The organism is Nakamurella antarctica (genome assembly GCF_003860405.1).
GTDB classification, from domain to species: Bacteria; Actinomycetota; Actinomycetes; order Mycobacteriales; family Nakamurellaceae; genus Nakamurella; species Nakamurella antarctica.
The window spans coordinates 286,925-400,227 of sequence record NZ_CP034170.1; the positions used below are offsets into that span (position 1 = coordinate 286,925).

Below are 113,303 nucleotides of genomic sequence, written 5' to 3' on the forward strand. Positions count from 1 at the left end.
ATGTCGAGCTGTTGCTCCAGCCGCTCGGCGGTGAGGCCGTGGGCGATCGTCAGGCGCGGCGAGTGGTCGGTCAACGCTAGGTACTCGTGGCCCAGTTCCAGGGCTGTGATGGCCATTTCCTCGATGGGGCTGCCGCCGTCGCTCCAGTCGCTGTGCGAATGCAGGTCGCCGCGCAGCGCTGCCAGCAGGTCTTCGCCGCCGCTGACCACAGGCGTTGCGTTGGCTTCCAGGTCGGCCAAATAGTCCGGGACCCGGCCAGCCACAGCCTGTTCCACCACCAGCGCGGTCTTCGCACCAATGCCAGGTAGACCCGTAAGTGTGCCGGACCTTGCCTTCCGGGCGACATCTTGCGGACTCAGCTCGGCGATGGTGGTCGCCGCGGTTCGGAATGCTTTGACCCGGTAAGTGGGCGCCAATTGCCGTTCCAAGAGGAACGAAATTCTTCGTAGCGCTGCCACCGGGTCCATGCAGGCAAGGGTAGCGCCCGGGGCGGACGGGGGTATGAGGGGTGCGACGCCACGTGGGCACGGGTATGCGCAACTACGATCGGGCTATGAGCGCAGCAAAGGTTCTCCAGGTGCCGGGCCCCGACGACGTGGTGCGGGAGGTGCGGATCTCCTCGCCGGACCGCGTCATGTGGACTGCCGAGTCCGCCGGGAAAGCCATCACCAAATGGGACCTGGCCACGTACGTCGCGTCGGTCGCCGAGCCGATGATGCGCGCTCTGGGCAACAGACCCGTGACGCTGCAACGCTTCCCAGACGGCGTCAAGGGGGAGATGTTTTATTCGAAGAACCCGCCTCGCGGTGTTCCGGCGTGGGCGAGGACCGTCATCTGCACCTATCCTTCGGCGCGCAGCCACCCGCAGCTCGTCGTGGACGAGATTGCCACCGCCATCTGGGCTGTCCAGATGGGCACGGTGACATTTCACCCGTGGCCGGTTCGCACGGAAAATAACGACAACCCGGACGAGTTTCGGATCGACCTTGATCCGCAACCCGGTCGGGCTTTCGCCGATGTCGTTGAGGCGGCCATGGCGCTGCGAGAAGTGATGCAAGGCATTGGTTTAACGCCTTTCGTGAAGACATCCGGCAACAGGGGACTGCACATCTTTGCGCGGATTGCACCAGACTACGAGTTTCTTGAAGTGCGGCATGGCGTCATTGGGGTGGCCAGGGAGCTGGAACGCAGATTGCCTGACCTGGTGACAACCGCGTGGTGGAAGGAGGAACGCGGAGACAAGATCTTCGTCGACTTCAACCAGGCCAGCCGCGACCGCACCATAGCTTCCGCGTACAGCCCTCGCCCACTCGAGGGGGCGCCCGTGTCGATGCCGGTGGGCTGGACGCGCCTTGGCGACATCGCGCCGTTGGATTTCACAGTCCTCACCGTGCCGGCGATGGTGGCCGGGCACGGCGATGCCTGGGCCGAGATGGACGATTCCGTAGGCGATGTCGCGGGCGCCCTTGCTCTCTGGGAAGAAGACATCAGCGAAAGAGGCTTAGGTGAGATGAGTTTCCCGCCGGACTACCCGAAGATGCCCGGTGAGCCTCCCCGCGTCCAACCCAGCAAGAAGGTCGCGTCGCACTGGGATGAGTGACGGCTTAAGTCAGAACGGAATTCAAGTCGTAGGCGATGGGCCGGTCGACTTGGCTGACGAGGCAAGAAGAGGCGTCGCGGTCTGGGCGCCAGCGCAGGAAAGTCACCGAGTGCCGAAAGCGCAGGCCTTCCATCTGGTCGAACTTGACCTCGACGACGCGCTCGGGTCGCAGCCGCACAAAGCTGACGTCTTTGTTGGCGCTGAATCTGCTGCGCTCGCCTGCGCCCGTGACGGTTTCGCCTGCTTCGTTCACCTCAACCCACGGCGCTAGCTCGTCAATGAGTTCCAGTCGTTTCACGTTCGTGAAGGCGGCGATCCCGCCGACGCCGATCAGTTCTGCGTCATCGGTGTAGAGGCCTAGTAGTAGGGAGCCCACTCCCTTGCCGGATTTGTGGATCCGGTAACCGACAACCACAGCGTCGGCGGTTCGAGAGTGTTTGATCTTCAACATGGATCGCTTGCCGCTTTGGTAGGCAAGCGCCAGCGGTTTAGCGATAATCCCGTCAAGGCCCGCGCCTTCAAAGGCCTCAAACCACTGCTGGGCCTGATCCGCATCTTTCGTCACCCGCGTGAGGTGGATCGGAGCATCAGCAGGCACGGAGGCTAACGCAGCTTCCAGTCGCGTCCGCCGATCGCCGAAGGGGACGTCCATCAGGCTGGCATCCTCGAGCGCTAGCAGGTCGAAACAGACGAGTTCGGCGGGGGTTTCGACCGAAAGCTTCGCAATGCGGGACTCTGCGGGGTGGATTCGCTGGGACAGGTTCTCCCAATCCAGCTTCTGGTTTCCGGCCGCCCCAGAGCGCACCACGATCTCCGCATCGATGGCGCACCTTCTGGGCAGGTGCTCAAGTACGGCGGCGACCACCTCGGGAAAGTAGCGGGTCAAGGGCTTTTGGCCGCGACTGGCTAACTCCACCTCGTCGCCATCGCGGAGCACGATGCACCGAAACCCATCCCACTTGGGCTCATACAGCAATCCGCCAGTCACCCAGTCCTGCGCTGGCACCTGGGGAACGGCCTTGGCCAGCATGGGAGAGACGGGTAGTTCGATGGGCAGCTTCATCACAGCATTGTTGCTCAAGCGGGATATGACGTGTTGTTGGGAGTCGGGTCTGGCGCCCGGGTCGGGCATGCGGGCTTTACCGCGCGTCACGCCGGTCAGTGACTACAGCGAGGATGGGGGCAGGGGAGGGCGGCCATAATGGTGTTTCACGATATCCCTGTCGCGCTGCAGCTGAGATCTATCACCCGTTGTGGAGGCTTTTGATGAACTTGCCAACATTTACCGTTGAAGAACTCGAATCGGAGGTGCGCGAGCTGACGTTCTCGAAATTTGATCAGGCCGACGCCTACCGGTTGGGCACCATTGCGGCCGAAATGATTGCGGCACGGGGCTACTCGTTGGCGGTGCAGATCGTCATTGGGGAGCAGGTGGTTTTCAAAGCCGCGTTGGGTGGCGTGTCGGATGCGACTGATAGCTGGCTTCGCCGCAAGGCCGCCCTCGCTCGGCTGGATGGGGTGAGTTCGCTGTTGGTGCGCCTCCGCAACGAAGCTGCGGGCACGTCCTTCGACGATCGGGGCCTTCCGAAGGCCGAGTTCGCCGCTCACGGTGGCGCCTTCCCGATCCGAGTGGACGGCGCGGTAGTTGGCACCCTTACCGCTTCTGGACTGGAGGACGTGGTCGACCACCAGGTGGTAGCTGCGGCTATTCGGCAGTTCCTGCAGGTCTGAAACCACCGCCCTGGCCACTTGGTCCAGGCATGTCAGTATGGAGAAGTAGCGCAATCACCCCATCGGTAGAGGAACAGCGAACATGACCAGTGCACATTCCACTCGCGCGCAGGACGACCTGTTCAGGCACGTCAACGGCGACTGGTTAGACCACGCCGAGATCCCCGCCGACCAGTCGATGTACGGGGCCTTCAATGAACTGCGCGACGATGCGGAGTTGGCGGTTCGCGGAATCATCGAGAAGGTGGCTGCGGGAGAACGCGGAGCCGCTGGTAGCGCCGAGCAGCTGATCGGCGACCTGTATTCGAGCTTCATGGACACCGAGGCTGTTGAAGCCGTCGGGGTTGAGCCGATTCGGCCGACGCTGGCTGCGGTTGCGGAAGTAAGCGATCTGGTGGGGCTATTCACGCTGCTCGGCAAGCTGGACCGCGACGGCGTCGGCGGCGCCTTCGGCTTTTATGTCGACACCGATCCGGCCCAGCCCGACCGCTACACCCTCGCGTTGAACCAGGGCGGCCTTGGCTTGCCGGACGAGTCTTATTACCGGGAAGAGCAGTACGCGGATATCCGGAAGGCCTACGCCGGGTATGCGGACGGCATGCTGGAGTTGTTGGGCCTGCCCGACTCTGCAGCTTTGGCAACGCGGATCCTGGATCTGGAGACCGAGATCGCAGCCGGGCACTGGGATCGAGTCCGGAACCGCGATCGCGACCAAACTAACAACCCAATGGACCGGGCGGGCCTTGCTGACCTACTACCCGCCGCGTGGTGGGAGGCTTGGCTGAGCGGAATGCACGCGCCCGTAGGAGCTTTCGACCATGTAATCGTGCGCCAGCCCAGCTTCTTCACTGCCGTTGCAGCACTATTAAGTCCCGAACGCCTCGACGACTGGAAGGCCTGGTTGAGCCTGCGGGTGATCCGCTCCGCAGCCCCCATGAGCATCAAGTCACTGGTGGAGAAGAACTTCGACTTCTATGGCCGCACGCTGTCTGGCACTCCGGAGCTGCGTGAGCGCTGGAAGCGCGGCACCGGCTTCGTGGAAGGCAGCGTCGGCGAAGCACTCGGCGAACTCTATGTACAGCAATACTTTCCGCCTGCGGCAAAGGGGCGGATGGACGAACTGGTCGACTACTTGATCCGCGCCTACCGTCAGGAAATTGAGAAACTGCCGTGGATGAGCGCCGCGACGAAGGAGAAGGCGCTGGAGAAGTTGGCCGCCTTCACTCCCAAGGTCGGTTACCCCAGCGCGTGGCGCGACTACAGCGCGTTGGTCATCACGCCGGGCGACCTACTCGGTAACGCCCGTCGGGTCGCGGCCTTCGAACACGACCGCGAACTGGCCAAGATCGGCAAGCCGGTCGACCGCGAGGAATGGTTCATGACCCCGCAGACGGTCAACGCTTACTACAACCCGGGGATGAACGAGATTGTTTTCCCCGCAGCTATTCTGCGCCCGCCGTTCTTCGACCTCGACGCCGACGACGCAGTGAACTTCGGCGGAATCGGCGCCGTGATCGGCCACGAAATCGGCCACGGCTTCGATGACCAAGGCTCCAAATACGATGGCACCGGAGCGCTGAACGATTGGTGGACGGCAGCGGACCGCGAAGCGTTCGAGGCACTGACGGCCAAGCTCATCGCGCAGTACTCCGAGCTGGAGCCCGCCGATGCGCCAGGGCATCGCGTCAACGGCGGGTTAACCATCGGCGAGAACATCGGCGACCTTGGCGGTCTGGGCATCGCCTACCAAGCGTGGCTGATCTCGCTGAATGGCCAGGAAGCCCCCGTCGTCGACGGAGTGACAGGCGCGCAGCGGTTCTTCCTCTCGTGGGCAACGGTGTGGCGAGCCAAGGGGCGCGAGGCGGAAGTGTTGCGTCGCTTGGCAGTTGACCCGCACTCCCCGCCGGAGTTCCGCTGCAACCAGGTGGTCCGCAACATGGACGAGTTCTACGATGCGTTCGAGGTCGCCGAGGGCGACGCGTTGTGGTTGTCGCCCGAGGAGCGCGTCCGGATCTGGTAGCTGGCCTGACGAGTAAGCCTGGAAGCCAACGCATATGACGATAGTCCGGCTGCTTTCGGGTCCATCAGGCACAGACGCGGCCCTCGACCTCGCTGTGGGGCCGGCTTTGCTTGCCGCGATGGCAGCCGAAGGCGGGGATCCCTGGCTGCGGATCTATCGACCATCGCCGACGGTTGCGATGACCGGCCGCGACAAACTACTGCCAGGATTCGATGCGGCAGTCCAAGTTTCGCGCGCACAAGGGTTTGTGCCGGTTCGTCGCTCGTCAGGAGGGCGCGCCGCCGCCTACACCGACCAGGCGATCTGCCTGGACCATATAGGTTACTCTGCAACGGATCTCCACGATATTAAGGGAAGGTTCGCCGAATACGGTGAACTGCTCGCCGGCGCTCTTCGGTCCTTGGGGTGCGATGCCAGGATGGGGGAAGTGGCGGGGGAATAGTGCCCCGGCGAGTACAGCGTCAACGGCGAGGGCCGCGTCAAACTCATCGGCACAGCCCAACGGATGGTGCGCCGCGGGTGGCTATTCGGCGCTGTCATCGTGGTGTCAGACTCTGCTCGGGTCCGGGGTGTTCTGGAAGGCGTCTACAGTGCGCTCGGCACGGGGTGGAACCCGGAAACGGTAGGCGCCATCACTGATCTCGTGTCGAGTGTGACGACAGACCAGGTGGCGCAGGCGGTGTTAGACGCGTACGCGGACCGGTTCGACCTGGTGCCCAATGAGTGGCCAGCCGCTGTCTTAGCCGGCGCCCGAGACCGCGTGGCCGACCACGTCCTCTGAGCGTTTGCTTGGCCACCCCTGTCCCCCACCCATTACGATAAACACGTGAATTCCGTACCCGCCGAAACCGATTTGCCGCACGCCGTCCTGTGGGACTTGGACGGGACGCTCATCGATTCCGAACACCACTGGCTCACCGTGCAGTACGCCCTCACCGATGCGCACAACGCGCCCTGGACAGAAGCGGATTCCCTCGCCAGCATTGGCCGAGCACTGCCTGATTCGGCTCGGGCGCTCCGGGAAAGTGGCGTCGATATGCCGGAGCCACACATCATCGACCACTTGGTCGACACTGTCAGCGAACTCCTCAAAGACGGGGTTACGTGGATGGATGGCGCCAGAAAGATGCTGGAAAACCTCGCTGCGGCGGGTATTCCGTGTGCTTTGGTGACCATGTCCTACCGCAAAATCGCCGAGCAGGTTGCTGCGGTAGCGCCGAAAGGCGCGTTTCGGGTCATCATCAGCGGTGATGACGTCGAATTCGGTAAACCGCATCCGGAGCCGTACTTGCGCGCCGCCGCGGCGCTGGGCGTAAAACCGGAGCACTGCGTGGCCTTCGAAGACTCTTCGGCCGGGGTCGCCTCGGCGGAGGCCGCCGGGGCGAAAGTGGTGGTGCTGCGCGGCATCACGAAGTTTCCGTGGCGAGCTGGGCGCAGTTATGTCAACTCTTTGGCGAGCCTGAATGTGCAAGACGTACGGGAAATAGCACGTGGCCACGTCGTAGATCTGTAGCTCGCGCGCTCGATCTTTGGCTCGCGCATACGAGAAAGATGTCGGTTTGGCACACTGGAAGGCATGGAAACTCCCCACAAGCTCACCTCGACAGAACTCGCAGATGCCCTAGCAACACTCGAAGGCTGGGAGACCGACGGCAGCGCGCTTACCGTCACCTACTCACTTGCAACATCAGTTGCCGCCGTTCTGTTCATCGTTCAGGTGGGTCAGATCAGCGAAGAACTGAACCACCACCCCGACCTCGACTGGCGCTACAACAAGGTCTTGCTGCGGATCACCACGCATGATGCTGGCGGCGTGGTCACCGAACTCGATCGCAAGCTGGCCGGCTCGATCAGCGCGTGTGCGAGCCAGTTCAACGCCAAGCCTGCCAACTGAGCTACAGGACTGTTGGGGCCGTCCCGTTACCGAACGGGAGCCCCCCGAGATCGGCGCGATTGTGCGGAAGCTGCCACAGCGATTCGTCCGGCCCAAGCGGCACGATCTGTGTCGGGTTGATGTCCACGTGCACGCGGTAATAGTGCGCCTTGATCTGCGCGAAGTCGGTGGTGTCGCCGAAACCTGGAGTTTGAAACAGGTCTCGGGCATAAGCGAAGAGCACGGGCATCTCGCTGAGTTTGTTCCGGTTGCATTTGAAATGTCCGTGGTAGACGGCGTCGAACCTGGCGAGGGTGGTGAAAAGGCGTACATCGGCTTCGGTGATGGTCTCTCCCACCAGATATCGCTGGTTACGCAAGCGATCCTCCAGCCAGTCGAGGCGGTGGAACAACCGGTGGTAAGCCTTCTCGTATGCCTGCTGGGAGCCGGCAAAACCTGCGCGGTAGACCCCGTTGTTCACGTCGCGGAAGACGAGATCGGCAACCTCGTCGATTTCTGCACGCATGTGCTCGGGGTAGAGATCCGGGGCTCCTTCGCGGTGAAAGTCCTTCCATTCCAGCGACATGTCGAGCGTGATCTGGGGGTAGTTGTTCGTCACCACCTTGCCCGTCGTGGTGTCCACGATCGCTGGCACCGTGATGCCGCGGGGGTAATCGGGGAATCGGGCGAAGTATGCCTGTTGGAGCCGCTCGATACCCAGCACGGGATCCACGCCGTTGGGATCGAGATCGAAGGTCCAGCTGCGGCTGTCGTGCGTCGGCCCGCACAAGCCCATCGAGATGGAGTCTTCTAACCCGAGGAGGCGGCGCACGATAATCGCGCGATTGGCCCACGGGCACGCCTTGGCGGCAACAAGCCGGTAGCGGCCGGCTTCCACCGGATAGCCGTCGCGGCCGTCGCGCGTAATGCGTGTCTGAATGTAACGGGTATCCCGGTTGAACTCCTCGCCGCCGTGGACGTAGGAACCTTCGGTGCTGAAGTCAGTGCTCATTTCATAAGTATATGCACGTGCATATACTTATGAACCGGAAATGAGCAGGCCACCACAACACACGAGCCTTCGGCACGGGACAATGGCACCCATGACGACCTACGTAGCGCTGCTCCGTGCGGTGAATGTCGGCGGCGCGAAGGTGTCGATGACGGCGCTGAGAGAAATCGCCCTCAGACAAGGATGGACAAATGTCAGCACCTACATCAACAGCGGCAACCTGCTGTTCGATTCACTCGATGGGCCGATCAGAGCAGCCGACCTGGTCAGTAGTGGGATTGAGGCTGCCATCGACCGTCATGTGGCGGTGGTGGTGCGAACCCCGGACCAGCTGGCCGCCACGCTTGAGCGGTCGCGGGAACTATTCGCCCACGACGACGACAAACACGTGGCCATCGCCTTTCTCGACCGCCCAGTACAGCCAGCCTCGCTGGGCCAGTACGACCTAGAGCGCTACGTGGTGGATGGCGCGCAGGTGCACCTGTTGTATCCAACCGGATTGGGCAACTCGAAGCTCACAACGCCGTTGATCGAAAAGAAGCTGGACGCTGTAGCCACCACCAGGGGCCGCAAGACCGTCATGGCGCTTGTCGCCAGGGCGTCTAAGCAGGCCTAAGGGTCTCTCAACCGCTGCCCGGAACGGGTGTGGTTCGCCGCGCAAGCTCAGACACCTGGATCGATAGCACCACACAATGCTCGTGGCTCACCCTGTTCAGCGCGGCTGGCCCATCGCTCGGTACCTTCGAAGGGAGTCCCTCGGATTGCCGAAAAAGACTGCGGGACGCGAACGCGCGTAGCGTCGGGTATCGAAACGACGAGACGACGATGACGACGAAACGACGAGACGACGATGACGACGAGCGCGCAGAGAATTGGAAGGCCAGTAGCCGATGACCAGTACCGACAGCGAGCCGCACCTCGCTGAGGCAGTAGGGCGAGTTGCGCAGCTGCTGCGGGGTAAGTCCGTTGCCGTACTCACGGGCGCCGGACTCAGCACCGATTCGGGAATTCCCGACTACCGCGGTCCCGGTTCGGGCAACCGCACGCCGATGTTTTTCCAAGAGTTCATCAAAACCGACCTCAACCGCCAACGATATTGGGCAAGAAGCTATCTGGGCTTTGGCACCATGGATCACGCAGAGCCGAATGACGGACACCGGGCGCTGGTGTCGATGGAAAGGGCGGGGCTGCTCGCTGGCTTGATCACTCAAAACGTGGATGGGCTCCACACTCGAGCTGGCTCGGTCGACCCCATCGACCTCCACGGCAGGATCGATCGCGTCGTGTGCCTGGCTCAAGGCCACCTCACCGACCGAGCACGAGTGCAGGCGCGGTTGGCCGAACTCAACCCGGGTTTTGCGGAAGGTAAAAACGTCGAGGTCGCTCCCGATGGGGACACTGTTTTGGAGGAGACCAGCGATTTCCGAGTTGTTGCCTGCGAGGAATGCGGCGGAATCCTGAAACCGGATGTGGTGTTTTTCGGTGAGTCGGTGCCATTGCCGCGAGTTCAGCAGGCACTGGCGATGGTAGCTGCTGCCAGCGCTCTCCTGGTAGCTGGCTCGTCGTTGACCGTGTTCTCCGGCTACCGCTTTGTGCGGCTGGCAGCCCGGGAAAACATCCCCATTGTGATCATCAACCGGGGCAGCACCCGCGGCGACGATCTCGCCACCATTAAGTTGGAAACTGGGACGACCCAGACCCTGCAGGCTTTAACGCAGCGCCTAACCACCGCCCAGTGACGACAATGGTGACCACGAACAAATGACGGGAATGTTATGAAGGTCGACGGCAAATTCAACGGCGCGATTGCAGGTATTGGCACATCGTCCGGCGTGAGGCTGGTGATTGGGATGTGGCCGGATTCCCCACTGGGTTCTTTCGCCGACGTGATGGTTCAGACCGCGGACGGAACCCGAATCCTATTGGCCCCCAACGAGGAAGCGGCTGAATTTGTCAGCGCCACCTATTCGTTTGACCACGTACGAATTCAGCCAGTCAAGCTGCGGCGATCAGGGGTGAGGTGGGGTATCAGCACTCCGGACCTGACGGTGGACTTCGCTACCGGCCGGCGCCACCCCCTGGGTTGGCTTCTGCAGCTGGTCCCCAGATGGTTATCGCTGAACCTGTTGTGGACTCGGGCCATTGACCCCATTGCTCGTGTTCTGGTGCCGGGCGTCCGCACCGTCGGTACGGCGGGAAACGGTCGTGGAGAATGGTATTCCGCGCTGGATATGCACAACATTCAGGGCGTCACCGGAACTTTCGATTCGGTAGATCTCGGCGACCTGCGTAATGTGTCGCCGCCGGTGACGTTCGGTTTTGGATCAACGCCACAAGTCCCTAGCCTGGTCCGACTGGTCACAACCGTGCGTACTCGCTAGCGCCAGCACGGCGCGACCGCACGAGAGCCTCTTTACCGAAATTGCCGATGAGTAGCGGAGTCTGCTTCTTCGCTGTGGCTACGCGGCGTCGGCAGCGATTGCTCCGGGTCCAGCCGGATAATGGTGAGCGGGTACACCTCGGGGACCGGTACCCACTCGCAGAAATTCCGCCAGGATCCGGCTGCATAGGAGCGAACCACACGGCCAGAGTCGAAAATCTGGAGCTGACCGGTGGTCTGCGAGAGTCGGGTTCCTTCCACATATTCGCTGTAGGGCTTGGCCTCCGGCGGGGTGCAGAGCACCACCCAGGTGATTCTCAGGGGAACGTCATTGTTCATGGTGGTCTTTCAGAGGCAGCTGCGGGGTAAATCCAAGGTCATTCGAGGCACTACCCGCCAGTAGATACAGCCAAACCTGTGTGCCGTTGGCTATGTGGAAGAGCGGCTCGCAGTGCCGGAATCTGCTGGCAATGCGCGTGTGTCGATGATCTTCACCGCAACGTCGCGCAACTTCGTGTTCGACCTCTGCGAGTACCTCTGCAACACCGCAAATGCTTGTTCTGCGGTCAAGTTCAGCTTTCCCATCAAAATTCCTTGGGCCTGGCCGATGAGGTGCCGTGAATCGACTGCCGCCCACAGGTCCTTCTCCGCGCGGATTCGCGCGAATGCCACTGAAGCGTGTGCGGCCACGATCTTGGCGACTTCGACATCTTCGTCGCTGTAGGTCCGATAGCGCGTGGAGTAGAGGTTGAGGGCACCCACGGGAAGATTGCTGGTGAACAAATGAATACTGAGAATGCTGTGGATGCCGAGTTCTGCTGCCTGTGGCCCCCACTGTGGCCAACGAGGGTCCGTTCCGACATCTTCGACCCGGTAGTAGCCGTTATTCCACAGAGCATCGACGCACGGACCCTCGTTGAGGCTGTATTGCAGCGCATCAGCTTGTTGCGCTTTGTCGTCAGTCGCGGCGAATGTCTCGTAATTGCCACCTGGTAGTCGCAGTGTAATGCTGGCACGGTCGCAGGCCACGGTGCGTAGCGCCAGGTCAGAAACCTGTTTAAGGGCCTCGTCCAGTTCCGTCTGCGCCGCGAGGTCGCGCGCGGCTTCGGCCATCATTCCCGCCAGGGGAACACTGTTCGCCCGTGTCACGTGGAGTCCTTACGTCGTAATGGAGAACGCGGATCAGAGCGCGAATGGGTGGGCTTGCGTGCCCACAGCCAAGGATACGCGGCCGCCTACCGGCCGCGCACATTCGCTCGTAAGGGTGAATCAAGGCGTGCGTTCCGCTCGGTTTTACCATCCTCGGTAGGACGCTTAAGAGCAGATGGCGTTCAATGACCTCTCGTTGCCCTTGTGTATCCCGACATGCGGTTTCGCCGCGAACGGTGGCCGAAAAACGAGTGAGGGGACTGTCGAAGCCTCGAATGCCAGCGCGGTGGGGCGTCCTTTGGGGCCGGCGGTGACAACCTTGCATCCAGATCCCGGGAGTGATTGGCTAAGGGTCCGGTCCAAAAGCGGCGCCAGGAATCTCCACTCGTATTTCAGGAGGCCTGTGATGGCTGTTCAACTCATGATTCACGCCGAAAAAGCTACCGATAGTGTTGCCAGCACCCAGGACCGCGGCCCTATTCTCACCTTGCTGCCAACCCCCCGAGAGCCCGCGGCTAAGGGCGTTGCGCCCACAGCTGGCACTGAGTCCCGACCGAGGGCGATTGATTCTGAGCGAGCATCGAGGGTCCTTGATTTGCTAGCAAAGGCTCGGCTGGCGGTGAACCCCCGCGAGAAGCGTCGGCTACTCGACGCCGTCATTGTCGAGCACATGCGCGTTGCCCACTCTGTGGCTGCTCGCTACCGTGGAAAGGGCGTGGACCGCGAGGATCTCGACCAAGTTGCCTACCTTGGTCTGGTCAAAGCGGCGGAGAATTGCGACCCGGACAAGTGCGAGGACTTCCTGCACTACGCAGTCCCGACGATTAACGGCGAGTTGAAGCGGTACTTCCGTGACCACGCTTGGGCGGTGCGCCCCCCTCGTCGCCTCCAGGAAATGCAACCAGCTGTCGCCGGAGCTAGGCGAGATCTGTTGCAGCACTTGGGTCGGGAACCCATTAATTCCGAAATCGCCGCGGCGCTCGAGGTGGACGAGTCGGAGGTGCGGGAAGCTGTGGTCGCTGGCCGCGGGTTCAGTGGCGTGTGTTTGGATCCGATGGTAGAAAATGGATTCGCCGGCGCCGACGAAGACCCCGCGCTCTCGCAGGTAGAGGACCATATGATGCTCGCCGGCATGTTTGCCCATCTCGACGACCGGGAGCGGGAAATTTTGGCCCTGCGCTACTTCAAAGGGCTGACCCAGGCGGAAATTGGCCGCGAACTCGGCGTCAGCCAGATGCACATCTCGCGTATTTTGCGCAGAGCGATCAAGAAGCTCCAGGAGCCTGGCTCCGCGAAGGCCATTGCCTGACATGAGGTCGCAGGGAGCACAGTGCAGAAAAGTGCCCCGACGGAGAGCTCCGTCGGGGCACTTTCACCGCTGAACAACGCCCGTTGCTACTAGTGAGCGGCGGCGTCTTTCTCGGCAGCAGTGGCGGCTTCAACCTCTGTGTCAGATCCATCAGTGCTGAGCGTTCCTGATGATGACTCCAGGTGCGCGCGGACGAACCAGTGAAACTGCTCCAATTCGCGAAGCTGACCGATCAGCATGTCGTTGGTGACCGGATCGGACTCCTCGGTGTTACTCGCAGCCTTGCGGTGGTCAGCGATGACCCCTTGGTAGACCATGTCGAGAGCGCCAAGGTGAGCGATGGAGTCCGCGCGGCCGACCGAATAGTCGTTCCACGTGCGGTCTTTCACCAATGCGCCAGCGGTGCCCTTGGGTGAAACACCCAGGGTTGCAATACGTTCGGCAGTTTCGTCCACTTGCGCGCGAACCGCGTCCACCTGTGGGTCGAGCATTTCATGAACGCCGATAAAATGCGGTCCCACCACGTTCCAGTGAATGTGCTTGAGAGTCAGTGCCAAGTCGTTGAGTGCGTTCAGGCGGTCCTGCAGGATTGCTGCGACATTCGCGCCTTCCGCGAGTGACATGGACGGAACTGTGAAGCGGGGGAGTCCTGCTTTGCCTTTTGCCATGGTGGTCTTCCTTCCGTTGCGTCAATGACGGACATCTTCGTCATCTGCTGGTGCGGTGCCCAAAGTACGCTTCTCGCAAACGATCCGAGCGCCTGATCCCCCCGCCGCCCGGGGGCGGTGCCGTCACTGCCTGGGGGCGGTGCCGTCACTGCCTGGGGGGCGGTGCCGAGCGCGTACCGGGTATACATGGATGCATGAGCGAACTGACTGTGTACACGACGTCCTGGTGCCCCTACTGCCACCGGTTAGCGATGGATCTTGACCGAGCAGGTATCGAATTCGACGATATCGATATCGAACAGACCCCGGACGCCGCCACCATCGTCGAGGGTTTTAATAACGGAAACCGGACGGTACCAACTGTTGTGTTCGCGGACGGCACTGCAATGACGAATCCGTCCGTCGCGCAAGTGACGGCTAAACTTGGGAGTTGATCGGAGTGATCGCTTCGACAGACCTTGCAGTGCTACAGCGTCACCTCGGTGGCAGGTGGGCAGATATTCGTGCCACGTTCACCGACCAAATCCGGCAGATCCCTTTGTCGGATACGGAAAACTTGGACACGGCAGAGCATCGCGTAGCGACGCTTCAAGCTCTCCAAGCCACCGCTCGGACTGGCATCCAGCGGCTCGGCTTTGACGAGAAGTACGGCGGCGGCGGCGATCCCGGCGCATCTATTACGGTGTTCGAAATCCTTGCCCAAGCAGACCTGTCGCTGATGGTTAAAGCGGGTGTGCAATGGGGCCTGTTCGGGGGCGCGATTAACGCGCTCGGCACCGACGTGCACCACGAAAAGTACCTGCGCCCCATCATGGATGCTGATCTAATCGGCTGCTTCGCGATGACGGAAACCGGCCATGGCAGCGATGTTCAACGCATTCGCACCACCGCAACCTACGACCCGGCGACCGACGAGTTCGTGGTGCACAGTCCCGATTCGTCGGCACGGAAGGACTACATCGGCAACGCCGCCAACGATGGGCGACTCGCTGTCGTCTTCGCCCAGCTCGTGACTGCTGCTGGCGTCCATGGGCCGCACGCACTGCTAGTCCCGATCCGCGACGAAGCGGGTGCGACGATGCAGGGCGTGACCATCACCGACTGTGGGCGCAAGGGCGGGCTCAACGGGGTGGACAACGGAAGGCTGATGTTCTCCCAGGTGCGAGTGCCGCGTCAGGCGCTGCTGAACAGATACGGCGCTGTGGACGAGAAGGGCGAGTACAGCAGCCCCGTCGAGAGCTCGAGCCGACGATTTTTTACCATGCTGGGGACGCTTGTCCGGGGTCGGGTAAGTGTTGCGGGAAGTGCGGGCAGCGCCACCAAAAAAGCGCTTGCCATTGCGGTCCGCTATGGCGATGTTCGACGCCAGTTCGCCGCTGGCGCGGACGCGGAAGAGACAGTGCTGCTTGACTATCCGGCCTATCAACGCACGTTATTGCCGGTGTTGGCGCGTACCTATGCCCTGCATTTTGCCCAGGACGAGCTGCTGCGCATCATGCACGAGGTGCAAACGGCAGCCGAGCCCGACGAGCAGCAACAACGCGAATTGGAATCTCGAGCTGCTGGGATGAAGGCGTTAGCAACGTGGCATGCCAGTGAAGCGGTTTCGGTGTGCCGCGAAGCATGTGGTGGCGCAGGCTATCTCGCCGAGAATCAGATCACCCAGCTCAAAGCGGATCTCGATGTTTTCACCACCTTCGAGGGTGCCAATACGGTGCTGTTGCAGTTGGCGGGCAAAGGGCTTATGACGCAGTACCGCGAGCATGTGGGCGACCTCGACACAGTAGGCATGGTCGGATTCATCGCTGAGCAAGTGTTGGGCGATGTAGCCGAGATAACCTCCGCTCGTTCACTTCTGCAACGAATCAGGATGATCGGTGGCCGCGAGAGCGACAGTGCGTCGCTGCGGGACCGCGACTGGCAGCTGGCACTCTTCGCCGACCGCACCGAGCATTTGGTAAGCAGCCTGGGCCGCCGGATCCAGAAAGCAGCCAAAGACGGAGCGGACTCCGAGACCATCAGCTCTCGAACCCAAAACCATGTGCTGCGTGCGGCGCGGGCGCATGTGGAACACCTGGTGCTACAGGGGTTTGCGGTGTCGATTGCGAAAGCTGAGGACCCTGACCTGGTGGCGCTGCTGGGTGCCGTGTGCGACCTGCATGTTCTGAGCGAAATCGAGCGAGATGCGGCCTGGTTCCTAGAACACGACCGACTGACGGTATCTCAGACCAAGACCGTAAGTCTGGGCATCGACCAACTCTGCGCCGAGCTGCGCCCCCACGCGCGGTTGTTGGTCGATGGCTTTTCGATCCCCGAGGAATGGCTTACTGCCCCGATCCTGTTCGAGGAGCGAGAGCGCCAAGCCTCGGCACGCTGCTGAAGCCGTCAGGCGTAGTCGACCAAACCGTCGAGCATCGTGGGCAGGTCCTCGGTGTGAATCACGCCGAGCTGCTGCGTAGGGCGAGTGATCGCCACATACAGATCGTTGATGCCGCGATCGGATTCACGTACTATCGCCGCTGGCTCCACGACAATCACGTTGTCGAACTCCAAGCCTTTGGCCTGCAGCGTGGTGAGCATTACGATCGGCTTTTCGAGATCGGGATCCGCATTGGTCGATGCGGGCGCGAAGCCCGGGTGCAGACTTTCCACAGCAGCGGCAAGTCCCGAGATCTGTTCGTGGCCAACCAGGATCGCGAGCGTGCCTTTCTTGCCGCCGGCTGCCATCGCTGTGGCTTGTCGCACTAGCGACTCGGCCAAAAACCCCGCCTCAACCCGTAACTTCCACGGCGCCGACCCGGTCTCACGGACCGACTGCGGCGCGATAAGTTGGGGGTCGATGGCAGCCAACACCTGGTTGGCAACGTCCATGATCTCTGCGGGGGTCCTGTAATTCACCGTCAGATTTTCCAGATGCCAGCGGTCGCCGAGATAGGGCTCGAGTGCCTGCGCCCATGACGTGGTGCCGGCGGGGTCGCTGGTTTGCGCGACATCCCCCACCACCGTCATCGAGCGAGTGGGGTTGCGGCGCATCAACATTCGCCACGCCATCGGTGAGAGCTCCTGAGCTTCATCGACGATGAGATGGCCGTACGTCCATTCGCGGTCAGCCGCCGCGCGCTCGACCGTCGTGGTCTGGATCTCCGCGTCTTGGCGTCCAGCGAGGAGGTCGGCGCCGATCAGATCTGAGGCGACCAGCATCTCTTCTTCGCCGTCGTCCTCGAAATCTGCAGACCGTGAACCTTCAATAATATCGAGAACCCCTTGGGCGTAATCGACTTCGTCGTCACGTTGGCGCTGCGCCCGGGCTTTCGCCGCGCTGTCGTCGACGCCGAGAAGTTCTGCCGCTTCGTCCAACAGTGGAACATCAGCAGGCGACCACGCCGTGATTCCTGTGCGGCGCAGCAGAGTTCGCTCAGCTGCCGAAAGCTTCGGCGCCGCAGCGGCCAATGCGGCGTCGCTGGCATACAGATCGGAGAGCAGCTGCTGCGGGGTCAAGCGCGGCCACAGCTCATCAAGCGCGGCCAAGATTTGTGAATCACCGCGCAACTCCGTGCGAATCTCACCCAAGTCTGATTCGTCCAGTAGGTTCGGCCCGCCGACCACGTTGGCGCCCATGCGGGCGGCATATTGCTGGGCAAGGAAATTGATCATCTCGGCGAAGAAGGTGGCGCGAGCTTTGTTATGCGGCTGGCGAGAGGACCGGGCCCGCTTACGAGCCGTCAGGGCGTCATCCTTGAGGAGCCTGAGGCTGTCGCGTTCAAACGGAACCTCGATATATCCGGCGGGAACTCGCTGCCGGTTCCGAACTGCGGTCTGGACCACCCCGGCCATCAGTAGCTGGCCTTTGAGGCCGGCCACCGGCCCGGCTTCGATCAGCTCGGCGCGCACACCGGGAAAGAGGTTACCGATGGTGGACAGTGATACTGCCGTCTCACCCAGAGAAGGCAGCACTTGGCCGATGTAGCGCAAAAAGGTGGTGTTCGGGCCGACCACCAAGACGCCACTGTTGGCCAGCCGTTCGCGGTGGGTGTAGAGCAGATAAGCGGCGCGGTGCAGCGCGACAGCTGTCTTACCCGTCCCCGGACCGCCCTGCACCACCAGTGCGCCATTGAGGTTTGCTCGAATAATTCGGTCCTGTTCGGCCTGGATGGTCTCGACAATGTCGTTCATCCGACCCGTGCGGTTGGCGTCCAAAGCCGCGAGCAGTGCCGATTCGCCCGTCAGACCCGCGCGCGCCGACACTGCGTCTGCGGCCGACGTGCCGGTCAGCACCAAAGACTCGTCATCGATACCCGTGACGCGACGGCGACTGGAACGGATATGACGGCGTCGCTGGACCCCATCGGGGGCGACGGCCGTCGCCAAATAGAACGGCCTCGCTGCGGGGGCTCGCCAGTCGATCAAGAGCGACTCGTAGTCCTTCGAGTAGACACCCATCCGACCGATATAGAGCTCAAGCGACTCTGCCGCAGAGCGGCTTGCCGGGTCAAAATCCAAACGTCCGAAGCACAGCCCGTACTCGGCTGCGCCCAGGGCGGCGAGGCGATCAGCATATTTAGCGGTCGCCACATCACGTTCGCTCAGGCCCTGCGGGGTGCCGTCGGTCTCGCGCAGCGCTCGCGCCATCGAGTCCTTCGTCTCGGCCCAGAAATCGTCGAGCCGTTGGTAGAGCACGGTGAGGTAGCGCTGCTCATCGGCGATGGCCGCGCGAATGTTGTCGTTAATAGGGATACCGCCTTGAGTCACAGCGATCCTGCCGTTGATGTCTGGAAATGTCACTCCGGATCGGCCGGTAGGGGCCCGATAACGGTGAGCAGTCCAGTCTAGACGCGCAGGCGGAGGGCTGCCGCGGAAAACTGTGGATGTGGGGACTCGTGCCGACATGCAGCAGACTGAGGGTATGGCGGGAGGAAAGAAGGGTAAATCGGCGAAGTTCACAGCGGCGCCGTTGGACGACTTTCAGCTACCCGCGGGTTTCCCGGAACACCTGAAACGACCCGCTGCTGACGTCGTTGCCGATCTCATACGCGCGGCCGCTGCAGCGGCCTACGGCTCCCAACGCCGGCCGAAAGCGGTCGATGTAGCCGTCGATTCGCTCACGGTGCTCGGACAGCTGGAAGTGGCTACCGAATTGCACGCCGATCACGTGATTTCGGCCGTCTTGGCAGGCGTGATCACCGAGTTGTATGAGCGGGGTTGGCAGCCGCTCGACCTGCCGCATGTGGTCCGGCGAGCCCAAGACGAGGAATCGGCGGAGCTGGCGACGTTAGCCGTCATCGAGCAGTCTATTTTTGGGCGTCCTCTCGGAGCCGCGCCTCACACGTGGCTTGACCAACTCGCCGCTTTGGGCGCTGAGGTGCCAGATGCGCAGGCTACGGGCGACCCGAAGACGGACGGGTCCACCGCGGGTGGCGAGGTCCCCGCGCCTACCTCCCAGCGGCGCGGCCAGCTCGGCGACTCCACCGCGACGCTCGTGACCGACTGGGCGCTGTCGCACGGGATGCGGCCGGCGGATGGCTGGCGCGCGGCCCTGAGGGTGATCGGCCAGCTTCAGGAGCTGCCGGGGATCACCAGACTCGTTCCGCCGCCGTCGAAGTGGGGGATGACGCCAGCCCGAACCCACCTGAGTTCTCCGCAGGATCTTAAAATGCTGACCCGAATCAGGGCGCTGCTGGCCAAGGCGGAATCGACGACGTTCCCCGCCGAGGCGGAAACCTTCAGTGCCAAGGCTCAAGACCTCATGACGCGACACGAAATTGACGCCGCAATGGTCGATCGTTCGGGTGAGGTCGGAGGCGAGCAGACTGACCCCACTATTCACTCGGTCCGAGTGCACATTGACGATCCTTACGCGCGGGAGAAGGCCCAGCTGTTAGCAACCCTCGGCGGCGTCAACGTCGTCAGGGTGATTTGGGACGACGTGAACGGGATGGCCGTCATGGTCGGACGCGAACTGGAACTGGAGCTTGTAGAAATCCTGTTCACCTCCTTGCTGATCCAGGCCACCCGCGCGATGGTGGCTAGCGGTGAGCATTCCGGCGATCTGCGGTCGCCGTCCTTTCGTCGCGCGTTTCTGCTCTCCTACGCCGCACGGATCGGGGAGCGGCTGTCCGAGGTGGAGAAGGTGGCACTGGAACAGGCCAAACAGCAGTACGGGACTGATCTGGTGCCCGTGCTGGCCAACCGCGCCGAGGCGGTGGATGTCGAGTTCGTGCGGCTGTTCCCGAATACCCGAACCGGTGGTGGCCGCCAGGTCAATGCAGATGGATGGTGGGCGGGGCGCGCAGCTGCGGACAGCGCAGTTATTACCTAAGGTCAGGATGGTTTGTGCCCGTCGGCCCGGTGGGGTTACCGTCGGCGAATGAGCAAAGGTAATTCGTCCACCGCGCGTCTTTCCTCGCTGGTTGTCTCTGCTGGGCGGCCCGAGGTGGTGCCCGGCGCCCCCTGAATGTCGGCATCACGATGTCCTCGACGTTCCACGCGGGCACCGACGCCAATTATCTGCGGCAGGGGGGGAGCGACACCACTCGCGCCTTCGAAGCCGCGTTGGGAGCGCTCGAGGGCGGGACTGCTCTGGGTTTTGCGTCGGGGATGGCAGCAATCGCGGCCGTCATTGAGGGCGTGCCGGTGGGAAGTGTCGTCGTCGCACCCGAGATGTGTTACGCAGGAACGTCAATGCTGCTTGATGAGCAGGAGCGACTGGGCCGGATTACTGTGCGGCGCCGTGAAATAAGCGACTCGGCGAGTGTCCTCGACGCTCTCAGCGAAGATCCCGCGCCCGCACTTTTGTGGATCGAGAGCCCAACGAATCCGATGATGGGCATTGCTGACCTCCCGGTTCTCATCGAAGCGGCACACGCTGTCGGCGCGTTAGCTGCGGTCGACTCGACCTGGAACTCGCCGATGGTGGTGCGGCCCATTGACTATGGCGCCGACCTCGTCGTGCACTCCGCGACCAAGTACCTTGCGGGGCATTCCGATGTGCTGATGGGCGCGCTGATTTGCCGGACGGCGGAGGTCTGGACAGCTATGAAGGCTCGTCGGGACCTGGCGGGCGGGGTGCCAGGGACGCTGGAGACGTTCATGACGCTCCGCGGTATGCGGACGCTGGCCATCAGGATGGATCGCGCGCAGGCGAATGCTGATGAGCTCGCCAAGCGACTGGACGCGCACCCTGCAGTGACGAAAGTGCTGTACGCCGGCCTGCCGGACGATCCTGGCCACGAGCGCGTGACGCGCCTGCACGACGGTTACGGCGCCATGATCTCCTTTCTGGTGCGCGACCAAGAGGCTGCGGACGCGCTCTGCGGCAGGGTAAAGCTGATCACCCACGCCACCAGTCTGGGCGGCGTGGAGTCGTTGATCGAGCGCCGCGCCAGATACGCGGTGGACGCAGCAAACGGCACCCCGGACTGCTTGCTGCGGTTCTCTGTCGGGATCGAAGACGTCGAGGATCTCTGGGAAGACTTGCGGCAGGCCCTCACCGACTAGGTGCCTGCCGCAGCCTCCACTTTTAGCCCGCGTTACGGGCGTCGCGCCAGGTGAGCCACTTCTGTAAGGCGTCAAAGTCGTAGTCGGGCCCGCCCATGCCGACGGTGAACAGCGTGATGCCGTCGTCTGCCATCGCGTTAGCACCCTGCTCGTCAGAGCGACTCAGTTCGCTGGAGCGCTCAATCTCAGCCACGTCGCGGCCAATCCTTGCGCAGTGTTCGGCAAGGATGCCGGCCTTGCGCTGGAGCACTTCGATGTCGCCGAACGTGTGCCAGATGGTGCCGAACTCGGCGACGAACTTGAGGGTCTTCTTTTCGCCCCCGCCGCCGATCAGCATCGGGATCTCCCGGAGAGGAGCGGGATTCAAGGCCGCGAGGCGCGCCTTGATTCGCGGCAGGTATTCGCCGCCGAAGTAGTCGAGGCGAGACCCTGCGGTACCAAATTCGTAGCCGTATTCGTCATAGTCCTTTTCGAACCAGCCCGACCCGACGCCCAGAATCAACCGGCCGCCGGACATATGGTCCACGGTCCGGGCCATATCTGCGAGGAGATCCGGGTTCCGGTACCCCCCGCCGCTGACAAGTGCCCCCAGCTCGACCTTTTCTGTTTGCTCCGCCCACGCGCCGAGCATGGTCCAGCATTCAAAGTGTTTACCCTCGGGCTCGCCGTAGAGCGGAAAAAAATGGTCCCAGTTGAACACAATGTCGACGCCGAGTTCTTCGGCACGCATCACGGCGTCGCGGATATGCGAATAGTCGGCATGCTGTGGCTGCAGCTGGGCTCCAATGCGAATTTTACGGCTCATCTGATGCTGGCCTCTTTCGTTTCTCTGCGGTGGTGGAGGGGGGCGCATCGTTAGAGTAGTCCCGCTGACTGGGATGCCCTCCCCACCGGAGCGCGGGGCGCAGCCGTTAGGCAGTGGCGGCAGCCGCTGCTCGGCCGGCGATGCGGCCACTGAATAGGCATCCACCGAGGAAGGTTCCTTCAAGTGCGCGATACCCGTGGACCCCGCCGCCGCCGAAGCCGGCGGCCTCGCCAGCCGCGTACAACCCCGGAACCGGCTGGCCGTCCACGCCGAGAGCTCGTGCGGACAGGTCGGTCTCGAGGCCGCCCAGCGATTTGCGGGTCAACACGTGCAGCCTTACCGCTACCAACGGGCCCGCGGCTGGATCTGCGAATGCATGGGGCGCGGCCGTTCTCATCTTGCGGTCGCCAAAATACCGGCGCGCTCCTTCGACCGCCACGAGTTGCGGATCTTTGCCCAACCCGGTGGCAACCTGCAGGTCGCGGATGCGGAGTTGTTCGGCCACGAGCTCCGGGTCGATAAGGTCCTCTCCCACCAGCGCATTCATCTTCGCGACCAGGCCGCGAAGATCGGGGTCGGTCAAGAAGTCGACCCCCTTTTCCTGGAAAGCCTGGACAGACTGGATCGGAGTATCGCCGAGTCGGTTCTTCAGCAGCAATCTCAGCGATCGGCCGGTGAGGTCGAGGTTTTGCTCTGAGCCGGAGAGGCTGAACTCGGGGCCGATCGTTGCCTGATTCAGCAGGAACCAGGAGTGGCTGAACCCAGTCCTGGTGATGTGCCGGACGGTGCCGAGGGAATCGAAACCCGGCCACAGGGGCGCGGGCAGGCGGTGGCCCCGCGCATCGAGCCACATCGCCGATGGTCCGGACAAGATGCGGATGCCATGGTTGGGCCAGACAGGGGTGTGGTCAATGACTCCCTCGGGGTAGTGCCACATCCGGTCGCTGTTGATCTGCCGCCCGCCCGCACGCTCGGCGACGCCGAGCATGAGGCCGTCGGTGGAAGCGGGTACACCCGTGATCAGATGCTCAGGCGGCGAACCGAAACCAGCGGGCCAGTTGGCCCGCACCAGGTCGTGGTTGCCGCCGATGCCCCCCGAACTCACAACGACAGCTCCGGACACAAGCGAAAATTCACTGACCACGTCGCGGTTGCTCGCCCGGCCGCGGGTGGCGTTATCCGGCGCCAGGATCTCGCCCCGGGCTCCCACCACACCGCCGTCAGCCGTGAGCAGTTCGGTGACCCGATGCCGGAAGCGGAGCTCGATGCGCCCGGTGCGCACATGCTTCATCACCCTCTTGAGGAACGGCAGGATAATACCGGGACCCGTTCCCCAAACGAGATGAAAGCGAGGTACCGAGTTGCCATGCGAGCTGCCTTGATAGCCGCCGCGCTCTGCCCACTGCACCACGGGGAAGAGCGAGACGCCCTGCTCCTTGAGCCAGGACCGCTTCTCCCCCGAAGCAAACTCCACGTACGCCTTGGCCCATTCGCGGGGCCAATGGTCTTCGGCGCGGTCGAACCCCGCTGTACCCAGCCAGTCGGAAAGAGCAAGCTCTGCGCTGTCTGTGATGCCGAGCCTGCGTTGTTCGGGACTGTTCACGAGGAAGAGCCCGCCGAGGGACCAGTAAGCCTGGCCCCCCAGGCTCGCGGCGACTTCTTGGTCGAGGATGACGACCCGGCGCCCGGCATCGGCTGCTTCGGCCGCGGCAACAAGGCCCGCGAGGCCCGCTCCGATCACGATGACGTCGGTGCGCACGGGGGGAGTCGGCATAGGGGATCCTTCCAAAGTTCAAGACCGGGGCAGTGGGTGACCAACGTGAACTGAGGCTAGCCCGACCATAAACGCCACAAGGCGGCTACCTCAAGAAGAGGTAGCCGCCTTGTGAACTATTTGAGGGTTAGCTCAAATCAGATGACGGTGACACCGGTCGCCTGGGGACCCTTGGGGCCCTGGGTGACGGTGTAGGTCACGCGCTGGTTTTCTTCCAAGCTGCGGTATCCACCGGACTGAATTTCGGAGTAGTGAACGAAGACGTCCGCACCCGAATCTTCAGGGGTGATGAAGCCGAAGCCCTTTTCAGCGTTAAACCACTTGACGGTTCCGTTTGCCATGATTTCTCCTCTGGCGATGTATCCATCGAACCTTCGCGAATTACGAAAGTCCGGGTCTGTCTTACGAATCCGACATCTCTGGATACTTCGATCTAGAGGATCCCACGACCGCAAAGCTTGCACTTGGGGCCGTTTGAAACGTACACAAGAACTGGTGACCACGGATAGTTTGGCACGTATCCGTCGCGGCGGTCAACACAGATGTGCAGTCTTAACCTTGTTGTAACCCATAAGGGTGCCCGCTAGCCGAAGTGGGGAGTCCTGTGCCCGCGTCGACAGGCGCCCAGCGCAGCTAGAGACGACCGGCATCGATGATGCGTTTCAAGAACTGCTGAGTCCGTGGATCCACTGGGTCGACGAGCACCTGTTCTGGGGGACCGGACTCGGCCACACAGCCGCCTTCGAGGAAGACCACCCGGTCGGAAACCTGTTGTGCGAAGCCCATTTCGTGGGTAGCGATCACCATCGTCATTCCGTCGGATTTGAGGTCCTTCATCATCGCAAGTACTTCGCCGACCAGCTCTGGGTCGAGGGCGGAGGTCACCTCGTCGAACAACATGAGAATCGGTTTGTTGACCAAGGCGCGGGCGATTGCTACCCGTTGCTGCTGCCCACCGGACAACGAGTCGGGCCTAGCGGATGCCTTCGAACGCAAACCCACCCGGTCCAGCATTTCCATTGCCTCGTGCTCGGCCTGATCTTTCCCGACCCCGTGAACGCGCCGGGGCGCCAAGGTGATGTTGTTCAGAACAGACATGTGCGGAAACAGGTTAAAGGCTTGAAAAACGATTCCGACCCGAGCGCGGACCGTATCCGCGTCGACACTGGGATCGGTGATGTCCTCCCCGTCCAGGAAGATCTGACCGTCATCGACTATCTCGAGAAGATTGATGCACCGCAGCAGCGTCGACTTACCTGAGCCGGAGGCACCGATGAGCGTCACGCACTCATGGGAATCAACAGCCAAATCAAAATTATCGAGAATGACGTTGGCGCCAAACGTCTTTCGCAACGCTTGCACATTCAGCAAACTCATACGATGCCTCCGCTGACCCAGCCCTGACGGCGGGCGATGAAGTCGGTCAGTCGCGTCAGCGGGATGGTGATCAGGATGAAGAGGATGCCGGCTACGACGTAAGGCGTGTAGTTGAATGTTTGAGCGGTGGCAATCTTTGCGCGCAGGATGGCGTCGTAGGCGACGGCTCCAAGCACGTACAGCAGGCCCGTGTCTTTCTGCAAGGCCACCATGTCGTTCAGCAGCGGAGGCATCACCCGGCGGACAGCCTGGGGCACGACCACGTACCGCATCATCTTGCCGTGGGAAAGGCCCAACGACCGTGCCGCCGCCCGTTGGGACGGATGCACCGACTCAATGCCGGCCCGAAAGACCTCGGACACGTAGGCGCCGTACACCAAGATCAACGACGCACAACCCCAAAACAGCGGATCACGGGGCAGCCAGTCGATGCGCAGACTCGGAACCCCAAAACCCAGCAATAGCAACACCAAAATCAGCGGCACACCGCGGAACACGTCGGTGTAAATGGTGGCGAGCGCGCGAAGCGGAAAGAAGGCGGGACCGCGCAGATTCCGCATGAGCGCCACCAGCATCGCCAAAATCACGATGCACACACCACACAGCAGCATCAGGCGGATATTCAGCCACAACCCGTTCAGGATGTCCGGAAACACCTTTTTGCCGTACGACAGGTTAAGAAATGCCTTCTGAAACCGCGGCCAACCGGTGGAGTTCAACACCCCCCACACGGTGACGGTCGCAACGACGACGGTGATTACCGCCGCGATGACCAGGCTCCGCCGCGCCCGCGAGCGGCGATAAGCCGCTCGCGAGAGCGCAACTTTTGACGGAGACCAGGCGTGTGAGTCTGGGCTCACGTGGTTACTTCAGGACAGGCGCGCCGCTACCGGCGAGCCACTGATCCGCAAGTGATGCCAGCGTGCCGTCGGCACGGAGCGCGTCGACTGCCGCGGTGACGCACTTGGTTAACGGCGAATCCTTTTGCAGGATGAGGCCCAGTTGCTCCGTGTCGGTGGAGGTGGGGGGCAGTTGCCCGATGACGATCCCGTCCGTCAATTGCGCACCCGTCATGTAGAACGCCGTAGGCAGGTCGACGACAAGGCCATCGATCTGGCCGTTCTGCAGGGCGGCCGCGCCAGCGGTGTTGTCGTCGAAGACGGCCGGCTTGTTGGTCGGGTCAATGGAGGCACTGATCGCGTCCAAGCTGGTGGTGCCGAGCATCGCGCCGAGCTTGGCACCCTTGAGGCTCGCCAAATCCGAGGCCTTTTCGAGGCTGCTGCCCTTGACAGTGATGACAGCCTGGGTGATGTCGTAGTAGCTACTGGAGAAATCGACCGCCTCGGCGCGCTGTGCGCTGATCGAGTACTGGTTGATGTCGAAATCGAAGGGCTTGGGACCGGGTGTGGTGCCTGCTTCGAAGCTCACTCGCATCCAAAAAATCTGTTCCTTGGTGTATCCGAGCTTTTCAGCAACGGCGTACGCCACCGCGGACTCGAAGCCCTTGCCGGTTGTCGGGTCATTGTCGACCATCCACGGTTCGAACGCAGGTTCGCTGGTCGCCAACAGGAGAGACTTGGGCGCCATGGTCGTCAGATCGGTGGGATTGCAGCCCGCACCGACCGCTCCGGGGGCAGCGGCCGACCCCGACGCGCTGGGGGCGTCGCTGGCGCTGGCGCTAGCGTCGGCGCTGGCGCTGCTGGCGGACGAAGGTGCCGAGGCAGAACTGCTGTCCGAGCTGCATGCTGCCAGCGCCAGCATGCTGGCTGCGAGAAGTGCGGCTGCGGCTGCCTGGCGGCGTTGTGACATCTTCACGTTCGAATGCTCGCTTTCTGGTCGAACCCGCGTCGCCGCAGATTGCACTTCTTTAGAGGACGAATCAGTGGTGAATGTACGAAAGATGAGCAGGCCTGCAACTCTGTGGTTCCCGCAGTCGAATTTTAGCCCGAGAAGTGGCGTCACGATGCCACGCCGAAACTCAGCGTCAGACTCATATGGAAGCATCTTCTCTAGGACCCAGCCGTGGGCCGGATAAGGAGCGAACACCATGAGTACCGAAGCACCGTTCCGGATCGATCACGTGCTGAAACTGCACCGCTTCGACCTTAGCCGAGACGGCGTCGAACTTGCTCACGTCGAATACGTTCCGCGAGACGGCGTGTGGGTCATCACCCACAGCTGGACCGAACCTGCAGCGCGCGGTCAGGGTCTCGCGGCGAAGGTGGTTGCGGCGACACTTGAAGGTGCCAGAGCAGCGGGAGTGAAGGTTCGCCCGGTCTGTCCTTATGTTGTCGACTTCCTCGGGGAGCACCCGGAATTTCACGATGTCGTTCAGGGCCAGCAGTGACCGAGCGCGGCGCTCGGGGGGGCCCATCGAATCCTCGTAAAGCGGCCGGTGCGGTGGGCAAACTGAGCGATTTAGGTGCGCGGGCGGGTTTTCAGCCGCGCCGGCCGCGACCCGATACTGAGGTCGGGGGCGACCCTCCGCCGCCTGAGATCAAGATTGCTAACGCACGCTCGAACAACGCTGCCGTGTCGCCTTCCGCAAACGGCCGAACCGGCCAGTTTTCGCCGTTCAAGTTTGGATTGTTCGGGGGCCTGGGTGTCCTATTGGCCTGGGTTATTTTCCTGTCGCTGGACACCCTCCGCGACACGTTGATCGTGATAGCGATTGCTTCTCTTCTCGCCATTGGGCTTGATCCGGCGGTTTCTTTTCTGGCCAGGCGGGGACTTCGCAGAGGCGTCTGTGTGGCCATCGTGATGCTCTCATTGCTAGCAGCCTTAGCGGGTGCGGTTTTTGCCATCATCCCGCCAATTGTCAACGAGGTCTCCACATTCGTCGTGTCGATCCCCACGCTGTTGGAGGACCTCCAACAGAACCAGACGATCAAGAACCTTGATGCCAAGTTCGGGCTCATTGATCAGGTAAAGAACTCGTCACTGTTCCAGAATCCGTCAGATGCGGCCGGCGGCATTGTGACGGCGGGGTTCACCGTCGCCGGAATTGTTTTCGATTTGGCGGTGGTGCTGATACTGACGCTGTACTTCCTGTCGGGCTTCCACGACATCAAGAAGGCCGCCTACCGCCTCGCGCCAGGATCGAAGCGGGCTAGGGTGTCCGAACTCGGCGACGTGATTCTGAAGCAGATGGGCGGCTATCTCGGCGGAGCCTTCCTCATCGCCCTGCAAGCGGGGTTGGTAGCGGGAATTTTTGCCTCGATCGTGGGCTTGCCGTACCCCTGGGCCATCGCCCTCGGCGCTTTCGTGCTGGACTTTGTGCCCGTGGTGGGACCGATTGTCGTCGGAATCTCGATGATGCTCATCGGTTTTACCCAGAGCCTGACCATTGGGATCATCGCCGCCGCCTTCTACCTGTGCCAACACCTCTTTGAGGCCTACTGGTTATATCCGCGCGTGATGAAACGAGCGGTGAACATCTCCACCGGAGCGGTGGTGGTGGCAATTGTGATCGGAAGTGCGTTGCTGGGCGTTACCGGGGCCCTACTTGCCGTACCGGTTGCTGCCGCGATTCAGCTGATCGTCCGAGAAGTCGTTTTCCCATTACAAGAGGAGGCCTGAAATGCACTCGATACCCAGCCAAGCTGGCAAACGGGCACTGATCACCGGCGCCAACACCGGCCTGGGGTACCAGAGCGCGCTCGCGTTGGCAGGGGCCGGAGCGGAAGTGGTGATTGCTGTTCGTGACACGGCAAAAGGCGACAAGGCCGCGCGCGCCATCATCGCCGCCCACCCGCGCGCCAGCGTCGAAGTAGCAAAGCTCGATCTCGCCGACCTGGCGAGTGTTCGCGACTTTGCGGCGGGCTTCAGCGGCAGCATCGACATTCTCATGGCGAATGCGGGCCTGATGCTGGTGCCCACACGGACACTGACGGTAGACGGATTCGAGATGCAAATGGGAGTCAACCATCTCGGCCATTACGCGCTGATCGGCCACTTGCTGCCGAATCTTCGCAAGGCGCCCGCGGCCCGAGTGGTGTCGCTGTCGTCCATGGCCCATCTGCAAGCTGGTCGCCTGGACCGCAGGCTGGGGGTGGAAGGCCCGTACACGCCCATGGGCCAGTATGGGCAGTCGAAACTGGCGAATGCGATGTTCGCCATCGAGTTCGACCGACGGCTGCGCGCTGCAGGCGAGAGCACCATCGCGCTCGCTGCGCATCCGGGATGGTCAGCCACCGATTTGTTCGGTCGCAAATACACCGACAAGCCGAATGCATGGGTGTTCTTTTCCCGCAAGATGACAGCGGTGCTCGGATCTTCCCCAGCAAAAGGTGCGCAGTCACAAATTGCGGCAGCCACCGCACCCGGCGCCGAGGGCGGCAGCTATCTCGGACCCAAGTACACGATTCGGGGCGCGCCGGGGGTGGCGCAGTTCTCCAAGTTCGCGCTGGACGCCGACGACGGAGCCTGGCTGTGGGAGGAGTCCGCTCGGCTGACCGATACGGATTTCGGCCTTTAACTCGCAGCAGGTGTCGGCAGCGCCAGGCCCCACCGGTGGGGTCGCTGACCCCACCGATGAAACTTGCTGGTTGTTTTCCCTGCGCTAGCTTTCCCTGCGCTAATTTTCCCTGCGGCGACCAGAAACTACCGCTCCCACCGCCAGAAGCACGACCACGACGGTGCCGCCGACTATCCAGGCCCACGAGGGGATCCCGGAGTCGGCTTCTCGGGCGACGGGAGTGTCTGGATTGGCAACACCCGTCCCGGCGGCGCTCAGGGTGAAGGTTGAGGTTCCCTCCACCGGATGGCCATCGGCAGAAATGATGCGAAATGCGACGGTGTAATCCCCAGCTGGGCCGAGAGGGCTCAGCGGCACGGTGACGGTGTTATTGAGGACAGCGATGGGGCTGCCCTGCCACCGACCCCCATCGGGGCCCGTGACGGTTACCAGAGGCTCGTAGTTCTGAACCGTTTGGTCGAATGTCAGCACAATTTCCGACGGGCCCACGCTCACTTGGGCTCCGTCCGCGGGGTTAGTGCCGGTCAAAGCGTTGTGGGCGAGGGCAGTGCCAGCGCCGAGTAGCGCGAGGACGCTGGCAATCACCGCCACTGCCGCGCCGCGAAGACTCAGAGCAGCCACCGATTTTATCTCTCTGCGGGCCACGATCAACTCTTCCCGCCGGCTTTCGGCCGCGCAGGGCCAGAACGGCGCCGCCAAGGCCCAAGGCGCCGAGGATGACGCCGACAATACCGAGAGTTCTTGCGGTCGAATCGTTTTCGCCAGCAGCCATCATCGGGGGAGTGTCCGCGGCGGTTACGGACACGCTGCCGGGCGCCGCAGCGCCATGGTGATCACCGGTTTCTTCACCGGAAATCGTCAGAACCGGTGCTGGATGATCAGGCTCATCGCCGCTGGCCGGCGTCGCCTCGTTCCAGGTCACTACTTTGCCGTCGCTGTAGGTCTGGACGGCCGCAAAGGTGATGGTCGGCACGGTGGGCACCGGGCCCACCGACAGGTCGAAATCGGCGAATTGGTTGGGGCTGATGCTGGCGCCCTTGTCTGCGGTAAAGACGACTTTGAGGATCGCTTCGTCGATGTTGGTGGTGCCCTGGCTGACGACGGCCGGCAGTTTCTCCTTCATCAGCTCCACGCTCCACCCTGGAGTTTGCTTGGCCCGGACGGAGGCGAACGGGGTATCAGCCGGAAGGTCGATTTCGACAGAAACGGTGCTGGCGGTGGGACTCTCGTTCGGAACGCGAAAGGTCAGCACGGTGTAGCCGCCAGCGGCCACGGTGGACGGGTTGACGCTGACGTGCGCGAGCGCGACGCCGGAGCCAAGTATCAGGGCAGCCGCGGTGGCGGCTACAACGGTGGTAGTTCGGGTGAAAACGGACATGAGGCTCCTTCGGCGCGCGGGGGCGCCTGACGGCTACGGAAATGGCGGGTGCGCGCAGCCACCGAGGGCGGCGCCCGGATGCGGCGCCCGAGGGCTGCGCCCGGATGAAGAATGAAAACGCGACTGCAAACTCGGGAGAAGTCGGCGAGTCGCAGTCGCGTCCTAGACCGCGGCTGGGGGCCCGCGGAGTGGCCTTGCGCGTCGAAGATTCCACTGCTGCGTGGAGGCGATCCGCGCGCTGACGACGACGACCCACGAGGGGGCGATATCGATCTGAGCGGCCGTTACCAGCCGGGGAAGACGTCGAAGTACCGCGGCGAAGAGGCCAAAAAGGAGTGTCTCGCCGCGCGCCAGCAGAGCGGCCGAACCGATGGCCGCTACTAGATGAAATGCGATCATGGGCCAAGCATGGAGTGCATGATCGTGGTGGCTGGAGACGGTGAAGACGAGGTGGAAGAGCACCTGGGCTCCGGACATCACCACGAACAGAGGCATAAAACTGCGAGGCTGCCGCGCAAAGGTTGTCAAAACTGCAGTGGTGATAACACTGACGGCCCCCAGAGCAGCGAGGTCGGGCATCGAACCACCGCCGAAGAGGTGCCCGATGACCGCAATCTGAGCCGCCAGCGCTGCCAGGACGGAGCAGCGCACGATGCGCCAACGCGAACTGGTGGGGCGGGACATACCCGTCAGGCTACCGGCCGGGCAACTGCTCTCTTTCTCGGTGAGAGGCTGCGAGGCGACGGTGTGAGGTGGGGATCACTGGTCAGGATGTGTGGGACAACTTTAGTGAGCTACCAGGTGATGCATCAATTGAGATTGCAGCTGGTCGAGCTCGCGCCCGATTGCGTCCAGCGTCGCACGCCGGCGGGATGCGGGCATAGGGGCCGCAGCGTGGGTGGCGATGGCGAGATTATGAAGTTGGTCATGGCATGTCTGGGAAAAGGTTTTCACGGCGGCATCGCCGGTGCGGGAGCTGCGAAGTTCTTCGACGGCGGCACTTACCGCATCAATCCGAGCCAACGTGCGGCCTGTGGGTCCTCGGTAGGCACCCACGCGTTCGACAGGGACGCCGAGCTCAGCGGCCCTGCGTTGATCCAATACTCCTCGAGCCCGCGCAATACCTTCGATGGCCAGGGGAGCGATGAGCGGAACGACAATTTTTCCGATCGACAGGTATCGCTTTGTTTTCTTAGGGTCTGTCAGGTTGGCAGTGATACCGGCAAGCCGACTGGTGGTAGCCACCGATGGCGTGGGGTGTGCGGCCGTGTTGTTTTTTCGCTTCTTCGTTCGAGCCATTTTCAACGCACCCCTCGGCCTCAGATTGTCAATAGCGCCAGCCTAGTAGGACCGCTCGTGCCTGTTCCCCAGCGCCGTGCGCCCGCAGCCCGCAGCATGCAACCCGTAGTCCGCAACCCGGCGGCCTACGATGGGTCGTGATGACCCAGAATGTGAGCGACGATGCGCAGACGGTGCGGTTGGGCCCGAGCGTAGCCAGCCGTTGTCGCAGGCGGGTGCACCTGGACGGTGATCCCGCAGCAGATCGGTCGGCCAAGACGTTGCCCGACAGCACCTTTCAGCTCAGGATGTCCGATCTGGCGCGCCACCGCGAGGAGGTGCTGAGCCGATTCCAGGAGCAACTTCCCCCGCGGGACAGCGCAGACTGTGGCGAAGAGCCCCAGTGGACGCCGCAGTCGCTCGAACGGCCAGCGCTCCTTCGGGGCATCACGCTTCGCTCCCAGCACCGCTATGGCGTCATCGACGTTTTGCTGTGGAACGGTGATGGGTACCTGCCGGTAATTATTCGTGGGCATCGCACCCTTGACGTGGGCGCCGGCGCTAGCGTTTCCACGCTGCGGGACCCGCTGGGTATTGAGATATCTAGCAACCGAAAGTTGCGGCCGCAGCCGCGAGATGTGATGGTGCTCGCGCATTTTGCCCGCTTGCTTGCCGAACTGGGTCTCGGCTCGACGCGTGCGATGGGCGGAGTCATCGGGCGCGGGGGCCGACCGGGGATTCCGAGACCATTTCCTGGCACCGGCTGGATGGCCTGGGTGCCACCGCCTTGACCGAATACGACGAGCGATTTGCCGACAGATTGCTCGTGGCAACTGCAGCGGCGACGGGGCAGCCGGCGTTGGCGTACCCGAGCAGGATCGCAGAGTGCAGGCGCTGTCCATGGGATACCGTCTGCACAGCCGAAATGGTTGCTAGCAAGGATATCTCGCTCGTCGCACCGGGTATCGACGCCGTAGTGTTGCGAGCGGGCGGCCTGTTCACCATTGATGATCTCGCGGACTCAGATCCCGCCTACGTTCAGAGCCTCCCGCTGACGGCCCTGCGTCGGGATGAGGCTGTGATTCGGGCAAGGGCGTGGCAGCACTCGGTCAGTCTTGTCCGACGACGTGACGACGTGGTGGTGCGCAGAGCTGATATCGAACTTGACGTGGACATGGAATCGTACGTCGAGGATGGCGCCTACCTCTGGGGGACTCTGCTGTCTGGAAGCGTGGCGGGCATGGAAGCCATTGCGCGCGAGGGCTTCTCGCAAGGATATCTAGCTTTTGCCACCTGGGAGATGGTGCCGACGCCGGATGAGGGCAGGGCCTTCGCGCAATTTTGGCAGCACCTGACCGCCCTGCGGGAGTTGGCAGCCAGCAACGGATTGACCTTCGCGGCATATTGCTATTCCCGTGCGGCGGAGGAGCGGTGGCTCAAGTCGACACCGGTGCGGTACCCGGATGTATCGGGGATGCCAGGTAGCGCCAGCATCGCCGAATTCATCGCGACTGCGGACTGGGTGGATTTGTATGCCGTCATCGGCGCGGAGTTCTTAGTTCCGGGTTCACGCAGATTGAAAGCTTTGGCGCCGATAGCCGGGTTTCACTGGCGCGACCCGGAAGCAAGCGGCGAGAACTCGATGGCCTGGTACCGGTCCGCAGTCGGAGCCGACGGGCATCCTCCCGATCCAGCACTGAAGGACCGCCTTCTGCAGTACAACGAGGACGATGTCCTCGCCACGCACGCCTTACGCAACTGGATGAGCGGCGCAGCGGGTGAACAGACTCCGACCATCGCGCAGCTCATGCGGTGACCTACTTTTTCGCGAGCACCCGCCCGGCCACGAGCGATGCGGCCGCGGTCATGCCTGCCGCGCTCAGGACGGCTGGCCAGGCGCCGATCTTCTTTGCTAATGGGTGGCTGGCTCCGAAGGACCCGGTATAAATCAGGCCCAAGGCGAACGACGCGGGGCCACCCAGTGCATCCTTCCAGCGCTTACCCGCGATCGCGCCCGCGCCCGCGAGCACGGCCCCGCCCAATTCACGCTTTTTGGTCGTAGTTGCCACGGCGTAGCCGCCGACCAGTCCGATGGTGGTGATCACTTCGATCGGCAGTGCCATGGTGACTTCCTTCTGTTGTCGGTTCGAGGCGGCCCGCGCGTGAGCAGGAACAGCCGAGCCCCATTCTTCCCTGCCGGTTTCCGGCCGCGAGGGCTGCCCCACATCACTAGAATTCGGTGGCCCCTTCACACAACAACTTCCTGCTGGTATTCTTCTAATCGTACAATCGAACGATAAGCCCTGTCGATGGGCCGTCAACTGGGAGCGACCTTGTATCTGCTGCGAAAGCCCATCCTCGCGCTGTCGGCCAATACCAAGGTCCGCGACATTCTCACTAAGGCGCCAGTGACCAGGGCGGTAGTGGCGCGGTTCATCCCCGGCGACGATACGGTCAAGGCGGTGAAGACCGTCGCTGATGTCCGCGCCAAGGGCATGCAGGTCAGCCTCGACTTTTTGGGCGAAGGCGTCAGCACGCTAGCGGATGCGAAAGCAACCGTCGCGGCGTATGTCGAACTGCTGGATCAACTTCAAGCAGCCACACTTATTGCTGGAGCAGAAGTTTCGGTCAAACTCTCGGCAGTCGGACAGTCGCTGCCCGGGGGCGACATCATCGCTTTGGAACATGCAAGGCAAATCGTCACGAGCGCTTACAGCAGGGGCGCCCGCGTCACATTCGACATGGAAGATCACACCACCGTCGACTCCACCCTGCAGACGCTGTTTGCTATTCGGCAAGACTTCCCGGATGTCGGAGTCGCAATTCAAGCAATGTTGCATCGCACAGCGGACGATCTGGAAAAGCTGACAGGTAGAGGTTCTCGGGTTCGACTTGTCAAAGGTGCCTACAACGAACCGGAACAGGTTGCCTACCAAGGCGCCGAAAATGTCGACCTCGCCTATGTGCGCGCGCTCAAAATTCTGATGGCGGGGGATGGGCATCCGATGGTCGGCTCACACGATCCGCGACTCATCGCTATCGCCGGCCAGCTCGCCCGTGAATCCAATCGAACGCCCGACAGCTATGAGTTCCAAATGCTTTTCGGCATTCGCACCACAGAGCAGGAACGCCTCGCAGCCGAAGGTAATACAGTGCGGATTTACCTCCCCTACGGAAGCGACTGGTACGGCTACTTCACGCGCCGACTTGCTGAGCGACCGGCCAACCTGCTTTTCTTCGTGCGCTCGATGCTCACCAAGAGCTAGTCCCACCAGACATTTCAGGCTGAAAAACTCAGAAAATCCAAGGAGATCGATAATGGACGGTTACACCTGCCCACCTGCCCCGATTAACGAGACGGTGCTGAACTATGCGCCGGGCAGCGTGGAGCGCGGCGAACTACTGCAAGCGCTGCAGTCCTTTTCCGGTCCACTGGAACTACCGGCAGTGATTGGCGGGGTCCGTCGGCAGGGCGGCGGAGCCAGCTTCGATGTCGTTTCCCCGCAGCGCCACTCGCGAATCCTTGGACACAGCGCTCACTCCACGCAGGCAGATGCGCGCGATGCGATCACGGCGGCAACGGCGGTCGCCCACGAGTGGCGCGCACTCGACTTCGACGATCGCGCAGCCATCATTTTGCGGGCCGCTGATCTTTTGACGGGCCCGTGGCGGGCGCGCATCAATGCCGCCACCATGCTCGGCCAAGGTAAAACTTCCTATCAGGCGGAAATCGATGCGGCCTGCGAATTAGCCGACTTCTGGCGCTTCAACGTGCATTTCGCCAAGCAGGTGCTGTCCGATCAGCCCATTGCACACTCAAAGGGTATCTGGAACAGAACCGACTACCGCCCGCTTGAGGGCTTTGTGTACGCCATCACCCCCTTCAACTTCACCGCGATTGCCGCGAACCTTCCTACCGCAGCAGCCCTGATGGGCAATGTTGTTGTGTGGAAGCCGTCACCGACGCAGCAGCTGGCCGCGTCCCTCACCCTGGATTTGCTCAGCGAGGCAGGACTGCCCGACGGCGTCATCAACATGCTGCCCGGTGATGGGATCGCAGTGTCCGAGGTGGTGTTGGCTGACCCGGCGTTGGCAGGTATTCACTTCACCGGTTCCACGAAGACCTTCCAGTACCTATGGGGCCAGGTTGGCGCGAACATTGCTTCCTACAACACGTATCCCCGTCTGGTCGGCGAAACCGGCGGTAAAGATTTTATCCTGGCGCATGCAAGCGCCAACGTCGACGTGCTGCGGACGGCCATGGTGCGTGGCTCGTTCGAGTACTCCGGGCAAAAGTGCTCCGCCGCCTCTCGGGCATTCGTGCCAAAGTCGTTGTGGTCCACCCTCAGGGACGACTTGGCCTCCGAGACAGATGGTCTCGCTGTGGGCGATCCGGAGAACTTCGCAAACTTCACGTCCGCGGTGATTGATGAGCGTGCCTTTGCCAAGCAAAAAGCTGCCATCGATAGGGCCCACGCCACCGCCGGTATTGAGGTTCTCGCCGGCGGCACCTACGACGATTCAGAAGGGTACTTCGTCCGCCCGACGGTCTTGGTATCCGACGACCCGACTGACGAAATCTTCAGCACCGAATACTTCGGTCCGATTCTTGCCGTCCATGTTTACGATGATGAAAAGTTCGATTCCGTCATTGATCTCGTGGATAAGGGCTCGAAATATGCCCTCACTGGCTCGATCATCTCCGGCGACCGCACGGTTGCTGCCAGGGTCGCCAACGATTTGCGCTTCGCTGCCGGCAACTTCTACATCAACGACAAACCAACCGGTGCGGTCGTTGGTCAACAGCCATTCGGTGGGGCCCGGGCTTCGGGTACCAACGACAAGGCCGGTTCTGCGCTCAACCTGATGCGGTGGACGTCGCCCCGCTCCATCAAAGAAACGTTCGTCCCCGCCAAGACCTCCGGGTATCCGCACCAGGACTGAGTGGGGCGTGGTCAGGGCCGGGAGGGCAAGGATTTGTCCTCCCGGGCGGCGGGCGCCAGGAAGACCACCAGCAGCACGGCGACCGCCACTACTAACAAGGCCCTGTCCAGCGGCCAGACGCGGGTGAGCTGCCCGATCAGGGGTGCGCCGAGCAGAAAGCCCGTGTAGCCGATCGTTGATACCAACGCGATGGCCCGTGGGCCGCGCCCAGGGATCTCCCCGGCGGCGGAGACGCCGCTGGGGAAGACCACTGCTAAGCCCAAGCCCCAGCAACCAGCGCCGATCAAGGCCGTTACCGGCGAGTTGACCAAGCACAACAGCAGGATTCCGAAGCTCGCCACACCACCGCTCACCCGCAGAATCGGAACACGGCCCATCCGCGCGATCATCTTGCCGCCGATAACGCGGCCGATGCCCATCGTGAGGTTGAAACCTGCCAGGGTGAGAGCGCCGAAAGCTTCGGCTACGCCGCGAGTGTCAACTAATACGAGTCCGAGCCAGTCGTTGGCAGCGCCCTCACCCATCGCTGTTGCAAGCACGATGATGCCGAGCACTATTTCTCGCCGAGACGCACCAGGCCGCGACTCACCGGGCCGCGCAGAAACACTGGAACTATCAGCGTTACTGCCGACATCTGTGACACGGTCTTCGACCGGAACCGCATCGGAGACGAAATATTTAGTACAGACAAACAACGCGGTAACCATGAGGGCGCCAACGACGGGGAATTGCACTTGCGTCGAGATGTCCGCAGCGGCGCAGGCGGCACCCATCAGAGCTCCGGTTACTGCTCCGAAGGAGAAGAGTGCGTGCAGCATAGGCATTAACACCCTTGTGCGACGCTGCTCCACCGTCACGCCCTGGACGTTCATCGCCACGTCCCAGACGCCGAGACCTAGACCGGCGAATAGTAGACACAGCCCGAGCGCGAACACCGACGGCATCCAGGCCACCGCTGTCCACGCGCCGAGCGCAAGGGTGCCGGAAACGCGGCAGACGAGGGCTGACCCGAAACGTTCGGTCAAGCGCCCGGTGAATGGCATCGCCAGGATGGATCCAATACCCACGCATACCAGCGCGAGCGAGAGCTGAGCCAAACTCGCTCCAATATAGGCGCGAATGGACGGCATTCTCGAAAGTACGGAAGCAAAGAAGAGCCCGTTGACGGCAAACGACGTCGCGACTGCAAAGGGTGATCCCAGGTACGCGCGATCCTGCGCGGTGGTCGGCGAGCTCATGCGGCCGGGGGGAAGATGTGATCGATGGCGACGAGGTCGGCGGTGGTGGGAACCCACGCATCTGCCGCTGCTGCGTTCGCCTGGATCTGGGCGGGGGTGGTGGCTCCGGCGATTACCGATGACACGCTCGGCTGCGCAAGAAGCCAACCGAAAACTAGCTCTACCATGGTGATGTCGCGCTCCCGCGCCAACGACGCAAGGGCTTCGAGCTGATCGAACGGTGCAGTGTCGAACAGGTGCGGTTTTAGATCGGTGATCCGGCTGTCCGCTGGACGATGGTCTCGGGTGTATTTGCCCGTCAGGAGTCCGTTTGCCAAGGGGTAAAACGGCAACACTCCCACTCCGAAAGCCCTGGCAGCCGGTAGTAAATCGACTTCGATCCGACGGTTGAGGAGGGAATAGTCGTTCTGCGCCGAGATAAACCCCTCGTACCCGCCCGAGCGCGCCGTCCAGTCAGCGTCGGCGAGTTGCCACCCGCTGAAGTTGGAATGGCCGAAGTAGCGGATCTTGCCTTCGCGGACCAATTCGGTCAGCGCCGAGATCGTTTCCGCGATTGGGGTCGCGGGGTCGGGTTCGTGCTGCTGGTAGAGGTCGATCCAGTCGGTGCCGAGCCGTGATAGGGAGCCTTCGACTGCTGTGCGGATGTAGCGTCGAGATCCCCGCGCGCCGAAGTCGGGCCCGTTCAACCCTTGCGCATCCATCCCGAATTTGGTTGCCACGACAACGTCTCCGCGGCGCTTACCCAAAGCTTTGCCGAGCAGTTCCTCACTCAAACCGGGCTGCGCACCGTAAATGTCGGCCGTATCGAACAACGTGATCCCAGCGTCCACCGCTGCCGAAATCAGCAGCGCGCACCCCGGCAATGTTGCAGTCACAGTTCCCTTGCGGCCCAAGTTATTACAGCCCAAGCCGGTGGCGGAAACCGCCAGCCCGGAGTTACCCAGGCGGCGCAGAGAGGGAGCGGTGCGGGTATTCATCACCTGCTCACTCTAAGTCAGTCCCTGGATAGGCCCAGCTGCCAATCGTCGATGTACTTGGCCGCGAAACCGGCCTCGGTGTAGGCGAGGTAGAAATTCCACATCCGGACGAACGTCTCATCGAATCCGAGAGCCGTTATCTCATCGAGCTTGTCGTTGAAACGATGACGCCACTCCTGCAGGGTCTTTGCGTAGGAAAGTCCAAGCCTGCGTGACTCGGTTACCCGAAGTGTGGTGGTATCCAGCGCGGAATCAATGGCCTTGAGACTTGGTAACACCCCTCCGGGGAAAACATATTTATGCACCCACGTGTAGCTGTTGCGGGTAGCCAGCAGTCTCTCGTGTTCGATCGTGATCGCTTGTAGACCCACCTTGCCGCCGGGGACCAGCAGCCGATCGATGCACTGAAAATAGTCCGACCAATACTTCTCGCCCACGGCCTCGATCATTTCGACGCTGACCACTGCGTCGTAGGTGCCACGGTGGTCGCGGTAGTCCTCCAGCAGAACACTGATTTTATCGGTGAGACCTGCTTTCGCGATCCGCTTTTCAGCCAACGCCTTCTGCTCCACCGACAATGTCAACGTGGTCACTCGCACCCCGCGTTGCTGCACTGCGCGGATGGCGAGGCCACCCCAGCCGCTGCCGATCTCTAAAATGTGCATCCCTGGCTGGACATTGGCTAGGTCCAGGATGCCGTCGATCTTGCGTTCCTGCGCTGCCTCCAAAGTCACGCTGTGCTCACCGCCGCGAGCGTCCGCAGCGTCATACCAAGCGGAGGAGTACATCATCGAGTCGTCAAGGAATGTCGAGAACAATTCGTTCGACAGGTCGTAGTGGCGGTGGATGTTTTCCACGGAGCCGTGGACGGTGTTCTCCTCCGAAGGGGGCTGCACCATTTGCCAACCATTTCGGAGTTTTTGCAAAGGCTTAGGCACCAACGAGCTCATCCGGCCCGCCATCACGGTGAGCGCGGCGGCCAGAACGTCGGTGGCTTCGTTAATTTCGGTTCCGCTCAGCGGTGTGCCACCGGGAATCCAGCCGCGGGTGGTCATATCGCCCGTCATCCACGCCTCGCCGAAACCGATCAGACCGTCGCGGCCGAGGCGCGCGAAAAATGCATCGGGGCGGACGATGTTCAGTTCCGGACCACCGGTGCCCCACACTGTGCCATCTGGGAAGACCATGCTGATCGGCAGCTTCGCGATCGCGCCCTTGATCACGGCGGCGGCAATGCGCGCGTGGGCCGGGCCGCGAGGGACCTGCGCCAACCCCGGCCAGACACCCGAAGACGGTTGCGGGATGTCGCGGTCGCGGGTGGGTGAGAGAAGTCCCATGAAATTCCTCCTGGTACCGACAAGGCATGATCTGTGTACTGCTGAGATTCGGTGCGCCGGCCCGCACAGTTTGGTACATGTGCCCTCTTGCCACTGGCCAGGACGTGAAGCACGCCCTGCGCACCAACGAGCAGCCCAGATCATGACTGGACCATGAGAGAAGTGCAATTCGCTCCCGGCCCGCTCTGATCCAACTGCCCACAGGCATCATGGCGCAGGCATCATGGCGCAGGCATCATGGCGCAACGGCGCAGTTGAGCGCACACTTGAAGAGCACCCTCTCGATTCGACCCGCAAACGAGGCAGCCATGTTCAGATCAGCCGGACGCACCCCGGATTTGCTTCCCGTACTTTCCCGCGGAAAGCATCGCAGCCCGAAGCAGGGCGCGTGTTTCATGGAGTTCGCTTCTTTCCTGGCCGGAGAGAAATGGAGCGACCACCCGTCATGTACGCACCCGGTGTTGTCTGCGCTGGCGCGAAATGTGAATGACTGCACCGGGGATGAGGCGCGTAAGTGCTTGACCCCGCTGATTCCAGCCGTCGTCGGGCTCAACCCCGCCGGGTCGCGTCCGGATGCCTTGATTGCGCTGCGCTGCGCCCGCATCGCACTCCCCGTGGTGTCCGTGGAGCGCGCCCACGTGATGGCGGTTGCCGTGTATGCGGCAGAGCAGGAGCTGTCCCGACTTGATGGGCGCCCGCGCGGGTACCTCAGCCCGCAATCGGAAGAAGCTCTTGCCATGGCGCCTTCGTCAGCCAAGTGGGCTGCTTCGTTCGTTGCCCAGGTTGACGCCGGAATGCACGGTGGCCGGCGGGAGGATTCGCAATTTCGGCAGCAAGTGGCTTTGAACGTCGTTCGTAGTGCTGTCCCCGGTGTGCGAGATGCGTGTGTACGAAACCCCGAAGAGCTGATGCTGGAGATGTTATCGGGCGCCATCACCGATCTTCAGGCTCTCGTCGAAGTCCCCGTCCAAGATGAAGTTCCCGCCACCGCCAAGGCAGAGGGTGGTCTCACTCGCGGCAGTGGCGATGATGCTCGACGCAGACTTCATGCAGACGTCTAGCACTCGGGCGGGCTACCGACAGCCGCCGGTGGGATGATGTGCGGGTGACCAATCCTGCGATACCCGAAATCCCGGTAAGCGAACTGCCCTCTGACGCAGTCCTGCTCGATGTTCGTGAGGCCGACGAGTGGGCCGCTGGGCACGCTCCGTCGGCAGTCCACGTCCCCATGTCAGCGTTGGCGGAGCGCCTGGACGACCTCCCCGAGGGTGATCCGATATACGTCATTTGTCGATCCGGTGGCCGCTCGGCGCGAGTGACCAGTTACCTCAACACCCACGGGTGGAACGCCGTCAACGTTGCTGGCGGGATGTCTGCCTGGGCGCTGTCGGGTGGCGCCATGGTGGCGCAGGGCCCAGCGGCGCCAGAGGTGTTGTAGACCGTTGACCAGCCCGCCAGCTGCCGCGCACTGCGTGCGCTGTGGTCGTTTTCAACCCGCGTTCAACCCGCCAGCGGTGTGGTGTGTTTACTGCCGGGGGCCGGTTTCTACTCCTGCCCGGCAGCACTGGATAGCGAGCTCTCCCGTAGTTCCGCAACTAGCAACCGAGTCCCCGCGCGCGCGGGCGCCTTACGCCGGGCCGCCGTCCTACCGAGGCTCGATACCGAGGTGGGGATTTCCCGCAGTGACGTGGAAACAGCTACCAGCCGCCGGCGCCGCACGCCCCGTCGACGCCCCCGTTGCGGCCCTGCGCCTCTCCGTGTTTTTGGCCATCGCCACCGGTGTGTTGTGTGTCGTGGCCGCTGGCGCTCAGACCTGGCGGTTCGCTCTGATGACCCGGGGCAGGACCGAGGTGTTGCTCGCGGGCGACGTGACGGCCAGCGACGCGCTGGTGGTAATCGCCGGGTGGGCGGCGCTGATCCTTGCCCTTGCCACCGTTCTCGCGCTGTTGCCAGCGCTGGGGCGCACCATTGAATTTGCCGCGGCGCGCGCTGGCCTCACCCCATCCCGCACCGCCGGGCAGCGTGTGGGCTGGTTGCTCGTCCCTGGCTGGAACCTTTACGGTGCGGGGGAAGTGCTCGGAGAAGCCGACGCACTGCTGCGGGTGTCAGCGTCGACCCATCGTGGGCTCGTTGACCCGCGCAGAGAGGTTGCAGGACAACTCATCTCACACTTGCCGCTGCGGGCAAGCAGAAAACTTGTGGTGTGGTGGTCGCTCTGGCTGATCAATGGGCTGCTGGCCATCGCAGTCCTGCTTCGCGGGTATTTTGGCACCAGCGAGCAGGGGATCGCTGACACCGTCGAATTGCACATTGCACTGAATGTTTCTGCCTCCGCGGTGGCAGTAGCAACAGCGGTATTACTCACCGGATTCTTACGGGTGATCACCCCGAAACGCGAGAGGGGTTTGCAGGGATGGGTGCTGCTGCCGCCGCATGCTGGAGCTGAAGGTGGCGCGGTACTCGCTGACGCAGTGCGAAAAAAGTAATCCGCTGGCGCGCGGCATCGACGCGGCAAGTTCAGCGTGCCGCGTCGACTACCGTTATCCCCGTGGCCTCCAAGACATCCAAGCGCTCCGCTGCCCCTGTTTCCACCGACGTATCTGCGGCTAACCCGGAAGCGGTCAGCCCGCGCAGTCCCTGCCCTTGTGGTTCGGGTCGCCGGTTCAAGGCCTGCCACGGATCCGCAGACGCGGCCAACCTCATCGTGGCGCGGCCGTTTGAGGGCTTAGCTGCCGAAACAGAATTGATCGCGCTGCGCGAGTTCGTGCCGTCGGCGTCTGCTCCGCTGACATTGATCGGCGCCGACGTGAACACCCCGAAAATAACGTTGGGAACCGTGCTTCCCGCGGCCGCCGCGGCACTTACTCGCTCCGATGGCTCGATCCTCCTGGGGATGCAGGTCCAGACTCACACCGGCGACCTCTCGCGCGATCTCGCGGCCGCGCTCGAGTGGGCACTCGCCGCGCCCCCGTCGTCCGTGTTGTCGGTAGTGGGACGCGCCACCGTCGGTAAGCGGTTCGGGGACCTTGTGCTGGATGAGCCACTAGAGATCACCGTGCACCAGGATTTTGGCTGGTGGCTTGAAACCGAAGCCGAAGCCGGCAGCGAAGTTGCGACGTCACTAGAGCGGGCCAACACCGCGATCATGCCCACCGAACGGATCGCCGGTTTGGCCGGCGCGTACTGGGTCGATGCTGGCGAAAAGGCACACCTGCGCTGGGTCCGTCCGGAAGAGGAAGCGGATCTGATGGCTGCGCTGGCACGCCTTTCGGCAGCGGGCGAACTCGATCTCGGCGAAGGTAGCCGCTATGTCGGATCTTTCCGCGCGCATGGCCGCCTCGTCCCTGTATGGGACCTCGATCACGACGCGCATCCCAGCGAATGGGAGGCCCCCACGCTGGCATTCGGTGCCAGGTTGGATGAGGCGCTGGCCGCTACCGAGCCGTTGACCGCTGCCCAGAGACGGGCGCGCGATGGAATTTTCGGGCGCCAGTTCACCCTTCGTTAGGGCCGGTTTTGCGCTGACTTGCCGCAGGTGGAGCCGGGGCGAACTATCCCAGCAATGACGTAAACCAGTCGGTGAAGGCGCTGTAGCCCACAAAGCTCACCACGTCCATCAACGTATGCGCGATGATGAGCGGCCAGATCCGTCGCCAGCGCAACCATGCGTAGCCAAAGACGAGGCCCATCAGCATATTTCCGACAGCTTGTCCCGGACCCTGATACAGGTGGTAGGACCCACGAAGCAGCGCAGACATACCCAGTGCGACCCAAGGGTTGACGCGGAGCTGACGCAGTCGGGTCAGCAGGAACCCGACCACCAGCACCTCTTCCAGGAAGCCGTTCTTGAAAGCGGCCAGCACGAGTACCGGGACCGCCCACCAGTTGCTGTCCAGGGTGGCGGGCTGGACTTCAAGGTTGAACCCGAGTCGGTAGGCGAGGATGTAGAAGGCAATCCCGGGAATACCGACCGCTGAGGCAAGCCCCACGGCCCCCACAAGTCGCGCCACGGGCGTTTTCGATCCATCCCGAGCCGCGTGGCGATGTCCATACCGGATCGCCAGAGCAAAAACAGTCCGAGCAGACCCCACGCGATCCCGACAGAAATGCTGACCAGCTGCAACGCGAGATCGACCACGGATTGTGACGACTGGGAGGTGACAATCGCGACCTTTTGCCCAGCAAGCGGGGTGGGTTTGGTGGCGGCATCGATGAGGGTGATCAGGGCTCGTACGCCACTGGCCCCCAGGGTAATCGCGAAGACCACCACCAGTTCCCATTTAATGGATCGGGTGGTGTCCGGCCTCGGCAGGAAGTCAGTATCTACGGAGCTGCGTGCAGCAAGGTTTTTCATAGCAAACTCCACCCTAATGAGATCGTGTTTCGCGAGTGTGCCTACAGGGGTGGAATGTGATGTGAAGGCATCAGGGACTGGGTGCGGCGCAGGCCAAGATAGTCTGATCAGTGTGACGCAGCGCTGGGCATATCTCGGACCGGAGGGGACCTTCACTCAGCAGGCGGTTCTGACATTGCGAGAGCAGCTTTCAGCAGCGGAGCAGTCTGTGGCAGGGCAGCGACTACTGCAGGAGGACATTTCCACAGGGGGTCTCCTGCCACCCACGGAGCTCCTTCCGGCGGCGGGGATTGCGAAAGCGATAGCGGCGGTGCGATCGGGGACTGTCGACGCAGCCTGCGTGCCGCTGGAGAACTCTGTTGAGGGTTCGGTTCCGCTGACGCTTGACGAATTGACGCACGGCGATCCGCTAGTGATCGTGGCCGAAACGTACGTGCAGATCACCTTCGACCTCTTGGTCCGCCCCGGCACCGCGATTGCCGATATCCGCTCTGTGGGGTCCCACCCCCATGGTCACGCTCAGGTCCGCGGCTTTGTCACCGCCACGCTTCCCGATGCCGAGAGCGTGGTGTATTCCTCCACCGCGGCCGCTGCCGAGGCTGTCCTTGCGGGCGGATTGGATGCTGCCGCGGCCGCCCCCTTGGCCGGTCGGAAATACGGCCTGGAGTCTGTTGCCACCGATATCGGCGAGGTGCGCGGCGCCGTGACGCGCTTCGTTTTGTTGCGCCGGCCCAGCCCGCCACCGCCGGCCACCGGCAACGATCGCACCTCCCTCGTGGTGTTTGTCGATAACCAACCGGGGACGCTTCTCGCGGTGCTGGCCGAGTTGGCCAATCGTGGAATCAACCTGACGCGCCTGGAGTCTCGGCCCTCGCGGGTGAAAATGGGCGAATACTACTTTTTGCTCGACGCCGACGGCCACGTCAGCGAACCCGCGATGGCAGAAGCGATCTCGGCGTTGCACCGAAGGTCCGCGGGCCTGCGCTATTTAGGTTCTTATCAACGGGCGGTGGGTGCGGCGGGCCCGGTTCCGCCCTATGCCAGCACCGAAGCCTTCGCTGCTGCAACAGCTTTCGTCGCTAGCATCACAGCAGGGGAGACATCCTGATGAAGCTTATTCTGATTCGACACGGGGAAACGCCTGCCAACGTCGCGGGCGAGCTCGATACCGCGGTACCCGGTCCGGGGCTCACGGAGCGGGGGATGGAACAGGCCGCTGCGCTGGTGGATCGATTCCGCGGGGTCGACTTTGACGTCATTTACGCCTCCACGCACACGCGTGCCCAGCTAACGGCCGCCCCGCTGGCTGCTGACCGCGCCACTGAGGTGCTGATTCGGTCCGGTTTCCGGGAGTTTTCGGTGGGTGCCTTGGAGAAGCGGTCCGACCCGGAAGCCTTGAGCATCTTTATCGAAACCGTCAAGCGCTGGATCTTGGGTGATACCGAACTGTCGATGGCGGGTGGTGAATCTGCGGCCGACATCGTGCGCCGATTCGATGCGGAGATTGCTGAGGTCGCTGCCACTGGGGTGCAGACAGCCGTGATCGTGAGTCACGGTGGTGCGCTGCGCATTTGGGCGGCAGCGCGAGCGAATAATATCGACACCGATTTCGCGCTGGCGAACTATCTGGTCAACACCGCGGTCGTCATCCTCGAAGGTAATCCCCAACAGGGATGGCACTGCGCCTCCTGGGATTTAGCTCCAGAACACCACTAAAAATCTTGGTGATCTATCCTGACGGTCATGTCAGCATCCTCCATCAACCCGCGGGATCTGCGGGTCTCTGACGCCGAGCGTTCGCACGTCATGGCGATACTGGAAAAAGCAACTGGGCGGGGACTCCTCACCTTGAACGAGTACTCCGACCGGTCCGCTGCGGCTGTCACAGCAAAGACCAGGGCCGAACTGAACTCGGTGCTCGTCGATCTCCCGGGAATACTGGTCGCAGGCCGCGAGCTTCATCCGCCCACTTCGCCCTAGAGCCGAGCGGTCGGTGGATCACTGCGAGCCGATCAGTCGAGTTCGTCACTCCACGGCGGGTTGGCGCCAGCGCGGGAAACGGTGATGGCCGCCACACGGGAGGCGAACTCGAGCGCATCCTGAAGTCCTTGCCTCGTCAGCGATTCCAGGCGGCCGCCCAACTGTCCGGCCTGCGCCAGATAGTGCAAAAGCCCTCCGTGAAAGGAATCCCCCGCGCCGACGGTGTCCACGACGCTTCTTCCCGCAACCGGCACCCGGACGGTTTCACCGCGTAAGGAGGCAAAGGCTCCGTCGGCGCCGAGGCTGATCACCACGAGCACCACACCCTTGGCATGCAACAACTGAGCAGCTTCTTCGACGCTGGTACCGGGCCACAGGTCGATCAAATCGTCCTCCGAGAGGCGCACGATGTCGGCAAGCTTTGCCCAACCGTCGATTCGCGCGCGGTAGTGCTCGACCGGCACCAATAGCGTCCGGAGGTTGGGGTCAATCGATACCGTCAGGTTTTGGCGCTGTACTGCAAGGAGGTTTTCGATGACGGCGCCGGACGGCTGCAACGCTAACGCCAGCGTGCCCGTATGGATTGCCACTGGCTGCTCCGGTTGCGCACTGACTAGGGTTCCCAATTCGGCGGCGGTCCACGCCCAGTCCGCGGTGCCCGACACGTAGAACTCGTAGGACGCGGCGCCGTTGTCGTCCAACTTCGCGATTGCCAAGGTAGCCGGCTCGACAGCGGCGACCGACGCAGTGAGGTCCACGCCGGAATCTTCCAAATGCGCTTTACACAGCTGGCCGAGTGCGCCGGTAGAAATGCGGCCGGCGAACCGAGCGGTAGTGCCCAGCCGTGCCAGGGCTACGGCAAAGTTGGCAGGCCCACCGCCGGGGTGAACTGTCAAATGCGCTGCGCCGTCACGGATGCCGTCAGCCGGCAGGACCGCGTCGGCCACGATTTCGCCAACAACTGCAATGGTGGTCACGGATGCCCTCTTTCTTGGTCGTCAAGGTGGTTACCTTCTCCTGCGTCACAAACGTGCGGAGGCCACAGACATCGCACCCTTGCCCCGCTACCTGCTACCCCCAGCCGAGATCGTGCAGAGTGTCGTCATCGATCCCGAAGTGGTGCGCCACTTCATGGATGACGGTCGTGATGACTTGTTGCCGGGCAGCCTCGTAATCGGTGGCGCGGCTCAAAATGGGATCGCGGTAAATGGTGATGGTGTCGGGTAACTGGCCCGAGTAGTGGCTGTTGCGCATGGTCAAAGCAACCCCGTGATAGAGCCCGTAGAGGCTGCGTGTGGGGTGGTGCGGCTCGATCAACACCACGACGTTATCCATCGCCTCGGTGAACTTGACGGGGATCATGTCCAGTGCCTCGCTGACGAGATCGTCAAATTCCCAGTCTTCCAAATCCAGTGCCATACCGACCATGATGCCCGCTGTGGGCGGCGAGAGCGCTCAAGGTCACCCTGGGCGCGGCACTTCTCGCTTAGTAGTTACCCCTGGGTCGCAGATAGGCTGACCGGCGTGATTGATCTGCGCATCGTTCGTGACACCCCCGACATTGCCCGCACCTCCCAGGTGGCCCGCGGCGCCGATCCGGCCGTAGTCGACCGCCTGGTAGCTGCCGACGCGGCTCGCCGAGTTGCGGTCGCCGCCGCCGACGAGCTGCGCGCGGAACAAAAGGCGTTTGGCCGGACGGTCGGCAAAGCCACCCCCGCTGAGCGACCCGCGTTGCTGGTCCGCGGCAAGGACCTGGCCGCAAGCGTTGACGTTGCACAGGCGACGGAGACGGTAGCCAACGCGGAGCTGCTCGCTGCGCATAAGGCGATTCCGAACCTCATCTCGCCGGAGGCACCGCACGGCGGCGAGGAAGACTTCGTGCTCATCAAACATGTGGGAACGCCAGCCGAACCCGACTTCCCGATGCTGGACCATGCGGAGCTGGGCGAAAAACTTGGCGCTATCGACACCGTGCGAGGCGCAAAGGTTTCCGGCGCACGCTTTTACTTTCTGCGGGGGGTCGGAGCTCAGCTGCAACTGGCGATGCTGAATCTGGCTATCTCGCAGGCGCTCAAACACGGTTTCATCCCGATGATCCCGCCAGTTTTGGTAAAGCCAGAATCGATGGACGGCACCGGATTCCTCGGCGAACACAACGACGAGGTCTACCACTTGCCGTCCGACGACCTCTTCCTGGTCGGCACCTCCGAAGTGCCGATGGCGGCCTACCACTCCGGTGAAATTCTGGACCTGGGCGATGGTCCGATCCGGTATGCCGGCTGGTCCTCGTGTTTCCGCCGCGAAGCGGGTTCGTACGGCAAAGACACCAAAGGCATTCTGCGAGTGCACCAGTTCGAGAAGATTGAAATGTTCTCGTACTGCAGGCCGGAGGAGGCAGAGGCCGAACACCTCACGCTGCTGGCGATGGAAGAGGAAATGCTGGGGTTGATGGATGTGCCTTATCGCGTTATCGACGTAGCTGCTGGCGACCTCGGGACTTCGGCGGCTCGCAAATTTGATTGCGAAGCCTGGGTCCCCACGCAACAGGCGTACCGCGAGCTGACATCGACGTCGAACTGCACCACGTTCCAGGCCCGCAGGCTGAACGTGCGATACCGCGACGACGACGGCAAACCGCAGATCGCCGCAACATTGAACGGGACGCTAGCGACCACTCGCTGGCTGGTGGCGATCCTGGAGAACCATCAGCAGCGCGACGGTTCGGTCAAGGTCCCCGCCGCGTTGCAGCCATTCATGGGTGGCGTTGAGGTTATGGAACCGAAATAACCGACAGAGTCCAGCTGCGGCATACGCGCTGCACCGTTACCGCCGCGTTGCTGCCACCGGCGGGTCGGCTGACCACGGGAACGTGATCCACAGATTCGTTTCTCGCCAGGAATAGTCCGGCGCGATAATGGTTCGCGGTTTTGTATAGATGACGGCTGAGCGCGCTGCATCGGCATGCGGGCGCACCAGATCCATCACCAGCGCCAGAGTGCGGCCTGAGTCTGCGACGTCGTCGACGACCAACAACTTTTTATTCGCCAGCGCGTCCGTGTCGAGTAACGGCGCCAACACCAACGGGTCCGGGAGTGTCTGATCGATGTCGGAATAGAACTCCACATTCAGTGTTCCGGCTGCCTTGGTACCGAGCGCGCACGACAACGATCCGGCTGGTAGCAAACCGCCGCGGGCAATCGCGATCACAATGTCCGGAACGAAGCCGCTGTCGGCGATCATCTGGGCCAGCTCCCGCGAAGCGACGCCGAATCTCTCCCAGGTCAACACCTCCCGGGCCGGTGCCGGGGCGTGGTCGAACTCAGGGGTATCCATGCCGCGCTAACCTACCCGCGCCCGGCACCCTAGGCAGGCTCTGCTTCGCTGCCACGCCGGTGTAGGTAATCGCCACGGAAGTACAGCAACGGGTTCGTTGCGTCCTCGTCCGGGAAATCGGTGTCGAGATCGAGGACATCGGCGACCACGATGGTGTGGTCGCCGCCGTCGTATTCCGCACGCAGGGAGCAGTCGACCCACGCCAGAACTCCCGGCAGAATCGGGGAACCGGCTGGCCCGCTGATGTACTCAAGCCCGGCGAATTTGTTGCGTCCGTCACTGGAGCTGATCGCGAAGTTGTCGGAGAGTGCGTCATGGTCGGCGGTCAAAATATTGATGCAGAACCTGCCGATATCCCGGATCTGCGCCCACGTCCCCGAGGTGCGTGCGGGACAAATCGAGACCAGCGGCGGCGTGAGCGACACCGAAGCGAAGGTTTGACAGGTAAAGCCGATCGGTCCGTGGGGGCCCAGCGCCGTCACCACGGTGACGCCCGTACCGAAGTTGCCGAGCACGTCCTTCATCATCCGCGGGGTGACTCCGGAGTCCGTGGCGCGGCCCGTGGCGCGTGCGGCTTCTCTCATGATGGCCATTCTATGGACGGTGCGCACGGCACGCCGCCTTCTGTGACGCGTCTGTAAGGCTCGGGAACGCGGGCGCTGTTCCCGAGCCGGCGAAAACACCAGGATAATGAGGGGGTGAACGCTCAGCAGATGGTTGCCGCCCCCCGGATGGTTGTTTCAGACATGGATGGAACCCTTCTCGATGGCGCAGGCCTGGTATCGCCGCGCAACGCAGCCGCTTTGCGCAGGGCCGCCGACAGCGGCGCCCACGTCGTCATCGCCACCGGACGCCCCATCTGGTGGCTCAGCCCGGTCATCGACGCAGGGTTCACGGGAACCGCCGTGTGCATGAACGGCGCAGTGACGTACGACATCGCCGCGGGCGAGATCACCTCGTGTTCTCCGTTAGAAGTTGCCCCGATGCAGGATTTCGTTGCCAACCTGCATGCGCGTGAGGAGAAATTTGCGCTGGCCGTAGAGCGGATCGGCGTCGACCTGGATGCGTGCTGGGCGGAGCATCACTATGAGCACCCCTGGGAGGATGGTTTCTTTCAGCGCGGCCCCCGGGAGCACCTGTTGTCGCTGCCGGTGGCGAAGCTGTTGGTGCGTAGCGGAAATGACTCGGGTGGGTTGGCACATCACGCACGAGAGGCGGCGGGCGCCCAGGTGAGTGTCACGTTCTCCACTGATGACGGCTTGATCGAAGTAGCGGGACCCGGCGTCAATAAGGGAACCGCGCTGGACCGGCTGGCCAAGCAGTGGGGGATTGCTGCAGCCGACGTGGTGGCCTTCGGCGATATGCCCAACGATTTGGAAATGCTGAGCTGGGCCGGCCACGGCGTGGCGATGGCGAATGCACATGCAGACGTCGCCGCGATCGCCAACGAAATTACCGGTTTCCACCACGAGGATGGCGTCGCACTGGTGTTGGAGCGCTGGTTCTAGGCGTTCTGGAGCCTCCTCGTCGCGCTCGAATAGCAGGTTTCAGTGCCCGAGAAAGCGCCCAAAAAGCTTGGCAGCGCGCGACTCCCGGCCGCTTCTGGTCTCGCTCGCATCGGCGAATCGCATTACCTGCAGCCCCGCGTTGACGCCGATCCAGCGCAGCGGCTCTACTTCCCAGCGGGGGGACCGGTGCCCCACCCACGGCAGGGCAACGATCTCAGACTCGGCGCCGGTGATGAGATCCGCCAGGGTGCGCCCCGCGAGGTTGGTAGTCGACACCCCGTCGCCAACGTAGCCGCCAGCCCAACCGAGTCCGGTTTCGCGGTGCAAGCCGACGCTGGCGTTCCAATCGCGCGCTACTCCGAGTGCGCCACCCCAGGCGTGGCTGAAGCGCACGCCCTGCAGTACGGGGAAAAGGTCAATCAGGTTGCGCTGCAACAGGTTGAATACGCGGGGGTCCGTGTCGAACGATGACTTGGTACGGGAGTCGAAGTGGTATGGCGCGCCGCGGCCACCGAAGACCAACCGCCCGTCGCCGCTGCGCTGTCCGTAGGAAATGAGGTGTTGGTAATCGGTGAAGGTCGCCCGATCATGCAAACGGATGGATTCCCATTGCTGATCCGAGAGTGGTTCTGTTGCCACCACCAGGGAATAGATCGGCGCCACATCGCGTCGAGAACTTGGCAGCGAAGGCGTGTAGCCCTCGGTTGCCCGAATCACCACATCCGCACGTACCGTGCCCGCGTCGCAGACGGCAGCGTGGGGCGGGTGGAGCGAACACGGCTGCGTTCGTAGAGGGTGACGCCCAGTCTTTCTACGAGCTCGGCGAGCCCGCGGACCAACCGTGCTGGATCTAAGGCCGCGCAATGCGGCGTAAAGGCGCCGCCGAGAAGGTTAGTGGCGCCAATGATGTCGCTGGTTTCTCTGGAGCCCAGCAGCACCGTGTCCGTATCTCCCCACGAAGCGGCCTCGGCGACATCGGCCTGCGCCCGCGCCCACTGCGTACGCGAACGCGCCATGGACACGGTGCCGCCATAGGCGAATCCGCACTCCAAGCCTTCAGCTTCGATGACGCGGGCGATCTCGGCCACCGTTTCCCGCATGGCAGCGCGCATCTGCAGGGCGGCTGGGCGGCCATGGCTGCGCGCAATCTTGGCCGATGATGCGGGAAAGAGCTCCGAACACCAGCCGCCGTTGCGTCCGGACGCACCAAAGCCTGCGATCTCGGCTTCGAGGATCACAATCCGCAGGGCCGGATCGGCTTTGGCCAGGTAATAGGCCGTCCAGAGACCGGTGAACCCGGCTCCGATGATCACGACATCGGCGTCCCGGTCGCCGGGCAGGGCGGGTCGGGGATCCAGAGAATCCCCGACACCGTCGAGCCAGAGTGAGAGTTGTTGGTAACTCATGGCTTACAGCAGGGTCCACGCTTCGGTGAGAACGCTGCGCAGGATCTGCTCGATCTCGTCGAACTGTGTCTGGTCGCAGATCAGCGGCGGCGCAACCTGAATCACGGGGTCTCCCCGGTCGTCAGCGCGGCAGTAGAGACCGTTCTCGAAAAGGGCTTTGGACAGGAAACCGCGTAGCACCCGCTCGCTTTCGGCGTCGGTGAAGCTCTCCTTGGTTGCAGCGTCCTTGACCATTTCGATGCCGTAGAAGTAGCCGTCACCGCGGACGTTACCCACGATCGGCAGGTCCATCAGCTTCTCCAGCGTCATGCGGAACGGGTTCTCATTGCGCATGACGTTGCCCAACAGGTCTTCCCGGTCGAAGATGTCAAGGTTCGCCAGCGCCACGGCGCACGACACCGGGTGGCCACCGAAGGTGTATCCGTGACCGAACATCGCATCGCCCTTGCTGAAGGGCTCGAAGATTCGGTCGGAGATAATAGCGGCGCCCAGCGGCGAATAGCCCGAGGTCAAACCCTTGGCGCAGGTGATGATGTCAGGCTGGAAGTCGAACTTCTGGGCACCGAACATCGTGCCCAACCGACCAAAGGCACAGATGGTTTCGTCCGAGATGAGCAGCACGTCGTACTCGTCGCAGATTTCGCGCACCCGCTGGAAATAACCGGGGGGAGGCGGGAAGCACCCCCCCGCATTCTGTACCGGTTCGAGAAATACGCAGGCAACGGTGGACGGACCCTCAGCGAGGATGGCTTCTTCAATCCGGTTGGCTGCCCACTGGCCGAAGGCTTTTTCGTCATCGGCGAGGTGCTCGGGTGCCCGGTAGAAGTTGGTGTTGGGCACGCGGAAGGTTCCGGGAACGAGGGGCTCGAACGCCTCCTTGAAAGGCGGGATTCCGGTGATGGACAACGCGCCCTGGGTGGTGCCGTGGTAGGCGATAGCGCGCGAGATGACCTTGTGCTTATTGGGTTTGCCGGTCAGTTTGAAGAACTGCTTTGCCACCTTCCACGCCGTTTCCACTGATTCGGCGCCGCCGGTGGAGTAGAAGACCTTGTTCAAGTCGCCCGGGGCGAGGTCTGCAAGGCGGTCGGCCAATTCGATGGCGGCGGGGTGCGCGTACGACCAGATCGGGAAGAACGCCAACTTCTCCGCCTGCGCTGCCGCTGCCGCTGCGAGTTCCTTACGGCCGTGGCCTACCTGAACGGTGAAAAGGCCGGAAAGTGCGTCGAGGTACCGCTTTCCGTTGGTATCGAAGATGTAGGCACCTTCGCCGCGCTCGATAACGGGCACCGGTGCGTGGTCGTACGACGACATTCTGGTGAAGTGCATCCAGAGGTGGTCAGTTGCGTTACTCATCGTGTTCCCCATGTGTAGGTTTGCTTGGAAAGTTTCAGGTACACAAAGCTTTCGGTGCTTCGGATACCCGGAATGACGCGGATTCGTTCGTTCAGGAGGGCGAGCAGCTGATCGTCGTCTTCGCAGACAACCTCGGCGAGGATGTCGAACGAGCCGGCGGTCACCACCACGTAGTCGACCTCGTCCATGGCGCAGAGCATGTCCACGATCGGATTCAGGTTGCCCTCGGCTTTGATGCCGATCATCGCTTGGCGACTAAAGCCCACTTGCAATGGGTCGGTGACTGCGACAATCTGCACCATCCCTGAACCGATGAGCCGCTGGACCCGTTGCCGGACAGCAGCTTCGGACAATCCCACGGCCGCGCCAATGCTGGCGTAGGGACGCCGGCCATCTTCTTGGAGTTGCTCGATGATGGCCTTGGAAATGTCGTCGATTCCGGCGGTCGCCAACCGGGAGCGATCGACGATCGCCTTCGTGTCGGGGCCGCTATGTCTGGTGGACATCAATCGATCATGACAAGAGAATCGACAGATGGCAAGTGAATCAGTTGCGTTGTGGCTGATTTTCCACGAAAAACACCGCTGAATGGGATGCATACTGCCGCATGCCTTGCAGAATGCTTCAGGGCGAGCGGCCAGGGGTGTGGAAGCGTATTTCTCCCGGTAGGCCGGTGCGCTTGTGTAAACAACTGATGTTTTTCGTTGCCGTCGCGTGACAATCCGACGGAAACCCTTGCCCAAACCGGTAAAACAGTGCCACTATCACCATCAATCTAAACCTGTCCCGGGCCGCTTGGCGCCCGTCCGACAGCCGCAAGCGAACTTTGGGAGGCAACTCGTGACCCGACTTTTAGGCCGGGCGACATGACTGGCCCAGCCGGACTCACGCCCGCGTCCTCTCCCGGCGCTCGAATGATGTTCCGCCCGGGGCCACGACTGTCGCGCCGCCGATTTATGCAAACCTCGGCTCTGGGCGCCAGCGCCGCCTTCCTCGCCGCCTGTGGCATCAACCCGGCACGCCCTGGGCGGCTGACGGTGCCCGATCGGTCCGATATGGACAAGTTTGTGAACTGGTCCAATTGGCAGGGATACATGGACGTCGACGCCAATGATTCGTCGATCTTCCCGACGCTTGTGGGATTCCAAGACGAATACGGGATTACGGTCAACTACACCGAAGATGTCAACGACAACACCGAGTATTTTTCAAAGATCCACCCCCAGATCGCTGCCGGCCAGACCATTACCGCCGATTTGTTCGTCGTCACCGACTGGATGGCAGCCAAGCTCATTCAGCTGGAGTACGTGCAGGAGCTGGACCATGCCAACATCCCCAACTTGGCCAACCTCAACCCCGCCTTGCAAAAAGTGACCTTTGACCCGGGCCGCAAATACTCCGCGACGTGGCAGTCCGGGTTGGCCGGAATTGCCGTCAACCACGCGGTTGTCGGCAAGGACAAGACGGTTGAGTCCATGAACCAGCTGCTCACCGATCCATCCCTGGCTGGACGCATCACGCTGCTCAAGGAAATGCGGGACACCGTCGCATTGTGCCTGCAGGACTTGGGGTACGACGCCAGCGATTTCACCGACAGCCAATTCATGGAAGCGATCAACATGATCGGCGAGGCGGTAAACAGCGGCCAGGTTCGACAGTTCACGGGTAACGACTATGTCCCCAGCTTGGTGTCCGGTGACTTGGCCGCATGTGCCGCTTGGACGGGCGATGTTGTTGCGCTGCAGAACGACTCGGACGATTTCGAAATGGTGCTGCCCAAGGCGGGCTACCCGCTGTGGAGCGACAACTGCGTGATTCCTGCCGCTGCGGCGCATAAGAAGAACGCCGAGATGATCATCAATTACTACTACGAGCCCAGGGTCGCGGCGACCCTCTCGGAATACGTCAACTACATCACCCCGATTCCCACGGCAAAAGCATTTGCCGCTGAGGACGACCCAGCAATCGCAAACAATCAACTGATTTTCCCGGGCGATGAGATCCTCTCCAACGCGCACGTTTTCATGGCGCTGGACGGCGAAACCGACGCGCGGTATTCCAAGATCTTCGACAAACTTTCTGGGGCGTGATGAGAATGGCTGACATGACAAAAGACGATGCCACGGGTGGACTGTCTATCCGCGGGCTGCGGAAGAACTACGGGAATTTCAGCGCGGTAGACGGGATCGACCTCGAAGTCGAATCCGGTCGCTTCTACGCACTGCTCGGTCCATCGGGATGCGGCAAGACCACCACGCTGCGAATGGTTGCCGGGCTCGAGGATCCGGATCAGGGCGAAATTCGCATTGGCGACGTGGATGTTTCCAAGCTGCGCCCCTACCAGCGCCCAGTCAACACGGTATTCCAGAGTTACGCGCTGTTCCCGCACATGTCGATCTACGAAAACGTGGCCTTCGGTCTTCGTCGTAAAAAAGAGGACAATATCGACCGCCGGGTGAAAGAAATGCTGGAATTGGTGGATATGGGTCATCTCGCTCAGCGCAAGCCCACCCAGCTCTCCGGTGGTCAACAACAGCGGGTCGCCGTGGTTCGCGCTTTGGTGAATCGGCCCAAGATCTTGTTGCTGGACGAACCACTCGGGGCGCTTGATCTCAAGCTGCGCCGGCAGATGCAGCTGGAGCTCAAGCGCATCCAGCTGGAAGTCGGCATTACCTTCATTCACGTCACCCATGATCAGGAAGAGGCCATGACCATGGCCGATACGATCGCGGTGCTCAACAAGGGCAAGATCGAACAACTCGGCGCTCCGGTGGATCTTTACGAGAACCCCTCCACCGCTTTCGTAGCTGGCTTCCTCGGCCAGTCGAACCTGTTGAACGCAGTGGTTACTGAACGGCAGGGGGATGTGATCGTTCTCAATGTCGACGGTGTTCGCGTCTGTATGCCCGCATCCCGTGCACACGCCACCGGCAACGCCATGAGCGTCGGGGTGCGACCAGAAAAGATCCAGTTGGCCGAAATGGGAATGGCTCCGGTAGGCCACAACGTGATCGACGGCGAGATCGTGGACGCCTCCTTTATCGGTGTGTCGACCCAATACCTGGTGCGCACCGCAACGAACGATGAAATGACGGTCTTCAGCCAGAACACCGCAACGTTCCCCCGGCAGGTGGGCATGAAGGTCTGTATGCACTGGGATCCGGCGCACACCTTCGGCCTTGCCGCGGGTGCTCATGAAATCGCCGCTGCTGCGGAGATCGCATCATGATCAGGGCGGACCTTTCTGCCGCGGACGCCTTGGCGGGCACGCGATGACGGCGGCAGCTGCTGCGGTTGCGGAGACCTCGGGGCTCAGCACCCCGCCGCCACCGCCGGGCCCCCGCAGTAAAAAGTTGACTCCGCTGTTCCTTCTGCTGCCTGCAGCGCTAGCGATGCTGGTTTTCTTCGTCATCCCGATCATGACGCTAGCCTCGACATCGCTGATGCAGGGCAGCCTTTCCACCGGATTCCGGCAGACCTTCCGCTGGTCCAACTACGGCGAAATCCTCAGCGAGTACTACCCGCAATTCCTACGCTCTTTGTTGTACGCCAGCCTGGCCACACTGATGACGTTGTTGATCGCCTACCCGCTGGCCTACATGATCGCCTTCAAAGCGGGCCGCTTGCGAGCGGTGCTGCTCGTGCTGGTCATTGCCCCGTTCTTTACCAGCTTCCTAGTCCGCACCATTGCCTGGAAGCAGATCCTCGCCGACGACGGTGCCATCGTGCACTTCATGAATAACACCGGCTTGATGTGGCTGTTTGATCACCTCGGCTTGACTGAGGGACGCGTACTATCAACACCTTTCGGTGTGATCCTCGGCCTCACCTACAACTTCTTGCCGTTTATGGTGCTGCCGCTGTACGCGTCTTTGGAGAAGATCGACCGTTCGCTGCTGATGGCCTCCGGCGACCTATACGCCAACAGTTGGACCAGTTTCTGGAAGATCACCTGGCCGCTGTCGCTGCCCGGTGTGGTCAGCGGAACGCTGATGACCTTTATCCCCGCGGCCGGTGACTACGTGAACGCGGAATTGCTCGGTGGCCCGTCTACCACCATGGCGGGCAACGTGGTCAATAACCAAGTCCGAAACTTCCAATACCCCGCGTCGGCAGCGATGTCGGTCGTATTGATGTTGGCCATTGTCTTGCTGGTGGCCTTCTACGTGAAACGCTCTGGCACGGAGGAACTGGTCTGATGGTCCATCAAATGCTCGACACCACCCCGCCGGCCGCCCACAAGCCGAACCGCCCCACGGTGGGACGGTGGATCCGAGACCACCTCGTGGTGGTGTTCGGAATCTTGGCGCTGCTGTTCATGTTCGCGCCGATCGCCAACGTCGTCCGGTTTTCCTTCAACAAGCCCGAAGGAAAGATCAACCTCATTTGGAACCAGTTCTCCCTGGACGCCTGGAAGGACCCCTGCGGGGCCAGCGGCCTGTGCGATTCGCTCTGGACGTCCATCTGGATAGGCGTCGTCGCCACCGCTATCGCCACCGGCGTTGGCACCTTGGCTGCCTTCGGTATGTCCCGGCACCGTTTCCGTGGTCGGGGGCTCGCCAATGTTCTGGTGTTCCTACCCATGGCCACCCCTGAAGTTGTGGCGGGATCCTCGCTTCTGACTTTGTTCCTCAACTTGGGCGTACCCCTGGGAGCGGTGACCGTCGTCATCGCGCACGTCATGTTCTGTCTGTCGTTCGTCATTGTGACGGTGAAGGCCCGGCTTGCCGGAATGGACCCCACATTGGAACAGGCCGCGCAAGATTTGTATGCCGACCCCACTCAAACGTTCTGGCGGGTCACGTTTCCGCTGGTATTGCCCGGAATCGTTTCCGCGGCGATGTTGTCGTTCTCGCTGTCGTTCGACGACTTCATCATCACGAACTTCAACTCCGGCTCAACCGTCACCTTCCCGATGTACGTGTGGGGCGCCGCGCAGCGCGGGCTCGCGCCACAGGTCAACGTCGTCGGCACCGGTATGTTGGTCATTGCTCTCACAGTGGTCGTCATCGGCCGATTCGTATCTTCTAGGCGGGCGCGGTAGCGACAATGTCAGGATCACAACCTCATATCTTCAATCCAGCGCTGAACTACATCGGCGGCCGCAGGGTGGCCGGAGCGGGCGCGGCGTTTGCCGTGATCGACCCCTGCTCCGGCGCTTCGATTCTCGACTACCAACTGGCTACCGGTGGGCAGGCGGAGGAAGCGGTTCACTGTGCGCGGCAAGCATTCCGGCAGTGGTCGCGCACCACACCGGGGGAGCGCTCGGGCTTGATTCAAGCGCTGGCCCACAAGCTCACAGACAGGTCCGACGAGCTGGCAAGTGTTGAGTCGGCTCAGACCGGCAAGCCGCTGAAGCTGGCCAGCGGGTTTGACGTGCCTGGCACTATCGACAACGCCGCGTTCTTCGCTGGCGCCGCCCGGGTCCTTGAGGGCAGCGCAGCAGGCGAGTACTCGCCGGACCACACGTCGATGATTCGGCGCGAGCCCATCGGCGTCATCGGTTCGATCGCGCCGTGGAACTATCCGCTGCAAATGGCTGGCTGGAAAATACTGCCTGCCATTGCTGCGGGTAACACGATCGTGCTCAAACCATCTGAGATCACCCCGTTGACGGCTCTGCTGTTCGCCGAGGCCGCTTCGGAGGCCGGAATCCCGGATGGCGTCATCAATGTCGTCACCGGAACCGGCTTGGAAGTAGGAAATGCCCTCACCGGTAACAGGCAAGTCGACATGGTCTCCTTCACCGGCTCAACCGCTGTTGGCCGTCAAGTAATGGCAAGTTGCGCCGCTCGGGCGGCCAGGGTGCATCTGGAATTAGGCGGCAAGGCGCCGTTCGTGGTTTTCGCCGATGCGGACCTTGATGCGGCCGTCCACGGCGCCGTTGCGGGCTCGCTGATCAATACCGGCCAGGATTGCACCGCAGCCACCCGCGCGTACGTCCATGTGTCGTTACTCGAGGCGTTCACCGCCGGAGTTGCGGACCTGTTTGCATCGATTGTGCTTGGAGCCCCCGACGATTCGAACACCGACCTGGGTCCCCTTTCCAGTGCGCGGCACCGGGATCACGTTGCTGGGTTCGTCGCACGAGCGCGCGCCGACGGCGGACGCGTCTATGACGGTGGAGCGCTGCCAAGTGGTGAACTGGCTGGCGGATTCTGGCACCGGCCCACCTTGATCGCCGGCCTGCCGCAGTCCGCTGAAGCGGTGCAATCGGAGATCTTTGGACCGGTGTTGACCGTCATCGGATTCGATACCGATGATGAGGCGTTGGCGATGGCTAATGACAGCCCATTCGGTTTGGCTGCCTCCGCGTGGACCGGCGACGTTCACCGCGCGCTGCGAGCCAGCCGCGAAATCAACGCCGGTACGGTGTGGATAAACGACCACATTCCGATTTTCTCGGAGATGCCACACGGCGGGTTCGGCGCATCTGGCTTCGGGAAGGACATGAGTGTCTACTCCCTGCAGGAATACAGCCAGATCAAGCATGTCGCCATGGACCTGACAGGCACAGTGGAAAAAGACTGGCACCGTACAATTTTCAAGTCCCCTTCTTAGCGTAGAAAGTGAACTCCATGTTCCCCACCCCAGGGCCCAGCGCCTCAAGCCCCCAGGGCGCCAATGGCGATTCCGACGGCTGCTCCCTCAACACTGCGATGTGGGATGCCAAAACTGGCACCGTCGCAGAGACCTCCCGTAAAATTTTTGATTGGATAACCCACGCATGATAAAAAAAGCACGCACCCCAGCAACCTCACTCCATCAACAAGCCGTGCAGTCGCTGCGCGATGCCGAGCCCGTCTGTTACTGGCTCGATGATGTCGATTCCCCCGTTCAACGAGAGCGGTTGACGGAAGACAGAAAAACTGACCTAGCGGTGGTCGGGGCAGGTTACTCCGGCCTCTGGACCGCGCTGCTGGCAAAACAACGAGACCCGGAACGTGAAGTCACCGTTCTGGAAGGTCGCAATATCGGATGGGCCGCATCCGGGCGCAACGGCGGTTTCTGCTCCGCATCGCTCACCCACGGCCAAGCCAACGGGCTGGATTGGTACCCCAGAGATATGCCGAGGCTGGAACGTCTCGGTCGCGAAAACCTGGCCGGGATCGTCGACACCATCAAAGAGTTCAGTATCGATTGCAAGCTTGAGCAAACGGGCGAAATGCGGGTCGCAACCGAGGAGTACCAACTCGAAGATATCGAAGTGGACTACCGGCGAATGCTCGACTTCGGCGATGAGGCAGTGCTGCTTAACCAAGAAGAAACCAGGGCTCAAGCCAACTCGCCGACTTATCTCGGCGCCGTCTGGTCCAAAGACAAGACCGTGATGGTGGACCCGGCGCGACTGGCCTGGGGTTTGGCAGATGCCTGCGAGCAGCTTGGCGTCAAGATTTATGAGAACACGAACGTCGATGGGCTGTCCCGTGATGGCGACACCATGCAGTTGCACACCCATAACGGGATCATTTCAGCTGATCGAGTTGCGCTGGGCACCAACGCTTTTCCGTCGCTACTGAAGCGGGTACGGCCATTCGTTGTCCCGGTGTACGACTACTCGTTGACCACCGAACCGTTGACCGATGCGCAGCTGGCGTCCATCGGTTGGAACAACCGTCAGGGCATCGGCGATTCCGGCAACCAGTTTCACTACTACCGCCTCACCGAGGACAACTCCATCCTGTGGGGCGGATACGACGTGATCTACCACTACGGCGGCAAGATCGAAGAGAAGTACGACCAACGGCCAGCAACATTCGAGATCTTGGCAGAGCACTTCTTCGAAACTTTCCCCCAGCTTGAGGGCATTAAATTCAGCCACAGCTGGGGCGGCGTCATCGACACGTGTTCGCGGTTCTTCCCGTTCTACGGCACCGGCCACGGCGGCCGGGTGGCACACGCCACCGGTTTCACCGGACTCGGCGTGGGCGCGACCCGCTTCGGCGCGCAAGTGATGCTCGATTTGCTCGACGGAGCTGACACCGAACTCACCGTTCTCGACACGGTCCGCGGCAAGCCGGTCCCGTTCCCGCCAGAGCCGCTCCGGTCAGCCGTCATCGGCGTCACGAAGCGGTCTATCGCGCACGCGGATGCGAACGAGGGCAAGCGAAACTTGTGGTTGCGCTCGCTCGACCGGTTCGGCTTGGGTTTCGACTCCTAGCCCTGCTTGGCCCGCCCTCGGCGGGCGGCCGCGTCCTCTCCTACCTCGAAGACAAGGATCTGGTCGCCGCTGATGCGACGAGCGGGCTTTGCCTGTCTATCAGAGGCCACAAAACGGGCGTGAATCGGCGAATCGTTGCGCGTAAACGGGCAACTATTGCTATTCACACCTGCCAGCAGCCACTCTGATGGAAGAAAGTTGCTGTTCGAACGTTCACGAAGGTGTCGTCTTCTCGACGCCGAAAATGCTAGTGCGAGAGTGGAACACCATGGCGCGATACGGCGCAATGTACGGCCCCGATGTCACCTTCACAGGTGTACCCCGATGCGATCTGAGCGATCCGGCGAGTTACGCAGATGCCACCGCCGTGATCGTGGGCGCCCCCTACGACTCGGGAACCTCTTACCGGTCGGGCGCCCGGATGGGCCCGCTCGCGATTCGGACATGTGACTATTCGGAGCACACCGGATCTCGCCCACATATTGGTTTGCGGGTCGACCCACTTGCGGGCGTGATGGACGCGGGTGATATCGAGATGGCGCCGACCGAGACCATCCGGTCATTGAACAACTTGCAGAAGGCGATCCGTCAAATCGTTTCGCACGGGAAGCTCCCGATCATCCTCGGCGGCGACCACACCGTCGCCATGGCCGATATCACCGGCGCAGCAGAGCATTTCGGATTTGGCCGACTGTCTGTCATCCATTTTGACGCGCACGCCGACACCGGCGACATCCAGTTCGGATCCCTGTACGGCCACGGGCTGCCGATGCGGCGACTGATTGAATCCGGTGCCGTCCGCGGTGATAAATTCCTGCAGATCGGGTTGCGCGGCTACTGGCCCGAACCTCCCGAGCTCGCCTGGATGGCGCAGCAGGGTATGCGCGGCTACGAGATGGGCGAGATCCGCCGCCGCGGCCTCGACGACGTGCTCACCGAAGCCATGGAAATCGCCATGACGGACACCGACGGCGTGTTCCTCTCGGTCGACATCGACGTGGTGGACCCAGGAATGGCTCCCGGAACCGGGACCCCGGAGCCCGGCGGATTCACGGGCCGCGAACTGCTCGACGCCGTTCGCCGGATCGCGCGCGAAACCAACCTGGTCGGGATGGAGATCGTCGAAGTTGCACCGCCCTACGATCACTCCGATGTGACCGCGATTTTGGCCAATAGGGTTGTCCTGGAAACCCTCTCCGGGATTGCCCGCCGCAAACTGGATGCGGAAACCGGAACACATTTCGACGATACGATGCCGGTGCTTCAGGGACTCACGGACATAGCCGTACCGTCGGGCGACGGCAAAATTCGGGTGCTCATGGTCGGCGCCGGTGGCGTCGGTTCTGCCATTGTGGCCACAGCAGCGAAGCGGAATTACATCGAAGCCATGGTGGTCGCTGACTACGATCTCGACCGCGCGATTCACGCCGTCGAGGCAGCGGGCGACGGACGCTTCATCCCGGCGCAGGTCGACGCGACCGATTCGATGGCGGTCGAGGGACTCCTCAAGCGCTACCGCTGCGACCTTCTCCTCAACGCGACGGACCCGCGTTTCGTCATGCCGCTGTTTAATGCGGCCCTTGCCGGCGGAGCCCACTACATGGACATGGCGATGTCCATGTCGGTGCCCCACCCCACCGACCCGTACAACACCCCGGGCGTCAAGCTCGGCGACGAACAGTTCGCGGCCGAGGACGCGTGGAAGGCTGGCAACCAACTCGCCCTCGTCGGAATGGGCGTGGAGCCGGGACTTTCGGACGTTTTTGCTCGTTATGCCGCCGACCACCTGTTCAGTGAGATTGACGAAATCGGTGTCCGCGATGGTGGCAACCTCGTGGTGCAGGGGTACTCGTTTGCGCCCACCTTCTCGATCTGGACGACCATCGAGGAGTGCCTGAACCCGCCGGTCATTTACGAAAAAGATCGGGGCTGGTTTACGACCGAGCCCTTTTCCGAGCCCGAGATCTTCGAATTCCCCGAAGGCATTGGGCCGGTGGAGTGTGTGAACGTCGAGCACGAAGAAGTGCTGCTGATCCCGCGGTGGGTCGACGCAAAGCGCGTGACCTTCAAGTACGGACTCGGCGAGGAGTTCATCAACATGCTGAAGATGCAGCACACCCTCGGTATTGACTCCACCGTTGCGCTCAAGGTTGGCGACGTGATGGTGTCCCCGCGCGACGTGATCGCGGCACTCCTGCCGGACCCGGCCACTCTCGGAGACAAGATGGAAGGCAAAACCTGCGCCGGAACATGGGTGAAAGGCCTTGGCAAGGACGGCAATCCCCGCGAGGTGTACATCTATCACGTGGTCGACAACGAGTGGTCGATGGACGCATACAAGTCGCAAGCGGTGGTGTGGCAGACCGCGCTTTGCCCGGTGATCGCCATGGAATTACTTGCCACCGGTGTCTGGAGCGGCACCGGGGTTCTCGGACCGGAAGCCTTCGATTCGGTGCCATTCATGGAACTTCTCGTCGAGCACGGAGCGCCGTGGGGGATGCGGGAAGAGCAGGTATAGGAATTGGTCAGGTGAGGGCGGACGCCTCGATGTCGATACTCCATCGCAAAGGCTTGTCCGGCGAGACTATTGCTGCTCGCCCCTTGCCGATGGCCACTGCCAGCGAATCGAAGTAACCGAGACAGGGCTCAATGGCAATCACAGGTTCGCGGCTAATGGTGCAATTGTCGAACCACACGCCGAGGTACGGAACGGTTGCGTCCCACCGAAGTGTCAGAGCTTGCCCGCCGACGATGAGAGACGCTGAAGTCACGGTGTCGCGAGGATCCACGTAGACCTTGCGGGTCGCTCGCGGCGGCAACGAATCGATGGTCCAAAGTTCTTCCCGCGCCTCACAGGCATCTTCCACTCCCCCCGTCACGTCGAAAAGCCGAGTGGCTCCAGGAACCGCAACTTTCGTCCCCGGGGGAGCCGCGAATTGTGGGTGCGCAGCCCACAGAAAGGGAAGAACTTTCGAGGCGCTGACGGCGTAATCGAGGCGCAGGCCTTTCTCTGTTGCCGTCATGGAGCGCTCAAAGCGATACTGCAAGGAATGGCCCACAGCCACCACAGTGGCTCCGGAGCAACTGAACGTGGCGTCCCACAGATCGCCGTGGTCGGGGATCAGCGTTCCGTCGACCGTGCATTCCAGAATGGACGGCGCGCACTCATCCCACCCCGCCATTTCGGCTTCAACGAAAGACGGTGCCGGCCCAAGGATCTGATCAGGGTCGGCCTGCGCCAACCACTCGTAGCCTGCGCTGGCGAGGGAGGTGATCTTTGCGCCCCGATCGGGACCGAAAGTGGCGGTCAAGCCGCCGCCGCCCACCACCTCGACCGTCATCTCGTCGCCCGAGCTGCTTCAATGCTGGCAAGCAGACGAACGGTCGCTGCCGCAGGATCGGCAGCCTGGGAGAGCGCACTGCCAATGCCGACAGCCGCCGCGCCAGCGCGAATCCAATCGCCAGCGGTGTCCGGTTGAACGCCACCGGTGGGCACCGTCTGCAGATCGGGGAGTGCGGCGAGCACTTCCCGAAGTATCGACGGGGACCACAGTGAAGCGGGGAAGAGCTTGATCAGGGTGGCTCCCAGCTCGCGAGCGTGAACCGCCTCAGTGGGGGTGGTCGCCCCGGGCAGGACGGTCACGCCCGCGGCAAGGGATGCTCTGATCACTGCCTCGTTGACGATGGGCGACACGACGAACTGCGCGCCCGCATCAACAGCACGGTCCACATCAGATTCTGTCAGTGCGGTACCCACCCCGATCATGACCCCGGCAGGGGCATTGCGCGCCGCGTCGCGGATTACGTCGAGGGCCCCGGGGGTCACCAGTGAGACCTCGATAGCCCTCAGCCCAGCGACGATCAGGGTGGCAACAGTTTCAGCAGCGTCGCTGGCAGAGCTGGCGCGGACTATCGCGACAACGCCTTGGGCCCTGATGGTTTCGAGTGCGATCATCTATGCGCCTCCTTGAGTGTGTCCTGGACCTGCGCCCTCGTAGGGAGGCCTTCAATGTCGCCGCTGGCGCCTACCACCGGCGCAGCCACCGCGGATGCCCACTCCAGAGCGGCGCGGATCCCCGCACCGTCGAGGGTTGCCGCGATGAACCCGGCAGCGAACGCGTCGCCGGCGCCGACGGTGTCGACCACCGAGATCGCCCGTGACGGAGTGTGGTGGGTCAAGGCTCCGTCGGTGGCAACCGCGCCAGCAGCGCCAAGTTTGGTGACAACGATCCGACAACCTTGATTGACCAAGGCGGCGACCGCTGCGTCTTCGGTCGAACCAGCCATGAGAGCGAGCTCTGCCAAGTCGCCGATGGCGATATCGGCGTTGCCACGGACGCAGTCCAGCGCGCGGGTGAAGTCTGCCGCGGTTCCCAGGGTGAGCCGAAGGTTCGGGTCAACAATGACGAGCGCCCCGTTGCTGCGCGCCAGTTGCACCGTGCGTTCCACGGCCAACCGAGCCGATGCCGAACGCACCGCCGTAATCCCCGTGACGAAGACCGCTGCGACATCTGATGTCCACGCCTCGTCGATCATTTCCGGGCCAATCGAAGTTGCTGCGCTACCGGACCGCAGATGTACCGACTGACAAGGTCCACCCCTCGCCAGGTCGCGGACGATCACACCCGTCGGCTGCGGCACGCGGTGCGCTCGGACGTCGATACCGCATTCCCGCAAGGTGTTCTCGACTGCGTCTCCCAAAGCATCCGAGCCGACGGCAGTGACGAATCGCGCACGATTCCCGAGTCTTGCTGTTGCGGCGGCAACATTGGACTCGGAGCCGGCCACCGTTCGTCGATATGCTGAGGCGCTGTCGATGGTGCGAGAGTCAGTAGGCAGAAAGACGGCGAGCACCTCGCCGACCGTGAAAAGTAACGGACTGCTGCCTGTCACACTGCTGCCTGTCACACTGCTGCCTGTCACACTGCTGCCTGTCACACCGCTGCCTGTCACACCGCTGCCCAGGTGGACTGTCCGCCATCGACGACGATGGAGGCGCCCGTTATATACGAGGCCGCATCACTGGCGAGAAAAAGAATGACCGAAGCCACTTCCTCGGGACGTCCCAGCCGTCCCAGGCTAATAATGCTCGCTGCGAGCTCCCGGTCCGTTCCCTGTGCCGCGCTCCAAATCCGGGTCTCGATGGACCCGGGAATGACGCAGTTAACCCTCACCTCGGGTGCATAGTCGACCGACAGCTGCCGAGTGAGCGAGACGATGCCACCTTTGGCTGCCGCGTAGGCAGGCCTGCTAGGGCGGGCGGCGATGGCGTGAACGCTTGAAACGTTCACGATCGAGCCACCGTGCTTGACCAAGCCGGCGTGGAATGCGCGAACGGACCGGTAGATGGAAGTGAGGTTGACCGAGATTTGGCTCTCCCAGTCGGCTTCGGCAAGTTCGTGGGCGGCGCCCCACACTTGCTGGAATGCGTTATTCACAAGGACGGACGGCAGCCGGTTTTCCTTTTCGAGATCCGCGGCCAGTTTATGCCACGCCGCTGAATCGCCGACGTCGAGGCCGTGGAAGGTGGCGTGACCACCGGCGTCCGTGATCTGGTGCGCCACCACCTGCGCGGCACCCGGATCCACGTCGGTGACGACGACGTCCCGACCAGCTGCCCCAAACGCTAGCGCTGTCGAGGCGCCGATACCGTTGCCAGCGCCGGTGATCAACACCGAGCCGCCGCTCACGTCATCACCGCCGCAAGGAGTGCGAGCAGGGCCGGGCCCTGCCCCCATGGAACGACGAAACCTCTTGGTACTGAAGCATAGTGGCTGGGTTCGGTGGACGCGTAGACCGCTGCCGAGACTTCGCGGAGTTGAGCGTCCGCGTCGAGGGAAGCGAGAACGGCCTTCCGAGCTCGCTGCATCGGTTCTATCACCTCTACATCCTGCAGTACGCCCATCCGCACCGCCTGCGCGAGCGCTACGACCATAAAGGCCGCGGTGGAAAATTCGTTGCCGGAAAGTGAATCAGTGACCACCGCGTACCAATGCCCGTCGGATCGCTGCAACGCGATCATCTGCCGTAACAGGCGTTCCACGGACGTGGTGATGGCGAGTATTTCGGCATGCTTATCCGCAGGGTTTTCCCGCAGGGACTCAAGGACGTCCAGCATCCCGAGCATCGCCCAGCCCTGCCCGCGGCCCCACCCCGGGCCGAAAGTCTGCGGCTGTCCCCGCAGAGCAAAATGATCAAACAGCCCGGAATCGGTCTGTAGCAAGGCGATGTACCCCAAGGCTTGGTCAATGCCGGCATCCGTATAGCGGCTCTCTCCCGTAGCCAGGCCCAGTGCGACGAGAAATGGTGGGTCGAAATGCAGGCAGTCGACGAACACCCCCGGCGGCGGCGAAGCCAACAGCGCGGTCTGCTCGCCGTCGAGGGGGACCCCGCTGTAAGGACTGAGCAGCGGCGAGCTCTGCCACGTTTCGTACACACCGTTCAGAACCGGGCGGCTCATCAAGTAATCGGCCAGCTGTCGAAGCGCTGCTAGTAGTTGCGCGTCCTGGTAGCGAACTGCCAGGTGCGCGAGCGCCCGCCCCGGAGCGGTGCAATCGAGACGCACGAAGGGTTGCGCCCGTGTCGCCCAGGCTCTGCCCCAGCCGTGAGCAAACCGCGCCCACCTCTCATCGCCCAGCCTTTCGCTCGCAGTGACGAGCGCGTCGAAGGCGACCGAGTCGCCGAACCCCCACGTGGAGAACGCGAGATCGATGAGGCGGTCAGCCACTTCGGCGGCCAAAGCCGGAGAGTCGATGTGGTGTGCTGGGGCGCCAGCCCGGCGGGTGTCTGCCAACGCGGATGCAGCGTCGTCGGCGGCTACGTAACGGCCCGAGCCCCACGCAACGTCCTCTGGGGCGGTATCTGGTGCGGCGGCGCTCATGCGAAGGTCCATGCAGGAATACCGGCCCTGTCCTGGGTTCGCCGAATTTGTCCCGATGCCCGAAGGCGTTCGAGGTGACCTACGACCGGGAAGGCAAGCGCGCCTTCGGTTCCCGTATCGCCCAGGTCGATAACGAAGTGGTCAACGTCGCAATGCGACATCACCACGTGGCTGATGTCGGGGGGTTCCAGCCCCAATTCGGTAAGTGCGGGGAGTACGAACTCATCGACCATACCGTCGGTGCCACCATCGAAGTGCAGGGCCGATGCGCTCCCCACGACGAGATACATCGTCACAAAACGATCGCCGAGCGGGGCAATCACCCCATGAACTCCCGCCGCCAACGTGCTGAGCGACGGAAGATTCTCCGTCATCAGCGACCCTTGAACACCGGCGGGCGCTTCTCGGCGAACGCCGCACGACCCTCCGCCGCATCCTCAGTCATCATGAGATAGGCGAATGAGTCGTTCTCGGCCAGCAGGGCGACGTCGAGGGGCGCGTTTTGGGCAAGTCGCACCATGCTCTTGGTCTTTTCTACCGCGATCGGCGACATTCCGGCGATCGTCAGCGCCACTGCCATCGCGGTGTCGATAAGGTCAGAAAATGGCACGATCTGCTGTACGAGCCCGATTCGCAGGGCCTCGGCGCCGTCAATCCGATCCCCGGTGAGCAGTAGCCGGGAGGCGTAGCCCGGCCCAATGAGGTGAGTCAGGAGCTGTGTTTGGCCGGAACCGCCGTGCCAGCCCCATTTGATCTCGCCTGCTCCAAACGAGGCCTCGGGTGTCGCGATCCGGATGTCGGACGCGCACGCCATTTCGAGCCCGCCACCGATGCAATAGCCGTGGATCGCCGCCACCACCGGCTTGCGATTGAGCCACATGGCGCGCGCATAGTCGGTCCGCGCGTCGAATCGGTTGCGATAACTCCAGTTGTCCCCGTACTCGTCCAGGTCGGTGATGTCGCTACCGGCAGAGAACGCTCGGTCGCCAGCCCCGGAAAGCAGAATTACCCGGACATTCGCATCGTTGTTCAATGCGTGCACCAGATCGTTCATCTGGTGATCCATTGCCACCGTCATCGCGTTGAGCTTCTTTGGTCTATCGAGTACCACGTGCGCGATGTGTCCGTGGTGCTCTACGGTGATCGCGCCGTCGGTATGTCCGGCCATGAGGCTGTGTCCTTTATAGGGGTGGAGGGATCAGGTGGGCAGACCGACGGCGCGTTGGCCCGAGCGGCGCTGTTGGATGACGACAGCAATCACGAGCAGGGATCCCTTGGCAACGTTCTGCCAGAACGGGTTGACCCCGAGCACAGTCAGACCATTACTGAGGACGCCGAGCAGAACTACGGCGAGCACGGTGCCGACGATGGTGCCCTTGCCGCCCTGAAGTGCCGCGCCGCCGAGAGCCGCGGCAGTAATCGCCTCGAGCTCGAGGCCCTCGCTGCCGGAGATCGGCTGGCCGCTTCCGGTGCGTGCGGTGAGAAGGATGCCCGCAAGTCCCGCAACAGCTCCCACGGCGAGATAGACGCCGATGATGTAGCGGTTGATGTTGATGCCAGCCAAACGAGCAGCGGTGTCGTTGCCGCCGATGGCATAGATGTTTCGGCCGATATCGGTGTATTTGAGGACGAGACCCACAATGATGGCGATGACCACAAAGATGTAAATGAGGATCGGGATGCTGAACCACTCGCCCCGACCAAGTGCCTTGTAGACCGGGTCGCTGCTGGTGTAGCCCTGCGACTTACCACCGGAGACGATCTGCGCGAGCCCCTTGAAGGCGGCCAGGGTCGCCAGTGTTGCGATCACGGGGTTCACCCGCCCGTAGACGATGATCAAGCCGTTGGCGAGACCGCACAACATGCCGACGAAGATGGCTGACAGAATTCCGAGGAGCGATTGCGTGGTCGCGGTGAAGACCATCGCGCCCACCACCGAACACAGTCCTGTCATCGAGCCCACGGAAATATCAAGGGCGCCGAGAAGGATGACAAGGGTCTGCACTATCGCAAGGAGGCCGAAGACGGTGATGGCTGAGCCAATAGCGACGATATTTCTGAATCCGAAGAAGTTCGGGTTCTGGGCGCCGATCACCAGAATGAGGAGGATGAGGGCAATCAGCAAACTGACGTTCTGAACACCCACCCGCGCGAGAACGACGCGTAGTGGTGACGGGGAACCCGGGCCGCCGGGAGTTGGGTCGCTGATTTTCGACGCCGATTGGGTCGTGGACACGGGTGACTCCTTCATAGTGTTGCGGTTTCAGAGTGGGGCAGCGCCAGGCTCAACACGGCCTCTTCCGACGCTTGCGTGTGGTCGAGTTCGCCCACAATCCGGCCTCCCTGCATCACCAGAATTCGATCGGCAAGGCCGAGCACTTCTGGGAGCTCTGAGGAGATCACGAGGATGGCCATACCGTCATTGGCTAGCTGGTCGATGACGGCGTAGATCTCGGCTTTGGCGCCGACGTCCACGCCGCGGGTTGGTTCGTCAAGGATGAGCACTTTGGGTTTGCGGGCGAGCCAACGCCCCAAGACCACCTTCTGTTGGTTTCCTCCCGAGAGGTTGCCGACCTCGGTTTCGATATCGGGGGTCCTGACGCGCATGCGGTCCGCAAGCCCCTGAACTATCAACCGCTCTTGCGCGCGCTTCACGATCCGGAAGGACGTGATCCGGTCAAGGATGGACAGGCTGATGTTGTCTCGGACGCTGCGCTGCAGGAGTAGAGCCTGTGCCTTGCGTTCCTCCGGCACCAATCCGATGCCTGCCTGGATGGCGTCACGGGGGGACCGTAGAGACAGTTGTTTTCCCGCAACGCTCACCGAACCGCTCGCATGGGGAAGGTCGCCGATGATGGTGCGAGCCAATTCAGACCGCCCAGCCCCAATCAGCCCGGCTAGCGCGACGACCTCGCCGGCCCTGACGGTGAGGCTGGCGTTGTGCACGAGATCGTTGGTGAGGTCGTCCACGGCCAGGACCACTGCGCCGCCCGTCACTCGGCGTCGTTCGAAGAGCGACGAGAGTTCGCGGCCGACCATAAGGCGCACCAGTTCGGATTCGGATGTTTCTTTCAACATGCGCACGCCCGCTAGCTCGCCGTCGCGGAGAATTGCCACGCGGTCGGCGATTTCGAAGATTTCGTGCATGCGGTGCGAGACGTAAATGATCGCCACTCCATCGGTCCGCAACCGGCGGATCAACCGGAAAAGCGCATTTACTTCGTTCTCGGTGAGAGATGACGTCGGCTCGTCGAACGCGATGACCCGGGGGGAATCTACGAGTGCGCGCATGATTTCGACGATTTGTCGCTGCGCGGGCGAGAGCGTAGACCCCAACGCGTCGGCGTTGAGTACATCGGCAAACCCAAACTTCTCGAGTGCGCTGATCGCACGAGCCCGTAGGGTTGACGCCGAGAAAATACGCCCGCGATGCGGGAGGCTTCCGACAAAGATATTTTCGGCAACTGATACATCTTTGATAATTTCCGGTTCTTGGGCGATGACCCGAATGCCGCTTCGCCTGCCGTCGATGGCGGACTTGAAATTGGTGGGCTCACCATCCAAAAGGATCGTTCCTCCATCGGGGGTGTAATCGCCGCTGAGAATCTTCAGCAGGGTTGATTTTCCCGCCCCGTTTTCTCCCAGCAGCGCCAGCACTTCGCCGCTGTCGACGGCCAGATCGACCCCCCGCAGGGCCCTTGCCCCGGTAAATGTCTTTGTGAGGCCAGTGATCGAGATTGTTGTTGCCATATAGCGCGCCACTTTCTTGGGAACTTTGCCAGTGAGGGGGCGGGCGCTGCAGTGCTTAGCGCCCGCCCCCTCACTGGTCTGTTGATTAGCTGCAGGCCACTCCCGCGTCCTTGAAGGTCGCCGGATCGACGATCGTCGTATCCGCTGAGGTCTTTGCCGGCAGTTCAGTCCCGTTCCGTACCTTGTCCACCAGTACCTTCACAGCGGCCTTACCGACATCTCTGCCGCTGATGTACAGGGCCGCACGGTTCCCGGATTCCACACCTGCCACCCAGTCCTTGCACATCAGGTAGGCACCAAGCCCGATTCCCACAATGTTGTCGGCGGTGACCCCTGAGTTCTGAAGTGCGGTCACAGCTCCGGTCACTGACTCGTCGTTGCAGCCCCAGACAACCCAGTGATCCACACCGGGGTTGGCGGTAATGGCGGCCGAAGTCTTGTCCAGTGAGTCGATCTGCGTGGCGTCCGAACCGATCTTGATTACCGGTAGGTCAACCCCTGCGCCCTCTTTGAACTTGGCGAGTGCGCCTTCGTTGCGGTCTTCGCAGGTTTGAAGGTCTTCTTTGGAGACACGGATGATCTTCGTGTTGTCGGCGGTCCAGCCACTCTTTTCCTTGAAGAGCTTGGCTGCTTCCGTACCCACCTTCTCGCCCATAAGAGTGCCCTCAAAGCCGACGAACGCAGCAGGCTTGCCGGCAGCGTCGGAGATCGCGTCATCGCTGGCGATGATGGGGATACCCGCGTTGGTGGCGGCCTCAATTACCTGAGGGCCGATCTTCTGGTCGGGCACGACGATCGCGATGGCGTCAAACTTCTGCGCGATCACGGTGTCGAGCTCGCTGATGGCCTTGTTGGCGTCATCACCGACGTTGATGACAGTGACTTCGGCTCCGAGCTCGGCAGCGGCTGCCTTGGCGCCGGCTGCTTGGTCGATGAAGTACTGCTGGTCACCCTGCTTCTGGATGTAGGCGATCTTGACGGTCTTTCCGCTGGGGGCTGCGGCACTCGACTCGGCTGCGGAGCTGGTTTCAGCGGCGGCGCTTGAGCTGGTTGCGGAGCTCGCGGGGGCGCTGGACTCAGCGGCCGCGCTGGTTTCGGCGGCGGCGCTGGTGCTGGCTACCGGGCTGGCGCTGCTTGCAGCTGTGTCCGAGCTGGAGCCACAGCCGCTTGTTGCGAGCGCGAGCCCAACGATCCCGGCGGCGGCGATCCAACGCCTAGCGGGAGAGATTCGACGATGGTGCAGTGCCATGTTGCTCCTTTGCGACAAATGGATAGGTTGCCGAGGAGCTCACTATCACCCTCGATGCAACATTTGTAATATAAACACAGTTTTGAGGGGTGCGCTAGAGACAAATGGAGAAACTTTTAAGCTGCGCATGAGCCTCAGAGCGCGCGATCGCGGGCATCGAGGAGCGCCTTGGTGGAGGGCTTTTTGCTCAGAATTGACGCGATGTCTTCTGCGGCCCCTGCTACCAACTCCTGCATCCTCATCCGCGCGGTATCCGGATCCCGAGCCTGGATCGCCTCGAAGACCGCGCGGTGTTTGCGCAGAAATTCCGTGCTGCTCTCGTGGCGGATGACAAGGGAATTCCGCGCGTGCAGGGCGGGCTCCAGCACGACTTCGAATCGTTCCAGGAGTTCGTTGCCAGCTGCTGCCAGCACTGCGCGGTGGAAACGTAAGTCCGCCTCGACGTGCAGGTCACCCTCAACATCAAATTTCTCTTCCAGCTCGGCAAGTGCCTGGCTCATCCGCGTAAGTTGCTCGTCCGATCGGCGGACGGCGGCCATTTGGGCTGCCGCCGGCTCGATGACTTGGCGGACTTCGCCAAGTTCAAGTACCAGCAGAGGGTCAGGATCATCCTGGGAACGCCACACCATGACGTCATGATCAAGGAGCTGCCAGCGCGATCTTTCCGTCACGTAGGTGCCGAGCCGGGGCCGGGCATCAACGAGGCCCTTGGCTGTCAGCACCTTAAGCGCTTCACGCACCACTGTCCTGCTCACGCCGAAATCATGCAGCAACGCGTCAAGATCGATGGTTTCGCCCGGCACAAGGTCGCCGCGCATGATGCGAGAACCCACATAGTTCACGACTTGGCCGTGAAGCCCTCTGCCCGCGTAGGTGCTCACAGGCGAGAGCATACTGTCCGAGGGGCGATGGTGTGCATGTTCTTATGACAAATGAGGGCGGTGAATCTCGACAGCGCCGGACTGCAGTAGTCGATCAAGAACCTCATCGGTGTAGCCCAACTCGGCAAGGATTTCAGCGCTATCGGCCCCCAAGGCGGGCGCGCCCAGCCGGATGGAGGCGGGTGTCTCGGACAATGCAATAGGTGGCCGCAGGGTGCGAACACTCGTGCCGTTCGAACCCGGCTGTTCCACGAGCATCTGGGTAGCGAGCACATGGGGGTCGGCTTCAATGTCGGCGTAGTCGTACACCGGACCTGCCCACACCTTGTGGCGGTCGCACAGTTCGAGCCATTCCGCTGTCGTCTTGGTGACAAATTTGTTCCTGATGTGCGCGTACACCTGGTCTCTGTGCACGTGACCGTCGTTGTAGTGGGTGAGACTTCGGAGCCAGTTGTCGTCGAGGACTTCTCCCAGAACGGACAGGGGAGACATCGCCAGCGTCAACCAGCTGTCGCTGGTCCGGTAGACGCCGTACGGTGCGGGAATGGAGGCGTGCGCGCCGGGCTCCGCTGTTCGCACCGGCTGCCGGCGCGCATTGAGAAAGGTGACAAGCTCTTGGAGCTGCGCGTCAAGAACCACCGAGAACATGTCAATCTCCACGTGCTGACCGATGCCGATCACGTCCCGAGCGCGGAGGGCAGCCAAGATGCCGATGGCAGCGTGGTACCCCGTCATCACGTCGGCGGCCCACAATGCGCCGGGCTCCGGGTCGTCGCCTTCGCTGCCGACGGAGAACATCGAACCCGAGTAGCCCTGCACGATGAGGTCCTGACCTGGGCGGTCGCGGTAGGGCCCGTGTGGCCCATATCCGCTGATGGAGCAGTACACAAGCTGTGGATTGATAGCGTGAAGTCGGTCGTACCCCACGCCGAGTCGCTCGGCAGTTCCGTGGCGGAAGTTCTGAATGAATACATCGGACGTGGCGACGAGCGCGTCGATCACGGCCCCGGATTCGGGATTCTTGAGGTCAATTGCGAGGCTCCGCTTATTGCGATTCACCGCAAGGAATGTCGTCATCTCACCACCGAATCGGACATCGTCGAAGCCGTGCGTGCGGTTGAATTCGCCGCCGGCCGGTGATTCGAGCTTGATGACGTCAGCCCCTAAATCGCCAAGCCGCGTGGCTGCCAATGGCCCCGCAAGCATTTGGGTGGCGTCGAGGACACGGAGTCCATCGAGGGCGCCCGGCATCGATGCGGGTGAATTCATTGGCTATCCTTTCGAGAATAAGTAGTATTATCATACTAGGCACAGCTCTGAGACGATTTCAACCGTTAACAAAAAGAGGCCATGATGCGCATCGACCGACTCGAAACCTTCATGGTGGCTCCACGCTGGCTTTTTGTGCGCCTCGAAACCGACACCGGGGTCGTGGGGTGGGGTGAGCCAGTCGTCGAAGGTCGCGCCGAAACAGTGCGTACGGCGGTGCACCAGCTCGCCGAACTCGTCATCGGATCCGACGCCAGCCAGATTGAGGACCTGTGGCAACGGCTCACTAAAGGGTCGTTCTACCGAGGTGGGCCAATACTTTCCAGTGCGGTGGCGGGTATCGATCAGGCGCTGTGGGATATCGCTGGCAAGTCGTTGGGCGTGCCGGTGCATGTCCTCCTCGGCGGCGCAGTACGCGAATCCGTGCGCGTCTACGGGTGGGTGGGGGGTGATGAGCCAGCCGAGCTGACCGACAATATCTCTGCAAGCATCGACGCCGGACTTACTGCGGTGAAGCTCAATGCGAGCGGGAGACTCGGCCCGATCGCCACGCCAGCGGAGATCGACGCGATTATCGATCGCGCTGAACTTGCCCGTGACGTCCTTGGTCGCGACCGAGATTTCTCCCTTGATTTTCACGGCCGAATGACGAGCGCCAACACCAAGCGAGTGCTGCCACTTCTCGAACACAGTCGCCCCCTGTTCGTTGAGGAGCCCGTGCTGCCCGAGCAGGGTCACTTGCTGCGCGGGATAGTGGATGCGACATCGATACCGATTGCCACCGGCGAACGCCTCTTTAGCCGCCAGGAGTTTCTGCCGGTGCTGCAATCCGGAGTGGCAGTGGTGCAGCCTGACACCTCGCACGCTGGCGGCATCTCGGAAGTGCGGCGCATTGCGGCGCTCGCGGAGACCTTTGGCGCGAGCCTTGCGCCGCACTGTCCGCTGGGTCCGTTGTCGCTTGCCGCCAGCCTCCAAGTCGCCTTTGCGACGCCAAACTTCCTCATCCAAGAGCAGAGCATTGGCATCCACTACAACGAAGACGCCGAGCTACTGGACTACGTACTTGACCGGTCCGTTTTCGCGTTCACCAGTGGCTCCATCAAACGCCCGGTCGGCCCCGGGCTGGGAGTTGAAATAGACGAGGTTGCCGTGCGTGCCGCGGACCAAGTGGGCCACGCGTGGCGTTCACCGATCTGGCGACATGAGGATGGTTCGTTCGCCGAATGGTGATGGGCGTTTAGAGGTACTGCCCTGTTCCGAGGCTGGACCCGGCCTCTACGTCACTCGAACCTTGGCCAGCGGGTAATGCTGGTCGCCGCGCTTGTTCCAATTGCATGCGGGCTGCCCCTTGCTGCGCAAACAATGCCGTCTGCAACCCATGGAAAACGCCCTCCAGCCAGCCAACCAGCTGGGCTTGCGCGATCCGGAGCTCGCTGTCGGTAGGAACGGCGTCATCGCTGAACGGCAGGGCGAGCCGGTCGAGCTCCGCAGCGAGGTCCGGCGTGAGCCCGGACTTCAGTTCGAGGATAGATAGCGCATGCGTCCGCATCAATCGAACCCGACTTGCCTCGTCGAGGGGGGCAGCGCGGACCTCCTCCAACAGCTGCTTGATCATCGTCCCGATCCGCATCACCTTGGCGGGTTCGCCAATGGCGTCGGTGGGGTCAAGACCCTCGGGATCCTGGGTCAACGCACTTCTTGGCGCTGCGGGATCTATCGGCTGTCCGTCCGGGCCGATCACGAGGACGCCGTGATTTTCACCGTCGTTTTGGGGCCCGTTATTGGGAGAGTCGTTATTGGGAGAGCCGATATCCATGGACCCATTGTGCCCAAGCTGCTTCGTCATGGGAATTCCTACTCCTACACATTCACCACTGCGGAGCTCCCGGAACGGTCAAGATTAACTTTCCGCCGGGGGCCGAAACAGATTCCAGCAGCGCGTGGGCATCGGCAGCGTTCGGAAGCTCCATCACGGCTCCGACTTGGGCCATTATCCGGCCATCTTCGATCATCGGCAAAAGATACTCACCTACTTCGGCAACAACTTCGGCCTTGGATCCGTGACCGGTTGCCGCGCGGGAGCGCAGCGCGGTCGCCGCGATGGACGCCCGCTTGCGCAGCAGGTCGTTCAGATTGACCTCTGCTGTGGCGCCGCCCTGCAAACCGATCACCACTAGCCGACCGCCTTCGGCAAGAGCGTCGATGTTGCGCTGCAGGTATTGGGCGCCGATGACGTCGAGAATGATGTCCGCGCCGCCGTTTTCGCGCATGACAGGGACAAAATCTTCTGTGCGGTAGTTGATTCCGATGTCTGCGCCCAGTTGTAAGCACCGCGCCACCTTGGCATCAGAGCCCGCGGTAAAGGCCGTTCGGAGTCCCAGCGCATGTGCGACTTGGATGGCCATGGTGCCGATTCCGCCTGCGCCACCGTGGATCAGCACCAACTCACCCGGGGCCGCGCGGGCGGTCATCACCAGGTTGGACCACACGGTGCAGGCTGCTTCCATCAACCCGGCGCACTCCACGGCAGTCCAACTGCTCGGTACCGGCAGCACGTGCGACGGCGAGACGGCGACCTTGGTGGCATAGCCGCCACCGCTGAGCAATGCGCAGACCCGCTGGCCGATCTCGAATTGTGCGGCTCGGGCGAAGGGGAGTGCGCCGCCGGCGTCCACGGCAAGGTTGCCTGGAATTGTTGGTTCCTCTTGCGCGACGGACCGCTGCCCGATAGCGATCACGGTGCCGCTGCACTCCAGGCCAAGGATGTCACTGGCTCCGGGCGGAGGCGGATAGAAGCCTTTGCGCTGCAGCGTGTCTGCGCGGTTAACCCCGACCGCGCTGACTTCGATGAGGAGCTCGCCCGGTCCGAGCTCGGGATCAGGAACCTCGTGCCACTCCAGCTGCTCCGGCCCGCCAGCCGATGTCACAACGATGGCGTACATAGTGTGCTCCTTATGCCTTGGTGTGGTTCAGGTTTCGGTCTTGCCGGCTACCCCAAGTTGCTGGCGCCGAAGGTGTCGCAGGTGGCCGGGCTGCCCGTGGTGTAACCCGTCATGAACCATTTCTCGCGTTGTTTCGAGCTGCCATGGGTGAAGGAGGATTCGTCGACGGTGCCGCTGCCCAGTGTTGATTGGATGTAGTCGTCGCCAATTTTTGCCGCTGCGTCGAGGGCGCCATTGATATCGGTTTGGTTGACATCCGCGATGAGAATTTGACCGTCGGCGCCCGGCACCGTCGTCGCGTGGTTGGCCCACGCGCCGGCGTAGCAATCGGCTTGGAGTTCCAATCGCACTGATCCGGACTCGGGTCCAGCGGCTGAGCCCACTTTGTTAGACGTGCCCAGCAGGTTCTGGACGTGATGGCCGTATTCGTGGGCGAGGACGTAAGCCTGGGTAAAGATCAGATCGTTGGCTTTGAAGTCGGTTTTCAGGGTGGTGAAAAACGAGAGATCGACATAGACCAATTGATCTGCGGGGCAGTAAAACGGACCGGTGCTGGAGCTGGCATTTCCACAACCCGTGCTGACCTGGCCGGTGAACCACACGGAGTCCGTCTCTTGATAGGTCGTTCCGGATGCCGCGAGTTGGTCGGTCCAGTAGCCCTGCACCGAGTTGATGATGGCCACCAGTGCGCAATCGGAGTTGGTGTTGGCGTCGGCTCCGGTAGTGCATTCTTTTTGCAGAGTCTTGGTGTCAGCTTGGGCATTGCTGGAATTGCCACCAGCCAAGAGTTGGTTGAGCAACCCACCAGCGCCGCCGCCGCTATTGCCAGTGACAAGTGTGTAGATCACGACGCCGATGACGACGAGCACACCGATCCCGCCCCCGCCCTTGGCCAGCCCCCCGAGCCCGCCGCCCGATCTTTGGTTCCCGGAGCTGCCGCCGAACATGGAGCCGAGGCCACCTGAACCGGTACCGGATCCGCCCCCGCCGCGCTGGTCGCGAACCTGCGACGTGTCCAGCCGAGCCTTATCGTTGAACCTCATGAGCAGTTGTCCTTGTTTTCAGTGGTGGCCGCTACGAGGGGGTAGCTGCTAGGGGAGCAGGCGGGGTAACGGAGGATGAAACTACGCCCTCGAGGCTCGAGGGATTCACTGCAGAGTAGGTCACCACTCGCCCGAGACATCAAACACCTGACACCCTGTACGGACATCCAACAGCCAGAATGAAGTGCCCGTGTTGCCCGGTGGGCAATTTTGCGCAGTGGGCAATGTTCTCCGCTACTCTCGGCATTGTGTTCACCGACCAACCAGTTCGCGCTCATCTCGCCGACACCAAGCCCTTCAGTGGTTTGCGGGCGCGCAAGAAAGACGCCACGCGCCGAGAGCTCGCCGAAATTGCCGTAAAACTCACCGTCCAGCGCGGCTATGACGGTTTCACCATCGCCGAGCTCGCTGATGCGGCAGGGGTGTCCCGGCGAACGTTCTCCAATTACTTCGCCAGCAAAGCCGAATGCGTGGCCGCCATTCAGGATGAACAAGTAGACCGCACCTTGTCCTACATGAGGCTCGCCGACCCTTCGATCCCCCTCCACGAAATCCTTCGCACGCTGGTCTCGATGATCGCCGACGACGTCACCGAAGAGTTCGGCACTTTCTTCCAAATTGCTTCCACAGAGATGGAAGTCAAGATGCAGTTGATGTTTCAGCACGATCAGATTGTGATCTCGATTGCCGAGGTAATCGCGGGCCGGTTGGGTCTGGCGTCCAATGATGTGGTGGCGCACGCCATTGCCGGTTTTAGCATGACGGCCTGCCAGGTCAGCATCGACACGTGGCTGGCAGCTGGCCGCCCCGGTGGCCGACCCACGCTCTACGCCTCGCTGGAGCGTGCCTTCGGCATTTTGGATCTGAGTGCGTTGGAAGTGTTGCGCCGCACCAATCCTGGATAGGGACCACCAGAGCTTTCGCGGTCCGTTCGTCGTCCCCCACAGTCGTTATTCTCAGGAGTTTTCATGGCCTCCCTGCTCTACCGCCTCGGCAAGTTTGCTTCCCACCGACGCTGGGCGGTGCTTATCGTATGGGTCGTGCTGCTGCTTGCCGCAGCGGGTGCTGCATTCTTGCCGGATCGGCCCCCGCTGGGTGAGTCGATCAAGATCCCTGGAACGGCTGCGCAAACCGCCATCGACGAGTTGTCCGAGCGGATCCCGACCTCTGGGGGATCGACGGGACGGATGGTCTTCGCTGCGCCCGAAGGCAAGAAGCTCACAGACCCCGAGTACGCCGCCGCGATCGGCACCGCGATTGATGCGGTGTCCAAGGTGCCTGGGGTGGAAGCGGTCGTCAATCCATTGACGGGGCAAGCCACTTTGGCCGGCGGGATTCCCGCGCCGAGCAACCCTAAAGCCACCCCGGTGCTGGCCCCGCCGAGCCTGCGCGTGGGATTCGCGACGGTGCAATTGAAGGGGCAGATCACAGCCATCCCCGCCGAAGCGCAGGCTTCCCTGGCGGAAATCGCTGGCACCGCAAGGGCTAGCGGCCTCCAGGTCGAGCTCAGCGGCGCGGCAGTCAAGCAAACTCCGGCCATTGGATCCACCGAGGGCCTCGGCGTGATCGTGGCGCTGATCGTTCTGTTGATCACCTTCGGATCGATGGTGGCGGCGGGTCTGCCGTTGCTGACGGCAATTCTCGGTATCGGAATCGGCGTATCGCTGACCACCATTGCGTCCAGTTGGGTCGAAATGACCTCCACTGCGCCCATTCTCGCGCTGATGCTGGGGCTTGCGGTCGGCATCGACTACGCGCTCTTTATCGTTTCCCGACACCGCAAGCAGATGGCCGCCGGGATGAGCGTGAACGAGTCCATCGGTCGGGCAACAGGAACTGCTGGCTCAGCGGTGGTCTTCGCTGGCCTGACGGTCGTCATCGCGCTCGCGGCGCTGACCGTCGTCGGGATCCCCTTCCTCTCGGTGATGGGCGTTGCGGCAGCAGGCACTGTGGCGATTGCGGTACTGATTGCCATCACGCTGCTGCCGGCTCTACTTTCTTTTGCCGGGGCGAGGATTCTGGGGCGCAAGGGCCGCGCGGCGTTGGCATCTACCGTTGTTTCGGACTCCGGAGCGCGCACGGTAGTGGCAGCAGAGGGCGAAGATAAAAAGCGCGGTAACCGCTGGGGCGCTCTTGTCACCAAATATCCCATTCCGGTGCTGTTGGTGGGCATCCTCGGGCTCCTCGTCATGGCTATTCCGACCACCAAATTGCATCTGTCCCTGCCGGACGACGGCGTCAAATCCCTGGACGCAACTAACCGCAAGGCCTATGACCTGTTGGCCGACAATTTTGGTCCAGGATTCAACGGCCCGTTAATCATCACGGTGGCTGTGGACGACGCAGCCAAGGGACAGCAAGCGCTCGGCACAGTCCTGACCGATCTCACTGCCATCCCAGATGTTCAAAACGCCGCGGTAGCAGGGGCTTCAGTCGACAAAACCTTTTACGCCATCTCTGTGGTGCCGCAATCGGGGCCGTCCGACTCGGCGACTGAAGATTTGGTGCACAACATCCGCGACCAAGCCGTGGGATGGGGGCAAGCAACCGGCAGTCGGATCGCAGTGACGGGCCAGACCGCCGTGGTCATTGACGTCTCGGAGAAGTTGGCTGCGGCACTGCCCGTGTATCTGATCATCGTGATCGGCTTGGCGTTGGTGCTGCTGATGCTGGTCTTCCGTTCGATAGTGGTGCCGATCAAAGCGGCACTCGGGTTCCTGTTGTCCATCGCTGCGGCCTTCGGCTCCGTGGTGGCCATCTATCAATGGGGATGGTTCGGGCTGATCGAAACGCCTGCGCCCATTGTGGCGTTCCTGCCGATCCTTTTGACCGGTGTGCTTTTTGGTCTCGCCATGGACTATGAGGTTTTCTTGGTGTCCGGCATGCGGGAGTCGTTCGTCCACGGGGGCGATGCGAAACAGGCTGTGCGGTCAGGCTTTACCCATGGCGCCCGGGTGGTGACGGCGGCGGCGATCATTATGACGAGCGTTTTCGCTGGCTTCATCTTGGCCCCTGACACCATCATCGCGTCCATCGGATTTGCGCTTGGATTCGGCGTGCTCATCGATGCGTTTGTGGTGCGGATGACTTTGGTGCCGGCTGCGATGACATTGCTCGGTAATGCCGCCTGGTATCTGCCGAAGTGGCTGCAGAAGTCGCTCCCGAATGTTGATATCGAGGGCGAAAAGTTGCTGACCATTTTGGCTGAGGACCACGACGCCTCCGCGCCTGAGGTTCGGGTGCCCGATGTGAACCGTGGAAAGCACGCCAAACTCTGAGGTGAGGGCAGATGCTGGTGCGTGTGAGCGCGACGTTTTCGCCTCCGAGCGTTGTTGTTTTCTAACCTGACTTGGACTTACCATTGATCGCTATCCAGGGACTTTTCGGAGAGGCACAAAACTCGTCGACCTCCTGCATTCCGGCGAAAATCCTGTCTGCGCCAGCTAAGCGCAACTCGTTCTCGTCGTCTGACCCAGTCAACACTGCCGCACCGAACAGTCCTGCCGTAGCGGCAGCTTTCATATCCGGGGCCGTATCTCCGATGAGCAGGCCCTTTCCCCGCACGGCGGGGAACGGGAGGCCAGTGAGGGCAGCTTTGACAAGGTCGGCTCGGTCCGCATGCAGATCTCCGAACCCCAGATGGGCATCGAAACAGAAACCGTGAGCCAGCCCCACGGCAGCTAGCTTCGCGCTTGCCACCATCGAGATATTCCCGGTGGAGAGCACCCTTGGAATCTGGTGGCTGTCGAGCACTCGCAAGAAACTTTCGACCCCGGGAAGTATTTTTCCAGGTGAAATGGTTCCGGATTGAATGCTCTCTCGATAGTCATTGCCGTACTCGGCCACGAGATCTGCCAGACTAATGTGGTGGTTGCCATTCTGCGACTCTACCGGCATCAATAGTCGCAACAGTTGGGCATCTATCATCCCGGCAATGCTCCGCCCATTCAGCGTGGGCTTTTCGTGCTGAATTTCGATCTGCACGTTGATTCCAAGGCTTTTGTTAGCTGTTCGCATGAGGACCCGAAGATGGTCACTGGATCCGGCCATCAAGGTGCCGTCGATGTCGAAAAGCACAAAATCCGGGAACGTCATCCTGAGCGCCGATTCACGATCGCGTCACTGGGAAGGGCTGCTAGATCGCCAAATCGGTCTCTCATTTGTTCGTAGCAGGCAACCGTGGACCAGAACTGTTGTGAAACTCCTGCTAGCCAATCAGGGTCATGAACCCAGTTTTCGGTCGAGCTCCCCACCGCCCTGCTCTTGCGAATGTGTTCTTGCAGCAGTTCCATCGCGTTCGTCAACTGCCGCAAGTCGCCCAGATCGTGGGAAGTCGAGTTCGATGTGAGCATTACGGGCGCCCATTTGGCGGTGGCCTCTTGAAGGCTGCGGCGCATGGTGGCTACATCTCTGAAGAGTTCCTGGATGTAGGCAGGATCGACCAACAGCTTTTCTAGTGTGGTTTTGAGAAGGGCCCGATTTTGAAGCTTCCAGGAGCCCGTTGCTTCGTTGAAGGTGGGGCTAATCCCATTGTTGCGAAGACGAGCACGGATGCGGTCGACCTCATTTCGATCGAATCCAGGAATACCGAGACCGAAAAGGTCCGGTCCATTAAGCGGCGCAAGTAAGACCCGCCCTGCGTCATTCGCGTATTGAGCCAGGCTCCGGTAGGCGACCGTCAATATGGGAGCAAGCTTGGCCGCCTCTCGCTGTTTGAGGGCCCCTTCCAAAAGCAAACCAAGGGCGATAAAGGTAATGAGGGCCGAGGCGGCGCCAGCGGTCATTGGATGGCTCGACCACCATCCTGCACCCGGTGCTAAAAAGTCCAGACTCACGAGGAAGGCGGTGAGAGCGGCCACTCCGAGAAATGGCAGAATTTTTCGGGTTGTGATCAGCATTTGGGCAGGTTACCTGACCGCGCTGCCGCCGGTGTTCTTACGAAGTGCCAGCTGGCCCGCCGGGTAGTGAAGCAGAGCGTTGGTCCGTTGTTGTCCCTGGCGGTAAGCTCCGACACGGAGGCGTGTCCGAGCGGCCGAAGGAAGCCGCCTTGAAAGCGGCCAGGTGTCAAAAGCCTCGCAGGTTCAAATCCTGTCGCCTCCGCCATGCGCCCGCCGGTGAACAACCGGCGGGCGTTTTGCGTGCCCCATCGGCGTGCCACATCGGCGTGCCCCATCGGCGTGCCCCATCGGCGTATCCGCGGGGCGGGCGCAAAGACAGCCCTGGCCCGGCATGTTCGAACACGAGCCCATGCGTTAAGGCGCCGACCTTGCGAGCGGGGGGCCGTTATGCCTGTGGAAGTCCTTCCAGAATTTTGCTAACCCGTGTGGGTAGGTCGCCAATTACCAGCATCTGGGTGAGTCCGGTAGGTGTGACGGTGAACTTGAAAACGACCTGATGGTCGCGACGATTGCTCAGTAAGAACGCCCACACACTGATCAGCAGCATCAACATGCCATTTTCGGGACGGCGCGCCATGACGAGTTCGTCGGGCGAATCCGCGGTGATGCGATATCCGGATCTGCGCAGCGTATCCGCGACGGATGACACGACCCATGCTCGGACGTCGGCACGCTCACGCGTGGTAGTCCACGTGAAGTTAATGGGTGCGATCACAGCAGTACATCCTTCCCCCTGGTAGTCACCCGCCAAGGCGGGCGGACCCTGCACAGTTAAGCACTACCCAGATGCTCCGCTTCTTCGAGGATGCACCAGCTGCGGATGGATTTTGAACCAATGCGGGTGGATTCTGAACCAAGAAGTGGAGCGACTACCCGTCGCAGCATCGCGCGACAACCGAGGCATCGGTAGGCGGCGTCAAGGATCTCGGTGCTACGCAATGCCTGGAGGTTCGCGTCCTAGGATGACACGCGTGACGTGGACCGAAATTGTGCTGATTTTCCTCGCTGGTATCGGCGCCGGGACCATCAACACCATCGTCGGGTCCGGCACACTCATCACCTTCCCCACCTTGCTGGCGTTTGGGCTGCCGCCGGTCACCGCAACCATGAGCAACGCGGTGGGCCTGGTTCCGGGCAATATCTCGGGCACGTGGGGGTACCGGCGCGAGCTCGCGGGTCAGTGGCGCAGGCTCCGTTGGCAGCTTCCGGCCTCCCTACTGGGGGCGCTGCTGGGAGCATGGCTGCTGCTGCACCTGCCAGCTAATGCGTTCGAATCCATTGTTCCGGTGCTGTTGGTGCTGGCGCTGTTATTGGTGATCTTCCAGACTCGCATCCAGCGCTGGGTGCGGGCCCGTTCGGAGAAAGCCGGCCGGGATCACGAAATCATCAGCCGTCAGCGCATGGTGCTGCTCGTGAGCGCCACATTTTTGACAGGGATCTACGGGGGGTACTTCGCTGCGGCTCAAGGGATCATGCTGATGGGGCTGATGGGGGCGCTTCTCCCCGACAAGCTGCAGAATCTCAACGCCGCGAAAAACGTACTTACGCTCCTGGTCAATGCAGTTTCTGCGTTGACTTACACCCTGGTTGCTTTTGACAGAATCAATTGGGGTGCAGCGGGTCTCATTGCAGTGGGATCGCTGATCGGTGGTTTCCTCGGAGCGGGTGTGGGCCGCCGACTCTCTCCCGTGGTGCTGCGTTGCATCATCGTTGCGCTTGGTAGCTTCGCTATCGTCAGGATCCTGCTCTGAATTTCCTGATCTGAATTTCCACGGTGACGGACGGGAGTTCTGAGTGGCTTTCGCTCGGCCACAACTCCAGTGCTTCGCCAACACCTCAGCGCGGGAAGCTCGCTGCCGCCGACAGGAAAGCGTCGTTTTCGTGCGGACGAGAAATGGTGATGCGAACTCCGCCCGCATCCGCGTCGTTGAATGCCCGCACGATCACGTTTGCTGCCACCTCGCAGTGTTGGGCAAAGGCCGCAGACTGATCTCGAAGCGGCAGCCACACGAAGTTGGCTTGGGACTCAGGGACCGAATATCCCAGCTCGAGTAGCTGAGCTCGAACCCGGGCCCGCTCGAGAACCACTTGCTGGCAACGCTCTAGCAGCTCCGGGGCCGATTCCAACGATGCAAGCGCTGCTGCTTGCGCAAGAGTGCTGACCGAGAATGGCAACGCAACTTTGTGCAATGCCGTCGTCACTTCTGGCGCTGCGACCGCGTATCCGACGCGTAGGCCAGCAAGCCCGTAAGCCTTGGACATTGTCCGCAAGACCGCGACATTGTCTCGCCCGCGGGCGATCTCGATGCCATCGGGGACGTCATCGTCGTCAACAAACTCGCGGTAGGCCTCATCGATAACGACAAGCACCCGCGGCGGCACCTGATCCAGAAATGCCTGCAGCTCAACGGTTCTGAGTGCTGTCCCAGTGGGGTTATTCGGGTTGCAGACAAAAATCAGGCGCGTGTTCTCGGTGATGGCGGCGGCGAGCGCCGGCAGGTTCAATGCTTCACCGGCTAGGAGCGGCGCCGTCACCGCGGTCGCTCCCACTACCTTCGTCAGGATGGGGTAGGCCTCAAATGAGCGCCAGCCGTAGATCACCTCGTCGCCCTCGCCGCAGGTGGCTTGGATGAACTGTTCGCATAAAGCTACGGAACCGCAGCCGACCGTGATCTGGTCGGGACTCACCCCGAATCTGTCAGCCAGTGCCCGGCCAAGCGCGCCGGAGGAGTTGTCAGGGTAGCGATTCATGTCCTGCGCTGCTTCGGTGATGGCTGCAATGACGCTGGGTAGCGGCGGGTAACCCATCTCATTTGACGCGAGTTTGATGGCGCCAGCAACGCTGCGGCCCGGGGTGTAGGTGGGGATCGCGTTCAGGGCGGCGCGGAGATGGACCTGCGACATCATGTGACCTCTTTCGTTTACCCCGTCAACCCTAACCGGCTGCGCCGAGTTGCTGGCCTGATTGCCTTCGATCTGATGGACTACCTTGTGTGACCTCACCGGAAATGCGAAAAGTCGACGATGTGCCGATCACGCTTGCGCTGCCCGCCGATACACCGGCGGGAGGGGTGGTCGTGATTCAGGAAGCTTTCGGCGTCACTGACCACATCGTCGATGTTTGCTCCCGACTGGCGCAGAGGGGGTACGCCGCGGCCGCGCCGCACTTGTATCACCGCCTTACCGAGCAGGTATTTGCCGGCGACGACATTCCCGCTGCCAGCCTGGCGATGCGCACCTTGGAATCTGGGGGAATCACGGCGGACCTCACCGCTGCGATCAGCGCGTTGCGGACCACGGGGGTGGGCCATATCGGGATTCTCGGTTTTTGTATGGGTGGAAGCCTCGCCCTTTGGGCTGCGTCATCGCTGCCAGTTGACGCCGCCGTGACGTTCTACGGCGGCGGAGTCATTGCCTCGCGTTGGCCAGGTATCCAAGCCGGAATGGAAACGGCGCCGCGGCTGGCAGCTCCCTGGCTCGGGATTTATGGCGATCAGGATGCGTCAATTGACCTCGACGCTATCGAGGCGCTGCGCCAACGGGTGGCAGCTGCTCCCGTAGATACAAAAATCGTGAGATACCCCGACGCGGGGCACGGATTCCACAACGACTCGCGGGTGGCACATTTCGATGCATCCGCCGCCGCAGATGCGTGGGAGCGCACCCTGCTCTGGTTCGACACCTACCTGCGCTGATTGCGGACGGGCGTTTTTGCGCCGTTGCCCTCCGTAGGGTGAGGGGATGCCGTTGAACTCCCGCGTCTCTCGTGCGGTCTTTGTGGTGGGCGGGCTGTGGTTGGCTGTCCTCGTAGGGGCCTGCGCGGCTCCGTCGATTGCCGAAAGGCCCGTCAGCAGTGCCAGTCTCGACGTTTCTAGCTCTCTCACCGCGAGTACCCCCACGCTGCGCGTGACGGTGCCGGAGTTGTCCGCGTCCGAAACCTCCGCGGAGAGCGCAGCCACAGCCGCAGCCACAGCCACAGCCGCAGCCGCTGCCGCAGCCGCAGCCGCAGCCGCAGCGTCAGCCGCTGGCTCGGATTCCTCATCGGCTCCGGAGATGACGACAAGCCCAGCAGACCAGGCACCATCGAGCTCGCCAGCTGCTTCCCCGTCAACAGCTGATGCCACTGGAGCTGCCAGCGCCGAATCAATCCCTGGACAGGCTGCGCCGCCCGCTCCGACTCCGCCCAGCGCAGCTGCGCCGGTTCCAGCTCCCGGAACGGGAGTGGCTGTCGAGCTGGTGGACTGCCCCGGATGTGTGGTGATTGCGACCCGAGCGGCGGTTCGCGGCGACCTGGCTGCGGCGATGATTAGCCGCTCGGGCAAGGTGGCGCTGCTGTCCGTGGCAACATCCGGGCAGGTGAGCGGTGCGATCAATGTTGCCTACGGGGCAACATTTCCCACACCGACGGGCGGAGTGTTGCAGTGCGACTCGAATGCTAGGTGCATCGTGAGCGGGGTTCAACCTGACGGCACCGCGATAGTTTCTGCATTTGAATTGACGACAAATGGTGCCTGGCGGGACATCTCAGGGGACTCGGCGTTTCCCTCGGCTACGGCGAAAGGCGGCCCCATTGCGCTCACCGGGGGTCTGGGGGTGGCTGTCCAAGTCAGCGATGGCGATTCGGTGACATGGATGGCTCTGGGGTGGTCGGGCGATTTCTACACGCCCGTCGGGTGCGCTCCGGACGGAGCACTGCCAGCAGCCTCCGCATTCGATCCCAGCGCATGCCTTTCCTAGCAGGGGGGTGCAGCCCCTCACGCTGATTTTCCCGGTGCTGGGCAGCTGAGCGCTGCCACTATCCGAAGCGCCTCCAGGGTCGATGAAATATGCGGCTGGTCTGCGGTCCCCGTGCGGTACTGCACGCACACCTTGCGCAGCGGCGGCGCCCCGGTGGCTGGCCGAAGCACCATCGGCTCGTTGACGAACGTGTCCTGTGCCAATCGTGGGATCAGAGCAATGCCCGCTCCGGAGCAGACCAGCGCTACAACGCCCAGATATTCGTCGGCGATGTGTTTGACGATCGGGGTGAAACCCGCTGCCGCACAGGACGCTTTGGTGACGTCCCAGCATTTGGAACCGGTGACACCCATGATCCAGTCGTCGCGCGCTAGCTCCGCCAAATCGATCGAACTCTTGGCGGCAAGCGGGTGATCGAGAGGGAGCGCGATGTCAAGAACATCGTCAACTAGGTGCTCCACGCTGAGCCGTGGATCGAAAGCCTCGATGAGGCCATCGCTGGCGTGAGCGGTGATCGCGAGGTCGACGGTCCGTGAGAGGAGCGAATCGGCCACAAACTCGGGCTGCACTTCGCGTACTTGAACCTGGAGGTTGGAGCGATCGGCGAGGTATTTCCACGTCGGCACTGCCAGACCCCTGATGGCGGAGGGAAAGCTGCCCAGCCGGACAGTCCCGACGTGGCCCCGGCGAAAGGCAGCCAGGTCTGATTCGGCATGTTCTAGGTGGGTAAAAATCGCGTGCGCGTGCGTGAGAAGGATCTGCGCGGCCGCGGTGATGCGTACTCGGCGTCCGTCAGGCTCGAGCATCGGTGTCCCAGCCTCGCGCGAAAGTGCCGCCATTTGTTGGGACACTGCTGACGGTGTGAGGAACACTGCCTCGGCTGTCGCGGCGATAGTTCCGCATCGATCGAGCTCTCGAAGTATCTCCAGCCTGCGCACGTCGATCATGTAGATATTCTTACACGTATTCGTAAGATTAAACAGATGGACTATTGCTTTAAGCTTGGCTAGCCTGAAGTTATGACAATCATCCTGTTCTCTTTCCTGGCCGTCATGGCCGTCGCCGCTCCTCGTTTTGGTGTGGACTCTCGTCGCAGAGGTGAGTGGCGCATGGTCCGTGAAGATGACTTTCACTGGCACAGCGCCTAGTCCCCAGCGGTCTGTTTGGTCGCAGCACCAACGGGCCACGGGCACGCCGGCGAATAGGGCTGCGGCCGTTCATCAGTAGCAGCCCTAGGTCTAAAGCGCATTGCCTGATTCCTTAACGGGAGCATCATTATGTGAGTCTTCGCCAAGCTTCCTCGGACTCAACCATCTGACGAGAAAGAAGAGCGCGAGTCCGATAGCGAGCAATATTCCCGCTCGGAGCCAGATTGCTCCACCCTGCTGAGTCAGCAACAGCGCGCAGGAGGCCAAGGCGAGGTAGGGAATGACGGTCGGGGCGCGGAAGTGTTTGTGCTCGACCTTGTCCCTCCGCAGGACCAGTACCGCCACGTTGGTGCTGATGAAAACGAAAAGCAGTAGCAGCACGACGGTCTCGGCCAACGACTGCAGGTCGCCCGTGGCAGTCAGTGCCATCGCCGCCACGGTGGTGACGATGATTGCGACCCAGGGTGTTTGGCGTTTGGGAAGAACTCGACCGAGAGCCCGCGGCAGCAACGACTGTTCAGCCATCCCGAATGTCAGCCGGCTTGCCATGATCATCGTCAGCAGGGCCCCATTGGCGACAGCTACCAGCGCTATCAAACCGAAGAGCCAATCGGGAACCCCAAACCCAGTAGCCTGCACGACTTGTAGTAGCGGACCGGACGACTCGTTCAGTTCTTCCGGCGACAGCGCAATGGAAGATGCCAAGCCGATCAACACGTAGATGACGCCAGCGGTGAGCAGGGACGCGAAGAGAGCCTTCGGGTAGACGCGGTGAACATCGCGAACCTCTTCTGCGACATTCGCCGAAGTTTCGAAGCCAACGAATGAGTAGTACGCCAGCAGCGACGCGGCGAGAATGCCTGCGGCGGGGGAGACTTCAGGGTTGAATTCTACGACTCGGGATACGTCACCATCGCCGTTTCCCAGCATTAGCCCCACAAGGACGATGACTAGCACCAGCCCCGATACCTCTATGACGGTCATGATCACGTTTGCTCTGACTGATTCCTTTACCCCGCGCGCGTTGATGAAGGCGACGAGGACGAGGAATATGAGAGCCGCTGGTACGGCGGGGACGTCGAGGAAGGGCTTGAGGTAATCGCCGGCGAAAGCCAGGCTCAGTCCGGCCGCGCTGGTAACACCGGCAGCGAGCATGCAAAAGCCCACCAAGAACGAGAGCCAAGGCAACTTGAACGCTCGTTCGGCGAAGAGTGCTGCTCCGCCTGCTTTCGGGTATTTCGTCACGAGTTCGGCGTAGGAGGCCGCGGTGAGCATGGCTAGAAACAGCGCCACGAGCAGCGGCACCCAGATTGCGCCGCCTACTTCGCCGGCGACCTTGCCCACGAGGGCGTAAATCCCAGCCCCGAGCACATCACCCAGGATGAACAAGTACAGCAGCGGTCCGTTGATGGCTTGTTTAAGTTTTGATTCTTGCGGTGCGGTGGCTGAGTCCATCGGATGAGTGTAGGAGCGAGCTCACGTGGCTGGTACGCGGGTCTGCCACTGCGATTGGTCCCTCATTACTCTCGGCCCGATACGCTGCGGTCTAAGGCAGAGGCAAGGATGAATCCATGGTCGATAGCGAAGAGGTCCAGCGGCTCGAAGCAGCCGCAGCGCGCCAGTTGCTGACCCTGATGAGGGACGGGGGATATGCCTCGCTCGATCTGTTCTGGTCAGAAATCGGGCTATCCGCTTTCTCACGACTGACGGCGACAGACGACAGCGGGGCAACGTTTCCGCTACAAATGCCGATCTCCCTCCCCACCTTCCTGGAAGACCTCCGCAGTGCGAAAGCCGATCGGCACAAAGGGACCTGGTTTTCCGTCCTTGCGCGGGTGAGCGCTGCTGGCACGTTTGAATTCAGTTACAACTACGACAGCCGGATTTACTGGGACTCGCCGTCGTATTTCGAGCCAGCAGCTCGAGACGCAACGGACCCGCACCCATCAAACGAGGCGTTTCTTGACGACTTGGTGAACTACCCGCGAGAGCCTGAGTTCGTCCCGCCGTGGCATCCGGCGTTCGGACGCACGCCCGCGACGCCGGACACTGAGGAGTCGATTGATCTCGGCGCCCTCACGGGGTCGGAATTGTTTCCCGAATCGCTTGCGGCGCTGGCACTTTATGCCGACTGGCAAAGGATCGCAGAAGCTCTCCGTCGCGAGCTAGTGGAAATACTCACTGAGGAGGTCTGGTCTGACGACGCCGTGCGAACTGCTTACAACCGAGCCTTCGACGTCATATTGCAACCGGCGAACGCAGCGACCGTCAAACGGATTTGGGGATCAGCCAACCGGGCAGCTGGCTATAGATCGAAATCGACCAACATCCCCGATGCAGAGATGGTTGCCAACCCATCACAGGACCTCGAAGTTTTATTGGAAGACATCAGTGATGTGATGTGCGACATCGCTCGACACCAAATCTCACTCGTTGACTGACCATCGGTCACTTCATGGAGGATGGCCCTGCCAAATTTGTCGCTGGGCGCTCTAACACTTCGCGGCAGTTCAACCAGGAGAGTCCTGTGTTTGCTCTAGAGCCTGCTCAAGCAAAACGACCTCCCGACCCGCTATCCGCAGGTGAGAGGTTGTTTATTGGTGCGCCCGGAGAGATTCGAACTCCCAACCTTCTGATCCGTAGTCAGATGCTCTATCCGTTGAGCTACGGGCGCATTGCTATGTACTTGTCGTGCAACTTCTCAGGCCACCTCGCCAGAGAGCGGAAGCGAGAGGATTTGAACCTCCGGTACCGGTAAAGGCACAACTCATTAGCAGTGAGTCCCATTCGGCCGCTCTGGCACGCTTCCTGGGGCCACCCGAGAATGGCACCTGGATCAGGTTACCTGCCGCGAAGCCTCCAGAGCAAAACGCCAGGTGGATCTCCCAGACCCGGCCGCGTGTGGCGTCCCCACCGAACCCTAGGAGGGAACGTTTCGCCGACCCGCATATCGGGCATGCAGCCGTGGCATGGTTACCGTTGCAAAAGGAAAACGACATGGCAAAACTGCGGAAATCAAACCCCTCGCACCCGGGTATTACGAGGCGCCGCAGCGGCCGGGGGTGGGCTTTTCGTCATCCTGACGGCACCCTTGTCGACCGGGAGACCAGAGATCGGGCTCTAGCGCTAGTGATCCCCCCAGCCTGGCAGGACGTGTGGATCAGCCCGTTCTCCAACGGCCACATCCAGGCTATTGGCACAGACGAGGCTGGGCGTCGGCAGTACCGGTACCACGACGACTGGTCCACCAAGCGGCACCATCAAAAGTTCGAGCGGGTGCTGGACTTTGCTTCGAAACTTGAGGACGCCCGCATTCGGGTGGCCGCCGATTTGGCATTGGAAGGGATGCCGAGAGAACGCGCCCTGGCCACCGCATTTCGGATGCTGGATCGTGGACACTTCCGTATCGGGAGTGAGGTGTATGCCGAGTCCAACGGGAGCTTTGGCCTCTCTACGTTGCGGCGAGAACACGTGCGCACCAAAGGTTCCGCGCTTGTTTTTAGCTACGTCGCGAAATCCGGTTTGGATCGCGTGGAAATGATTAACGATCCCGATCTTTTTGCAGCGGTCGGAGTAATGCGAAACAGAAGTCGAACAGAAGCCGAACTCTTTGGTTACAAGGAGGGGCGTAGGTGGCGCCGGATCCATAGCTCTGACATCAACGCGTACGTGAAAGACGTGGTGGGAATGGCTGTATCGGCCAAAGACTTTCGGACTTGGCACGGAACGGGTATCGCTGCAGTGGCCCTGGCTGAGGAGCTGTCGAGATTTGATGCGGCGAAGAAGTGGACTGAGGCCGCCCGTAACCGCGCTGCGAGTAACGCCATCAAGGAGACTGCTCAGAGGTTGGGTAACACGCCAGCGGTATGTCGCGGTTCGTACGTCCACCCCCAACTGACGGAGTTGTTTCGGCGCGATATCACCGTCGCTGCGGAGGTCGCACTGGTTCGGCAGAGCCTGCCGAAATTGACTGCGGTGGATGACGAGATCGCCGTGATCGCCGGCCACGCCGAGGTTGAGCGTGCAGTCCTGCACCTACTGCAAAAATGATTTCTCCATTCCCCTTCGGAAAATGAATGCCTGTTTGATACTGACGGAGTGACCGAGACCCCCGAACAGCGTGTGGAACGCCTACAGGCCGAATTGAATGCTGCCCAGATCGCTCAGTTGCAGCAGCAACTCGCTCAAGCCCGCGGCGAGTCCGGGTACGCGAGCCAACCCGCGCCCACGTATGGGCAGCAGATGCAGCAGTTCGGCGGGGCTTCGGAGCACTACATCCAATCCGCACTTCAGTACGGGCAGGCCGGTCAGCAAAGCCAGCAAGTGCCGCAAGGCCAACAATTCGTCCAACCGCCCTATGGCACTGAACAAGCGCCGAATCCGTTCGCCGGTCAGCTTCAGCCCGGCGTCAACCTTTTCGGTCCGGGCACGCAAGTATTCACCGGCGGTCAGCTGCCGCCCGCCATCCAACAGCTATTGACTTCGCGCAACATTGATATGGGAGCGCTGAGTTCGCTGGTGGGTTCCGGAGGTGGCATGGGGCCCTCCGCGTATGGCACCCCCGGTGCGAACGAGCCGCTGTCGCCCGCGCCGCGGCGGGTTCCTTTCGCCTTGCGCCTCTGCTTGTTCCAGTGGCGCTGGTGGGAACTGTTCGCCATGGTGATGGTGGTGGCAGCGCCGATTGCCTTGTGGATGTTCTATCCAGTGGCAGCGCCAGCCGCCGCGATCGCGATGATTCTCGTGATCTGGACGCTGCGGATCCGCGGCATGCGCATGCGTGGGCGGCTTTTGAAGTGGGGCATGCCTGCCAGGGTCTGCGATGTGGAGGTGGTGAGCTCGGGGACCTATTACAGCGGGGTGACGTATAACAACCAGGTGGTGGCAGTGGCCCGCGGCTGGGAGGTCGAACGGAGTCTTTACAGCGGCCCCGCGACGACCAGCAAAATCCGCTACGAGCTGGGCGGCGAGGAGAATGTCCTCATCTTGCGTGGCCTCGGTTATCGAGGAGGTGTGATCCTGGCAGACACACGTAAGCCAAGGAGCGCCCTGTGCGTGAGTTCTTTCCCCTTCGACCTCAAGCGGGACGAGACGGGTGAGTGGCTACCAACGCCGAAAGTCAGCGTATGGATTGGGTCGGTGGCTGCGGTCCTACTGCATGCAGCTTGGGTTACCGGGGCTGTGCTTCTGGTGCAGCATATTTGGCTGATCTGACCCCACTCCGATCTAGTTGAAGCCCCTGCTGTCCTGCTTCAACGCGGTGTCCACACAGAGGGCCGCCGCGACAACCATCTGGTGGAGCACGGCGGGCAACGGGTAATGGATCTGAACCACGTAGTTATCTGCGGTGGTGAAGAGCGTTCGCATCACACCCTCAAAGTTTTTAGTGATGCGAGCGATCTCTCGGCCTGAAGAATCAAGAATCGCGAAGTTCCAGGCGCGCCAGTTCTCGGCGTTGATGCTGCCGATCGATTGACCACCGCTCACCATGTCGAATCGAATCTTGCCGAACACGTTCTGCTGCACCAGTTCTCCGATGGGCGCGCCGTTGGGATACTCGATAAGAAGCCTCGACTTGAAAACTTTGCGTGGTCGGGTCAGCTTCATCACCGGCTGCCCACTGAGCTCCCGCACTTCAAGCGTGTGCGTGAAGAACTGGTCGTATTCGCCGAGGAATCGCACCACTTTTTTGAGTGTGCTTTGCCCTACTTGGACGACGGTGCCGATCGGCGCACCACTACCGCCGAACACCCGATACTCGTTGTTGAGCTCGATGAGCTTGGTGCGTTGGCTGACCACCAGCACAGACTCGGAGAATAACGTCCCGCCCCCCGTTGCACCTGCTCCGCCCGTGGCTTGCCGGGCTTGGTTACGTACCGATTCGGCGGTATGCCGATCAAGATCGGGAGTCTGCCAAGTAGCAGGATCTTGCGCTGGATAGGGCTGCTGACCATAGGCGGGCGCCGGCCGCTGCGGGTAGCCGGTTGTAGACGGTTCGCTATAACTGGTCTGCTGATACCCCGAGGGGGCAGGAGGGGGCTGTGGCGCACTAGCGCCAGGCGGTGGAAGGTGCGGCGGCCGGTAGTAAGGCGAATTGGGGTCGTCGGGGCCGGGAATGGGCGGCGGGTACGTCATCGGGCCTCCAACGGCGCAACTACAAAAAGACGAAAGAAACGGAGCGGATGGTGTGGGTAGCCGAGCGAAGCGGGGAACTCTTGGTGTCAGCTATTCACATTATGAACTCACCACAGAGAGCGTTACCTTCGCCCCGCGGGTCACGGTACGGCCGATGGTGCAGTGCTCCTCCACTGCGCGGTGCAGAATCTTCAGCAACGTGGCTCTGTCTGATTCGGCGAGAGCTGAGAGGTCGAGGGCAAACTCTTCCGTTATTTCCGGGTAGGTGTCGCTGGGTGCGTCTTTGGCTCCGCTGACGTCAATGCGAGCGGCGTAGTTATCGCCTATCCGGCGCGCGAGCACGGCATCAACGGTTAGCCCGGTGCAACCGGCCAGCGAGATTTTGAGAAGTTCACCGGGGGAAAACGAGCCAGCACCGCCCACTTGCCCGATGAGTACCGAAGCGCCACGGCCGTTGTACCCGGTGTAGGTACCTGTTCCGGTGCGCTCGATCCACAGTGCGTCACTCGAAATTGGCCTCGACAGATTTTCCGCCACGTGCACTCCTTTTCTCGAAACTTGGGCCCAGATTTCCCGAAACTTGCGCGACAGGGTGCGCGCGCATTCCACGCGCAGCGATGCTGCGGAAGGTCGCACGACGAATCAGCACCGCGTGCTTCGCCTTGTAGCTCAGGGCAATGTATCGCCCTTCTCCGACAACTGCTGCGTGCCCGTAAGGCCGAGGCAAGCCTGCAGGAGAAAACTAGGTCGGTCCCGGCGGCCATCCCGCCTATTCTGGACATAGTCATGACTGAGCAGCTGCCCACCCCGGATCCGCCGACGGCCCCCCCCGCCAAGGACGACCCCTCCGCTGGCGCACCGCGCGAACCACGGGATGGTCCGCGCCGCCCGCGTCGGCGCAGGCCTCGCAAGCCGCGACCCGAGGGTTACCAGCTGGCTGCTTCGCCGGACACAGTGGATGAGGTCGACCGCACGGATACTGCCCTTACAGACACTGCGCTTACAGACCCTGCGCACTCGGGTCCGCGAACGCGACAGCCGCAGCTCTCAAGCAAGCGCGCCGACACACAGCACCCAAAACCACAGCACCCAGAATCACAGCTCCCAGAATCACTGCACCCCAGAATTTCCGCGGCCGATCTGGGTGAGCTCCGTCAGCGGGCGAACGCCTTGCCGGAGGTGGATGCGCGAAGTCTTGGACGCCGGTTGGCGGGCATCCGGGGGATCAAGGAACCCGCCAAGCAGGCCGCAGCCCTCACGCAGATTAGTGCGGCGTTGGAAGCGGCCGAAGCAAAAGTCATCCGCCGGTTGGCGCTGCGGCCAAAGATCACCTACCCGCCGGGTCTGCCGGTGTCGGAGCGGGTTGACGATCTGAAAAAGGCCATTAGCGAGAACCAGGTGATCATCGTCGCCGGTGAAACCGGATCTGGTAAGTCGACGCAACTACCCAAGATCTGCCTGGATCTAGGACGTGGTGTCACAGGTTTGATCGGCCACACCCAGCCGCGCCGGATCGCTGCGCGGGCGTTGGCCGAGCGTATTGCCGAAGAGACTGGCACCGAGTTGGGCGACGCGATTGGATACACCATTCGATTCGGCGATCACACCGGCCCCAGCACTCTGGTGAAGCTGATGACGGACGGTATCTTGCTGGCCGAAATTGGCCGCGATCGGATGCTGTCGCGCTACGACACGATCATCATTGATGAGGCCCACGAGCGCAGTCTCAACATCGACTTTCTGCTCGGCTACCTGGCCGAGCTGTTGCCGCGCCGCCCCGATCTCAGAGTGATTATTACTTCCGCCACCATCGACCCGGAGAGGTTCAGTAACCACTTCGCCGGCGCCCCCATCGTGGAGGTTTCCGGCCGCACCTTCCCCGTCGAGATCCGTTACCGCCCTTACGGCGCCGACGCGGATGACGCGGACGCTGATGACGTCAACGAGGGCGGCGACGAGGATGATGCCGGCGGCTTAGAAGCCTCAATCAATGCCGGTCCCGTACCGCAGAAATCTGCGCCATCACAGCAGTCTCGCCCTAGGGAAGCCGAGCGCGACCAAGCCAGCGCAATCTGCGAAGCGGTCGACGAGCTCAGTCTTGCTGGTGATGGCGATATCCTGGTCTTCCTCTCTGGCGAACGCGAGATCCGTGACACTGCAGAGGTATTGCGCGGACACCTCGCGACGAAGCCGGGTGTCACCGAGGTGCTCCCGCTCTACGGGAGGTTGTCGGCTGCGGATCAACACAAGGTGTTCTCCGGCCACCGCGGCCGCCGGGTGGTGCTAGCGACCAACGTCGCCGAGACGTCGCTCACGGTGCCGGGGATTCGCTATGTGATTGATCCAGGCACAGCGCGGATCTCGCGGTACTCCCTGCGGACCAAAGTGCAGCGATTGCCCATCGAGAACGTCTCGCAAGCCTCCGCGGGGCAGCGCGCGGGGCGTTGCGGCCGGGTCGCCGACGGCATTTGTATCCGGCTCTATTCCGAGACCGACTTCGCCTCGCGGGCTGAATACACCGACCCGGAGATCACCCGGACGTCCCTGGCCTCTGTCATTTTGCGGATGGCGTCGCTTGATCTGGGGGATATCACTTCGTTCCCATTCCTGGACCCGCCGGATTCACGCCAGATCGGCGATGGCATTACGCTATTGACCGAACTTGGCGCGCTGCAAGCAGACTCCACTGCTGGTCGGGTTCATCTGACACCGGTCGGTCGCACCCTCGCGGAGCTGCCGCTCGATCCGCGACTGGCGAGGATGATTCTGGCCGCGGATTCGCTGGGTTGCGCAAACGAAGTGATCGTCATCGCCGCCGCTCTCGCGATCCAAGACGTGCGGGAGTACCCCCTCGAAGATCGCGAAATAGCGACGGCCTCACACTCCAGGTTCCGCGACAAGCATTCGGACTTTGTCTCGGTGTTCAACCTGTGGACGTACTTGCAGGAACAGGGGGAGGCGCTGTCGGGCAACGCCTTCCGTCGGATGTGCCGCACCGAGTATCTGCATTATCTGCGGATCCGCGAATGGCAGGACCTGGTGGGGCAGATCCGGCAGCTGGCCAAGTCGCTGAAGATGGACGTCACGTCAACAGCAAAAACCCAGCGAACCGTGAAGGCGCAGCCCGAAGCAATTCTCAATGCGCCGTCGATCCGTCGCGGCGGTAGGTCCGGATCTAAGGCGAAACATGTTGCTGCGGTGCAAAGTTCGGGGCAACAGCAGGAGCTGATCGTAGGCACACTCGACACCGCGAAGGTCCACTCGGCGCTGCTTACCGGTCTAATTTCGCAGATCGGGCTGCGGGACGAAGCCAAGAAGGATTATCAAGGAACCCGCGGTGGCCGCTTTACGATCTGGCCCGGTTCCGGCCTGTCCAAAGGGACGCCCAAGCTGGTGATGGCAGCGGAACTTGTGGAGACGTCACGGTTGTGGGCTCGCACGGTGGCATCTATCGAGCCAGAGTGGGCCGAAACCGTTGGCGCAGATCTGGTGAAACGCAACTACTCCGAGCCGCGCTGGGAACGTAACCGCGGCAGCGCCGTTGCCACCGAGAAGGTAACGCTGCTCGGGGTCACTCTGGTGGCAGCGCGCACCGTCCAGTACGGGAAAATCGACCCGGAATTGTCGAGGGAGCTTTTTATTCGGCATGCGCTGGTCGAGGGCGACTGGAACACCCGCCACCCCTTCTTCGAGCGCAACAACGAGTTGATGCAGCTAATTGCGGAGCGAGAGGACCGGGCGCGGCGGCGAGATATCGCCATCGATGACGAGACCCTTTACGCACTCTACGATTCCCGCGTCGGTGTCGAAGCCATCTCCAGCCGACACTTCGACACGTGGTGGCGGCAAGCGAGCCGTACGGATCCGGACCTGCTCACTTTCACCGAAGATGACCTGATCGCCGCAGGGGCCAAAGATGTTGATGCGCGGGCATTTCCGGACAGAATAGACAGCGCGGGGGTGACGCTGGACCTGAGTTACGTGTTCGAGCCCGGCCGAGTCGATGACGGGGTCACGGTGAGCGTCCCCTTGACTGTCCTGCAACGCGTGTCGCCGGAAACCTTCGCCGCGCAAGTACCCGGCCTCCGCCGAGATTTGGCGATAGCGCTCATCCGATCGTTGCCCAAGCCGCTGCGCCGAGCGTTTGTGCCCGTTCCCGACTTTGCTGCAGCCGCGCTGCATGAGATGACGCAGCAGGAGAGTAAACCGGCCGACACTGCATCGTTACCAACGGCTCTCGCCGCCACCCTGACCGCGCTCACGGGAGTGGTCGTCACGCCGGCAGATTTCGATCTCACCAAAGTCCCCGACCACCTGCGGATGACTTTTCAGGTACTCAGCGCGGATGGCTCAGTCCTCACCTCGGGCAAAGACCTAGGGGCACTGCAACTCCAGTTGCGCGGGGATACCCGAAGCGCGGTGGCCCGTGCGTCGGGGGGACTCGAATTGACAGGGCTGACAGCCTTCCCGCAGGCCGGGGTGCCACAGTTTATCGATTCGGAGGTCGACGGGCATTCTGTCCGCGGCTATCCGGCTTTGTTAGATGAAGGCAAAACCGTTGGTCTTCGGGTCTATTCAGACCAAGCAGACCAGGTGCGATCGATGCGCGAAGGCACCATAGCGCTCCTGATGGCCCACCTGCGATCGCCGCTCGCGTACGTGCGCCACGTCCTGCCCCGCGACGCGCTCCTCACGCTCAGCGCCAGCCCTCACGGCGCCATGCCCGACCTGGTCGTCGACGCGACGCGGGCCGGAGTGGACGCCTTGCTCGACTGGGCAGGCGGGCCAGCCTGGACCGAGAAGGACTTCGAGGCGTTGCGTAAGAAGATCGCCCCGCACCTGGACACGGCGACCCTGGACATCACGGTGGCGGTAGCAAAAGCGCTCGGTATGGCCCACCAAGCCGCCGCGGATCTGCAGAACGTCAAAGGCGGATTACAGGCGGTCTCCATAATCGATGCAAAAACCCAGCTCGCCGCTCTGCTGCCGCCGGGCTTCATCACTGCGACCACCGCTGCCCGTCTGCCGGATCTGCAGCGCTACTTGCAGGCACTCGTGGTGCGGCTGTCCCGGTTGGTGCAGGATCCGGAGCGGGACCGTGCCCGGATGGCCGAGGTGTTGCCATGGGAAGAGGAGTACCGCGTTGCAGTCGCCAGCTTGCCGCCGGAGCGCCGTCTGGACGCCGATGTTCGGCAGATCTGGTGGCAACTGGCCGAATGGCGGGTCAGCCTGTTCGCGCAGCCGATGAAGACCGCGATTCCGGTGTCGGCCAAACGCATCGGTGCCGCGCTCGCAGCGCTCGGTTAGTAGGGCGAAGGCCCGGATACAAGAAGCGGTGCTGTGGGAATTATTTCCCACAGCACCGCTGTCAAGGCGTTACTGCACAACGTTTTTCGTCAGGCGGGGTCTGCTGGCTTCGCCGCCTGCTCGGCCGCTAGCTTGTCGACAAAACCGTCGATTTTGTCTTCGATGCCGTCAACCTTCTCGTGGCCGATTTTCTCGCCCACGAAGTTGCCCGCCGTCTCGACACCGCTCTTGATCTTTTCGGAGTTGTCCGCAATTAGATCCTTGGCCTTATCAGCCAGCCCACCGAAATCGACCATCGGGAATCCTCCGCTACTTCAGGAAGGGCGCCGAGTGCGCCATTCGTGTGAGATAAGGATATGTGAATGGACAGATGAGCGAGAACTACGAACGGGCATCGAGCAATGTTGACGCATCGCCGCACGCCCAGCAGTCTTGTCCCTATGGGACATCTGGACGTATCCGGCATTAGCTACACCCTTTCCGATGGGAGGGAGTTGCTTGCCGATGTCACGTTTCGGGTGGGGGAGGGGCGAGTTACTGCGCTGATCGGCCCCAACGGCACGGGCAAAACCACATTGCTGCGCGTCATCACCGGCGAACTCAACCCCGACGAGGGCGCAATCAGCCGCTCGGGTGGCCTAGGCGTCATGCCGCAGTTCATCGGGTCGGTGCGCGACGAATCGACCGTCCGCGACCTCCTGCTGTCGGTCTCCCCGGAACCGATACGCAAGGCAGCGGCAGCCCTTGATGCCTCAGAGCTGGAAATGATGGAGTCCACGGACGACGCTACGTCGATCCGTTATGCCCAGGCGCTGTCGGACTGGGCTGATGTCGATGGCTATGGGCAAGAGACGGTCTTCGACAAATGTACGGTGGCAGCGCTCGGTATTCCGTTCGACCGTGCGCAGTTTCGGGCGGTGACCTCGTTATCCGGCGGCGAACAGAAACGGTTGGTGCTGGAGCTGTTGCTGGCTGGCCCCGACGAGGTTCTGCTGCTCGACGAGCCCGACAACTACCTCGACGTACCGGGTAAGGAATGGTTAGAAGGCCGATTGGCTGAGACCAACAAGTCGGTACTTTTTGTCTCCCACGATCGGGAGCTGCTCGCGAGGGCCGCCCAACGCATCGTGACGTTGGAACCGGGCGCCGCGGGGGCGGTCTCGTGGGTGCACGGTGGGTCGTTCGCGACCTATCACGCCGCCCGCGACGACCGGAACTCCCGGCTGGAGGAGCTTCGCCGCCGCTGGGATGAAGAACACGCCAAGATCAAGGCGCTCGTCCTGATGTTAAAAACGAAGGCCGCATTCAACGACGGACTGTCCTCCCGCTACCAGGCGGCGCTTACCCGCTTGGCTAAGTTCGAAGCTGCGGGCCCGCCGCAGGAAATACCGCAGGCCACCAACGTGCACATCAGACTCGCCGGCGGCCGCACGGCCAAGCGCGCCGTCGTGTGCGAGCAATTGGAGCTGACCGGGCTGATGCAGCCGTTCAACCTCGAGCTATTTTTCGGCGAGCGGCTCGCGGTGTTGGGTTCGAACGGGTCGGGCAAATCCCACTTTCTGCGGTTGTTGGCAGCGGGCGGCAGCGATCCGGATATCGAACACCAGCCCGTCGGTGAGATTGCGATTGCGCCCGTCACACACGAGGGCACGGTGACGCTCGGTTCGAGGGTCCGCCCCGGTTACTTCCGGCAAACCCACGCCCACCCCGAGTTGACGGGGAAAACCCTGCTCGAAATATTGCACCGCGGCGACGACCACCGTGACGGAATGGGCCGCGAAGGTGCCGCCAAAGTGTTGGACCGCTACGGGCTGGTCCGCAGCTCGGAGCAGCGATTCGAGACGCTCTCCGGGGGCCAGCAAGCGCGGTTCCAGATTCTGCTCCTCGAACTGTCCGGGGTGACGCTACTGCTGCTGGACGAGCCAACGGACAACCTCGACCTGTACTCGGCCGAAGCGCTCGAACTCGCGCTGGACCGGTTCGAAGGGACGGTGGTCACCGTCACCCACGACAGGGCTTTCGCCAAAACCTTCGATCGCTTTTTGGTCTTCGGCAGCGACGGCAAGGTGATCGAAGCAAGCGCCCCCGTCTGGGATGTGGCACGCGTGAATCGGGCTCGCTGACCGAAGGCGCATGACGGACGCCGCACGCCAGTACGTGCGCTGCCTGCTCAAGGCATGCCACGATGGTCGGGTGGGGTCAACACGTTCGCCAAGTAACCGCCAGCCGCCGGTCAAAGCTCGGCCGGCGCTGCGCCGACCGGCAGTCCCGGCGCCAACCGCAACATCCAAGTTTGCCGGTGTTACGACCTCAGCCGCCTGGTTCGCAGCGTTGCTCGCAGCTGCGGGCCTGGTCGCGGCAATCGTGAGCACCGGCGCGACGCAGCAGGCGTCCATCGCCGGACTCCCCAACGTTTCTGCCGGCATCAACTACGGCATTCCGATCTTCCGCACTCTGCTCGACATTGCCGTGGTTGCTGCGATGGGCCTCGCGCTGCTCTCCAAGTTCCTGGGTTTCGACCGACCCGAACGCACCGAACCGATCATGATCAAAGCCCGCCGACTGGCGTACTGGGCGTCCTGGTTGTGGACCATGTCGGCGCTTGCTTCGTTGGTGTTGCTGTCTGCTCAGGTCTATGCAGGTAATTTCCCGAAGCGCAGTTCCGCGTTTTTGGACGTCGTGACGGCGCCGTATTCGTTCTTCGAGTACCTGGTCACCTCGCCGCACCTGATCGGCCGCTACGTTGCGAATGTGCCTGCTGGCAAAGGACTTTTGATCACGGCAGCGTTCGGTGTGCTGTCGATCTGGCTGTGCCGGGCCAGCATCAAATATGGCGAGACGGTGCCGGCGGAGGTCCGGGTGGGTATTGCTGCCTTCGCGTTGCTGCCGCTGCCGCTGACCGGCCATGCCTCCGACTGGTACTGGCACGACTTCGTGATGATGTCGATGGAACTGCACGTGGTGGCGTCATCGGCGTGGGCGGGCGGTCTTGCCGCGTGTGTCATCTTCCTCGCTCGTAGCCCGTCGCTGCTCGCCGTAGCGCTGCCCCGATTCTCCCGGTTGGCAACCTATTGCGTCTTTTTAGTCGCGGCAACCGGACTTTTTTCGGGCATAGCAGGGCTAGCGACCTCCAAAGTAACCCGGATGCCGCAGGCGATCTGGGAAACCCACTACGGGCTTCTTCTGATCGTCAAACTAACTTGTATCGCACTCGTTGCGGTGACGGCTCTGCATGTTCGCCGCGTCATCCTTCCTCGGATCGCGCGCCGCGAGAAGAACTCGGTAGCGCTCTGGGCGGGGCTCGAACTGGTGGTGCTCGCCGTAGCGTTCGGCGTCGCGGTGGTGCTGACGCGATCAGCTCCTTACTAGAGCTGGCTACCGGCTCTTGGCTCGCGGTTGTGCGCTTTGCTTGACCGGACGACCGGGACGCTTGACCGGAATATGCGAACCAGCCAGCGCAGCAGGCGCTCCCATCAGGTATCCGTTCTTACCGCGGGCAGGTTCGGCGGCGTACTTCACCGCGCCCGCTGGCGGTCGGGGCGTCCCAAAGCCGAGCCAGCGTTGCGCGGCGTAGGTAATAAGCAGCCAGGTCGCGACGGCGCCTGGCAGTGCCCACCACAGGGACGCGTAGTCGACGGGTGGGAAGCGGAGGGGATCGCCGGCGCCGGCAGCGTAGGCAGCCTCGACCTGCTCGATTGGCTTGTAGGCAAGATCGGTGGGCGTTCCGGAAACCACGTTCTGCAGCCAGAGCGCGCCGTAACCGCCTGCGGTGACCAACACTCCGCCGAGCACGGCCCGCAGGTACGCGTGTGCGCGGACCAGGAAAAGCGCGTCCACCAGCACTCCGACGCCCACCAACCAGACCGGTGGAACGGAGGGGGGGAACGAACCGGCCACCAGCAGCGGCAGCGTGACGGCGCGATAGAGGACGTAGCCGCCGGTGATCGCGGTCGCGGTCCAGAACTTGCCCACCATATGACGTGCTAGGACGAGGATCGGTACACACACCACCAGGGCCCAGATCGGGTAGACCCAGGGCGGGATCGGCAATGCGAACTTCTCGAGCGAGATGGCATCCACCGGGCGGCCAAGCTGCCCGGCGGCGAAGTTGAGAAGTTCGCCCTCCGCGTAGGCGCTGCCGCGGAACCACGAGGCGATTTCGAGGATTCCGTATTCCTGCTGCAGCTGTGCGAAGTGGGCGTTCTCGAAGAAGAAGGCGAATAGGGCCGTCAGACCGATCGCCCAGCTCGCCGTGTTCTCGCGGGGGTAGCGCAAGTACCACAGGCGAATAATGCCGGCGATCATCACGGCGGTGCCGAAATAAAGCATCGCGTGCGAAGGCGACCAAGCGGTCAGATCCAGCCCATTGACGCGATGGTTGATGACGTCAATGGGCGCGGCAATCAGGAAAATTCCGGTACCCCATTGGATGATGCGCAGAGACAACTTATCGACGCCGTAGCCGGTGATCGAGTAGGTCAACACGAGCACAATGGCGATGCCGGTGCCCACGGTGTTGAGCAGGTGCGGTGGAGCTAAATCATCGCGTAGCCACTTGAAATGCCAGGAAACATCCCAACTTGAGCCCAAAAGTTTGCAGGCCAAGGCGACGAGCCACCACCGGAGCATCAGCTTGTCGACAGACTTCGGGGTAGGACGGCCGGGAAGGCCGCGAGTCCAGTACGTCCGGAGGAACGCGCCAAGACGCTGCATAGGGAGGCCTCTCACAATGGTGTTGCCCGTCGCGGCGTACAGATTTTGTCCGTATTGCCGCCAGGCTGGTGATGGGAATGAGACTACGGCGTAAGCCCCGGAGCTGCCCAGTCTTCGCCCATTGATACCGTGCGCGTCCGTGCGTCCCCATGCCCTGGCCATCCCGTGCTCCGAACGTGAACGGCTCCAGCCGCAGATCCGGCAACCCTGCTGTTAGAGGTCACCATCAAGGCTCGGGTAGAGGGCGCGCACGAGTGCGCCTTCCGGGTCGCCGGCTTTCAGTGTGAGGTGCGTGACGTGCCCGCCCGCGGAACCGACTGCCAACAGCTGCTCCGCGAGGTCCTGTCCGGTGAGTTCGACCGCCGTCAGGTCGCTCCCGCGGTCGTCGAACGCAAGCCGCGCAGCGTGGCCCGCTTCAGTGATCTTGACCAGCGAGCCGGTGGATGCCAGCGAAGCCCGCGCGACCCCGATGATGCCCAGGGCATCGTCCAAAGCGTCAACCAGCGCGGGGACGTTAGTTTCCGTGAATGCGCGGATCAGTTCGGGACGCGTGCCCGCAACCCGAGTGCCATCGGCAAATGACGAAGCGGCCAGCGACATGGCAAGCGGGCCACCCAGTTCGCCCACTTGCGCCAGCGCCAGCGCCAACAGGTGGGGCAGATGGGAGATGCGAGCGACCGCGCGATCATGCTCCCCGCTCTCACACGGCACAACGCGGCTACCGACGGCGAGTGCGAGGGCAGCCACGGGGAGCCAATCAGCGATGTCGGTCTCCTCGTCAATACAGGTGACCCAGGCAGCCCCTCGGAAGAGGTCCGGTGAGCCGGCCCTCCAGCCGGAGTGCGCAGTCCCCGCCATGGGATGTGATCCGACAAAGCGAGCATGGGGGGCGTGCTGGCTAACCAGGTCGGCAACCATCGATTTGACGCTGGCCACATCGGTGAGCCGAACGGTCGGAGCGACATCGTTGATGGTGCGCAGCAGCGGAGCGAATGTCGGCACGGGGGAGGCCAGCACAACAAGGGCGTCCGTATCGGCAGCTTTTGCGAGGGCTTCCTCTAGAGAGGCGGAGACCGCGAAACCGTCTTCGAGTGCGCTTTGCCTCGTTTGGTCGCTGCGCGACCAGCCGAACACGCTGGTCTTAGTGCTTGCCGCACGCATCAGCGAGCCCCCGATCAGTCCCAACCCGAGGATGCACACGGGCGGCAACATCAAGTCTGGTGCGGTCGCAGATTCAGTCGTTTTAGCGGTCACACGCGTCATCATCCCCGATGCGATTCAGGCTGCACCACCGACTCTGTGGTTACTGCAAACTTTGGACCTGGCTTTGCTTGGAAATGCAGTGACTTCCCGCGTACGGTTGGCCGCGTGAGCACCGAGGGATTCGCCGTGGCAGTAGTCCGCGCAGACGGGAAATGGAGCTGCTCGCTGCTTGCCGCAGATTTGCTGGACGATCTCGACGGCATCATTACCGGGCTACGTCGCGTCGCAGCCGACGGCGCCGTCTTCGGGCTGGTGTGCGTTGATGATGAGTTCTTCGTCGTCATTCGTCCTATCCCCGGTGGTGTGTCCCTGCTGCTCTCCGATGCGACCGCAGCGCTCGACTACGACCTGGCGGCCGACGTCCTCGACCTGTTGCATCTGGAAACGCCGGACGAGGACGACATCGATGACGATGCTTGGCCGGAGGGCGACCTCGCGCTTCTTGCCGACCTAGGGGTGCCGGAGCAGGAATTGGCGCTCATCGTCAACGAGGTGGACCTCTACCCGGACGAGCAGCTGGCAATGATCGCGCAGCGATGTGGTTTCGCCGACCAGCTGGCAGCGGTCATCGACAAGTCGTGACGCCCGCACCCGCCCTGCACTCTGACGAAGATCTCATCCGCCGAGCGCTGGGCCATGGACTTGCAGCCGGTAAAGCAGGGGATGTGCCCATCGGCGCGGTGGTGATGGCGTCGAACGGCGAAATTATTGCGGTGGCGGGTAACGCCCGTGAAGCCCGCCAGGATCCGACTGCACACGCGGAAATCCTCGCTTTATCGACCGCGGCAAAGGCCCTCGGTACGTGGCGCCTCGAAGGTTGCACGTTGGCGGTCACCGCGGAACCGTGCACGATGTGCGCGGGCGCGATCGGATTGGCTCGGATCCAGCGAGTCGTTTTCGGCTGTTGGGAACCCAAAACCGGTGCAGCAGGATCGTTGTGGGACGTTTTGCGGGATCGGCGCCTGACGCACCGGCCCGAGGTCCGCGGCGGGGTGCTGGAGGCAGAGTGCGCCGCCGCGTTGGTGGAGTTCTTCGCGCAGCACCGGTAGAGCCGGTGCTTCCTGGGGGTGCTTCTTGTGGGTCCCGCTGCCGAGTGCAGCGTTACCACGCTCATGGGAGGGTTTGTGCGTGGTAATCCTGCACTCGCCGGGGCTTGAGGCGGTAAAACCACTCCCGGCTGTCCGGTAAAGTTTTCCCCGGTGGCGTGTCCGAGCGGCCGAAGGAGCACGCCTCGAAAGCGTGTGAGCGTGAAAGCGTTCCGTGGGTTCAAATCCCACCGCCACCGCCAAACAAATACCCTGTTTTGCCCGGTTGAACAGGCAAAACAGGGTTTTTTGTTGTCGGTAGACAGCGCGTATTCCTTAATCTGCAAGTGTCGCCTGCCAGGGTGAAGGGACCACCGCTAGAAACCAAGTGGCAGAAAGTAGGTCCTTTCACCCTGGCAAGCGACAGCGTGCAAACCCGAACTAACCTTCAATGCGGTAGTTGCAATCCGTGCGTAAGTTTTCTGGACCCATGGTGTGCCATCGGAAGTCCCGACTCCACTATCAAGACTTGGATTTTCGATCCATGAGCCGAGCATCGCATTATGCATTTGGGCGAGCCTCAATCTCGTTATTCCCTATGTTTGCGTGAACTGTAAATTCTGATTGTGCTTCAAGGATGCGAAGTCCTCTGGCTAGATATGAGAAGACGGCGGCTGCAGCTAAAAGACCGGCGAAAACCAGGAGTGCAAGTATGTGACCGGCGGTTGTAAGCAATATCGTTCCGATGAGTGGAGCTAACGGGTTCAGACCGTCGGTTAACACCTCGTCGGCGGTAGTGACCCTACCTTGGATAGTGATCGGCACCGTCATTGTCTCGTATGTGGCAATGGCGCTGAGCAAGGGAACCACCAAGATGCATCCTGCAGCTAGTGCCGGAAGTATTATGAGCGCAGTCTCGGCAAGTGCCGCAGTTGCAAAGCCAAATGCAGCAAGCGACAGTGCCAAGACTGCAGTTTTCCGCAAAGAAATTCGCGCGGCGACTGCTTGCGAGAAGAGCGCCCCGAGTATTAGCCCTATGGCGCATGCGCTCTGTACCGCACCAGTGAGCGTCGCAGAGAAATGACGTTGTTGCATAGAAATTACTAGCGTTATTACGTAGCCGGCGGAGGCGAAGCTTGCGATCGCGCCGATTGCTGTCAAGCTTCGGAGTACTCTATGGTGCGCAATGAAAGCCATACCAATGAGCATTGATGATTTGAATGTTGCGTCGGTTCGTTTACAGGTGTTATCGGCCAACGACCGTCTTATCAGAAGGATTGCTAAGATTGGAGCGAGAAAAGTGATGGAGTTTATCGCAAGGGGCAGCCAGTCAAAGGTAGCGAACAGAAGGCCTCCAATCGGAGGACCGAGAACGCTACATATCGCAGCGCGCGCCTGGACTATCGATGTTGCTACACCGATGTCTTCTGACTGGACGATCGAACGCAGCGCCGCCCTCCCGCAAGCTCGATAGAGGCAAGATGCAGTCGAGACGCATAGGATGAAGACAAAAAGGAGGACGAAATTGAATCTGCCGGCGAAGACAAGCCACGCCAACAGGCCGTATGAGATAAGACCTCCGCACGCACTGATCTTCATGATGATTCGCTTGGAATAGTGATCTGCGACCCATCCTGCGGGCACGCCAATGAGGAAGAGAGCCAACATTTCAACAGCGTCGATGAGGCCCGTGATTATCGCGCTGGTACTGTATTTAAACGCGATCAGGATGACGGTGATTGCCCCCATAGCGGTGCCAAATTCGCTGACAGCGTTACCAAGCATAAGCAGCCGAAAGTCTCCATTTCCTTTGATTGGTCCGGGAGCGATATTTCCTGACGCTCGAGCCATCCGCCTTCTCAACGGTTCCGGCCCTCAGCTCGGTTATCTGCAGAGTCGAGACCTGTCCCAGCCCCAAGGGATTGGAACTTCCGGAACGTTTGATCGTTCGCCTCAAACAGACGCATGGTACTCATCTCCACGACGTAGATTGTATGATTGTCGCGCGCGATTATGTGAGATGGCTTCCCTTGAATATTAAGGTTGCGCCATCCGTATGCAACTTGTTGTTCCGTGAGCGCATGCATCAGAGACTCCGCCAGAGACACGGCAATCAGGTCTTAAACCTGCTTTCCCACTGGCGCTCGCTCTTGGCAAGCTCCTTCGGCTGGATTTCTCGCATGTGTTGAAATCCTCCCCATGACGCTTTCGACGGTAGTCTATCGGTGGCGCGGAGTAGAAGCGAAAGGCTGAAATTTCTGGTAAAGACTTGCCGAGTAAAATTATTTTACCCGTTTGGACGTCTGACACGGCAAAGGCTCTGGTCTTACGGGAATGAATCGCAGCAGGCGCAACGGCTGGACTCGAACAGTTGTAGCTCTATTGGAGGCTGCATAGTCGGGCGCTCTAGGCGTTTCCCGCAGCATCGATGAATCTGACAACGTCAATAACGGGTCTCGAGGTGCTGACTGCCTCTGGATGAATGGTGCGGCGGATGTCTATCCAGGCCTTCGCCTGAGTCCGCCGTTCCGAGGTTGTCACGCTGATCAGTTTCGGGTAGCTGGTCTTGGCATAAACCGGTCGCGGCAGCGCTGATTGTTGCTGTAGCCGCTACCGGTCCGTTTGATATTTGTGTCGCCCAGGTTTTTATCTCGCCTATCGCGTTGGAAGCGCTGGTGGTGATTGCGGCCAGGATCTGTGGCCACCAGGTGGTGACAGTCTTTGCCACGGTGTCGATTTCGCCCTTCGCGTCCACCTTGACGTAAAGGTCGCAGGTCTACTTCTGCCGTCGTGCGGCGACCCGTTCGTCGGGTCGCAGGGTCGATCTGGGTTGTTCTTTGACCGCCCATGCTGCTGCGAGCTGATCACTGGGGTGTTCGATGGCGAATACCGATCACACTTTCGCCAATGCAGCCGAGGAGAGGCTGCCGCCGCCCCTGAGCAGCAGAAACATGTGCGCCCAGTTTTGTTCCCGGCCCAGCCTCGGGGCCCTTAGTCGTGGGTCACTACCTGCTTAGCCAGTTTGGCAATAGGGAACAGATCGGCCACCATCTGCGCATTTGGTAGCTGTGTCCGCAGCACTCGTCGGCATGGGGCATAGCTTATCCCCGCGACCAACATCCCACCGCCACCGCCAAGAAAATACCCTCT

Annotated in this window: 111 protein-coding genes, 4 tRNA genes and 3 pseudogenes (1 of these 118 cut by a window edge); 57 read left to right on the forward strand and 61 right to left on the reverse strand. The window is 61.9% G+C overall.

Going from position 1 to position 113,303, the window contains the following annotated elements:
- Positions 1-467, reverse strand: partial view of a PHP domain-containing protein gene (locus tag EH165_RS01255; RefSeq protein ID WP_124797681.1) — the start only. Its footprint begins 547 nt before the window's first position; 467 of the gene's 1,014 nt are visible here — the first part of the coding sequence; it begins with the start codon at positions 465-467; the stop codon falls past the left edge of the window.
- Positions 468-553: 86 nt separating this feature from the next.
- On the opposite strand from EH165_RS01255, the gene ligD reads away from it, so the two are divergent.
- Complete coding sequence (gene ligD, locus EH165_RS01260; RefSeq protein ID WP_124797682.1) at positions 554-1,600, forward strand: non-homologous end-joining DNA ligase; 1,047 nt, start codon at positions 554-556, stop codon at positions 1,598-1,600.
- Between the two features lie 4 nt (positions 1,601-1,604).
- Here ligD and EH165_RS01265 read toward each other — a convergent pair whose 3' ends face one another.
- Positions 1,605-2,663 carry an ATP-dependent DNA ligase gene (locus EH165_RS01265; protein ID WP_124797683.1) on the reverse strand — a complete coding sequence of 353 codons (1,059 nt, stop codon included), beginning with the start codon at positions 2,661-2,663 and terminating at the stop codon, positions 1,605-1,607.
- Between the two features lie 203 nt (positions 2,664-2,866).
- Here EH165_RS01265 and EH165_RS01270 point away from each other — a divergent pair, with 203 nt between their 5' ends.
- From EH165_RS01270 to EH165_RS01295, 6 genes are all read left to right on the forward strand, one after another.
- Complete coding sequence (locus EH165_RS01270; protein WP_164479058.1) at positions 2,867-3,331, forward strand: heme-degrading domain-containing protein; 465 nt, start codon at positions 2,867-2,869, stop codon at positions 3,329-3,331.
- An 82-nt stretch (positions 3,332-3,413) separates the two neighbouring features.
- Positions 3,414-5,351, forward strand: coding sequence for a M13 family metallopeptidase (locus EH165_RS01275; RefSeq protein ID WP_124797685.1), 1,938 nt, complete (start codon positions 3,414-3,416; stop codon positions 5,349-5,351).
- Between the two features lie 34 nt (positions 5,352-5,385).
- On the forward strand, positions 5,386-5,793 hold the full coding sequence (locus EH165_RS01280; RefSeq protein ID WP_124797686.1) for a lipoyl protein ligase domain-containing protein: 408 nt from the start codon (positions 5,386-5,388) through the stop codon (positions 5,791-5,793).
- A gap of 63 nt (positions 5,794-5,856) precedes the next feature.
- A complete protein-coding gene (locus EH165_RS01285; RefSeq protein ID WP_124797687.1) occupies positions 5,857-6,132 on the forward strand; it encodes a hypothetical protein in 276 nt (91 codons plus the stop codon).
- A 45-nt stretch (positions 6,133-6,177) separates the two neighbouring features.
- Complete coding sequence (locus EH165_RS01290; RefSeq protein WP_164479059.1) at positions 6,178-6,864, forward strand: HAD family hydrolase; 687 nt, start codon at positions 6,178-6,180, stop codon at positions 6,862-6,864.
- A 63-nt stretch (positions 6,865-6,927) separates the two neighbouring features.
- Positions 6,928-7,245, forward strand: coding sequence for a 4a-hydroxytetrahydrobiopterin dehydratase (locus EH165_RS01295; RefSeq protein WP_124797689.1), 318 nt, complete (start codon positions 6,928-6,930; stop codon positions 7,243-7,245).
- A gap of 1 nt (position 7,246) precedes the next feature.
- Here EH165_RS01295 and EH165_RS01300 read toward each other — a convergent pair whose 3' ends face one another.
- Positions 7,247-8,236, reverse strand: a complete 990-nt coding sequence (locus tag EH165_RS01300; protein WP_124797690.1) for a glutathione S-transferase family protein — start codon at positions 8,234-8,236, stop codon at positions 7,247-7,249.
- A 91-nt stretch (positions 8,237-8,327) separates the two neighbouring features.
- On the opposite strand from EH165_RS01300, the gene EH165_RS01305 reads away from it, so the two are divergent.
- The 3 genes from EH165_RS01305 (at position 8,328) to EH165_RS01315 (ending at position 10,617) form a co-directional block, all read left to right on the forward strand.
- Positions 8,328-8,852, forward strand: coding sequence for a DUF1697 domain-containing protein (locus tag EH165_RS01305; protein WP_164479060.1), 525 nt, complete (start codon positions 8,328-8,330; stop codon positions 8,850-8,852).
- A 274-nt stretch (positions 8,853-9,126) separates the two neighbouring features.
- On the forward strand, positions 9,127-9,975 hold the full coding sequence (locus EH165_RS01310) for an NAD-dependent protein deacetylase (protein WP_124797692.1): 849 nt from the start codon (positions 9,127-9,129) through the stop codon (positions 9,973-9,975).
- A 36-nt stretch (positions 9,976-10,011) separates the two neighbouring features.
- Positions 10,012-10,617: a hypothetical protein gene (locus tag EH165_RS01315; RefSeq protein WP_124797693.1), complete on the forward strand. Its 606-nt coding sequence runs from the start codon at positions 10,012-10,014 to the stop codon at positions 10,615-10,617.
- Between the two features lie 32 nt (positions 10,618-10,649).
- On the opposite strand, the gene EH165_RS01320 is transcribed toward EH165_RS01315, so the two are convergent.
- Both EH165_RS01320 and EH165_RS01325 read right to left on the reverse strand, forming a co-directional pair.
- A complete protein-coding gene (locus EH165_RS01320; protein ID WP_124797694.1) occupies positions 10,650-10,955 on the reverse strand; it encodes a hypothetical protein in 306 nt (101 codons plus the stop codon).
- Between the two features lie 90 nt (positions 10,956-11,045).
- On the reverse strand, positions 11,046-11,765 hold the full coding sequence (locus tag EH165_RS01325) for a GAF and ANTAR domain-containing protein (protein ID WP_124797695.1): 720 nt from the start codon (positions 11,763-11,765) through the stop codon (positions 11,046-11,048).
- 406 nt (positions 11,766-12,171) lie between these two features.
- Between EH165_RS01325 and EH165_RS01330 the strand changes: the two genes are divergently transcribed.
- Positions 12,172-13,074, forward strand: coding sequence for a sigma-70 family RNA polymerase sigma factor (locus tag EH165_RS01330; RefSeq protein WP_164479061.1), 903 nt, complete (start codon positions 12,172-12,174; stop codon positions 13,072-13,074).
- A gap of 89 nt (positions 13,075-13,163) precedes the next feature.
- Here EH165_RS01330 and EH165_RS01335 read toward each other — a convergent pair whose 3' ends face one another.
- Positions 13,164-13,742, reverse strand: a complete 579-nt coding sequence (locus EH165_RS01335; protein WP_124797697.1) for a Dps family protein — start codon at positions 13,740-13,742, stop codon at positions 13,164-13,166.
- A gap of 194 nt (positions 13,743-13,936) precedes the next feature.
- Here EH165_RS01335 and EH165_RS01340 point away from each other — a divergent pair, with 194 nt between their 5' ends.
- Both EH165_RS01340 and EH165_RS01345 read left to right on the forward strand, forming a co-directional pair.
- Positions 13,937-14,176, forward strand: coding sequence for a mycoredoxin (locus tag EH165_RS01340; RefSeq protein WP_124797698.1), 240 nt, complete (start codon positions 13,937-13,939; stop codon positions 14,174-14,176).
- Positions 14,173-16,122: an acyl-CoA dehydrogenase family protein gene (locus EH165_RS01345; protein WP_206426043.1), complete on the forward strand. Its 1,950-nt coding sequence runs from the start codon at positions 14,173-14,175 to the stop codon at positions 16,120-16,122. The genes EH165_RS01340 and EH165_RS01345 overlap by 4 nt, the downstream gene beginning before the upstream one ends.
- A gap of 5 nt (positions 16,123-16,127) precedes the next feature.
- Here EH165_RS01345 and EH165_RS01350 read toward each other — a convergent pair whose 3' ends face one another.
- Positions 16,128-18,476 (reverse strand): HelD family protein, encoded by a 2,349-nt coding sequence (locus tag EH165_RS01350; protein ID WP_422392120.1) that lies wholly within the window; start codon positions 18,474-18,476, stop codon positions 16,128-16,130.
- A 169-nt stretch (positions 18,477-18,645) separates the two neighbouring features.
- Between EH165_RS01350 and EH165_RS01355 the strand changes: the two genes are divergently transcribed.
- The gene (locus tag EH165_RS01355; protein WP_164479062.1) at positions 18,646-20,058 is read left to right on the forward strand and encodes a DUF2786 domain-containing protein; all 1,413 of its coding nucleotides are present in this window, start codon (positions 18,646-18,648) and stop codon (positions 20,056-20,058) included.
- 149 nt (positions 20,059-20,207) lie between these two features.
- Positions 20,208-21,236, forward strand: coding sequence for a trans-sulfuration enzyme family protein (locus EH165_RS01360; RefSeq protein ID WP_124797701.1), 1,029 nt, complete (start codon positions 20,208-20,210; stop codon positions 21,234-21,236).
- A gap of 22 nt (positions 21,237-21,258) precedes the next feature.
- Here the strand turns inward: EH165_RS01360 and EH165_RS01365 are convergent, their stop codons facing one another.
- The 6 genes from EH165_RS01365 to EH165_RS01390 all read right to left on the reverse strand — a co-directional run bounded on the left by EH165_RS01365 (position 21,259) and on the right by EH165_RS01390 (position 27,001).
- Entirely contained in the window at positions 21,259-22,041 is a 783-nt protein-coding gene (locus EH165_RS01365; protein ID WP_124797702.1) for an LLM class F420-dependent oxidoreductase, read from the reverse strand.
- Between the two features lie 106 nt (positions 22,042-22,147).
- Positions 22,148-23,815, reverse strand: a complete 1,668-nt coding sequence (locus EH165_RS01370) for an FAD-binding dehydrogenase (RefSeq protein ID WP_124797703.1) — start codon at positions 23,813-23,815, stop codon at positions 22,148-22,150.
- A gap of 137 nt (positions 23,816-23,952) precedes the next feature.
- Positions 23,953-24,156 (reverse strand): cold-shock protein, encoded by a 204-nt coding sequence (locus EH165_RS01375; RefSeq protein ID WP_124797704.1) that lies wholly within the window; start codon positions 24,154-24,156, stop codon positions 23,953-23,955.
- 292 nt (positions 24,157-24,448) lie between these two features.
- Positions 24,449-25,192 carry an ATP-binding cassette domain-containing protein gene (locus EH165_RS01380; protein ID WP_124797705.1) on the reverse strand — a complete coding sequence of 248 codons (744 nt, stop codon included), beginning with the start codon at positions 25,190-25,192 and terminating at the stop codon, positions 24,449-24,451.
- Positions 25,189-26,052, reverse strand: a complete 864-nt coding sequence (locus tag EH165_RS01385; RefSeq protein ID WP_124797706.1) for an amino acid ABC transporter permease — start codon at positions 26,050-26,052, stop codon at positions 25,189-25,191. The genes EH165_RS01380 and EH165_RS01385 overlap by 4 nt, the downstream gene beginning before the upstream one ends.
- 4 nt (positions 26,053-26,056) lie before the next feature.
- Positions 26,057-27,001 carry an ABC transporter substrate-binding protein gene (locus tag EH165_RS01390; RefSeq protein ID WP_124800223.1) on the reverse strand — a complete coding sequence of 315 codons (945 nt, stop codon included), beginning with the start codon at positions 26,999-27,001 and terminating at the stop codon, positions 26,057-26,059.
- Positions 27,002-27,239: 238 nt separating this feature from the next.
- Between EH165_RS01390 and EH165_RS01395 the strand changes: the two genes are divergently transcribed.
- The 3 genes from EH165_RS01395 to EH165_RS01405 all read left to right on the forward strand — a co-directional run bounded on the left by EH165_RS01395 (position 27,240) and on the right by EH165_RS01405 (position 29,669).
- Positions 27,240-27,539, forward strand: a complete 300-nt coding sequence (locus tag EH165_RS01395) for a GNAT family N-acetyltransferase (RefSeq protein WP_124797707.1) — start codon at positions 27,240-27,242, stop codon at positions 27,537-27,539.
- Between the two features lie 185 nt (positions 27,540-27,724).
- Positions 27,725-28,771 carry an AI-2E family transporter gene (locus EH165_RS01400; protein WP_164479065.1) on the forward strand — a complete coding sequence of 349 codons (1,047 nt, stop codon included), beginning with the start codon at positions 27,725-27,727 and terminating at the stop codon, positions 28,769-28,771.
- A 1-nt stretch (position 28,772) separates the two neighbouring features.
- On the forward strand, positions 28,773-29,669 hold the full coding sequence (locus EH165_RS01405) for an oxidoreductase (protein ID WP_124797709.1): 897 nt from the start codon (positions 28,773-28,775) through the stop codon (positions 29,667-29,669).
- Positions 29,670-29,768: 99 nt separating this feature from the next.
- Here EH165_RS01405 and EH165_RS01410 read toward each other — a convergent pair whose 3' ends face one another.
- The 4 genes from EH165_RS01410 to EH165_RS01425 form a co-directional block, all read right to left on the reverse strand.
- Entirely contained in the window at positions 29,769-30,260 is a 492-nt protein-coding gene (locus tag EH165_RS01410) for a copper resistance CopC family protein (protein WP_239020643.1), read from the reverse strand.
- A complete protein-coding gene (locus EH165_RS01415) occupies positions 30,184-31,047 on the reverse strand; it encodes a YcnI family copper-binding membrane protein (protein ID WP_124797710.1) in 864 nt (287 codons plus the stop codon). Before EH165_RS01415 ends, EH165_RS01410 begins: the two co-directional genes overlap by 77 nt.
- 162 nt (positions 31,048-31,209) lie before the next feature.
- Positions 31,210-31,731 (reverse strand): hypothetical protein, encoded by a 522-nt coding sequence (locus EH165_RS01420; RefSeq protein ID WP_124797711.1) that lies wholly within the window; start codon positions 31,729-31,731, stop codon positions 31,210-31,212.
- A gap of 102 nt (positions 31,732-31,833) precedes the next feature.
- Positions 31,834-32,346 (reverse strand): DUF6474 family protein, encoded by a 513-nt coding sequence (locus tag EH165_RS01425; protein ID WP_124797712.1) that lies wholly within the window; start codon positions 32,344-32,346, stop codon positions 31,834-31,836.
- Positions 32,347-32,486: 140 nt separating this feature from the next.
- On the opposite strand from EH165_RS01425, the gene EH165_RS01430 reads away from it, so the two are divergent.
- Both EH165_RS01430 and EH165_RS01435 read left to right on the forward strand, forming a co-directional pair.
- Positions 32,487-33,116 carry a hypothetical protein gene (locus EH165_RS01430; protein ID WP_124797713.1) on the forward strand — a complete coding sequence of 210 codons (630 nt, stop codon included), beginning with the start codon at positions 32,487-32,489 and terminating at the stop codon, positions 33,114-33,116.
- A 35-nt stretch (positions 33,117-33,151) separates the two neighbouring features.
- Complete coding sequence (locus tag EH165_RS01435; protein WP_239020761.1) at positions 33,152-34,141, forward strand: TM0106 family RecB-like putative nuclease; 990 nt, start codon at positions 33,152-33,154, stop codon at positions 34,139-34,141.
- A 1-nt stretch (position 34,142) separates the two neighbouring features.
- On the opposite strand, the gene EH165_RS01440 is transcribed toward EH165_RS01435, so the two are convergent.
- Entirely contained in the window at positions 34,143-34,448 is a 306-nt protein-coding gene (locus EH165_RS01440; protein ID WP_124797715.1) for a hypothetical protein, read from the reverse strand.
- Positions 34,449-34,664: 216 nt separating this feature from the next.
- On the opposite strand from EH165_RS01440, the gene EH165_RS01445 reads away from it, so the two are divergent.
- Together EH165_RS01445 and pruA are read left to right on the forward strand one after the other, a co-directional pair.
- Entirely contained in the window at positions 34,665-35,591 is a 927-nt protein-coding gene (locus EH165_RS01445) for a proline dehydrogenase family protein (protein ID WP_124800225.1), read from the forward strand.
- 52 nt (positions 35,592-35,643) lie between these two features.
- Positions 35,644-37,269, forward strand: a complete 1,626-nt coding sequence (pruA, locus tag EH165_RS01450) for an L-glutamate gamma-semialdehyde dehydrogenase (protein ID WP_124797716.1) — start codon at positions 35,644-35,646, stop codon at positions 37,267-37,269.
- An 11-nt stretch (positions 37,270-37,280) separates the two neighbouring features.
- Here pruA and EH165_RS01455 read toward each other — a convergent pair whose 3' ends face one another.
- Genes EH165_RS01455 through EH165_RS01465 form a run of 3 tightly spaced genes read right to left on the reverse strand, consistent with a single transcriptional unit; the run spans position 37,281 to position 40,821 of the window.
- Positions 37,281-38,507: an MFS transporter gene (locus EH165_RS01455; RefSeq protein WP_124797717.1), complete on the reverse strand. Its 1,227-nt coding sequence runs from the start codon at positions 38,505-38,507 to the stop codon at positions 37,281-37,283.
- Positions 38,504-39,484, reverse strand: a complete 981-nt coding sequence (locus EH165_RS01460) for an aldo/keto reductase (protein WP_124797718.1) — start codon at positions 39,482-39,484, stop codon at positions 38,504-38,506. The genes EH165_RS01455 and EH165_RS01460 overlap by 4 nt, the downstream gene beginning before the upstream one ends.
- A gap of 17 nt (positions 39,485-39,501) precedes the next feature.
- Positions 39,502-40,821 (reverse strand): SAM-dependent methyltransferase, encoded by a 1,320-nt coding sequence (locus EH165_RS01465; RefSeq protein WP_124797719.1) that lies wholly within the window; start codon positions 40,819-40,821, stop codon positions 39,502-39,504.
- A gap of 308 nt (positions 40,822-41,129) precedes the next feature.
- Here EH165_RS01465 and EH165_RS01470 point away from each other — a divergent pair, with 308 nt between their 5' ends.
- The 4 genes from EH165_RS01470 to EH165_RS01485 all read left to right on the forward strand — a co-directional run bounded on the left by EH165_RS01470 (position 41,130) and on the right by EH165_RS01485 (position 44,329).
- On the forward strand, positions 41,130-41,882 hold the full coding sequence (locus EH165_RS01470) for a hypothetical protein (protein WP_206426045.1): 753 nt from the start codon (positions 41,130-41,132) through the stop codon (positions 41,880-41,882).
- A gap of 44 nt (positions 41,883-41,926) precedes the next feature.
- Positions 41,927-42,259, forward strand: coding sequence for a rhodanese-like domain-containing protein (locus EH165_RS01475; protein WP_124797720.1), 333 nt, complete (start codon positions 41,927-41,929; stop codon positions 42,257-42,259).
- A gap of 244 nt (positions 42,260-42,503) precedes the next feature.
- The gene (locus EH165_RS01480) at positions 42,504-43,307 is read left to right on the forward strand and encodes a DUF4328 domain-containing protein (protein ID WP_124797721.1); all 804 of its coding nucleotides are present in this window, start codon (positions 42,504-42,506) and stop codon (positions 43,305-43,307) included.
- Positions 43,308-43,369: 62 nt separating this feature from the next.
- Complete coding sequence (locus EH165_RS01485; RefSeq protein WP_124797722.1) at positions 43,370-44,329, forward strand: DUF5926 family protein; 960 nt, start codon at positions 43,370-43,372, stop codon at positions 44,327-44,329.
- Positions 44,330-44,372: 43 nt separating this feature from the next.
- Here the strand turns inward: EH165_RS01485 and EH165_RS16715 are convergent.
- Positions 44,373-45,175 (reverse strand): annotated as a pseudogene (locus tag EH165_RS16715) (CPBP family intramembrane glutamic endopeptidase).
- A gap of 112 nt (positions 45,176-45,287) precedes the next feature.
- On the opposite strand from EH165_RS16715, the gene pheA reads away from it, so the two are divergent.
- The 3 genes from pheA to EH165_RS01505 are packed head-to-tail and all read left to right on the forward strand — an operon-like array spanning position 45,288 to position 47,155.
- The gene (gene pheA / locus EH165_RS01495; RefSeq protein WP_239020646.1) at positions 45,288-46,283 is read left to right on the forward strand and encodes a prephenate dehydratase; all 996 of its coding nucleotides are present in this window, start codon (positions 45,288-45,290) and stop codon (positions 46,281-46,283) included.
- A complete protein-coding gene (locus tag EH165_RS01500) occupies positions 46,283-46,891 on the forward strand; it encodes a histidine phosphatase family protein (protein WP_124797724.1) in 609 nt (202 codons plus the stop codon). The genes pheA and EH165_RS01500 overlap by 1 nt, the downstream gene beginning before the upstream one ends.
- A 27-nt stretch (positions 46,892-46,918) precedes the next feature.
- Complete coding sequence (locus EH165_RS01505) at positions 46,919-47,155, forward strand: DUF1707 SHOCT-like domain-containing protein (protein ID WP_124797725.1); 237 nt, start codon at positions 46,919-46,921, stop codon at positions 47,153-47,155.
- Positions 47,156-47,187: 32 nt separating this feature from the next.
- Here EH165_RS01505 and EH165_RS01510 read toward each other — a convergent pair whose 3' ends face one another.
- Together EH165_RS01510 and EH165_RS01515 are read right to left on the reverse strand one after the other, a co-directional pair.
- A complete protein-coding gene (locus tag EH165_RS01510) occupies positions 47,188-48,132 on the reverse strand; it encodes a carbohydrate kinase family protein (protein ID WP_124797726.1) in 945 nt (314 codons plus the stop codon).
- Between the two features lie 94 nt (positions 48,133-48,226).
- Positions 48,227-48,574 carry a metallopeptidase family protein gene (locus tag EH165_RS01515; protein ID WP_124797727.1) on the reverse strand — a complete coding sequence of 116 codons (348 nt, stop codon included), beginning with the start codon at positions 48,572-48,574 and terminating at the stop codon, positions 48,227-48,229.
- Positions 48,575-48,679: 105 nt separating this feature from the next.
- Between EH165_RS01515 and serS the strand changes: the two genes are divergently transcribed.
- Complete coding sequence (gene serS, locus EH165_RS01520; protein WP_124797728.1) at positions 48,680-49,942, forward strand: serine--tRNA ligase; 1,263 nt, start codon at positions 48,680-48,682, stop codon at positions 49,940-49,942.
- Positions 49,943-49,978: 36 nt separating this feature from the next.
- On the opposite strand, the gene EH165_RS01525 is transcribed toward serS, so the two are convergent.
- Both EH165_RS01525 and EH165_RS01530 read right to left on the reverse strand, forming a co-directional pair.
- A complete protein-coding gene (locus EH165_RS01525) occupies positions 49,979-50,488 on the reverse strand; it encodes a phosphoribosyltransferase (RefSeq protein WP_124797729.1) in 510 nt (169 codons plus the stop codon).
- A gap of 29 nt (positions 50,489-50,517) precedes the next feature.
- The gene (locus tag EH165_RS01530) at positions 50,518-51,072 is read right to left on the reverse strand and encodes a flavin reductase family protein (RefSeq protein ID WP_206426046.1); all 555 of its coding nucleotides are present in this window, start codon (positions 51,070-51,072) and stop codon (positions 50,518-50,520) included.
- A gap of 114 nt (positions 51,073-51,186) precedes the next feature.
- Between EH165_RS01530 and EH165_RS01535 the strand changes: the two genes are divergently transcribed.
- Entirely contained in the window at positions 51,187-51,996 is an 810-nt protein-coding gene (locus EH165_RS01535; RefSeq protein WP_124797730.1) for an HAD family hydrolase, read from the forward strand.
- A gap of 39 nt (positions 51,997-52,035) precedes the next feature.
- On the opposite strand, the gene EH165_RS16385 is transcribed toward EH165_RS01535, so the two are convergent.
- Genes EH165_RS16385 through EH165_RS01550 form a run of 4 tightly spaced genes read right to left on the reverse strand, consistent with a single transcriptional unit; the run spans position 52,036 to position 55,261 of the window.
- Entirely contained in the window at positions 52,036-52,713 is a 678-nt protein-coding gene (locus tag EH165_RS16385; RefSeq protein WP_206426047.1) for an NAD(P)/FAD-dependent oxidoreductase, read from the reverse strand.
- A complete protein-coding gene (locus tag EH165_RS16390) occupies positions 52,710-53,402 on the reverse strand; it encodes an NAD(P)/FAD-dependent oxidoreductase (protein WP_206426048.1) in 693 nt (230 codons plus the stop codon). Before EH165_RS16390 ends, EH165_RS16385 begins: the two co-directional genes overlap by 4 nt.
- A 3-nt stretch (positions 53,403-53,405) precedes the next feature.
- Positions 53,406-54,755, reverse strand: coding sequence for an aspartate aminotransferase family protein (locus tag EH165_RS01545; protein WP_239020647.1), 1,350 nt, complete (start codon positions 54,753-54,755; stop codon positions 53,406-53,408).
- A complete protein-coding gene (locus EH165_RS01550; protein WP_124797732.1) occupies positions 54,752-55,261 on the reverse strand; it encodes an Lrp/AsnC family transcriptional regulator in 510 nt (169 codons plus the stop codon). The genes EH165_RS01545 and EH165_RS01550 overlap by 4 nt, the downstream gene beginning before the upstream one ends.
- 360 nt (positions 55,262-55,621) lie before the next feature.
- Here EH165_RS01550 and EH165_RS01555 point away from each other — a divergent pair, with 360 nt between their 5' ends.
- The 9 genes and pseudogenes from EH165_RS01555 to EH165_RS16725 all read left to right on the forward strand — a co-directional run bounded on the left by EH165_RS01555 (position 55,622) and on the right by EH165_RS16725 (position 65,434).
- Positions 55,622-56,845: an ABC transporter substrate-binding protein gene (locus EH165_RS01555; protein WP_124797733.1), complete on the forward strand. Its 1,224-nt coding sequence runs from the start codon at positions 55,622-55,624 to the stop codon at positions 56,843-56,845.
- Between the two features lie 5 nt (positions 56,846-56,850).
- Positions 56,851-57,984, forward strand: coding sequence for an ABC transporter ATP-binding protein (locus tag EH165_RS01560; protein ID WP_124797734.1), 1,134 nt, complete (start codon positions 56,851-56,853; stop codon positions 57,982-57,984).
- Between the two features lie 43 nt (positions 57,985-58,027).
- On the forward strand, positions 58,028-58,954 hold the full coding sequence (locus EH165_RS01565) for an ABC transporter permease (RefSeq protein WP_124797735.1): 927 nt from the start codon (positions 58,028-58,030) through the stop codon (positions 58,952-58,954).
- A gap of 11 nt (positions 58,955-58,965) precedes the next feature.
- Entirely contained in the window at positions 58,966-59,799 is an 834-nt protein-coding gene (locus EH165_RS01570) for an ABC transporter permease (protein ID WP_124800227.1), read from the forward strand.
- A gap of 5 nt (positions 59,800-59,804) precedes the next feature.
- Positions 59,805-61,316 carry a gamma-aminobutyraldehyde dehydrogenase gene (locus tag EH165_RS01575; RefSeq protein WP_124797736.1) on the forward strand — a complete coding sequence of 504 codons (1,512 nt, stop codon included), beginning with the start codon at positions 59,805-59,807 and terminating at the stop codon, positions 61,314-61,316.
- A gap of 17 nt (positions 61,317-61,333) precedes the next feature.
- Entirely contained in the window at positions 61,334-61,486 is a 153-nt protein-coding gene (locus EH165_RS15270; RefSeq protein ID WP_164479067.1) for a hypothetical protein, read from the forward strand.
- Positions 61,483-62,916, forward strand: coding sequence for an NAD(P)/FAD-dependent oxidoreductase (locus tag EH165_RS01580; RefSeq protein WP_124797737.1), 1,434 nt, complete (start codon positions 61,483-61,485; stop codon positions 62,914-62,916). The genes EH165_RS15270 and EH165_RS01580 overlap by 4 nt, the downstream gene beginning before the upstream one ends.
- A gap of 286 nt (positions 62,917-63,202) precedes the next feature.
- Positions 63,203-64,099, forward strand: a pseudogene (speB, locus tag EH165_RS16720) (agmatinase); the annotation flags it as partial.
- A gap of 123 nt (positions 64,100-64,222) precedes the next feature.
- The gene (locus tag EH165_RS16725; protein WP_124800228.1) at positions 64,223-65,434 is read left to right on the forward strand and encodes a saccharopine dehydrogenase family protein; all 1,212 of its coding nucleotides are present in this window, start codon (positions 64,223-64,225) and stop codon (positions 65,432-65,434) included.
- Between the two features lie 7 nt (positions 65,435-65,441).
- Here EH165_RS16725 and EH165_RS01595 read toward each other — a convergent pair whose 3' ends face one another.
- The 13 genes and pseudogenes from EH165_RS01595 to EH165_RS01650 all read right to left on the reverse strand — a co-directional run bounded on the left by EH165_RS01595 (position 65,442) and on the right by EH165_RS01650 (position 76,945).
- On the reverse strand, positions 65,442-66,257 hold the full coding sequence (locus tag EH165_RS01595; protein ID WP_124797738.1) for an aldose epimerase family protein: 816 nt from the start codon (positions 66,255-66,257) through the stop codon (positions 65,442-65,444).
- Positions 66,254-66,871, reverse strand: coding sequence for a bifunctional 4-hydroxy-2-oxoglutarate aldolase/2-dehydro-3-deoxy-phosphogluconate aldolase (locus tag EH165_RS01600; protein WP_124797739.1), 618 nt, complete (start codon positions 66,869-66,871; stop codon positions 66,254-66,256). Before EH165_RS01600 ends, EH165_RS01595 begins: the two co-directional genes overlap by 4 nt.
- On the reverse strand, positions 66,868-67,854 hold the full coding sequence (locus tag EH165_RS01605; protein WP_164479068.1) for a sugar kinase: 987 nt from the start codon (positions 67,852-67,854) through the stop codon (positions 66,868-66,870). The genes EH165_RS01600 and EH165_RS01605 overlap by 4 nt, the downstream gene beginning before the upstream one ends.
- A gap of 11 nt (positions 67,855-67,865) precedes the next feature.
- The gene (locus tag EH165_RS01610; protein ID WP_206426050.1) at positions 67,866-68,606 is read right to left on the reverse strand and encodes an SDR family NAD(P)-dependent oxidoreductase; all 741 of its coding nucleotides are present in this window, start codon (positions 68,604-68,606) and stop codon (positions 67,866-67,868) included.
- Positions 68,603-69,796, reverse strand: coding sequence for a glycoside hydrolase family 88 protein (locus EH165_RS01615; RefSeq protein WP_164479069.1), 1,194 nt, complete (start codon positions 69,794-69,796; stop codon positions 68,603-68,605). The genes EH165_RS01610 and EH165_RS01615 overlap by 4 nt, the downstream gene beginning before the upstream one ends.
- The gene (locus EH165_RS01620) at positions 69,793-70,170 is read right to left on the reverse strand and encodes an MBL fold metallo-hydrolase (protein WP_124797743.1); all 378 of its coding nucleotides are present in this window, start codon (positions 70,168-70,170) and stop codon (positions 69,793-69,795) included. Before EH165_RS01620 ends, EH165_RS01615 begins: the two co-directional genes overlap by 4 nt.
- Entirely contained in the window at positions 70,170-70,964 is a 795-nt protein-coding gene (locus EH165_RS01625) for an enoyl-CoA hydratase/isomerase family protein (RefSeq protein WP_124797744.1), read from the reverse strand. The genes EH165_RS01620 and EH165_RS01625 overlap by 1 nt, the downstream gene beginning before the upstream one ends.
- Positions 70,965-70,994: 30 nt before the next feature.
- Positions 70,995-72,032, reverse strand: coding sequence for an ABC transporter permease (locus EH165_RS01630; RefSeq protein WP_206426051.1), 1,038 nt, complete (start codon positions 72,030-72,032; stop codon positions 70,995-70,997).
- A gap of 11 nt (positions 72,033-72,043) precedes the next feature.
- Entirely contained in the window at positions 72,044-72,943 is a 900-nt protein-coding gene (locus EH165_RS16965) for a sugar ABC transporter ATP-binding protein (protein ID WP_479684943.1), read from the reverse strand.
- Between the two features lie 102 nt (positions 72,944-73,045).
- A pseudogene (locus EH165_RS16970) lies at positions 73,046-73,546 on the reverse strand (ATP-binding cassette domain-containing protein); the annotation flags it as partial.
- An 85-nt stretch (positions 73,547-73,631) separates the two neighbouring features.
- On the reverse strand, positions 73,632-74,795 hold the full coding sequence (locus EH165_RS01640) for a substrate-binding domain-containing protein (RefSeq protein WP_124797747.1): 1,164 nt from the start codon (positions 74,793-74,795) through the stop codon (positions 73,632-73,634).
- A 134-nt stretch (positions 74,796-74,929) separates the two neighbouring features.
- Positions 74,930-75,676, reverse strand: a complete 747-nt coding sequence (locus EH165_RS01645) for a FadR/GntR family transcriptional regulator (RefSeq protein WP_124797748.1) — start codon at positions 75,674-75,676, stop codon at positions 74,930-74,932.
- Positions 75,677-75,718: 42 nt separating this feature from the next.
- Entirely contained in the window at positions 75,719-76,945 is a 1,227-nt protein-coding gene (locus EH165_RS01650) for a CaiB/BaiF CoA transferase family protein (protein ID WP_124797749.1), read from the reverse strand.
- An 84-nt stretch (positions 76,946-77,029) separates the two neighbouring features.
- Between EH165_RS01650 and dgoD the strand changes: the two genes are divergently transcribed.
- Positions 77,030-78,175: a galactonate dehydratase gene (gene dgoD / locus EH165_RS01655; protein WP_124800229.1), complete on the forward strand. Its 1,146-nt coding sequence runs from the start codon at positions 77,030-77,032 to the stop codon at positions 78,173-78,175.
- Positions 78,176-78,182: 7 nt separating this feature from the next.
- On the opposite strand, the gene EH165_RS01660 is transcribed toward dgoD, so the two are convergent.
- The 3 genes from EH165_RS01660 to ypfJ are packed head-to-tail and all read right to left on the reverse strand — an operon-like array spanning position 78,183 to position 80,930.
- On the reverse strand, positions 78,183-78,761 hold the full coding sequence (locus EH165_RS01660; RefSeq protein ID WP_124800230.1) for a bacterial proteasome activator family protein: 579 nt from the start codon (positions 78,759-78,761) through the stop codon (positions 78,183-78,185).
- Between the two features lie 52 nt (positions 78,762-78,813).
- Positions 78,814-79,887 (reverse strand): NAD(P)H-quinone oxidoreductase, encoded by a 1,074-nt coding sequence (locus EH165_RS01665; protein ID WP_124797750.1) that lies wholly within the window; start codon positions 79,885-79,887, stop codon positions 78,814-78,816.
- A 47-nt stretch (positions 79,888-79,934) separates the two neighbouring features.
- Positions 79,935-80,930 (reverse strand): KPN_02809 family neutral zinc metallopeptidase, encoded by a 996-nt coding sequence (gene ypfJ, locus EH165_RS01670; protein WP_124797751.1) that lies wholly within the window; start codon positions 80,928-80,930, stop codon positions 79,935-79,937.
- 200 nt (positions 80,931-81,130) lie between these two features.
- On the opposite strand from ypfJ, the gene EH165_RS01675 reads away from it, so the two are divergent.
- The gene (locus EH165_RS01675; RefSeq protein WP_164479070.1) at positions 81,131-81,835 is read left to right on the forward strand and encodes a TetR/AcrR family transcriptional regulator; all 705 of its coding nucleotides are present in this window, start codon (positions 81,131-81,133) and stop codon (positions 81,833-81,835) included.
- A gap of 63 nt (positions 81,836-81,898) precedes the next feature.
- Complete coding sequence (locus EH165_RS01680) at positions 81,899-84,208, forward strand: MMPL family transporter (RefSeq protein WP_124797753.1); 2,310 nt, start codon at positions 81,899-81,901, stop codon at positions 84,206-84,208.
- A gap of 61 nt (positions 84,209-84,269) precedes the next feature.
- On the opposite strand, the gene EH165_RS01685 is transcribed toward EH165_RS01680, so the two are convergent.
- Complete coding sequence (locus tag EH165_RS01685; protein ID WP_124797754.1) at positions 84,270-85,025, reverse strand: HAD family hydrolase; 756 nt, start codon at positions 85,023-85,025, stop codon at positions 84,270-84,272.
- Positions 85,022-85,828 carry a hypothetical protein gene (locus EH165_RS01690; RefSeq protein ID WP_124797755.1) on the reverse strand — a complete coding sequence of 269 codons (807 nt, stop codon included), beginning with the start codon at positions 85,826-85,828 and terminating at the stop codon, positions 85,022-85,024. The genes EH165_RS01685 and EH165_RS01690 overlap by 4 nt, the downstream gene beginning before the upstream one ends.
- Positions 85,829-85,944: 116 nt before the next feature.
- Between EH165_RS01690 and EH165_RS01695 the strand changes: the two genes are divergently transcribed.
- A tRNA-Ser gene (locus EH165_RS01695) sits at positions 85,945-86,033 on the forward strand.
- A 180-nt stretch (positions 86,034-86,213) separates the two neighbouring features.
- Here the strand turns inward: EH165_RS01695 and EH165_RS01700 are convergent.
- The gene (locus tag EH165_RS01700; protein ID WP_124797756.1) at positions 86,214-86,543 is read right to left on the reverse strand and encodes a hypothetical protein; all 330 of its coding nucleotides are present in this window, start codon (positions 86,541-86,543) and stop codon (positions 86,214-86,216) included.
- 247 nt (positions 86,544-86,790) lie between these two features.
- Between EH165_RS01700 and EH165_RS01705 the strand changes: the two genes are divergently transcribed.
- Positions 86,791-87,579, forward strand: coding sequence for a sulfite exporter TauE/SafE family protein (locus EH165_RS01705; RefSeq protein ID WP_164479071.1), 789 nt, complete (start codon positions 86,791-86,793; stop codon positions 87,577-87,579).
- 85 nt (positions 87,580-87,664) lie between these two features.
- Here EH165_RS01705 and hisC read toward each other — a convergent pair whose 3' ends face one another.
- Entirely contained in the window at positions 87,665-88,732 is a 1,068-nt protein-coding gene (gene hisC / locus EH165_RS01710; protein ID WP_124800231.1) for a histidinol-phosphate transaminase, read from the reverse strand.
- 89 nt (positions 88,733-88,821) lie between these two features.
- On the opposite strand from hisC, the gene EH165_RS01715 reads away from it, so the two are divergent.
- Both EH165_RS01715 and EH165_RS01720 read left to right on the forward strand, forming a co-directional pair.
- On the forward strand, positions 88,822-89,523 hold the full coding sequence (locus tag EH165_RS01715; protein WP_206426052.1) for a dienelactone hydrolase family protein: 702 nt from the start codon (positions 88,822-88,824) through the stop codon (positions 89,521-89,523).
- Positions 89,524-89,569: 46 nt separating this feature from the next.
- Complete coding sequence (locus EH165_RS01720; protein ID WP_124797758.1) at positions 89,570-90,565, forward strand: hypothetical protein; 996 nt, start codon at positions 89,570-89,572, stop codon at positions 90,563-90,565.
- 17 nt (positions 90,566-90,582) lie between these two features.
- Here EH165_RS01720 and EH165_RS01725 read toward each other — a convergent pair whose 3' ends face one another.
- On the reverse strand, positions 90,583-91,512 hold the full coding sequence (locus EH165_RS01725; RefSeq protein WP_124797759.1) for a LysR family transcriptional regulator: 930 nt from the start codon (positions 91,510-91,512) through the stop codon (positions 90,583-90,585).
- Between the two features lie 72 nt (positions 91,513-91,584).
- On the opposite strand from EH165_RS01725, the gene EH165_RS16395 reads away from it, so the two are divergent.
- Positions 91,585-91,713, forward strand: coding sequence for a hypothetical protein (locus EH165_RS16395; RefSeq protein WP_277870516.1), 129 nt, complete (start codon positions 91,585-91,587; stop codon positions 91,711-91,713).
- Between the two features lie 90 nt (positions 91,714-91,803).
- Here the strand turns inward: EH165_RS16395 and EH165_RS01730 are convergent, their stop codons facing one another.
- The gene (locus EH165_RS01730) at positions 91,804-93,168 is read right to left on the reverse strand and encodes an APC family permease (RefSeq protein ID WP_124797760.1); all 1,365 of its coding nucleotides are present in this window, start codon (positions 93,166-93,168) and stop codon (positions 91,804-91,806) included.
- A gap of 116 nt (positions 93,169-93,284) precedes the next feature.
- Here EH165_RS01730 and EH165_RS01735 point away from each other — a divergent pair, with 116 nt between their 5' ends.
- Positions 93,285-94,154: a hypothetical protein gene (locus EH165_RS01735; RefSeq protein WP_124797761.1), complete on the forward strand. Its 870-nt coding sequence runs from the start codon at positions 93,285-93,287 to the stop codon at positions 94,152-94,154.
- A 157-nt stretch (positions 94,155-94,311) separates the two neighbouring features.
- On the opposite strand, the gene EH165_RS01740 is transcribed toward EH165_RS01735, so the two are convergent.
- A tRNA-Arg gene (locus EH165_RS01740) sits at positions 94,312-94,387 on the reverse strand.
- Positions 94,388-94,435: 48 nt separating this feature from the next.
- Positions 94,436-94,522, reverse strand: a tRNA-Ser gene (locus EH165_RS01745).
- 188 nt (positions 94,523-94,710) lie between these two features.
- Between EH165_RS01745 and EH165_RS01750 the strand changes: the two genes are divergently transcribed.
- Both EH165_RS01750 and EH165_RS01755 read left to right on the forward strand, forming a co-directional pair.
- Entirely contained in the window at positions 94,711-95,763 is a 1,053-nt protein-coding gene (locus EH165_RS01750) for a DNA topoisomerase IB (RefSeq protein ID WP_124797762.1), read from the forward strand.
- A 48-nt stretch (positions 95,764-95,811) separates the two neighbouring features.
- A complete protein-coding gene (locus tag EH165_RS01755; RefSeq protein ID WP_124797763.1) occupies positions 95,812-96,924 on the forward strand; it encodes a hypothetical protein in 1,113 nt (370 codons plus the stop codon).
- A gap of 12 nt (positions 96,925-96,936) precedes the next feature.
- Here the strand turns inward: EH165_RS01755 and EH165_RS01760 are convergent, their stop codons facing one another.
- The gene (locus tag EH165_RS01760) at positions 96,937-97,845 is read right to left on the reverse strand and encodes an LURP-one-related/scramblase family protein (RefSeq protein ID WP_124797764.1); all 909 of its coding nucleotides are present in this window, start codon (positions 97,843-97,845) and stop codon (positions 96,937-96,939) included.
- 99 nt (positions 97,846-97,944) lie between these two features.
- Positions 97,945-98,382 (reverse strand): OsmC family protein, encoded by a 438-nt coding sequence (locus EH165_RS01765; RefSeq protein WP_206426053.1) that lies wholly within the window; start codon positions 98,380-98,382, stop codon positions 97,945-97,947.
- Positions 98,383-98,631: 249 nt separating this feature from the next.
- On the opposite strand from EH165_RS01765, the gene EH165_RS01770 reads away from it, so the two are divergent.
- Positions 98,632-103,152 (forward strand): DUF3418 domain-containing protein, encoded by a 4,521-nt coding sequence (locus EH165_RS01770; RefSeq protein WP_124797765.1) that lies wholly within the window; start codon positions 98,632-98,634, stop codon positions 103,150-103,152.
- Positions 103,153-103,241: 89 nt separating this feature from the next.
- Here EH165_RS01770 and EH165_RS01775 read toward each other — a convergent pair whose 3' ends face one another.
- The gene (locus EH165_RS01775; RefSeq protein WP_124797766.1) at positions 103,242-103,448 is read right to left on the reverse strand and encodes an antitoxin; all 207 of its coding nucleotides are present in this window, start codon (positions 103,446-103,448) and stop codon (positions 103,242-103,244) included.
- Positions 103,449-103,592: 144 nt separating this feature from the next.
- Between EH165_RS01775 and EH165_RS01780 the strand changes: the two genes are divergently transcribed.
- Together EH165_RS01780 and EH165_RS01785 are read left to right on the forward strand one after the other, a co-directional pair.
- Positions 103,593-105,275 (forward strand): ABC-F family ATP-binding cassette domain-containing protein, encoded by a 1,683-nt coding sequence (locus tag EH165_RS01780; protein ID WP_124797767.1) that lies wholly within the window; start codon positions 103,593-103,595, stop codon positions 105,273-105,275.
- Positions 105,276-105,285: 10 nt separating this feature from the next.
- Positions 105,286-106,521 carry a copper resistance D family protein gene (locus tag EH165_RS01785; RefSeq protein ID WP_124797768.1) on the forward strand — a complete coding sequence of 412 codons (1,236 nt, stop codon included), beginning with the start codon at positions 105,286-105,288 and terminating at the stop codon, positions 106,519-106,521.
- Between the two features lie 6 nt (positions 106,522-106,527).
- On the opposite strand, the gene EH165_RS01790 is transcribed toward EH165_RS01785, so the two are convergent.
- Both EH165_RS01790 and EH165_RS01795 read right to left on the reverse strand, forming a co-directional pair.
- Positions 106,528-108,027, reverse strand: a complete 1,500-nt coding sequence (locus EH165_RS01790) for a hypothetical protein (RefSeq protein WP_124797769.1) — start codon at positions 108,025-108,027, stop codon at positions 106,528-106,530.
- 51 nt (positions 108,028-108,078) lie between these two features.
- Complete coding sequence (locus EH165_RS01795; protein WP_124800234.1) at positions 108,079-109,077, reverse strand: prephenate dehydrogenase; 999 nt, start codon at positions 109,075-109,077, stop codon at positions 108,079-108,081.
- A gap of 156 nt (positions 109,078-109,233) precedes the next feature.
- Here EH165_RS01795 and EH165_RS01800 point away from each other — a divergent pair, with 156 nt between their 5' ends.
- The 3 genes from EH165_RS01800 (at position 109,234) to EH165_RS01810 (ending at position 110,416) form a co-directional block, all read left to right on the forward strand.
- Positions 109,234-109,710, forward strand: coding sequence for a tRNA adenosine deaminase-associated protein (locus EH165_RS01800; protein WP_124797770.1), 477 nt, complete (start codon positions 109,234-109,236; stop codon positions 109,708-109,710).
- A 14-nt stretch (positions 109,711-109,724) separates the two neighbouring features.
- Positions 109,725-110,177 carry a nucleoside deaminase gene (locus EH165_RS01805; protein ID WP_422392121.1) on the forward strand — a complete coding sequence of 151 codons (453 nt, stop codon included), beginning with the start codon at positions 109,725-109,727 and terminating at the stop codon, positions 110,175-110,177.
- A 149-nt stretch (positions 110,178-110,326) separates the two neighbouring features.
- Positions 110,327-110,416, forward strand: a tRNA-Ser gene (locus EH165_RS01810).
- 298 nt (positions 110,417-110,714) lie between these two features.
- On the opposite strand, the gene EH165_RS01815 is transcribed toward EH165_RS01810, so the two are convergent.
- On the reverse strand, positions 110,715-112,004 hold the full coding sequence (locus EH165_RS01815; RefSeq protein ID WP_124797772.1) for an MFS transporter: 1,290 nt from the start codon (positions 112,002-112,004) through the stop codon (positions 110,715-110,717).
- Between the two features lie 555 nt (positions 112,005-112,559).
- Complete coding sequence (locus EH165_RS16400) at positions 112,560-112,694, reverse strand: hypothetical protein (protein WP_277870517.1); 135 nt, start codon at positions 112,692-112,694, stop codon at positions 112,560-112,562.
- Between the last annotated feature and the right edge of the window lie 609 nt (positions 112,695-113,303).

Excerpts from the sequence above, each read along its gene's own strand:
- ligD (WP_124797682.1), top strand. The coding sequence starts at position 554 with ATGAGCGCAGCAAAGGTTCTCCAGGTGCCGGGCCCCGACGACGTGGTG.
- EH165_RS01265 (WP_124797683.1), bottom strand. The coding sequence starts at position 2,663 with ATGAAGCTGCCCATCGAACTACCCGTCTCTCCCATGCTGGCCAAGGCC.
- EH165_RS01270 (WP_164479058.1), top strand. The coding sequence starts at position 2,867 with ATGAACTTGCCAACATTTACCGTTGAAGAACTCGAATCGGAGGTGCGC.
- EH165_RS01275 (WP_124797685.1), top strand. The coding sequence starts at position 3,414 with ATGACCAGTGCACATTCCACTCGCGCGCAGGACGACCTGTTCAGGCAC.
- EH165_RS01280 (WP_124797686.1), top strand. The coding sequence starts at position 5,386 with ATGACGATAGTCCGGCTGCTTTCGGGTCCATCAGGCACAGACGCGGCC.
- EH165_RS01285 (WP_124797687.1), top strand. The coding sequence starts at position 5,857 with ATGGTGCGCCGCGGGTGGCTATTCGGCGCTGTCATCGTGGTGTCAGAC.
- EH165_RS01295 (WP_124797689.1), top strand. The coding sequence starts at position 6,928 with ATGGAAACTCCCCACAAGCTCACCTCGACAGAACTCGCAGATGCCCTA.
- EH165_RS01300 (WP_124797690.1), bottom strand. The coding sequence starts at position 8,236 with ATGAGCACTGACTTCAGCACCGAAGGTTCCTACGTCCACGGCGGCGAG.
- EH165_RS01305 (WP_164479060.1), top strand. The coding sequence starts at position 8,328 with ATGACGACCTACGTAGCGCTGCTCCGTGCGGTGAATGTCGGCGGCGCG.
- EH165_RS01310 (WP_124797692.1), top strand. The coding sequence starts at position 9,127 with ATGACCAGTACCGACAGCGAGCCGCACCTCGCTGAGGCAGTAGGGCGA.
- EH165_RS01315 (WP_124797693.1), top strand. The coding sequence starts at position 10,012 with ATGAAGGTCGACGGCAAATTCAACGGCGCGATTGCAGGTATTGGCACA.
- EH165_RS01320 (WP_124797694.1), bottom strand. The coding sequence starts at position 10,955 with ATGAACAATGACGTTCCCCTGAGAATCACCTGGGTGGTGCTCTGCACC.
- EH165_RS01330 (WP_164479061.1), top strand. The coding sequence starts at position 12,172 with ATGGCTGTTCAACTCATGATTCACGCCGAAAAAGCTACCGATAGTGTT.
- EH165_RS01335 (WP_124797697.1), bottom strand. The coding sequence starts at position 13,742 with ATGGCAAAAGGCAAAGCAGGACTCCCCCGCTTCACAGTTCCGTCCATG.
- EH165_RS01340 (WP_124797698.1), top strand. The coding sequence starts at position 13,937 with ATGAGCGAACTGACTGTGTACACGACGTCCTGGTGCCCCTACTGCCAC.
- EH165_RS01355 (WP_164479062.1), top strand. The coding sequence starts at position 18,646 with ATGGCGGGAGGAAAGAAGGGTAAATCGGCGAAGTTCACAGCGGCGCCG.
- EH165_RS01360 (WP_124797701.1), top strand. The coding sequence starts at position 20,208 with ATGTCCTCGACGTTCCACGCGGGCACCGACGCCAATTATCTGCGGCAG.
- EH165_RS01365 (WP_124797702.1), bottom strand. The coding sequence starts at position 22,041 with ATGAGCCGTAAAATTCGCATTGGAGCCCAGCTGCAGCCACAGCATGCC.
- EH165_RS01370 (WP_124797703.1), bottom strand. The coding sequence starts at position 23,815 with ATGCCGACTCCCCCCGTGCGCACCGACGTCATCGTGATCGGAGCGGGC.
- EH165_RS01375 (WP_124797704.1), bottom strand. The coding sequence starts at position 24,156 with ATGGCAAACGGAACCGTCAAGTGGTTTAACGCTGAAAAGGGCTTCGGC.
- EH165_RS01380 (WP_124797705.1), bottom strand. The coding sequence starts at position 25,192 with ATGAGTTTGCTGAATGTGCAAGCGTTGCGAAAGACGTTTGGCGCCAAC.
- EH165_RS01390 (WP_124800223.1), bottom strand. The coding sequence starts at position 27,001 with ATGTCACAACGCCGCCAGGCAGCCGCAGCCGCACTTCTCGCAGCCAGC.
- EH165_RS01395 (WP_124797707.1), top strand. The coding sequence starts at position 27,240 with ATGAGTACCGAAGCACCGTTCCGGATCGATCACGTGCTGAAACTGCAC.
- EH165_RS01405 (WP_124797709.1), top strand. The coding sequence starts at position 28,773 with ATGCACTCGATACCCAGCCAAGCTGGCAAACGGGCACTGATCACCGGC.
- EH165_RS01415 (WP_124797710.1), bottom strand. The coding sequence starts at position 31,047 with ATGTCCGTTTTCACCCGAACTACCACCGTTGTAGCCGCCACCGCGGCT.
- EH165_RS01420 (WP_124797711.1), bottom strand. The coding sequence starts at position 31,731 with ATGTCCCGCCCCACCAGTTCGCGTTGGCGCATCGTGCGCTGCTCCGTC.
- EH165_RS01425 (WP_124797712.1), bottom strand. The coding sequence starts at position 32,346 with ATGGCTCGAACGAAGAAGCGAAAAAACAACACGGCCGCACACCCCACG.
- EH165_RS01430 (WP_124797713.1), top strand. The coding sequence starts at position 32,487 with ATGACCCAGAATGTGAGCGACGATGCGCAGACGGTGCGGTTGGGCCCG.
- EH165_RS01440 (WP_124797715.1), bottom strand. The coding sequence starts at position 34,448 with ATGGCACTGCCGATCGAAGTGATCACCACCATCGGACTGGTCGGCGGC.
- pruA (WP_124797716.1), top strand. The coding sequence starts at position 35,644 with ATGGACGGTTACACCTGCCCACCTGCCCCGATTAACGAGACGGTGCTG.
- EH165_RS01455 (WP_124797717.1), bottom strand. The coding sequence starts at position 38,507 with ATGAGCTCGCCGACCACCGCGCAGGATCGCGCGTACCTGGGATCACCC.
- EH165_RS01460 (WP_124797718.1), bottom strand. The coding sequence starts at position 39,484 with ATGAATACCCGCACCGCTCCCTCTCTGCGCCGCCTGGGTAACTCCGGG.
- EH165_RS01465 (WP_124797719.1), bottom strand. The coding sequence starts at position 40,821 with ATGGGACTTCTCTCACCCACCCGCGACCGCGACATCCCGCAACCGTCT.
- EH165_RS01470 (WP_206426045.1), top strand. The coding sequence starts at position 41,130 with ATGTTCAGATCAGCCGGACGCACCCCGGATTTGCTTCCCGTACTTTCC.
- EH165_RS01500 (WP_124797724.1), top strand. The coding sequence starts at position 46,283 with ATGAAGCTTATTCTGATTCGACACGGGGAAACGCCTGCCAACGTCGCG.
- EH165_RS01505 (WP_124797725.1), top strand. The coding sequence starts at position 46,919 with ATGTCAGCATCCTCCATCAACCCGCGGGATCTGCGGGTCTCTGACGCC.
- EH165_RS01515 (WP_124797727.1), bottom strand. The coding sequence starts at position 48,574 with ATGGCACTGGATTTGGAAGACTGGGAATTTGACGATCTCGTCAGCGAG.
- EH165_RS01525 (WP_124797729.1), bottom strand. The coding sequence starts at position 50,488 with ATGGATACCCCTGAGTTCGACCACGCCCCGGCACCGGCCCGGGAGGTG.
- EH165_RS01530 (WP_206426046.1), bottom strand. The coding sequence starts at position 51,072 with ATGAGAGAAGCCGCACGCGCCACGGGCCGCGCCACGGACTCCGGAGTC.
- EH165_RS16390 (WP_206426048.1), bottom strand. The coding sequence starts at position 53,402 with ATGAGTTACCAACAACTCTCACTCTGGCTCGACGGTGTCGGGGATTCT.
- EH165_RS01545 (WP_239020647.1), bottom strand. The coding sequence starts at position 54,755 with ATGAGTAACGCAACTGACCACCTCTGGATGCACTTCACCAGAATGTCG.
- EH165_RS01550 (WP_124797732.1), bottom strand. The coding sequence starts at position 55,261 with ATGTCCACCAGACATAGCGGCCCCGACACGAAGGCGATCGTCGATCGC.
- EH165_RS01555 (WP_124797733.1), top strand. The coding sequence starts at position 55,622 with ATGACTGGCCCAGCCGGACTCACGCCCGCGTCCTCTCCCGGCGCTCGA.
- EH165_RS01560 (WP_124797734.1), top strand. The coding sequence starts at position 56,851 with ATGGCTGACATGACAAAAGACGATGCCACGGGTGGACTGTCTATCCGC.
- EH165_RS01565 (WP_124797735.1), top strand. The coding sequence starts at position 58,028 with ATGACGGCGGCAGCTGCTGCGGTTGCGGAGACCTCGGGGCTCAGCACC.
- EH165_RS01570 (WP_124800227.1), top strand. The coding sequence starts at position 58,966 with ATGCTCGACACCACCCCGCCGGCCGCCCACAAGCCGAACCGCCCCACG.
- EH165_RS01575 (WP_124797736.1), top strand. The coding sequence starts at position 59,805 with ATGTCAGGATCACAACCTCATATCTTCAATCCAGCGCTGAACTACATC.
- EH165_RS15270 (WP_164479067.1), top strand. The coding sequence starts at position 61,334 with ATGTTCCCCACCCCAGGGCCCAGCGCCTCAAGCCCCCAGGGCGCCAAT.
- EH165_RS01580 (WP_124797737.1), top strand. The coding sequence starts at position 61,483 with ATGATAAAAAAAGCACGCACCCCAGCAACCTCACTCCATCAACAAGCC.
- EH165_RS01595 (WP_124797738.1), bottom strand. The coding sequence starts at position 66,257 with ATGACGGTCGAGGTGGTGGGCGGCGGCGGCTTGACCGCCACTTTCGGT.
- EH165_RS01600 (WP_124797739.1), bottom strand. The coding sequence starts at position 66,871 with ATGATCGCACTCGAAACCATCAGGGCCCAAGGCGTTGTCGCGATAGTC.
- EH165_RS01615 (WP_164479069.1), bottom strand. The coding sequence starts at position 69,796 with ATGAGCGCCGCCGCACCAGATACCGCCCCAGAGGACGTTGCGTGGGGC.
- EH165_RS01620 (WP_124797743.1), bottom strand. The coding sequence starts at position 70,170 with ATGACGGAGAATCTTCCGTCGCTCAGCACGTTGGCGGCGGGAGTTCAT.
- EH165_RS01625 (WP_124797744.1), bottom strand. The coding sequence starts at position 70,964 with ATGGCCGGACATACCGACGGCGCGATCACCGTAGAGCACCACGGACAC.
- EH165_RS16965 (WP_479684943.1), bottom strand. The coding sequence starts at position 72,943 with ATGCACGAAATCTTCGAAATCGCCGACCGCGTGGCAATTCTCCGCGAC.
- EH165_RS01640 (WP_124797747.1), bottom strand. The coding sequence starts at position 74,795 with ATGGCACTGCACCATCGTCGAATCTCTCCCGCTAGGCGTTGGATCGCC.
- EH165_RS01650 (WP_124797749.1), bottom strand. The coding sequence starts at position 76,945 with ATGAATTCACCCGCATCGATGCCGGGCGCCCTCGATGGACTCCGTGTC.
- dgoD (WP_124800229.1), top strand. The coding sequence starts at position 77,030 with ATGCGCATCGACCGACTCGAAACCTTCATGGTGGCTCCACGCTGGCTT.
- EH165_RS01660 (WP_124800230.1), bottom strand. The coding sequence starts at position 78,761 with ATGGATATCGGCTCTCCCAATAACGACTCTCCCAATAACGGGCCCCAA.
- EH165_RS01665 (WP_124797750.1), bottom strand. The coding sequence starts at position 79,887 with ATGTACGCCATCGTTGTGACATCGGCTGGCGGGCCGGAGCAGCTGGAG.
- ypfJ (WP_124797751.1), bottom strand. The coding sequence starts at position 80,930 with ATGAGGTTCAACGATAAGGCTCGGCTGGACACGTCGCAGGTTCGCGAC.
- EH165_RS01680 (WP_124797753.1), top strand. The coding sequence starts at position 81,899 with ATGGCCTCCCTGCTCTACCGCCTCGGCAAGTTTGCTTCCCACCGACGC.
- EH165_RS01685 (WP_124797754.1), bottom strand. The coding sequence starts at position 85,025 with ATGACGTTCCCGGATTTTGTGCTTTTCGACATCGACGGCACCTTGATG.
- EH165_RS01690 (WP_124797755.1), bottom strand. The coding sequence starts at position 85,828 with ATGCTGATCACAACCCGAAAAATTCTGCCATTTCTCGGAGTGGCCGCT.
- EH165_RS01705 (WP_164479071.1), top strand. The coding sequence starts at position 86,791 with ATGACACGCGTGACGTGGACCGAAATTGTGCTGATTTTCCTCGCTGGT.
- hisC (WP_124800231.1), bottom strand. The coding sequence starts at position 88,732 with ATGTCGCAGGTCCATCTCCGCGCCGCCCTGAACGCGATCCCCACCTAC.
- EH165_RS01720 (WP_124797758.1), top strand. The coding sequence starts at position 89,570 with ATGCCGTTGAACTCCCGCGTCTCTCGTGCGGTCTTTGTGGTGGGCGGG.
- EH165_RS01725 (WP_124797759.1), bottom strand. The coding sequence starts at position 91,512 with ATGATCGACGTGCGCAGGCTGGAGATACTTCGAGAGCTCGATCGATGC.
- EH165_RS16395 (WP_277870516.1), top strand. The coding sequence starts at position 91,585 with ATGACAATCATCCTGTTCTCTTTCCTGGCCGTCATGGCCGTCGCCGCT.
- EH165_RS01730 (WP_124797760.1), bottom strand. The coding sequence starts at position 93,168 with ATGGACTCAGCCACCGCACCGCAAGAATCAAAACTTAAACAAGCCATC.
- EH165_RS01735 (WP_124797761.1), top strand. The coding sequence starts at position 93,285 with ATGGTCGATAGCGAAGAGGTCCAGCGGCTCGAAGCAGCCGCAGCGCGC.
- EH165_RS01750 (WP_124797762.1), top strand. The coding sequence starts at position 94,711 with ATGGCAAAACTGCGGAAATCAAACCCCTCGCACCCGGGTATTACGAGG.
- EH165_RS01760 (WP_124797764.1), bottom strand. The coding sequence starts at position 97,845 with ATGACGTACCCGCCGCCCATTCCCGGCCCCGACGACCCCAATTCGCCT.
- EH165_RS01770 (WP_124797765.1), top strand. The coding sequence starts at position 98,632 with ATGACTGAGCAGCTGCCCACCCCGGATCCGCCGACGGCCCCCCCCGCC.
- EH165_RS01775 (WP_124797766.1), bottom strand. The coding sequence starts at position 103,448 with ATGGTCGATTTCGGTGGGCTGGCTGATAAGGCCAAGGATCTAATTGCG.
- EH165_RS01780 (WP_124797767.1), top strand. The coding sequence starts at position 103,593 with ATGGGACATCTGGACGTATCCGGCATTAGCTACACCCTTTCCGATGGG.
- EH165_RS01785 (WP_124797768.1), top strand. The coding sequence starts at position 105,286 with ATGACGGACGCCGCACGCCAGTACGTGCGCTGCCTGCTCAAGGCATGC.
- EH165_RS01790 (WP_124797769.1), bottom strand. The coding sequence starts at position 108,027 with ATGGCCAGGGCATGGGGACGCACGGACGCGCACGGTATCAATGGGCGA.
- EH165_RS01795 (WP_124800234.1), bottom strand. The coding sequence starts at position 109,077 with ATGTTGCCGCCCGTGTGCATCCTCGGGTTGGGACTGATCGGGGGCTCG.
- EH165_RS01815 (WP_124797772.1), bottom strand. The coding sequence starts at position 112,004 with ATGGCTCGAGCGTCAGGAAATATCGCTCCCGGACCAATCAAAGGAAAT.